At 65.8% G+C, this 112,298-nt stretch carries 109 protein-coding genes and 1 tRNA gene; 35 read left to right on the top strand and 75 right to left on the bottom strand.

What is annotated here, in order from left to right; genetic code table 11:
- Positions 1-83 precede the first annotated feature (83 nt).
- From iscX to uvrB, 12 genes are all read right to left on the bottom strand, one after another.
- On the bottom strand, positions 84-278 hold the full coding sequence (gene iscX, locus AC3FJ6_RS07350; protein WP_066738820.1) for a Fe-S cluster assembly protein IscX: 195 nt from the start codon (positions 276-278) through the stop codon (positions 84-86).
- 22 nt (positions 279-300) lie between these two features.
- On the bottom strand, positions 301-639 hold the full coding sequence (gene fdx / locus AC3FJ6_RS07345) for an ISC system 2Fe-2S type ferredoxin (protein ID WP_092596329.1): 339 nt from the start codon (positions 637-639) through the stop codon (positions 301-303).
- Positions 640-683: 44 nt separating this feature from the next.
- Positions 684-2,549, bottom strand: coding sequence for a Fe-S protein assembly chaperone HscA (gene hscA, locus AC3FJ6_RS07340; RefSeq protein WP_488771294.1), 1,866 nt, complete (start codon positions 2,547-2,549; stop codon positions 684-686).
- A gap of 9 nt (positions 2,550-2,558) precedes the next feature.
- Entirely contained in the window at positions 2,559-3,077 is a 519-nt protein-coding gene (gene hscB / locus AC3FJ6_RS07335; protein WP_488771292.1) for a Fe-S protein assembly co-chaperone HscB, read from the bottom strand.
- 104 nt (positions 3,078-3,181) lie between these two features.
- Positions 3,182-3,502: an iron-sulfur cluster assembly protein IscA gene (gene iscA / locus AC3FJ6_RS07330; RefSeq protein ID WP_066738950.1), complete on the bottom strand. Its 321-nt coding sequence runs from the start codon at positions 3,500-3,502 to the stop codon at positions 3,182-3,184.
- Positions 3,503-3,583: 81 nt separating this feature from the next.
- Complete coding sequence (iscU, locus tag AC3FJ6_RS07325; RefSeq protein ID WP_066738828.1) at positions 3,584-3,985, bottom strand: Fe-S cluster assembly scaffold IscU; 402 nt, start codon at positions 3,983-3,985, stop codon at positions 3,584-3,586.
- A gap of 55 nt (positions 3,986-4,040) precedes the next feature.
- A complete protein-coding gene (locus AC3FJ6_RS07320) occupies positions 4,041-5,261 on the bottom strand; it encodes an IscS subfamily cysteine desulfurase (protein WP_400392537.1) in 1,221 nt (406 codons plus the stop codon).
- A gap of 74 nt (positions 5,262-5,335) precedes the next feature.
- Positions 5,336-5,890: a Fe-S cluster assembly transcriptional regulator IscR gene (gene iscR / locus AC3FJ6_RS07315; RefSeq protein WP_488771289.1), complete on the bottom strand. Its 555-nt coding sequence runs from the start codon at positions 5,888-5,890 to the stop codon at positions 5,336-5,338.
- Between the two features lie 198 nt (positions 5,891-6,088).
- Positions 6,089-6,568: a low molecular weight protein-tyrosine-phosphatase gene (locus AC3FJ6_RS07310; protein ID WP_488771287.1), complete on the bottom strand. Its 480-nt coding sequence runs from the start codon at positions 6,566-6,568 to the stop codon at positions 6,089-6,091.
- Between the two features lie 64 nt (positions 6,569-6,632).
- Positions 6,633-6,872, bottom strand: a complete 240-nt coding sequence (locus tag AC3FJ6_RS07305) for a hypothetical protein (RefSeq protein WP_153948942.1) — start codon at positions 6,870-6,872, stop codon at positions 6,633-6,635.
- A 56-nt stretch (positions 6,873-6,928) separates the two neighbouring features.
- Positions 6,929-7,150, bottom strand: a complete 222-nt coding sequence (locus AC3FJ6_RS07300; protein ID WP_092596350.1) for a hypothetical protein — start codon at positions 7,148-7,150, stop codon at positions 6,929-6,931.
- Positions 7,151-7,257: 107 nt separating this feature from the next.
- Positions 7,258-9,351, bottom strand: coding sequence for an excinuclease ABC subunit UvrB (gene uvrB, locus AC3FJ6_RS07295; protein WP_488771285.1), 2,094 nt, complete (start codon positions 9,349-9,351; stop codon positions 7,258-7,260).
- Between the two features lie 230 nt (positions 9,352-9,581).
- On the opposite strand from uvrB, the gene AC3FJ6_RS07290 reads away from it, so the two are divergent.
- The gene (locus tag AC3FJ6_RS07290; RefSeq protein WP_400392545.1) at positions 9,582-10,778 is read left to right on the top strand and encodes an amino acid aminotransferase; all 1,197 of its coding nucleotides are present in this window, start codon (positions 9,582-9,584) and stop codon (positions 10,776-10,778) included.
- Between the two features lie 232 nt (positions 10,779-11,010).
- On the top strand, positions 11,011-12,249 hold the full coding sequence (locus AC3FJ6_RS07285) for a polyhydroxyalkanoate depolymerase (protein WP_153948945.1): 1,239 nt from the start codon (positions 11,011-11,013) through the stop codon (positions 12,247-12,249).
- Positions 12,250-12,350: 101 nt separating this feature from the next.
- On the opposite strand, the gene AC3FJ6_RS07280 is transcribed toward AC3FJ6_RS07285, so the two are convergent.
- A complete protein-coding gene (locus AC3FJ6_RS07280) occupies positions 12,351-12,986 on the bottom strand; it encodes a TetR/AcrR family transcriptional regulator (protein WP_153948946.1) in 636 nt (211 codons plus the stop codon).
- A gap of 194 nt (positions 12,987-13,180) precedes the next feature.
- On the opposite strand from AC3FJ6_RS07280, the gene rsxB reads away from it, so the two are divergent.
- Positions 13,181-14,074, top strand: coding sequence for an electron transport complex subunit RsxB (gene rsxB / locus AC3FJ6_RS07275; RefSeq protein WP_488771372.1), 894 nt, complete (start codon positions 13,181-13,183; stop codon positions 14,072-14,074).
- Positions 14,071-14,715: an endonuclease III gene (gene nth / locus AC3FJ6_RS07270; RefSeq protein ID WP_153948947.1), complete on the top strand. Its 645-nt coding sequence runs from the start codon at positions 14,071-14,073 to the stop codon at positions 14,713-14,715. Before rsxB ends, nth begins: the two co-directional genes overlap by 4 nt.
- Here nth and AC3FJ6_RS07265 read toward each other — a convergent pair.
- Complete coding sequence (locus AC3FJ6_RS07265; protein ID WP_488771283.1) at positions 14,712-15,341, bottom strand: TetR/AcrR family transcriptional regulator; 630 nt, start codon at positions 15,339-15,341, stop codon at positions 14,712-14,714. The two genes, nth and AC3FJ6_RS07265, sit on opposite strands and share 4 nt — an antisense overlap.
- A 75-nt stretch (positions 15,342-15,416) precedes the next feature.
- On the opposite strand from AC3FJ6_RS07265, the gene AC3FJ6_RS07260 reads away from it, so the two are divergent.
- The 3 genes from AC3FJ6_RS07260 to AC3FJ6_RS07250 are packed head-to-tail and all read left to right on the top strand — an operon-like array spanning position 15,417 to position 18,650.
- Complete coding sequence (locus tag AC3FJ6_RS07260) at positions 15,417-16,931, top strand: flavin-containing monooxygenase (protein ID WP_488771282.1); 1,515 nt, start codon at positions 15,417-15,419, stop codon at positions 16,929-16,931.
- Positions 16,928-17,896: an alpha/beta fold hydrolase gene (locus AC3FJ6_RS07255; RefSeq protein WP_488771281.1), complete on the top strand. Its 969-nt coding sequence runs from the start codon at positions 16,928-16,930 to the stop codon at positions 17,894-17,896. The genes AC3FJ6_RS07260 and AC3FJ6_RS07255 overlap by 4 nt, the downstream gene beginning before the upstream one ends.
- Positions 17,897-17,924: 28 nt before the next feature.
- Entirely contained in the window at positions 17,925-18,650 is a 726-nt protein-coding gene (locus tag AC3FJ6_RS07250; protein WP_488771280.1) for a Coq4 family protein, read from the top strand.
- Positions 18,651-18,742: 92 nt separating this feature from the next.
- Here AC3FJ6_RS07250 and AC3FJ6_RS07245 read toward each other — a convergent pair whose 3' ends face one another.
- Complete coding sequence (locus tag AC3FJ6_RS07245; protein WP_488771279.1) at positions 18,743-19,330, bottom strand: malonic semialdehyde reductase; 588 nt, start codon at positions 19,328-19,330, stop codon at positions 18,743-18,745.
- An 87-nt stretch (positions 19,331-19,417) separates the two neighbouring features.
- Positions 19,418-20,356: a DMT family transporter gene (locus tag AC3FJ6_RS07240; RefSeq protein ID WP_488771277.1), complete on the bottom strand. Its 939-nt coding sequence runs from the start codon at positions 20,354-20,356 to the stop codon at positions 19,418-19,420.
- 91 nt (positions 20,357-20,447) lie between these two features.
- Here AC3FJ6_RS07240 and AC3FJ6_RS07235 point away from each other — a divergent pair, with 91 nt between their 5' ends.
- Together AC3FJ6_RS07235 and AC3FJ6_RS07230 are read left to right on the top strand one after the other, a co-directional pair.
- Positions 20,448-20,879 (top strand): DUF1841 family protein, encoded by a 432-nt coding sequence (locus tag AC3FJ6_RS07235; RefSeq protein WP_153948954.1) that lies wholly within the window; start codon positions 20,448-20,450, stop codon positions 20,877-20,879.
- Between the two features lie 127 nt (positions 20,880-21,006).
- Positions 21,007-22,335 (top strand): phospholipase A, encoded by a 1,329-nt coding sequence (locus tag AC3FJ6_RS07230; RefSeq protein WP_488771276.1) that lies wholly within the window; start codon positions 21,007-21,009, stop codon positions 22,333-22,335.
- 30 nt (positions 22,336-22,365) lie between these two features.
- Here the strand turns inward: AC3FJ6_RS07230 and AC3FJ6_RS07225 are convergent, their stop codons facing one another.
- Positions 22,366-22,782 (bottom strand): thioredoxin family protein, encoded by a 417-nt coding sequence (locus tag AC3FJ6_RS07225; RefSeq protein ID WP_400396125.1) that lies wholly within the window; start codon positions 22,780-22,782, stop codon positions 22,366-22,368.
- Positions 22,783-22,862: 80 nt separating this feature from the next.
- Complete coding sequence (gene grpE / locus AC3FJ6_RS07220; protein ID WP_153948957.1) at positions 22,863-23,420, bottom strand: nucleotide exchange factor GrpE; 558 nt, start codon at positions 23,418-23,420, stop codon at positions 22,863-22,865.
- A gap of 288 nt (positions 23,421-23,708) precedes the next feature.
- Between grpE and AC3FJ6_RS07215 the strand changes: the two genes are divergently transcribed.
- Positions 23,709-23,864: a hypothetical protein gene (locus tag AC3FJ6_RS07215; RefSeq protein ID WP_180863143.1), complete on the top strand. Its 156-nt coding sequence runs from the start codon at positions 23,709-23,711 to the stop codon at positions 23,862-23,864.
- A 67-nt stretch (positions 23,865-23,931) separates the two neighbouring features.
- On the opposite strand, the gene AC3FJ6_RS07210 is transcribed toward AC3FJ6_RS07215, so the two are convergent.
- The 3 genes from AC3FJ6_RS07210 to hrcA form a co-directional block, all read right to left on the bottom strand.
- On the bottom strand, positions 23,932-24,327 hold the full coding sequence (locus AC3FJ6_RS07210; protein WP_153948958.1) for an RNA-binding S4 domain-containing protein: 396 nt from the start codon (positions 24,325-24,327) through the stop codon (positions 23,932-23,934).
- Between the two features lie 44 nt (positions 24,328-24,371).
- On the bottom strand, positions 24,372-25,487 hold the full coding sequence (gene hemH, locus AC3FJ6_RS07205) for a ferrochelatase (protein ID WP_488771274.1): 1,116 nt from the start codon (positions 25,485-25,487) through the stop codon (positions 24,372-24,374).
- Positions 25,488-25,598: 111 nt separating this feature from the next.
- Positions 25,599-26,651 (bottom strand): heat-inducible transcriptional repressor HrcA, encoded by a 1,053-nt coding sequence (gene hrcA, locus AC3FJ6_RS07200; protein ID WP_400394952.1) that lies wholly within the window; start codon positions 26,649-26,651, stop codon positions 25,599-25,601.
- A gap of 156 nt (positions 26,652-26,807) precedes the next feature.
- On the opposite strand from hrcA, the gene AC3FJ6_RS07195 reads away from it, so the two are divergent.
- The 4 genes from AC3FJ6_RS07195 (at position 26,808) to mprA (ending at position 31,840) form a co-directional block, all read left to right on the top strand.
- On the top strand, positions 26,808-27,725 hold the full coding sequence (locus AC3FJ6_RS07195; protein WP_400394951.1) for an NAD kinase: 918 nt from the start codon (positions 26,808-26,810) through the stop codon (positions 27,723-27,725).
- A 45-nt stretch (positions 27,726-27,770) separates the two neighbouring features.
- Positions 27,771-29,507 (top strand): DNA repair protein RecN, encoded by a 1,737-nt coding sequence (recN, locus tag AC3FJ6_RS07190; RefSeq protein WP_488771273.1) that lies wholly within the window; start codon positions 27,771-27,773, stop codon positions 29,505-29,507.
- Positions 29,508-29,564: 57 nt separating this feature from the next.
- Positions 29,565-30,047 (top strand): hypothetical protein, encoded by a 483-nt coding sequence (locus AC3FJ6_RS07185; protein WP_254775842.1) that lies wholly within the window; start codon positions 29,565-29,567, stop codon positions 30,045-30,047.
- 206 nt (positions 30,048-30,253) lie between these two features.
- Positions 30,254-31,840 (top strand): MprA protease, GlyGly-CTERM protein-sorting domain-containing form, encoded by a 1,587-nt coding sequence (mprA, locus tag AC3FJ6_RS07180; RefSeq protein ID WP_488771371.1) that lies wholly within the window; start codon positions 30,254-30,256, stop codon positions 31,838-31,840.
- A gap of 238 nt (positions 31,841-32,078) precedes the next feature.
- Here mprA and rrtA read toward each other — a convergent pair whose 3' ends face one another.
- Together rrtA and glnE are read right to left on the bottom strand one after the other, a co-directional pair.
- Positions 32,079-32,642, bottom strand: a complete 564-nt coding sequence (gene rrtA, locus AC3FJ6_RS07175; RefSeq protein ID WP_488771370.1) for a rhombosortase — start codon at positions 32,640-32,642, stop codon at positions 32,079-32,081.
- Between the two features lie 94 nt (positions 32,643-32,736).
- Entirely contained in the window at positions 32,737-35,607 is a 2,871-nt protein-coding gene (gene glnE / locus AC3FJ6_RS07170; RefSeq protein ID WP_488771369.1) for a bifunctional [glutamate--ammonia ligase]-adenylyl-L-tyrosine phosphorylase/[glutamate--ammonia-ligase] adenylyltransferase, read from the bottom strand.
- Between the two features lie 231 nt (positions 35,608-35,838).
- On the opposite strand from glnE, the gene AC3FJ6_RS07165 reads away from it, so the two are divergent.
- From AC3FJ6_RS07165 to tldD, 3 genes are all read left to right on the top strand, one after another.
- Positions 35,839-40,143 carry a YhdP family protein gene (locus AC3FJ6_RS07165; RefSeq protein WP_488771272.1) on the top strand — a complete coding sequence of 1,435 codons (4,305 nt, stop codon included), beginning with the start codon at positions 35,839-35,841 and terminating at the stop codon, positions 40,141-40,143.
- Positions 40,144-40,213: 70 nt separating this feature from the next.
- Positions 40,214-41,038: a carbon-nitrogen hydrolase family protein gene (locus tag AC3FJ6_RS07160; RefSeq protein ID WP_488771271.1), complete on the top strand. Its 825-nt coding sequence runs from the start codon at positions 40,214-40,216 to the stop codon at positions 41,036-41,038.
- 69 nt (positions 41,039-41,107) lie between these two features.
- Entirely contained in the window at positions 41,108-42,568 is a 1,461-nt protein-coding gene (tldD, locus tag AC3FJ6_RS07155) for a metalloprotease TldD (RefSeq protein WP_153947635.1), read from the top strand.
- 67 nt (positions 42,569-42,635) lie between these two features.
- Here the strand turns inward: tldD and AC3FJ6_RS07150 are convergent, their stop codons facing one another.
- Positions 42,636-43,691: a class I SAM-dependent methyltransferase gene (locus AC3FJ6_RS07150; protein WP_488771269.1), complete on the bottom strand. Its 1,056-nt coding sequence runs from the start codon at positions 43,689-43,691 to the stop codon at positions 42,636-42,638.
- 475 nt (positions 43,692-44,166) lie between these two features.
- Here AC3FJ6_RS07150 and aroG point away from each other — a divergent pair, with 475 nt between their 5' ends.
- Positions 44,167-45,246, top strand: a complete 1,080-nt coding sequence (gene aroG, locus AC3FJ6_RS07145; RefSeq protein ID WP_153947633.1) for a 3-deoxy-7-phosphoheptulonate synthase AroG — start codon at positions 44,167-44,169, stop codon at positions 45,244-45,246.
- A gap of 131 nt (positions 45,247-45,377) precedes the next feature.
- Here aroG and AC3FJ6_RS07140 read toward each other — a convergent pair whose 3' ends face one another.
- Both AC3FJ6_RS07140 and AC3FJ6_RS07135 read right to left on the bottom strand, forming a co-directional pair.
- Positions 45,378-45,776, bottom strand: a complete 399-nt coding sequence (locus AC3FJ6_RS07140) for a c-type cytochrome (RefSeq protein WP_488771267.1) — start codon at positions 45,774-45,776, stop codon at positions 45,378-45,380.
- 13 nt (positions 45,777-45,789) lie between these two features.
- On the bottom strand, positions 45,790-46,134 hold the full coding sequence (locus AC3FJ6_RS07135) for a c-type cytochrome (RefSeq protein WP_066738862.1): 345 nt from the start codon (positions 46,132-46,134) through the stop codon (positions 45,790-45,792).
- Between the two features lie 507 nt (positions 46,135-46,641).
- On the opposite strand from AC3FJ6_RS07135, the gene AC3FJ6_RS07130 reads away from it, so the two are divergent.
- The 3 genes from AC3FJ6_RS07130 to AC3FJ6_RS07120 are packed head-to-tail and all read left to right on the top strand — an operon-like array spanning position 46,642 to position 49,322.
- On the top strand, positions 46,642-47,520 hold the full coding sequence (locus tag AC3FJ6_RS07130) for an AAA family ATPase (RefSeq protein ID WP_488771266.1): 879 nt from the start codon (positions 46,642-46,644) through the stop codon (positions 47,518-47,520).
- A gap of 19 nt (positions 47,521-47,539) precedes the next feature.
- Positions 47,540-48,133 carry a GNAT family N-acetyltransferase gene (locus AC3FJ6_RS07125; RefSeq protein ID WP_488771265.1) on the top strand — a complete coding sequence of 198 codons (594 nt, stop codon included), beginning with the start codon at positions 47,540-47,542 and terminating at the stop codon, positions 48,131-48,133.
- 13 nt (positions 48,134-48,146) lie between these two features.
- Positions 48,147-49,322, top strand: coding sequence for a vWA domain-containing protein (locus tag AC3FJ6_RS07120; RefSeq protein WP_066738865.1), 1,176 nt, complete (start codon positions 48,147-48,149; stop codon positions 49,320-49,322).
- A 39-nt stretch (positions 49,323-49,361) separates the two neighbouring features.
- Here the strand turns inward: AC3FJ6_RS07120 and AC3FJ6_RS07115 are convergent, their stop codons facing one another.
- Positions 49,362-50,264 (bottom strand): LysR family transcriptional regulator, encoded by a 903-nt coding sequence (locus tag AC3FJ6_RS07115; protein WP_153947628.1) that lies wholly within the window; start codon positions 50,262-50,264, stop codon positions 49,362-49,364.
- A 199-nt stretch (positions 50,265-50,463) separates the two neighbouring features.
- Between AC3FJ6_RS07115 and AC3FJ6_RS07110 the strand changes: the two genes are divergently transcribed.
- The 3 genes from AC3FJ6_RS07110 to AC3FJ6_RS07100 all read left to right on the top strand — a co-directional run bounded on the left by AC3FJ6_RS07110 (position 50,464) and on the right by AC3FJ6_RS07100 (position 53,385).
- Entirely contained in the window at positions 50,464-51,450 is a 987-nt protein-coding gene (locus tag AC3FJ6_RS07110) for a Bug family tripartite tricarboxylate transporter substrate binding protein (RefSeq protein WP_029051364.1), read from the top strand.
- Positions 51,451-51,468: 18 nt separating this feature from the next.
- Positions 51,469-52,341 carry an N-formylglutamate amidohydrolase gene (locus AC3FJ6_RS07105; protein WP_488771264.1) on the top strand — a complete coding sequence of 291 codons (873 nt, stop codon included), beginning with the start codon at positions 51,469-51,471 and terminating at the stop codon, positions 52,339-52,341.
- A 252-nt stretch (positions 52,342-52,593) separates the two neighbouring features.
- Positions 52,594-53,385: a BspC domain-containing protein gene (locus AC3FJ6_RS07100; protein WP_488771263.1), complete on the top strand. Its 792-nt coding sequence runs from the start codon at positions 52,594-52,596 to the stop codon at positions 53,383-53,385.
- A 98-nt stretch (positions 53,386-53,483) separates the two neighbouring features.
- Here the strand turns inward: AC3FJ6_RS07100 and AC3FJ6_RS07095 are convergent, their stop codons facing one another.
- Both AC3FJ6_RS07095 and yaaA read right to left on the bottom strand, forming a co-directional pair.
- Positions 53,484-54,641 carry a M14 family metallopeptidase gene (locus AC3FJ6_RS07095; protein ID WP_488771262.1) on the bottom strand — a complete coding sequence of 386 codons (1,158 nt, stop codon included), beginning with the start codon at positions 54,639-54,641 and terminating at the stop codon, positions 53,484-53,486.
- A gap of 19 nt (positions 54,642-54,660) precedes the next feature.
- Positions 54,661-55,446, bottom strand: coding sequence for a peroxide stress protein YaaA (gene yaaA / locus AC3FJ6_RS07090; RefSeq protein WP_488771261.1), 786 nt, complete (start codon positions 55,444-55,446; stop codon positions 54,661-54,663).
- A gap of 40 nt (positions 55,447-55,486) precedes the next feature.
- Between yaaA and AC3FJ6_RS07085 the strand changes: the two genes are divergently transcribed.
- Positions 55,487-56,035, top strand: a complete 549-nt coding sequence (locus AC3FJ6_RS07085) for a putative toxin-antitoxin system toxin component, PIN family (protein WP_488771259.1) — start codon at positions 55,487-55,489, stop codon at positions 56,033-56,035.
- 48 nt (positions 56,036-56,083) lie between these two features.
- On the top strand, positions 56,084-57,262 hold the full coding sequence (locus AC3FJ6_RS07080) for a pyridoxal phosphate-dependent aminotransferase (protein WP_488771258.1): 1,179 nt from the start codon (positions 56,084-56,086) through the stop codon (positions 57,260-57,262).
- 92 nt (positions 57,263-57,354) lie between these two features.
- Here the strand turns inward: AC3FJ6_RS07080 and AC3FJ6_RS07075 are convergent, their stop codons facing one another.
- Positions 57,355-57,996: a glutathione S-transferase gene (locus tag AC3FJ6_RS07075; protein ID WP_488771257.1), complete on the bottom strand. Its 642-nt coding sequence runs from the start codon at positions 57,994-57,996 to the stop codon at positions 57,355-57,357.
- A 176-nt stretch (positions 57,997-58,172) separates the two neighbouring features.
- Between AC3FJ6_RS07075 and AC3FJ6_RS07070 the strand changes: the two genes are divergently transcribed.
- From AC3FJ6_RS07070 to AC3FJ6_RS07055, 4 genes are all read left to right on the top strand, one after another.
- Positions 58,173-59,696 (top strand): 3-hydroxyacyl-CoA dehydrogenase, encoded by a 1,524-nt coding sequence (locus AC3FJ6_RS07070; RefSeq protein WP_488771256.1) that lies wholly within the window; start codon positions 58,173-58,175, stop codon positions 59,694-59,696.
- A gap of 81 nt (positions 59,697-59,777) precedes the next feature.
- Positions 59,778-60,557 (top strand): oxepin-CoA hydrolase, alternative type, encoded by a 780-nt coding sequence (locus AC3FJ6_RS07065; RefSeq protein WP_400394097.1) that lies wholly within the window; start codon positions 59,778-59,780, stop codon positions 60,555-60,557.
- A gap of 66 nt (positions 60,558-60,623) precedes the next feature.
- Positions 60,624-61,700, top strand: coding sequence for a phosphotransferase (locus AC3FJ6_RS07060; RefSeq protein WP_488771255.1), 1,077 nt, complete (start codon positions 60,624-60,626; stop codon positions 61,698-61,700).
- A 296-nt stretch (positions 61,701-61,996) separates the two neighbouring features.
- Entirely contained in the window at positions 61,997-63,001 is a 1,005-nt protein-coding gene (locus AC3FJ6_RS07055) for a Bug family tripartite tricarboxylate transporter substrate binding protein (RefSeq protein WP_488771254.1), read from the top strand.
- Between the two features lie 114 nt (positions 63,002-63,115).
- On the opposite strand, the gene ggt is transcribed toward AC3FJ6_RS07055, so the two are convergent.
- Positions 63,116-65,029, bottom strand: a complete 1,914-nt coding sequence (gene ggt / locus AC3FJ6_RS07050; RefSeq protein ID WP_488771252.1) for a gamma-glutamyltransferase — start codon at positions 65,027-65,029, stop codon at positions 63,116-63,118.
- Positions 65,030-65,276: 247 nt separating this feature from the next.
- On the opposite strand from ggt, the gene AC3FJ6_RS07045 reads away from it, so the two are divergent.
- Together AC3FJ6_RS07045 and AC3FJ6_RS07040 are read left to right on the top strand one after the other, a co-directional pair.
- The gene (locus AC3FJ6_RS07045) at positions 65,277-65,882 is read left to right on the top strand and encodes an RNA polymerase sigma factor (protein ID WP_488771251.1); all 606 of its coding nucleotides are present in this window, start codon (positions 65,277-65,279) and stop codon (positions 65,880-65,882) included.
- The gene (locus AC3FJ6_RS07040; protein WP_488771250.1) at positions 65,879-67,207 is read left to right on the top strand and encodes a hypothetical protein; all 1,329 of its coding nucleotides are present in this window, start codon (positions 65,879-65,881) and stop codon (positions 67,205-67,207) included. The genes AC3FJ6_RS07045 and AC3FJ6_RS07040 overlap by 4 nt, the downstream gene beginning before the upstream one ends.
- Before the next feature lie 90 nt (positions 67,208-67,297).
- Here AC3FJ6_RS07040 and AC3FJ6_RS07035 read toward each other — a convergent pair whose 3' ends face one another.
- Positions 67,298-68,419: a CAP domain-containing protein gene (locus AC3FJ6_RS07035; protein ID WP_488771249.1), complete on the bottom strand. Its 1,122-nt coding sequence runs from the start codon at positions 68,417-68,419 to the stop codon at positions 67,298-67,300.
- 313 nt (positions 68,420-68,732) lie between these two features.
- A complete protein-coding gene (locus AC3FJ6_RS07030) occupies positions 68,733-69,677 on the bottom strand; it encodes a LysR family transcriptional regulator (protein WP_488771248.1) in 945 nt (314 codons plus the stop codon).
- A 170-nt stretch (positions 69,678-69,847) separates the two neighbouring features.
- Between AC3FJ6_RS07030 and AC3FJ6_RS07025 the strand changes: the two genes are divergently transcribed.
- The 3 genes from AC3FJ6_RS07025 (at position 69,848) to AC3FJ6_RS07015 (ending at position 72,753) form a co-directional block, all read left to right on the top strand.
- Positions 69,848-71,110: an acyl-CoA dehydrogenase family protein gene (locus tag AC3FJ6_RS07025; RefSeq protein ID WP_488771247.1), complete on the top strand. Its 1,263-nt coding sequence runs from the start codon at positions 69,848-69,850 to the stop codon at positions 71,108-71,110.
- Positions 71,111-71,235: 125 nt separating this feature from the next.
- Positions 71,236-71,928, top strand: a complete 693-nt coding sequence (locus AC3FJ6_RS07020) for a glutathione binding-like protein (protein ID WP_488771245.1) — start codon at positions 71,236-71,238, stop codon at positions 71,926-71,928.
- Positions 71,929-72,375: 447 nt separating this feature from the next.
- Positions 72,376-72,753 carry a helix-turn-helix domain-containing protein gene (locus AC3FJ6_RS07015; RefSeq protein WP_400397103.1) on the top strand — a complete coding sequence of 126 codons (378 nt, stop codon included), beginning with the start codon at positions 72,376-72,378 and terminating at the stop codon, positions 72,751-72,753.
- A 33-nt stretch (positions 72,754-72,786) separates the two neighbouring features.
- Here AC3FJ6_RS07015 and ureG read toward each other — a convergent pair whose 3' ends face one another.
- The 42 genes from ureG to tpiA form a co-directional block, all read right to left on the bottom strand.
- Positions 72,787-73,410 carry an urease accessory protein UreG gene (gene ureG, locus AC3FJ6_RS07010; protein WP_092594629.1) on the bottom strand — a complete coding sequence of 208 codons (624 nt, stop codon included), beginning with the start codon at positions 73,408-73,410 and terminating at the stop codon, positions 72,787-72,789.
- A gap of 17 nt (positions 73,411-73,427) precedes the next feature.
- Positions 73,428-74,120, bottom strand: a complete 693-nt coding sequence (locus AC3FJ6_RS07005) for an urease accessory protein UreF (RefSeq protein ID WP_488771244.1) — start codon at positions 74,118-74,120, stop codon at positions 73,428-73,430.
- Positions 74,117-74,659, bottom strand: coding sequence for an endonuclease domain-containing protein (locus tag AC3FJ6_RS07000; RefSeq protein WP_488771368.1), 543 nt, complete (start codon positions 74,657-74,659; stop codon positions 74,117-74,119). Before AC3FJ6_RS07000 ends, AC3FJ6_RS07005 begins: the two co-directional genes overlap by 4 nt.
- A 144-nt stretch (positions 74,660-74,803) precedes the next feature.
- Entirely contained in the window at positions 74,804-75,412 is a 609-nt protein-coding gene (ureE, locus tag AC3FJ6_RS06995) for an urease accessory protein UreE (protein WP_488771243.1), read from the bottom strand.
- 10 nt (positions 75,413-75,422) lie between these two features.
- Positions 75,423-77,141, bottom strand: coding sequence for an urease subunit alpha (gene ureC, locus AC3FJ6_RS06990; protein ID WP_488771242.1), 1,719 nt, complete (start codon positions 77,139-77,141; stop codon positions 75,423-75,425).
- Entirely contained in the window at positions 77,141-77,446 is a 306-nt protein-coding gene (locus AC3FJ6_RS06985) for an urease subunit beta (RefSeq protein WP_092594635.1), read from the bottom strand. Before AC3FJ6_RS06985 ends, ureC begins: the two co-directional genes overlap by 1 nt.
- Positions 77,447-77,467: 21 nt before the next feature.
- On the bottom strand, positions 77,468-78,106 hold the full coding sequence (locus AC3FJ6_RS06980; RefSeq protein ID WP_488771241.1) for a HupE/UreJ family protein: 639 nt from the start codon (positions 78,104-78,106) through the stop codon (positions 77,468-77,470).
- Between the two features lie 78 nt (positions 78,107-78,184).
- Positions 78,185-78,487, bottom strand: coding sequence for an urease subunit gamma (locus AC3FJ6_RS06975; RefSeq protein WP_092594639.1), 303 nt, complete (start codon positions 78,485-78,487; stop codon positions 78,185-78,187).
- Between the two features lie 62 nt (positions 78,488-78,549).
- The gene (locus tag AC3FJ6_RS06970) at positions 78,550-79,431 is read right to left on the bottom strand and encodes an urease accessory protein UreD (RefSeq protein WP_488771240.1); all 882 of its coding nucleotides are present in this window, start codon (positions 79,429-79,431) and stop codon (positions 78,550-78,552) included.
- A 104-nt stretch (positions 79,432-79,535) separates the two neighbouring features.
- Positions 79,536-80,228, bottom strand: a complete 693-nt coding sequence (gene urtE / locus AC3FJ6_RS06965; protein WP_153947602.1) for an urea ABC transporter ATP-binding subunit UrtE — start codon at positions 80,226-80,228, stop codon at positions 79,536-79,538.
- A gap of 2 nt (positions 80,229-80,230) precedes the next feature.
- Positions 80,231-81,079: an urea ABC transporter ATP-binding protein UrtD gene (gene urtD, locus AC3FJ6_RS06960; RefSeq protein WP_092594643.1), complete on the bottom strand. Its 849-nt coding sequence runs from the start codon at positions 81,077-81,079 to the stop codon at positions 80,231-80,233.
- Positions 81,076-82,275 (bottom strand): urea ABC transporter permease subunit UrtC, encoded by a 1,200-nt coding sequence (urtC, locus tag AC3FJ6_RS06955; protein ID WP_488771239.1) that lies wholly within the window; start codon positions 82,273-82,275, stop codon positions 81,076-81,078. The genes urtD and urtC overlap by 4 nt, the downstream gene beginning before the upstream one ends.
- Position 82,276: 1 nt before the next feature.
- Complete coding sequence (urtB, locus tag AC3FJ6_RS06950) at positions 82,277-83,914, bottom strand: urea ABC transporter permease subunit UrtB (RefSeq protein WP_488771237.1); 1,638 nt, start codon at positions 83,912-83,914, stop codon at positions 82,277-82,279.
- A 200-nt stretch (positions 83,915-84,114) separates the two neighbouring features.
- Positions 84,115-85,374 carry an urea ABC transporter substrate-binding protein gene (urtA, locus tag AC3FJ6_RS06945; RefSeq protein WP_400391175.1) on the bottom strand — a complete coding sequence of 420 codons (1,260 nt, stop codon included), beginning with the start codon at positions 85,372-85,374 and terminating at the stop codon, positions 84,115-84,117.
- Between the two features lie 390 nt (positions 85,375-85,764).
- Entirely contained in the window at positions 85,765-86,115 is a 351-nt protein-coding gene (gene cyoD, locus AC3FJ6_RS06940) for a cytochrome o ubiquinol oxidase subunit IV (RefSeq protein WP_092594651.1), read from the bottom strand.
- The gene (gene cyoC, locus AC3FJ6_RS06935) at positions 86,116-86,760 is read right to left on the bottom strand and encodes a cytochrome o ubiquinol oxidase subunit III (protein ID WP_488771236.1); all 645 of its coding nucleotides are present in this window, start codon (positions 86,758-86,760) and stop codon (positions 86,116-86,118) included.
- A gap of 5 nt (positions 86,761-86,765) precedes the next feature.
- The gene (gene cyoB / locus AC3FJ6_RS06930) at positions 86,766-88,739 is read right to left on the bottom strand and encodes a cytochrome o ubiquinol oxidase subunit I (protein ID WP_092594655.1); all 1,974 of its coding nucleotides are present in this window, start codon (positions 88,737-88,739) and stop codon (positions 86,766-86,768) included.
- Positions 88,740-88,747: 8 nt separating this feature from the next.
- Positions 88,748-89,716 (bottom strand): ubiquinol oxidase subunit II, encoded by a 969-nt coding sequence (gene cyoA / locus AC3FJ6_RS06925; protein ID WP_029050831.1) that lies wholly within the window; start codon positions 89,714-89,716, stop codon positions 88,748-88,750.
- A gap of 591 nt (positions 89,717-90,307) precedes the next feature.
- Positions 90,308-90,781, bottom strand: coding sequence for a MaoC family dehydratase (locus AC3FJ6_RS06920; protein WP_029050832.1), 474 nt, complete (start codon positions 90,779-90,781; stop codon positions 90,308-90,310).
- Between the two features lie 79 nt (positions 90,782-90,860).
- Positions 90,861-91,313 carry a MaoC family dehydratase gene (locus tag AC3FJ6_RS06915; protein ID WP_488771234.1) on the bottom strand — a complete coding sequence of 151 codons (453 nt, stop codon included), beginning with the start codon at positions 91,311-91,313 and terminating at the stop codon, positions 90,861-90,863.
- A 64-nt stretch (positions 91,314-91,377) separates the two neighbouring features.
- Positions 91,378-92,496, bottom strand: coding sequence for an acyl-CoA dehydrogenase family protein (locus tag AC3FJ6_RS06910; RefSeq protein ID WP_488771233.1), 1,119 nt, complete (start codon positions 92,494-92,496; stop codon positions 91,378-91,380).
- A gap of 13 nt (positions 92,497-92,509) precedes the next feature.
- Entirely contained in the window at positions 92,510-93,712 is a 1,203-nt protein-coding gene (locus tag AC3FJ6_RS06905) for an acyl-CoA dehydrogenase family protein (protein ID WP_092594657.1), read from the bottom strand.
- A gap of 90 nt (positions 93,713-93,802) precedes the next feature.
- Positions 93,803-94,270, bottom strand: a complete 468-nt coding sequence (locus tag AC3FJ6_RS06900; RefSeq protein WP_066738969.1) for a DUF1178 family protein — start codon at positions 94,268-94,270, stop codon at positions 93,803-93,805.
- A 206-nt stretch (positions 94,271-94,476) separates the two neighbouring features.
- Positions 94,477-95,121, bottom strand: a complete 645-nt coding sequence (locus AC3FJ6_RS06895) for an NUDIX domain-containing protein (protein WP_488771232.1) — start codon at positions 95,119-95,121, stop codon at positions 94,477-94,479.
- A 40-nt stretch (positions 95,122-95,161) separates the two neighbouring features.
- Positions 95,162-95,470 (bottom strand): DUF2818 family protein, encoded by a 309-nt coding sequence (locus AC3FJ6_RS06890; RefSeq protein ID WP_029050838.1) that lies wholly within the window; start codon positions 95,468-95,470, stop codon positions 95,162-95,164.
- A gap of 17 nt (positions 95,471-95,487) precedes the next feature.
- On the bottom strand, positions 95,488-96,963 hold the full coding sequence (gene nuoN, locus AC3FJ6_RS06885) for an NADH-quinone oxidoreductase subunit NuoN (RefSeq protein ID WP_153947592.1): 1,476 nt from the start codon (positions 96,961-96,963) through the stop codon (positions 95,488-95,490).
- 19 nt (positions 96,964-96,982) lie between these two features.
- Positions 96,983-98,449, bottom strand: coding sequence for an NADH-quinone oxidoreductase subunit M (locus AC3FJ6_RS06880; RefSeq protein WP_488771230.1), 1,467 nt, complete (start codon positions 98,447-98,449; stop codon positions 96,983-96,985).
- A gap of 27 nt (positions 98,450-98,476) precedes the next feature.
- Positions 98,477-100,561 carry an NADH-quinone oxidoreductase subunit L gene (gene nuoL / locus AC3FJ6_RS06875; RefSeq protein WP_488771229.1) on the bottom strand — a complete coding sequence of 695 codons (2,085 nt, stop codon included), beginning with the start codon at positions 100,559-100,561 and terminating at the stop codon, positions 98,477-98,479.
- 59 nt (positions 100,562-100,620) lie between these two features.
- Positions 100,621-100,926, bottom strand: coding sequence for an NADH-quinone oxidoreductase subunit NuoK (nuoK, locus tag AC3FJ6_RS06870; protein WP_029050842.1), 306 nt, complete (start codon positions 100,924-100,926; stop codon positions 100,621-100,623).
- A 16-nt stretch (positions 100,927-100,942) separates the two neighbouring features.
- Positions 100,943-101,584 carry an NADH-quinone oxidoreductase subunit J gene (locus tag AC3FJ6_RS06865; RefSeq protein WP_488771228.1) on the bottom strand — a complete coding sequence of 214 codons (642 nt, stop codon included), beginning with the start codon at positions 101,582-101,584 and terminating at the stop codon, positions 100,943-100,945.
- A gap of 165 nt (positions 101,585-101,749) precedes the next feature.
- Entirely contained in the window at positions 101,750-102,238 is a 489-nt protein-coding gene (nuoI, locus tag AC3FJ6_RS06860; protein WP_175459842.1) for an NADH-quinone oxidoreductase subunit NuoI, read from the bottom strand.
- Positions 102,239-102,312: 74 nt separating this feature from the next.
- A complete protein-coding gene (gene nuoH / locus AC3FJ6_RS06855) occupies positions 102,313-103,377 on the bottom strand; it encodes an NADH-quinone oxidoreductase subunit NuoH (RefSeq protein WP_153947589.1) in 1,065 nt (354 codons plus the stop codon).
- Between the two features lie 18 nt (positions 103,378-103,395).
- The gene (nuoG, locus tag AC3FJ6_RS06850; RefSeq protein ID WP_488771226.1) at positions 103,396-105,768 is read right to left on the bottom strand and encodes an NADH-quinone oxidoreductase subunit NuoG; all 2,373 of its coding nucleotides are present in this window, start codon (positions 105,766-105,768) and stop codon (positions 103,396-103,398) included.
- Between the two features lie 13 nt (positions 105,769-105,781).
- Positions 105,782-107,077 carry an NADH-quinone oxidoreductase subunit NuoF gene (gene nuoF / locus AC3FJ6_RS06845; RefSeq protein WP_153947587.1) on the bottom strand — a complete coding sequence of 432 codons (1,296 nt, stop codon included), beginning with the start codon at positions 107,075-107,077 and terminating at the stop codon, positions 105,782-105,784.
- Position 107,078: 1 nt separating this feature from the next.
- A complete protein-coding gene (nuoE, locus tag AC3FJ6_RS06840; protein WP_029050848.1) occupies positions 107,079-107,579 on the bottom strand; it encodes an NADH-quinone oxidoreductase subunit NuoE in 501 nt (166 codons plus the stop codon).
- A gap of 224 nt (positions 107,580-107,803) precedes the next feature.
- Entirely contained in the window at positions 107,804-109,057 is a 1,254-nt protein-coding gene (locus AC3FJ6_RS06835; RefSeq protein WP_400391137.1) for an NADH-quinone oxidoreductase subunit D, read from the bottom strand.
- Positions 109,058-109,067: 10 nt separating this feature from the next.
- Positions 109,068-109,667: an NADH-quinone oxidoreductase subunit C gene (locus AC3FJ6_RS06830; RefSeq protein ID WP_400391136.1), complete on the bottom strand. Its 600-nt coding sequence runs from the start codon at positions 109,665-109,667 to the stop codon at positions 109,068-109,070.
- A gap of 1 nt (position 109,668) precedes the next feature.
- On the bottom strand, positions 109,669-110,151 hold the full coding sequence (locus tag AC3FJ6_RS06825; RefSeq protein ID WP_008643342.1) for a NuoB/complex I 20 kDa subunit family protein: 483 nt from the start codon (positions 110,149-110,151) through the stop codon (positions 109,669-109,671).
- 6 nt (positions 110,152-110,157) lie between these two features.
- Positions 110,158-110,517, bottom strand: a complete 360-nt coding sequence (locus AC3FJ6_RS06820) for an NADH-quinone oxidoreductase subunit A (RefSeq protein ID WP_029050851.1) — start codon at positions 110,515-110,517, stop codon at positions 110,158-110,160.
- Between the two features lie 171 nt (positions 110,518-110,688).
- Positions 110,689-110,773, bottom strand: a tRNA-Leu gene (locus tag AC3FJ6_RS06815).
- A gap of 209 nt (positions 110,774-110,982) precedes the next feature.
- Positions 110,983-111,351 carry a preprotein translocase subunit SecG gene (secG, locus tag AC3FJ6_RS06810; RefSeq protein ID WP_153947584.1) on the bottom strand — a complete coding sequence of 123 codons (369 nt, stop codon included), beginning with the start codon at positions 111,349-111,351 and terminating at the stop codon, positions 110,983-110,985.
- A gap of 50 nt (positions 111,352-111,401) precedes the next feature.
- Positions 111,402-112,139 (bottom strand): triose-phosphate isomerase, encoded by a 738-nt coding sequence (gene tpiA, locus AC3FJ6_RS06805; RefSeq protein WP_488771225.1) that lies wholly within the window; start codon positions 112,137-112,139, stop codon positions 111,402-111,404.
- Positions 112,140-112,298 lie beyond the last annotated feature (159 nt).

The following is a 112,298-nucleotide window of genomic DNA, read 5'->3' as shown; positions in this document are numbered from 1 at the left end:
GGCGAGCCCGATCCCGACACAAACAAAAAAGCACGGCGTGACAGCCGTGCTTTTTTGCTTCATTTGCCTTGGATCAACCGGACTTATTCCGCTTCCTCGATCCACGCTTGCTGGATGGCCTCCAGGATCTTCTCGCCCGAGCGTTCCGGCAGATCGCTGAAACCGTCCAGTTCCAGCACCCACTGGCGCAATTGGGTAAAGCGCACCGTTACCGGGTCGACGTCAGGAAACTTGTCGTACAGCGCGGCGGCGATATCGTAGGTATCTGTCCATTTCATGGGAAAACTCCTCGCGCGGGCCTTAGTGGCCTTCCTTGGCGTGATTGATCGTGTACTTCGGGATTTCGACGGTCAGATCCGTGTCCGCGACGATGGCCTGGCACGACAGGCGCGAATTGGGCTCCAGGCCCCACGCCTTGTCCAGCAGGTCTTCCTCTTTTTCCTCGGCATCTTCCAGCGAGTTGAAACCTTCGCGCACCACCACGTGGCACGTGGTGCAGGCGCACGACTTCTCGCAGGCGTGCTCGATGTTGATACCGTTGTTCAGCAGCGCGTCGCAGATGCTGGTGCCGGTGCCGGCCTCGAAGACGGCGCCCTCGGGACACAATTCGACGTGGGGCAAAACGATGATCTGTGGCATGTGATTCCTGTTTTCTCTCTCTAGGCAGGTGAGCGGCGTGTGACTCAGCCGAGCTCCTGCACCTTCTTTCCGGCCAGCGCGCTCTTGATCGAGCGGTCCATGCGGCGGGCGGCAAATTCGTCGGTGCCGTGCGACAGCTGCTCGACGGCCGCCTTGATCGCGTGGTGGTTGTCACCGCGCGCGATATCGGTCACACGGGCCATCAGCGCATCCACGGCCGCGCGTTCGTCGGCCGACAGCAGGTCGCCATCGACTTCCAGCGCACGCGCGGTGGCCTCCACCAGCCTCGCGGCCTCGACGCGTTCCTCGGCCAGCGCGCGGCTCTTCATGTCGTGCTCGGCCTCGCGGAAGCTCTCCTGCAGCATGCGCGCGATATCGTCGTCGGCCAGCCCGTACGACGGCTTGACCGATACCGACGCTTCCACGCCCGAATTGGTCTCGCGTGCCGACACCGACAGCAGCCCGTCCGCATCGACCTGATAGGTCACGCGGATGCGCGCCGCGCCCGCCACCATCGGCGGAATGCCGCGCAGCTCGAAACGCGCCAGCGACCGGCAGTCGCTGGCCAGCTCGCGCTCGCCCTGCAGCACGTGAATGGCCATGGCGGTCTGGCCATCCTTGAAGGTGGTGAATTCCTGCGCACGCGCGACCGGAATCGTGCTGTTGCGCGGGATGATCTTCTCGACCAGGCCGCCCATCGTCTCCACGCCCAGCGACAGCGGGATCACGTCGAGCAGCAGCCAGTCCTCGCCCGGCGCATGGTTGCCGGCCAGCAGGTTGGCCTGCATGGCGGCGCCCAGCGCCACCACCTTGTCCGGGTCCAGGTTGGTCAGCGGCTGCTGGCCAAAATAATCGCCCACGGCCTTGCGGATGGCCGGCATGCGTGTGGCACCGCCCACCAGCACTACACCCTTGACATCTTCGGGCGTCACGCCGGCATCGCGCAGCGCCTTGCGCACCGGGGCCAGCGTCTTCTGCACCAGGTTGGCGGTGATGGCGATGAACGTTTGCGCGTCCAGCGGCAGATGCACGATCTCGCCGGTGGTCAGCACGGCGTCGATCACGGTGCTGTCGCTGGCGGACAGGGCTTCCTTGGCGGCACGGGCGCGCATCATCAGCAGGCGCGTGTCCTCGGCCGACAGCGGCTGCAGGCCGGCCTGCTCGACCACCCAGCACAGCAGGCGCTGGTCGAAGTCGTCGCCGCCCAGCGCCGAATCGCCGCCGGTGGACATCACCTCGAACACACCCTTGGTCAGCTTGAGCACCGAGATATCGAACGTGCCGCCGCCCAGGTCGTACACGGCGTAGATGCCTTCGGCGGCATTGTCCAGGCCGTAGGCAATGGCGGCTGCGGTCGGCTCGTTGAGCAGGCGCATCACCTCCAGGCCCGCCAGTTGCGCGGCATCCTTGGTGGCCTGGCGTTGCGCGTCGTCAAAGTATGCGGGCACCGTGATCACGGCACCCACCAGTTCGTCGCCCAGCGAATCCTCGGCACGCTGGCGCAGCGTGGCCAGGATCTCGGCCGACACTTCCACCGGGCTCTTGATGCCGGCCGCGGTCTTCAGCTGCACCATGCCCGGCGCATCGACAAAGTCGTACGGGCTGTGCTCGATATTGGCCACGTCACGCAGGCCACGGCCCATGAACCGCTTCACGGAAACGATCGTGTTCTTGGGGTCGCGCACGGCCTCGTCCTGGGCCTTGAAGCCGATATGCGCGTTGCCGTTGGGCAGGTAGCGCACCACCGACGGCAGCAGCGAGCGGCCATCGTCGTCGGGCAGGACTTCGGGAATGCTGTTGCGCACGGCGGCCACCAGCGAATTGGTGGTGCCAAGGTCGATGCCAACGGCCAGCCGGCGCTGGTGAGGCGCGGGCGACATGCCGGGTTCGGAAATCTGGAGCAGTGCCATGAGAATCTTCTAATCTTCGAGCCGATCGATCGCCTCGCTGGCGTCGTGTTCGATCTTCTCGATAAACATCAGCTGGCGCGCGGCGGCGCCGGCGGCTTCGTTGTCACCGGCATCGAGCAGCGCGCCGAGTGCCGCGTGGCGCTCGCGCTTTTCCTGGCGCAGGTCGCGCAACAGGCTGTCGAGCTGGTCCACGTCGCGCGCCTGCGTCGCGTCCTGCAGCGCCTCGCGCCATTCCATCTGCTGCATCAGGAATGCCGGCGCCATTGCCGTATTGCTTTCGGCCTGGATGTCCACGCCGCGCAGATGCAGCAGGTAGATGGCCCGCTTGAGCGGCTGGCGCAGCGTGCGGTATGCCTCGTTGGCATGCGCGGCCCACTGCATGGCCACGCGCCGCTCGGCATCGCCGGCATTGGCAAAGCGGTCAGGGTGCGCCTGCGACTGGACGGTGCGATAGGCCGCGTCCAGCGCGGCTTCGTCCACTTCGTATTGGGCAGGCAGCCCGAACAGCGAGAAAAAATCGTCTTTCAAAGCGCGTCTTTCCAAAACATTCACAACAAAAAGGAGCGGTCATGCCGCCCCTTGTCGTGTCGCCGCCCTCGCATCGGTTGCCGATCCGGGTGCGGCACGGGTGATCAGACCCGGAACGACTCGCCGCAGCCGCACTCGTCCTTGACGTTCGGGTTGTTGAACTTGAAGCCTTCGTTCAACCCCTCGCGTGCGAAGTCCAGTTCGGTACCGTCGATGTACGGCAGGCTCTTCGGATCGACGATCACCTTGATGCCGCGCGTCTCGAACACCTGGTCTTCCGGCTGCAGTTCGTCCACGTACTCCAGCTTGTACGCCAGGCCCGAGCAGCCGGTGGTCTTCACGCCCACGCGCAGGCCCAAGCCCTTGCCGCGGCGTTCCAGGTAGCGGGAAACGTGTTTCGCCGCCTTTTCGGTCATCGTGATCATCTTTGCCTTGCTGTCGAAACGCCGCGCGCGATACCGCACCGCACGCGGCCATACCAACCCGTCTGAAGCGGACCGCGCCGCTCAGGCAGCCTTCTGCTCGGCGCCGCCGTGCTTCTTCTTGTAATCCTCGACGGCCGCCTTGATGGCGTCTTCGGCCAGGATCGAGCAGTGGATCTTCACCGGCGGCAGCGCCAGTTCCTCGGCGATCTGGGTGTTCTTGATCTCCAGCGCCTGATCCACGGTCTTGCCCTTGACCCATTCGGTCACCAGCGACGACGACGCGATGGCCGAGCCGCAGCCGTAGGTCTTGAACTTGGCGTCTTCGATCACGCCCGCCTCGTTCACCTTGATCTGCAGCTTCATCACGTCGCCGCAGGCCGGGGCGCCGACCATGCCGGTGCCCACCGCGTCGTCGTTCTTGTCGAACGAACCGACGTTGCGCGGATTTTCATAGTGGTCGAGAACCTGGTTGCTGTAAGACATTTTGGTTACCTCTGACGAATCTTTATGGGGTTCTTGTTGTTGCCGTGGACCGCAATCAGTGCGCAGCCCACTGGATCGAATTCAGGTCGACGCCGTCCTTGAACATCTCCCACAGCGGCGACAGGTCGCGCAGCTTGCCGATCTTGTTCCTGAGCAGCTCGACGGTGTAGTCGATCTCGGCTTCGGTCGTAAAACGGCCAACCGTGAAGCGGATCGAGCTATGCGCCAGCTCGTCGTTGCGGCCCAGGGCGCGCAGCACGTACGACGGCTCCAGCGACGCCGACGTGCAGGCCGAACCCGACGACACGGCCACGTCCTTGATGGCCATGATCAGCGATTCGCCTTCGACGAAGTTGAAGCTGACATTCAGGTTGTGCGGCACCCGGTGTTCCATCGAACCGTTCAGGTACACCTCTTCCATCGACGACAGGCCATTCCACAGGCGGTCACGCAACATGCGGATGCGCTCGTTCTCGGTGGCCATTTCCTCGCGGGCCAGGCGGAACGCCTCGCCCATGCCGACGATCTGGTGCGTGGCCAGCGTGCCCGAACGCATGCCGCGCTCATGGCCGCCACCGTGCATCTGCGCCTCGATGCGCACGCGCGGCTTGCGGCGCACGTACAGCGCGCCGATGCCCTTCGGGCCGTAGGTCTTGTGGGCCGAGAACGACATCAGGTCGCACTTGAGCGTGGACAGGTCGATCGCAACCTTGCCGGTGGCCTGCGCGGCATCGCAGTGGAAAATGATGCCCTTCTCGCGGCAGATCTCGCCGATCTGCTCGACGTCCTGGATCACGCCGATCTCGTTGTTCACGAGCATCACCGACACCACGATCGTGTCCGGGCGGATCGCCTGCTTGAACACGTCCATGTCGATCAGGCCATCGTCCTTGACGTCGAGGTACGTCACCTCGAAGCCCTGGCGCTCCAGTTCGCGCGTGGTGTCCAGCACGGCCTTGTGCTCGGTCTTCACGGTGATGATGTGGCGGCCCTTGCCCGAGTAGAAATTGGCCGCGCCCTTGATGGCGAGGTTATCCGACTCGGTCGCACCCGACGTCCACACGATCTCGCGCGGATCGGCACCCACCAGCGCAGCCACCTGCTCGCGCGCCTCTTCCACCGCGCGCTCGGCATCCCAGCCGTACGCGTGGCTGCGCGACGCCGGATTGCCGAACTGCTCGCGCAGATAGGGAATCATCTTGTCCGCCACGCGCGGGTCCACCGGCGTGGTGGCCGAGTAATCCATGTAGATCGGGAAATGTGGGGTGGTGCTCATCTTATGACTGCCTTATAGGGATCACTAATCGCGTACTGCCTACCGATAGTTTAATGCAGGTGCCGCAACCTTGCTCAGGACTGCGCGAGGCTGAACACCGAGTTGACCACGCGGGCGCGCGCCGGCTTTTCCTGCTTCTCGGCCTTGCTGCGCGACACGGTGACGGGCTGCTGCGCGGCGTCTTCGCGCATGTCGTGCAGCACGGCAGGCTGCCGGGCACGTTGCTGGTCAACGAGATTCTTCAGCGATACGGAGTCCAGGTACTCGACCATCTTCTGGTTCAGCGTGGCCCACAGCTCATGGGTCATGCAGCGCCCGGATCCGTCATCTCCGTTACACTTGCCCTTCCCACCGCACTGGGTGGCATCGAGCGGCTCGTCCACGGCGATGATGATGTCTGCCACCGTCACGTCCTCGGCCTTGCGCGCGAGGCTGTAACCACCGCCCGGACCGCGTACGCTCTCGACGATCTCGTGACGGCGCAGCTTGCCAAACAGCTGCTCCAGGTACGACAGCGAGATCTTCTGGCGCTGACTGATGCCTGCCAGCGTGACAGGACCCTGATCCTGGCGCATGGCCAGGTCGATCATGGCGGTTACCGCAAAGCGGCCTTTGGTAGTCAGTCTCATGATGCTCGGGGAGAGGGAATACTTGAGAATTTCGCTCGAGTTTAAGATATCCCGACTAAATCAGTCAAGTACCCCATCCCGCAACGCACTATTCCACGCCCCATAACGATCGCGCTGGCGCAGCTTCGGAAAACGGCCATGCAAAGCCAGCCGGGTTGATTTCCCGCATGGCATATCGGGCAATTCCTGTAGCCCTGCTCACGCCAGTTGGCGCCGCAACATGTCGATCACGCCGTCGCAGGCATCCTCGATGTAGTCCAGCACGCGCTCGAAGCCGTCACCTTCGCCATAGTACGGATCCGGCACTTCCTCGACTCGATAACGCGTGGCAAAGCTCATCAGCAGGCGCAGCTTGTCGGCGCCGACCCCGGGAAGCAGCCGGCGTAGCCCGGCCATGTTCTCCAGGTCCATGGCCAGCACAAGATCGAAGCGATCGAAGTCGGCCACGTCCACCTGACGGGCCCGCAGCGCCGAAAGGTCATAGCCGCGCTGCAACGCCGCGCGCTGACTGCGGGCGTCGGGCGCCCGGCCGACGTGGTAGCCATGGGTACCGGCGGAGTCCAGTTCGACCCGGTCCGACAGGCCGGCGGCCTGAAGCTTGGCGCGCAGCACGCCCTCCGCCGTTGGAGAGCGGCAGATGTTGCCCATGCAGCACATCAGGATGGCGTATTTTTTCATCGATGCGATTTTACCGTCATGCACACCGTCGAAAACCCACGCCAGGCGATAGCGTCGCCAGCGGCTACAGCCGCTCGGCCAGCAGCTTGCCGCGCGCGAATCCGGCTGCCTCGGCGTCGGTGGGCGACTTGTAGTGCTCTGACGTCGGCGAGGTTTCCACCAGCGTGTCGGCCGCGCGAATGTTCGTGCCCTTGCGGCACACGCGAACCGTGTAGTCCCATTCGATGGGCGACCGGGGTTTCACCAGCACCTGGATCTCGTGCGTTTCGAAAACCCTCTTTTTCCATTCACTGCTATAGGACATCAGTGTCTCCTGGCGTGCCGGCCTTCTTCGGGCGTGATTGGGGGCTGATTCGGGGTTCAGCTCACCTCGCCGGCATCTATTGTCCGCATGGCTTCGGCTTCCGCCAGCGCAAGGGCTGCCTCTGGCGTATCGGCCGAGCCGGTCTCGGTTTCAAACGTGGGCCCGCCGGGTTCGCCGAACGCATCGGAAATGGTCAGTACCCCGGCGAAACCGCCGCCCGCATGCGCAACGGCACGGGCAACGACCGTATAACCACCATATTCGAACTGTGTCACCATGGCACACTCCCTGGTTCGTGATCGGGCGTCCCGCGCTGGGCGGATTGCCTAATCACTATAGGATGCCGTGGCGCACCATGCCCATCGAGGGCCGATCAGGTCTTCCCTCAGCTTGACGGCGGCAGCAGATGGTCGCCTTCGGCACCGGCCCCGAACACCTGTGCACGCAGCTTGGCCAGCTGGTCGCGCACCTGGGCCGCCTTTTCGAACTCCAGGTTCTTGGCGTGGTCGAGCATCTGCTTCTCCAGACGCTTGATTTCCTTGGCCACCTGCTTTTCGCTCATGTCCTCGTATTTCGCGCGTTCCGCGGCGGCGGTCAGCTCGGCCTTGACCTCGTCGGCGTCGTACACGCCATCGATGATGTCCTTGATCCGCTTGACCACGCCGCGCGGCGTAATGCCGTGGGCATCGTTGTGCGCGATCTGCTTGGCGCGGCGGCGCTCGGTTTCCTGGATCGCCACCCGCATCGAATCGGTCATGCGGTCGCCGTAGAGAATCGCGGTGCCATTGACGTTACGGGCGGCCCGCCCTATGGTCTGGATCAGCGATCGCTCCGCACGCAGGAAGCCTTCCTTGTCGGCATCGAGGATGGCCACCAGCGACACTTCCGGAATATCCAGGCCCTCGCGCAGCAGGTTGATCCCGACCAGGACGTCGAACGTGCCCAGGCGCAGGTCGCGGATGATTTCCACGCGCTCGACCGTATCGATGTCCGAATGCAGGTAGCGCACCTTGATGCCGTTTTCGGACAGGAACTCGGTCAGCTGCTCGGCCATGCGCTTGGTCAGCGTGGTCACCAGCACACGCTCGCCGGCCTGCAGCCGCAGGTGGATCTCGCTGAGCAGGTCGTCCACCTGCGTGGTGGCGGGCCGCACATGGATGATCGGGTCGACCAGGCCGGTCGGCCGCACCACCTGCTCCACCACTTGCCCGGCGTGCTCCTTCTCGTAGTTCGCGGGGGTGGCGGTCACGAAGACCGCCTGGCGCATCTTGCGCTCGTATTCCTCGAACTTGAGCGGCCGGTTGTCCAGCGCGGACGGCAACCGGAAGCCGTACTCCACCAGCGTGGTCTTGCGCGCCCGGTCGCCGTTGTACATGCCGTTCAACTGGCCGATCAGCACGTGCGATTCATCCAGGAACATCAGCGCGTCGGGCGGCAGGTAGTCCACCAGCGTCGGCGGCGGCTCGCCCGGCTTGGCGCCCGACAGGTGGCGCGAGTAGTTCTCGATGCCCTTGCAGAAGCCCAGCTCCGACAGCATTTCAAGGTCGAAACGCGTGCGCTGCTCCAGCCGCTGCGCCTCGACCAGGCGGTTTTCCTTGTAGAAGAAGTCGAGCCGCTCGCGGAGCTCCACCTTGATGTCCTCGATCGCCCGCAGCACGGTCTCGCGCGGCGTCACGTAGTGGCTCGACGGGTAGACGGTGAAGCGCGGAATCTTCTGACGGACGCGGCCCGTCAGCGGGTCGAAGAACTGCAGCGAATCCACCTCGTCGTCGAACAGCTCCACACGCACGGCCATCTCGGCATGCTCGGCCGGGAAGATGTCGAGCGTGTCGCCGCGCACGCGGAACGTGCCGCGCTGGAAATCGGTCTCGTTGCGCGTGTACTGCATGGCGATCAGCCGCGCGATCACGTCGCGCTGGCTCAGCTTGTCGCCGGTACGCAGCGTCAGGATCATCTGGTGGTATTCGCTCGGATTGCCGATACCGTAGATCGCCGACACCGTCGCCACGATGATCGTGTCGCGCCGCTCCAGCAGGCTCTTGGTGGCCGACAGCCGCATCTGCTCGATATGCTCGTTGATCGACGAGTCCTTTTCGATGAACAGGTCGCGCTGCGGCACATAGGCCTCAGGCTGGTAGTAGTCGTAGTAGCTGACGAAGTATTCCACCGCGTTGCGCGGGAAAAATTCACGGAATTCCGAATACAACTGCGCCGCCAGCGTCTTGTTTGGCGCAAATACGATGGCCGGCCGGCCCATCCGGGCGATCACATTGGCCATCGTGAAAGTCTTGCCCGAGCCGGTCACGCCCAGCAGCGTCTGGAACGACAGGCCGTCCTCGATGCCCTCCACCAGTTGCCGGATCGCCTCGGGCTGGTCGCCGGCGGGCGGATACGGCTGGTACAGCTGGAACGGCGAGCCCGGAAACGTGACGAATTTGTCTTCGTCCAGGGGCGGGGCGACTTCAGCGAGATTCGTCATAAACGTAGGGAAAAACCTGAGGGAAACTGGCGGGATACGCTAGAATCTGGGGGTTGCGCGGATCGGTTCAAGCCCGGTTGGCCATAGTTTGCCGAAGGGATACTGTCAGCTTCTGTCAGTAGTGACAGGAAGTCAGTCAGGAGCCCGTCGCCGGTGCCGCCGCAGCCACAGCGCAGTTCGAAGCATTCTACGCCCTCCGTTTTCTTACACAGCTGACCACGAGATCCCAAATGAGTTTGTTTTCTGCCGTCGAGATGGCCCCGCGCGACCCGATCCTGGGCCTGAATGAAGCATTCAATGCCGATACCCGCGCCACCAAGGTGAATCTGGGCGTTGGCGTGTACTTCACCGACGAAGGGAAAATTCCGCTGCTGCGCGCCGTGCAGGAAGCCGAAAAGGCCCGCCTGACCAGCGCCACCCCGCGCGGCTACCTGCCCATCGAAGGCATCGCCGCCTACGACCAGGCCGTGCAGACCCTGCTGTTCGGCAAGGATTCGGCCCTCATTACCGAAGGCCGCGTCGTGACGGCTCAGGCACTTGGCGGCACGGGCGCCCTGAAGATCGGCGCCGACTTCCTGAAGCGCCTGTACCCGGACGCATCGGTCGCCATCAGCGATCCGAGTTGGGAAAACCACCGCGCGCTGTTCGAATCCGCCGGTTTCCCGGTGGTCAACTACGCCTACTACGATGCCCCCTCGCACGGCCTGAACTTCGCCGGCATGGTGGAATCGCTGAAGTCGTACCCGGCCAACACGATCGTCGTGCTGCACGCGTGCTGCCACAACCCGACCGGCGTGGACCTGAACGACGCCCAGTGGAAGCAGGTGGTGGAACTGGTCAAGGAACGCAACCTGATCCCGTTCCTGGACATGGCCTACCAGGGCTTTGCCGAAGGCATCGAGCCGGACGGCGCCGCCGTGCGCCTGTTTGCCGAATCGGGCCTGCCGTTCTTCGTGTCGAGTTCGTTCTCGAAGAGCTTCTCGCTGTACGGCGAGCGCGTGGGCGCGCTGTCGATCGTCACCACGGGCAAGGAAGAAGCCCAGCGCGTGCTGTCGCAGATCAAGCGCGTGATCCGCACGAACTACTCCAACCCGCCGACCCACGGCGGCACCGTGGTGGCTACCGTGCTGAACAGCCCAGAACTGCGCGCCATGTGGGAGCAGGAACTGGCCGAAATGCGCGACCGCATCAAGCTGATGCGCAACGCACTGGTGGACAAGCTGGCGGCCAAGGGCGTACCGGGCGACTTCTCGTTCGTGAAGGCCCAGCGCGGCATGTTCTCGTACTCGGGCCTGACCTCGGCGCAGGTGGACCGCCTGCGCACCGAGCACGGCATCTACGCCGTCGGCACCGGCCGCATCTGCGTGGCGGCGCTGAACAGCCGCAACATCGACGCCGTGGTCAACGCCATCGCCGCCGTGTACTAAAAAGCAACACCTGACCCTGCGTCAACGGCAAAAGGCGACCTGGAGGCCACTCGGGTCGCCTTTTTTGTCATTGTCAGGCGGTGTCATCCAGATTTAGCGCCAATGTCCTATTGTCTTCCCCGCTTGCCGGCGTAACTTGGAAGCGTATGCTGCAAAGCACGATCGTTCGATTGCGGGCATAATCCGTTGCGCGACAAGCACTCGCGACAAGAAAGGCTAGACAGGTACCGGCATGCTTTACCAACTGCATGAATTCCAGCGTTCGATGCTGAACCCGCTGACCGCGTGGGCCCAGGCGACCGCCAAGACGTTTACGAATCCCCTCAGCCCCCTTTCGCTGATTCCGGGCGCGCCCCGGATGGCGGCGGGATACGAGCTGTTGTACCGGCTCGGCAAGGAATACGAGAAGCCGGAGTTCGGCATCAAGAGCGTGCGCTCGAATGGCCGCGAGATCCCCATCGTCGAACAGACCGTGCTGGAAAAGCCGTTCTGCAAGCTGGTGCGGTTCAAGCGGTATGCCGACGACCCCGAGACCATCAAGCTGCTCAAGGACGAGCCGGTGGTGCTGGTCTGCGCGCCGCTGTCGGGCCACCATGCCACGCTGCTGCGCGACACCGTGCGCACGCTGCTGCAGGACCACAAGGTCTACGTGACCGACTGGGTCGATGCCCGCATGGTGCCGGCCGAGGAAGGCGCGTTCCACCTGGCCGACTACATCTATTACATCCAGGAATTCATCCGGCATATCGGCGCCGACAAGCTGCACGTGATTTCGGTCTGCCAGCCCACCGTCCCGGTGCTGGCCGCGATCTCGCTGATGGCGTCGGCCGGCGAAAAGACGCCGCGCACGATGACGATGATGGGCGGCCCGATCGATGCGCGCAAGAGCCCGACGTCGGTCAACTCCCTGGCCACCAACAAGTCGTTCGAATGGTTCGAGAACAACGTCATCTACACGGTGCCGGCGAACTATCCGGGCCATGGCCGCAAGGTCTATCCGGGCTTCCTGCAGCACGCCGGCTTCGTGGCGATGAATCCGGACCGCCATCTGTCGTCGCACTATGACTATTACCTGAGCCTGATCGAGGGCGACGCCGACGACGCCGAAGCGCACGTGCGCTTCTACGATGAATACAACGCGGTGCTGGACATGGCCGCCGAGTACTACCTCGACACGATCCGCGAAGTGTTCCAGGAATTCCGCCTGGCCAACGGCACGTGGGAAATCGACGGCGACCCGGTGCGCCCGCAGGACATCAAGGGCACGGCGCTGCTGACCATCGAAGGCGAGCTCGACGACATCTCGGGCGCGGGCCAGACGGCCGCCGCGCACGACCTGTGCGCAGGCATCCCGAAAACGCGCAAGCAACACATCACCGCGCCGAAGTGCGGCCACTACGGGATCTTCTCGGGCCGCCGCTGGCGCGAGAATATCTACCCGGAACTGCGCGACTTCATTCGCAAGTACTGAGCGTAGCCCGGCCCCGCCCGGGGCCGGCATGGCAGAACGCCCGCGAGATCCTCGCGGGCGTTCTTGTTTCTGGCCGATCGGCTATGCCGCTGAGCGATGTCTCAGCGATTGGTCAGGTACGACAGCAGCATGTCGGTATGCAGGTCGGCAAAGCGCGCGTGTTCTTCCTCGGTGGCCACGTCGCGGCCGATGACGGCACTGATCGTGTACCGGTTCGACAGCACGTAATAGCCCAGCGCCGAAATGGTCAGGTAGAACTGCGGCACGTCGATGTTGTCGCGGAACACGCCCTGCTGCTGGCCGCGCCGGATGATGTCGGCCAGCACGTCCACCACCGGATTGATCAGCTGATGGAGCTGGGCCGACTTCTTCAGATGCCGGGCCTCATGCAGGTTCTCGCTGTTCACGAGACGGATGAACTCCGGATGCGCGTAGTACCAGTCCCAGACGAAGCGGGCCAGCGTGCGCACCCCCGCCACGGGGTCTTCGTCGGTGATATGCAGCTGCTCCTCGGCCGCGCGAAACTCGGCGTACTGTTTTTCGAGCACGGCCAGGAACAGGCCTTCCTTGCTGCCGTAGTAGTAATAGAGCATCCGCTCGTTGGTCTCGGCGCGGCGTGCGATCTGGTCGACACGGGCACCCGCCAGCCCGCCCTTGGCAAATTCCTCCGTGGCGGCGGCCATGATGCGTCGGCGCGTGCCTTCTGGGTCCCGCTTGGTTTTTGGCTCGTTCGACATGAATATCTGATCTGTCAGTTGCGCGGATTATGGCACAGCCCGCCACCTCGTCCGGGCTCCTCTTCCCGTTCGGGTGACGGCGAATCATCGCCTTTTCTGCACCGCGGCGAAATCGGGGATAATCCTTGCCGCACACACGTCCGCAGAGGCGTGCAAGATGCCAGTCGTCCCCCTGATTCCGTGTTGCCGTCGTGATCCGTTCCCCCTCGTCCATAGCCGGCGAAGCCAGCCTGGCAGACCGCCTTGAAGCCCTGCTGCCGCAAACCCAATGCACCAAATGCGGGTTCGACGGCTGCCGCCCCTATGCCGAAGCCATGGCCGCGGGCGAGGCGGCAAGCAACCGCTGCCCGCCGGGCGGCGCCGAGGGCATCGTGCGGCTGTCGGCCGTGCTGGGCGTCGCGCCCCAGCCGCTGGACCCCGAACGCGGCGTCGAACAGGCCCGTGCCGTGGCCCGTATCGACGAATCGCTATGTATCGGCTGCACGCTGTGCATCCAGGCCTGTCCGGTGGACGCCATCGTCGGTGCGGCCAAGCAGATGCATACCGTGCTGCCCGACTGGTGTACCGGCTGCGACCTCTGCGTGGCCCCCTGCCCCGTCGATTGCATCGCGATGATTCCGGTCACGGGCGCGAAGACGGGCTGGGCCGCCTGGTCGCAGGAACAGGCCGATGCCGCGTACGCCCGCTATCAGTCGCGCAAGATGCGTCTGGTGCGCGAGCGCGAGGAAAACGACGCCCGCCTGGCCGCCAAGGCCGCGGCCAAGCTGGAAGCCCTGGAGGCCGAAGCCGCGGCCAGCGAGGCGGAACAGGCCGCGCAGGCGCGCAAGAAGGCGATCATCCAGGCCGCCATCGAACGCGCGCGCCAGAAGGCGGCCGCCGTGCAGCCCCGCAACACCGACAATGTGTCGCCCGCCGTGCAGGCGCAGATCGATGCCGCCGAAGCGCGCCGCGCGAAATGGGGCCAGGCCAATCAGGCCAATCAGGCCAGTCAGGCCAATCAGGCCGACCAGCCCGGCCAGGAATGCCAAAGCCCGGACGGCAGCACCGCGCCCGGAGACCCCAGCAAGAACGACGATTCCCGCTCATGAATCCCGCCAAGCGCCTTGCCATTTTCGAAACCTTGCGTGAGGTCAATCCCACCCCGGAAACGGAGCTCGAATACAGCTCGCCGTTCGAGTTGCTGATCGCGGTGCTGCTGTCCGCCCAGGCCACCGATGTCGGCGTGAACAAGGCTACGCGCAAGCTGTTTCCGGTGGCCCATACCCCGCAGCAGATCCTCGATCTGGGCGAGCCCGGGCTGATCGAGTACATCAAGACGATCGGTCTCTACAAGACCAAGGCCAAACACGTGATGGAAACCTGCCGGATCCTTGTCGAGCAGCATGGCGGCAAGGTGCCGCCCGTGCGTGAGGCGCTGGAGGCCTTGCCGGGCGTCGGCCGCAAGACCGCCAACGTGGTCCTGAACGTGGCGTTCGGCCAGCCGACGATTGCCGTCGACACACATATCTTCCGCGTGGCCAACCGCACCGGGCTGGCGCCGGGCAAGAACCCCGATGCCGTGGAGCAGAAGCTGTTGAAGGTAACGCCGACCGAGTTCCTGCACGACGCCCACCACTGGCTGATCCTGCACGGCCGCTACGTCTGCAAGGCACGCAAGCCCGAATGCTGGCATTGCGCCATCGAGCCACTCTGCGAGTTCAGGCCGAAGACCCCGGCACCGAACGTTTAGGCAGGGTTCGGCCCCTTCAGGACCAGCGCCAGCTGCAAGGCGGTGCGCGCCACGGTATCCACGTCCGGCGTGTAGCCGTTGCGGATCCAGTACAGCGCCACATGGACGATGCCGCCCGCCACGCCGGCGGCCAGCATCGGATCCACCTTCGCCCCGGGCGGCAGCAGCGTCCGGGCCATCAGTGCGCCAAAATCGCATAGCGATACCGCCAGCGCCTCGTCCACGAGCCTGCTGACCCCGCGGATCTCCACCAGGAACACCCGCGCCGAGCGCGGCTCGCACTGCAGCGCCCCGAAATAGGCACGCAGCATCGCCAGCACGCGATGCTCGCCGCTGCCGCCCGCCTCTTCTCCTGCCCTTGCCAGCGTTTGAAGCAGGCGATGCGTGACCGTTTCATACGATGCCAGCAGCAATGCCTCGCTGTTGGCGAACGATTCGTAGAAGTAGCGTTCCGTCAGCCCGGCGGCCTCGCACACCGCCTTGACGGTGGCGTTCTGGTAGCCGCGCTCGCCGTAGACCTGCACAGCGGCGGCAATCAACTGCTCGCGCCGCTGGGCGCGGCGCTCTTCGGCCTCGGCGCCGCGGTAGCGGCGGGCGGGAGATAGCTCTGTGGTCATGGCGGCCATTATGACATTCCCTATTGTCAGATGGCTTCTGACAACCTATGTTGTCAGAATACCCACTCGCCCCCGGTAGCCGTCATGCGCCCTCAAAGTCCTGATGACGATGTTCTGGATGTCCTGATCGTTGGCGCCGGCTTGTCCGGCATCGGCGCCGCCCGGCAACTGCAGCAGCGGTGCCCGGACAAGCGTTTCGCCATCCTGGAAGCGCGCGACGCCATCGGCGGCACCTGGGACCTGTTCCGCTATCCGGGCATCCGCTCCGATTCCGACATGTACACGCTGGGCTACCGCTTCAAGCCCTGGCGCGGCGCCAAGGCTATCGCGGACGGCCCGTCGATCCTGGCCTACATCCGCGAGACGGCCGAAGAAACGGGCATTACACGTCACATCCGGTTCGGCCACAAGGTCGTGGGCGCCGCCTGGCGCAGCGACGAGGCCTGCTGGACGATAGACGCCGACCGCCGCGCCGATGGCAGCCGCCAGCGCCTGCGCGCCCGCCTGCTCTATGTCTGCGCGGGCTACTACAGCTATGCCGAAGGCCACCGTCCGGATTTTCCGGGCGAGCAGGAATTCCGCGGCCGGATGGTCCATCCGCAGTTCTGGGACCCGTCGATCGACTATGCCGGCAAGCGCGTGGTGGTGATCGGCAGCGGCGCCACGGCCGTCACGCTGGTACCGGCCATGGCCGAGACCGCCGCCCATGTGACGATGCTGCAGCGTTCGCCCACCTATATCGTGACCCGCCCCGGCGAAGACCCCATCGCGCACAAGCTGCGCCGCATGCTGCCCGAGCGCCTGGCCTACCGCGCCACGCGCTGGAAAAACGTGCTGCTTGGCATGTTCTTCTTCCAGCTGGCGCGCCGCCGGCCAGCCAAGGTAAAGGCGCGCATCGTGGGCATGGCCGCGGCGCAGCTGACGCCGGGCTTCGATGTGGGCACCCATTTCACGCCGCGCTACAACCCGTGGGACCAGCGCGTCTGCCTGGTGCCCGATGGCGACCTGTTCCGCGAAATCCGCAATGGCCGCGCGTCGGTGGTGACCGACCAGATCGACCGCTTTACCGCCGACGGCATCGTGCTGAAGTCCGGCCAGACGCTGCCTGCCGATGTGGTGGTCGTCGCCACCGGGCTGAAGCTGAACATGCTGGGCGATATCGCGCTGACCGTCGATGGCCAGGCGCGCCGCCCGTCCGAATCGCTGGCCTACAAGGGCATGATGCTGGGCAATGTGCCCAACCTGGTGCTGGCGTTCGGCTACACCAATGCGTCATGGACGCTCAAGGCCGATCTCACCGCCGAGTACGTCTGCCGTCTGCTACGGTTCATGGACCGGCGCGGCTACCGCATGGCGATGCCCGAGGTCGATCCGACCGTGCAGACCGTGCCGTTCCTGGATTTCTCGTCCGGCTACGTGCAGCGCGCGGCGTCGGTGCTGCCCCGGCAGGGCCAACGCAAGCCGTGGCGCGTGTATCAGAATTACCTGATGGACATGCTGACCATCCGGCATGGCCGCATCGACGATGGCGTACTGCGCTTCGACCGCGTGGCGGCCGCGCTGCCGACCAACGATCCGATTGCCGAGGCTCAATCTTGAACATATTTCTTGCGCTGATCGCCGTGGTGGTGGCCCTGGCCGCCGCCCTGCTCGTCCTGCTGTTCCTGTTCACCCGCCAGACGGTGCGCAAGATCGAGGCCGGACTGCCGCCCACCGGCCGCTTCGTCGATGTACCCGGCGCCCGCCTGCACGTCGTCGAGCAGGGCCAGGGCCAGCCGCTGCTGCTGGTTCACGGGCTGTCCGGCCAGCTTGCCAACTTCGCTTACGGGATGGTCGAGCCGCTGGCGCGCGATTTCCGCGTGGTGGCCGTCGACCGGCCCGCCGCAGGCTGGTCGACGCGCACGCCCGGCGCGCCGGCCGACCTGCGCGCCCAGGCCGATACGCTCGCCGCGCTGATCGACCGGCTCGGGCTCGAAAAACCGCTGGTGGTGGGCCATTCGCTCGGCGGCGCCATTGCGCTGGCGCTGGCCACCTACCATCCCGAGCGCGTGGGCGGGCTGGCGTTGATCGCCCCGCTGACCCATCCGCCCGAGGAAATCTCGCCGGTGTTCAAGGCCATGACGATTCCGAGCGCGGCCATGCGCAAGCTGATCGCCTGGACGCTGCTGATCCCCATGTCGATCCGCAATCGCGAGCAGGTCATGGATATCGTCTTCGGCCCCGATGCCGTGCCGGCCGACTTCCCCGTGCGCGGGGGCGGACTGCTGGCACTGCGGCCCGGACATTTCCTGGGCGCGTCCGAAGACCTGATCGGTGCCGCACACAGCCTGCCGCCGCTGGTGGCGCAATATGGCGACCTGCGCGTGCCGGTCAGCATCCTGTTCGGCCGCGAAGACCGGATTCTGGACTACCGCAAGAATGGCGAAGCCTTCGTCGCCAGGGTGCCCGCCGCCCGGCTGACGCTGGTGAGCGGCGGGCATATGCTGCCGGTCACCGCCATCGATGCCAGCGTCGATTTCGTGCGCAACGCGGCCGCCCGCCTGCGCGAGCCGGCAACCGCCTGACCCGCAGCCCCCACCGAAAGGACTCGCCATGGCTTCCTCCACCGGTTACAACCCCTACAGGCGCGACCTGGGCACCGCGTTCCAGGCCATCCGCAAGCTGCTGGCCGACGGCAACGACACCGAACAGGTGTTCAAGATCATGCGCGCGCTGAACGGCCCGTCGATGCCGCGCAACTTCAGCCGCCTGCTTTCCACCCCCGACGGCCGGCGCATGGCCTATCAGCGCATCGAACTGGCGGAAAAACTATCCGATCCGGACTATGTGGCCCGCTTCGCACCGGGCACGGTGGGTGCCGCGTATCGGGCCTTCCTGGAAAAAACCGGCTACAGCGCCGATGGCCTGGCCAAGGTGTCGAACCTGAACCAGGAGCCCATCGTCGAGGACGCCTATATGTGGTTTGGCCGGCGCACCCGCGACGTCCATGACATCTGGCATGTGCTGACCGGCTATCGCGCCGACGAGAGCCTGGGCGAAGCGGCGCTGGTGGCGTTCAGCTACGCGCAGACCGGCGGCAAGGGCTGGGCCTTTATCGCCATCGCGGCATCGCTGAAAAGCTGGCGCGTGACGCGCAGCCTGGCCTTCGCCCGCGCGGTGCTCGAAGGCTACCGGCACGGCCGCCGCGCCGCCTGGCTGCTGGGCGAGGACTACGAAACACTGCTGAACGAACCGTTCGACGCGGCACGTGCGCGGCTGGGCATTGCCGAGCCGGTGCGCTACCAGGCGTGCAATCCGGCGCAGGAGTGGTCGGCCTGAGCCGGCCCATCGGCACGCCGCCCCATCGGGCAACAAAAAAGCGACCCGAGGGTCGCTTTTTTGTTTGCGGGCCAACTCGCTGGAAGCCCGGATCAGACGATGCGGCAGGCTTCGTCGAACGACAGGCGCGGCAGGCGCGGATGCAGCTTGTCGGCCTCGCCATAGCCCAGGTTGATCAGGAAGTTGACCGACCACTTGCCGTCGGGGAAGAACGCGGCGTTGACCTTGCCGGCATCGAAGCCGCCCATCGGGCCGCAGTCGAGGCCCAGCGCACGGGCGGCCAGGATGAAGTAACCGCCCTGCAGCGAGCTGTTCATCAGGGCATCGCGGGCAATCTTCTCGTCGTTGCCGGCGTACCAGGACCGCGCGTCGGCGTGCGGGAACAGCTTCGGCAGCTGGTCGTGGAACGCGTTGTCGAAGGCGATGATCGCGGTGACCGGCGCCGAACGCGTCTTTTCCACGTTGCCGGCGGACACGCACTCCACCAGGCGGGCCTTCTGCTCGGCCGACTTAACGAACACGATGCGGGCCGGCGAGCTGTTCGCTGCCGTGGGGCCAAACTTCATCGCTTCGTAGACCTGCTTCAGCAGCGCATCGTCCACATGCTTGTCTTGCCACACGTTATGGGTGCGGGCTTCGGTGAACAATTGTGCGATGGCGGCCTGATCGACGGATTTCATTGCGCGTTTTCCGGGTTTTGTGAAGGAAGGAAGCGCGATTGTACCCAAGCGAGGGCCATCGGCCCACAAGCGGTTTGATGAATCCGTTCAATTCCGTTCGTCGGCCGCATCGAGCGGCGGCGTGCCGCTGGCGCGGCGGGTGAGCCAAAGGACACCCAGCAGGATCAGCCCGCCGCCCACGGCCTGCGCGGCGCCGATATGCTCGCCCAGCAGCGCGGCGGCCAGCGCCACCGTGACGACCGGTTCCAGCGTCGACAGCATCGACGCCTTCGACGCCCCCAGCTTCTGCAGGCCGGCGAAGAACGTCAGGATGGCCAGCACCGTCGACACCAGCGCGATGGCCACCAGCGCCAGCCAGCCGCCGCCCGTGGACGGAAACTGCGGCGGCACGCCGGCACCGGTGCGCAGGATGCCGACCGTCACATAGACCAGCGCCGCCGCCGAACAGATCACCGTGGTCGTGGCGATGGCATGGATGCCCGCCGTCACGCGCGCGCCCACCACGATGTAGACCGAATAGATCACGGCAGCCGCCACGCCCAGCGCGATGCCGAGCGGCTCGCCCTCGCCACCGCCCACGGTCAGGCCCGCGCCGACCGAGCACAGCACCAGCGCGATCACCGCCGCCGTGGCCAGCCGTTCCTTCAGAAACACCGCCGCCAGGATCGTCACGAACAGCGGATAGAGATAGAGCAGCAGCGCCACCAGGCTGGCTTGCGCATGGTTCAGCGCCGTGAAGAAGCAGTAGGACTGGCCGACGTAGCCGATGCCGCCCATCGCGGCCAGCGCCAGCACGCGCCGCCATGGCGGCAGGGCGATGCCGCGCGTGCGCATGACGAACGCCATGGCGATGGCCGCCACCACGAAGCGCACGGCCAGCAGGCCATAGACATCGGCACCTGCGGCGTAGGCGAATCGCGCGAAGATGGCCATGGCGCCAAAGGCGCTGGCCGACAGCGCGATCAGCAGCACGCCGGCGAGCGTGTCGCGGGCGTGGCCCAGGGTGCCGGTGGCGGAGACGGTCATAGGGGCGAACGGAATCCGAAAGCTCGCATTCTACTCACGCGGCGGGCTGCCCCGGCAGCATTCGGACCGCTGCACTACAATAGCGGCCATCATGTTCAATCCCTCACGAGAAGAAGTCCGCCGTTTCTTCTGCGAAGCCTGGCAGAAGCGCGTCGCGGGCAATGTCCTCACGCCGCTTGAGGCCATCGCGGTCGACTGGATCGACCAGCATCCCGAATACCACGACCAGCTCGACGATGCCGAAGGCGCCGTCGCACGCGACTACACGCCCGAAGGCGGCCAGACCAACCCGTTCCTGCACCTGGCGATGCACCTGTCGATCTCCGAACAGGTGTCGATCGACCAGCCGCCCGGTATCCGCGCCGCGTACGAGGCGCTGACCCGCCGCCTGGATTCGCCGCACGCCGCCCAGCACGAGATCATGGAAGCGCTGGGCCAGATGCTCTGGAATGCCCAGCGCAACGGCATGCCGCCCGACGGACAGGCCTACGTGGACGACATCAAGCGCCGCGCTGCAGGCTGAGCGTCCGACAAACACCGACAAGCGCCTCGGGCGCCGCATGCTAACCTCTTGCGGTCGCAACTCCCGGCCATGCCCGCCCTGCCCGACCCCGTCGGTCGTGCCTTCCGGTGCGGCGTGCCGTTGTCCCATGCCATTTACCCTTCCCGTGCGCCCTGCCCGGCGGCGTGCCGCTAGCCGGCCTGTGTCTGCGCTGGTGTCCGCGCTGGCATCCTCGCTGGCATCCTCGCTGGTCATGGCGGGCGCCGTCATGGTGCCGATGGCCGCCCACGGTGCCGTGGCGCTGTTGCAGCCGCCGCGCCAGATCGACGGCACCCGGCCACTGACACTGACGCTGCTGGTCACTGCCGATGCCGATACCCGCCGCTACGCCGTGCCCGATTCGCTGCAGGTGACGGCCTCCGGGGACCTGGCCGCCCCGATCCGCATCGCACTGACGCGCGTGGGCGGGGGGCCCGCTGTGCTGAACCTGCGTCCCGGCGAATCCCGTACGATCAGCTACCGCGCCGAATGGCCGGCCGACCTGCGCGGCCAGGTGCGCCTGGACGTCACCGGCATCGACGCCGCGCCGGTTCTGGTGACGCTCAACCGCGCGCCGGTGCCGGGCCAGACGGCGCCCGCGACGTCGCAAGCGCCCCAGGCGGCCACCGCGCCTGCGGCTTCCGCCCCGGAGGGCAAGCCGCCTGTCACGCCCATCGTCACCGCGGACAACAACGCCCCGGCGCCCGCCCCTGCCGACCTGCGCGATGCCCAGCGCCTGTCGTTCAACGAGCCGATGTACCTGATGTTCGGCGCGCACGACGGCGCCAACGCCAAGTTCCAGATCAGCTTCAAGTACCGGATCTTCGAAGGCAAGGACCCGAATTCCAAGTCGGTGCTGGACAACCTCTACTTCGCCTACACGCAGTTCTCGCTCTGGGACCTGGCCGGCGACTCGCGCCCGTTCAAGGACACCAACTACCGGCCCAGCCTGTATTACTACCTGTCGGATACCGGCGTGAAGAACAGCGTGCTGAGCCGCCTGTCGGTCGCCACCGGGTTCGAGCACGAATCGAATGGCCGCTCCGGCGACGAATCGCGCGGGATCAACACGCTGTTCGTCAAGCCGACGATGTATTTCGGCGATCAGACCGACTGGCACTGGCGCGTGGCGCCCAAGCTCTACGCCTATGTGGGCAAGAGCGACAACGAGGACATCGCACACTATCGCGGCTACATGGACCTGAACATCGCCTACGGCAAGCCCGATTCCTGGGAGCTGGCCGCCACGCTGCGCAAGGGGACCCGCAAGGGCTACGGCAGCGTCGATACGCAGCTGACCTACCCGCTGGCGCGGCTGCTGCCGGGCACGGCGGGCTTCCTGATGGCCGGGTTCTTTTACGGCTACGGCGAGAGCCTGCTCTATTACAACCAGAAGACGCCGTGGCAGTTCCGCATCGGGTACGCGCTGTCGCGCTGAGCGCGCGAATTCGCCCCCGCGTGACGACGGTCAACCCGCCAGCGGCTTGCCTTCGGCCTTGAGGCGCGCATTGCCGACCGCCGCCGCGAACTGGCCGTAGCCGTGCCAGCCGGTGGCGCGCCCGAGCTTCTTGCCCCTGTGGAAGAACATGAACACGGGAATGCCATGCAGGCCGAAGCGGCGGCCCAGTTCGGGATGCGCGTAGACGTTGGTGTGCAGCCAGCGCAGGTTCAGCACGCGCAGCTTGTCGGGATCGGCCAGGATGGCCTTCTTGGCCATCTCGCAATTGAAGCAGTCCACACCCCAGAAGAAAACGCAGACCAGGTCGTCGCCTGCCCCCGCGATGGCGGCATCGATGGTGTCGGGGCCTACCGGCTGCATGCCGAGCGCATCGAAGGCCCGGTGATCGAGGTGGGGTGCGTGGTGAGGGTCTTGCGCGTCGGACATCGTTGGGGACCTCCGGAAACAACAACGCCCGGCAACCTTGCGGCCACCGGGCGTCTTTCAGACGATTACATCGAAACAGCTCAGCGCGGCGCCGAGACGGTCACCAGCGCGGGACGCAGCACGCGATCGGCAATCGTATAGCCGCGTTGCAGCACTGCCACCACGGTGTTGGGTTCCTGTTCGGACGGCACCATCGAGATGGCCTGGTGGCGATGCGGATCGAACTTCTCGCCGACCGGATTCACCTCGACGATCTTGCCGCGCTCGAAGGCCGCGGCCAGCTGACGCGCCGTCAGCTCCACGCCTTCGCGCATCTTGGCCAGGTCGCCGGTGTTGTCGGCCAGCGCAGCCTGGAGGCTGTCCATGACCGGCACCAGATTGTCGGCGAAGTTCTCGATGGCGAACTTGTGTGCCTTGGCGATCTCTTCCTGCGAACGGCGGCGGATGTTCTCGCCCTCGGCCGTGGCACGCATGAACAGGTCGTAGGTTTCCTTGACCTTGGCTTCCAGCTCGGCCACCTGCTGGGTCAAGCGTGCCACGTCGTCGGGACCGGCGGCCGCAGCCTCGGGCGCCGGCGCTGCCGCGGCGTTGGCCGCCTGCTGCGTGTTCGTATCTGGCGTCTGATTCTGTTCTTCCATGTCGATTCGTATCAAAAATGCAAAACCTCGGCCCGCAACGTCTGCGGACCGCGGGGTGGATCGGATGCCAATCGGCAAGTCTAGCCGCACATGGCGCCACGCTTCCAGTTTTTCAAGTGTGCGGGTTCAGAGACCCCGAAATACGCCGTTACAAAGGCCTGTTTGATGCAATCCCCTGTTCATTGATTTGCTGCAACGCAAACACTAAGATTCAATGCAGGAAAAAATGACAAAAATAACGGGAGCAGAAAGGTGGATCAATTTGGTGCATCTTCGGGACGCTTCGCCATGCACAAGCTACCAGTCGTGACGTTCTGTGTCGTCGCCGTTCTGTCGGCGATGACGGCCTTTATCTGTCTGTCCGAAGCGGTGGCGCCACGCGACACCGAGTATGGCAGCGGCAAGGCCGTATTCAAGCACTACCTCGTGCAGTACGTCCGTTAACCCCCGCCCTCACACCGCCCGGCCGCGGCAGCCCTGCCGTGACCGGATCGCTGACATTTCCGATTTCCTACCCTCTGAAATTGTCGATCCTGCGCCGGTCGCGCTTGGTCGGGCGCCCCTGCAGTTCCGCGGTCGGCTCCGGCTGCATGCGCCGCCGATCAGACTCCGCCTGGCGCCGGGCCTGGCTTTCCGGGGTTTCCTCATAAGTACTCTGGGCGATGGGCGCTGCGCCGCGCGACGCCGGCACGCCCTTCACCACCACCTCCCAGCGCTGCTGATGGGCTTCGAGCACCACGGTATCGCCGGGCTTCACTTCCCGTGAATTCTTGACCGGCTGCCCGTTGACCGTCACCCGGCCACGGTCCACCGCCTCGGCCGCCAGCGAGCGGGTCTTGAAGAACCGCGCGCACCACAGCCACTTGTCGATGCGCATCCGCGCACCCGCCTCGAAATCCACTTGCATCGTCAAATCCTTCCTGACGGCTTGCCCGCCGCCATGGCTTTCCTTCAGGCCGCCGCGCCGCGTGCCTGGGCACGCCCGCGCCGCGCTTCCAGTTCGTGCGGATGGGGTATGGACAGCGGCCAGCCCTGCAGATGCTGCAGGGCAATGTCGGCCAGACCGGCGATCCAGGGCTCGGCATCATTCAGGCATGGAATGAAATGGAAGTCCTGCCCGCCTGCCACCCGGAACTCGCTCTGCCCTTCCATCGCAATTTCCTCAAGCGTCTCGATGCAGTCTGCCGGAAAACCGGGGCAGAACACATCCACCCGTTGTGTGCCAACCCGGCCCAGTTCCGTCAGCGTCGGTGCGGTATAGGGTTGCAGCCATTCGGCCTTGCCAAAACGGGACTGGAACGTCACCTGGTACTGGCCCGGCTGCAGGCCCAGCGCCTCGCCAAGCAGGCGGCCGGTCTTCAGGCATTCGCAGTGATAGGGGTCGCCCAGGTCCAGCAGCCGGCGCGGCAGGCCGTGGAAGGACAGGATCAGCTTGTCGCCCCGCGCAAAGTCAGGCACGCCATGGCGGGTCCAGTACGCCCTGACCTGGGCATCCAGCGCCGCGATGTAGGCGGGATGATCGTGAAAGTGCTTGATCAGCCGCACTTCCGGCTGATTGCGCCATCCGGCCAGCACACGGAACAGCTTGTCGAACGCGGTGGCTGTGGTAGTGCCCGAGTACTGCGGATAAAGCGGCAGCACCAGGATCTGTTCGGTGCCCTGCCGGCGCAGCGCCTCCATGACCGAGCCGATCGACGGATTGCCATAGCGCATGGCGCAGGCCACGGTCACGTCATGACCGAGCTTGTGCATCAGCAACTGCAGCGCATGCGCCTGGCGCTCGGTGTGGACCAGCAGCGGCGATCCGGTCATATGCGCTTCGCGCAGCCAGATCGATTCGTACTTCATGGCCGACGCCCGCGAACGGAACGGCAGGATCAGCCCATGCAGGATGGGCAGCCAGGCCAGGCGCGGGATCTCCACCACGCGCGGATCGGACAAAAACGCCTTCAGATAGCGGCCCACCGCCTTGGGCGTGGGGGCGTCGGGGGTGCCAAGGTTGATCAGCAGGATCGCGGTGCGCGGCGGCTGGCCGTGCTGGTATGCCGGTTCAGGCGAAAACGTCATGGGGTTTCCGTTTCGGATGCCGGGGCGCTGGCAATCGGGAATGGGGTCGGGAGCATGCAATGGTAGCCGGCCGGCGGTGCCCGGCCCGTAAGGACAGACACCGGCACCGCATCAGGAGTTCTGGCTCAGCGCGCTCGACAGCAGCCGGGCCGTGATGTCGACGATCGGGATCACCCGCTCGTAGGCCATCCGCGTCGGTCCGATCACGCCCAGCGTGCCGACGATCTGGCCATCGACCCCGTAGGGCGCGGTAATGACGGCCATGTCCTCCAGCGGCACCAGCTGGCTTTCGCCGCCAATGAAGATCTGCACGCCCTGCGCGTGGCTGGACACGTCCAGCAGCTGCAACAGGCTGGTCTTGTGCTCGAACACGTCGAAGAGCCGGCGCAGCTTGTCCATGCTCGACGACAGGTCTTCCACCTCCAGCAGCCGCCGCTCGCCCGAGATGACCACCTGCTCGGTATTGTCCTCGGCCATCGCGCTGCTGCCGGCCTCCACGGCGGCCTGCATCAGCGACGACATGTCTCGCCTTAGCGCCTGCAGTTCGCCGCGCAGATGGTCGCGCACGGCATTGAAGCTCATGCCCGCGTAGTGGGTGTTGAAGAAGTTGGCGGCCTCGATCAGCTGGGCCGGGGTGTACGACAGTTCGGTCTGGATGATGCGGTTCTGCACGTCGCCCTCTGGGCTGACGATGATCAGCAGGATGCGCTTGTCCGACAGCCGCATGAATTCCACCTGCCGGAACGCCTGGGCGCGCCGTGGCGTCATCACCACGCCGGCAAAGCGCGACAGGTTCGACAGCGTATGGGCCGCCGCCGTGATCATCCGCTGCGGGCCCAGTTGCTGGCTGGCCATCTGCCCCTGGATCTCGTCCTTCAGGCCGGCCAGTTCGGCGTTCAGGCCGGGCGGACCTTCCAGCGGGCGCGCCGTCAGCATCGTGTCGACGAACAGCCGGTAGCCGCGGGGCGTGGGAACCCGGCCGGCCGACGTATGCGGGCTGGCAATGAAACCCATTTCCTCGAGGTCCGACATCACATTGCGGATGGTCGCCGGCGACAGGTCCAGACCCGAGTACTTCGACAGGGTCCGCGAGCCCACGGGCTGCCCCTCGGCGATGTATCGCTCGATCAGGGTCTTGAGCAGCGTTTTAGAACGTTCGTCCATGATGCTGGGGATTTTAATCAAAACTGGCCCGTTCGGGCGTCCGCCCGCGCATGGCGGGCGCACGATCGCTGTCGGCCGGCAGGTGCCGCCGGCACCCGTTCCGGCGGCGCCGGGCCGAAGCTGGCAATGGGCATCCCGGTATGTTCTAATCCCGCCATGTCTGCCCCCTCAAAGACCAGCGCCCTGCGCGCTCCGTTCAAGACCGTCGCCCTGGTGGGCAGGCATTCGACCGCCGGTATCGAAGGCCCGCTGGAAGAACTGGCGTCCTGCATCTTGCGCAATGGCCAGGATGTGGTGTTCGAGCGCGAGACCGCCATGGCGACCGGACTGACCGGCTATCCGGTGCTGAGTCCCGACGAAATCGGCCGCGAGGCCGACGTCGCCGTGGTGCTCGGGGGCGATGGCACGCTGCTGGGCCTGGCCCGCCAGCTGGCCGGCCACGAGGTGCCGGTGATCGGTGTCAATCATGGCCGGCTGGGCTTCATGACCGACATTCCGCTCGAGGACGTCACCCGGACGCTGCCCGAAATGCTGGCCGGCCGCTACGAGGCCGAATGCCGCATGCTGCTGGAATCGCGCGTGATCCGCGACGATGCCGTCATTTTCTCGGCGCTGGCGTTCAATGACGTGGTGGTGAACCGCTCGGGCATCTCGGGCATGGTGGAACTGGCCGTCTCCGTGGACGGTTATTTCATGTACAACCAGCGTTCGGACGGCCTGATCGTGTCCACGCCCACCGGCTCCACCGCCTATGCGCTGGCCGCCGGCGGCCCGATCCTGCATCCCACGCTGTCGGGCCTGGTGCTGGTGCCGATCGCCCCGCACGCCCTGTCGAACCGGCCGATCGTGCTGCCGCACGACGCCGAAGTCACGATCGAGGTAGCCAGCGCGCGCGATGTCAGCGTCAACTTCGACATGCAGTCGCTGGCGTCGCTGCTGCCGGGCGACCGGATCGTCGTGCGCCGCTCGGCCAAGACCGTCAACCTGCTGCACCCGCTGGGCTACAACTACTACGCCACGCTGCGCAAGAAGCTGCACTGGCACGAGTATCCGACCGAAGACAACCGGCTCTGAGCCCGCCCTTCCCCGTATCCCGCCTGACGCCACCAACCGCCCAAGATGCTGCGCAGCCTGTCCATCCGCGATTTCGTCATCGTCGACACGCTCGACCTCGACTTTTCGGCCGGATTCACCGTATTTACCGGCGAAACCGGCGCCGGCAAGTCGATCCTGATCGATGCGCTGGCCCTGGTGCTGGGCGAACGCGCCGATGCCGGCGTGGTCCGTGAAGGCGCGGCGCGCGCCAGTATCAGCGCCACGTTCCTGACCCATCCCGCGCTGGATGCCTGGCTGGCCGAGCGCGAACTGGCCGGCGACGACGACACCGTGCTGCTGCGCCGCACCGTCGATGCCTCGGGCCGCGGCAAGGCGTTCATCAACGGCGCCGCCGCCACGCTGGCGCAGCTGCGCGAGGTGGGCGACCAGCTCGTGGACATCCACGGCCAGCACGCGCACCAGCAACTGCTGCGCCCGGACGCCCAGCGGCACCTGTTCGACGCCCACGCCGGGCTGACCGAGCAGGCCGGCGCGGTGGCCGAGGCCTGGCGCGCCTGGCGTGCCGCGCGCGCGCAGCGCGAAGCCGTGGAACACCAGTCGCGCGAGATGCAGCTCGAACGCGAGCGGCTCGAATGGCAGGTGGGCGAGCTCGACAAGCTCGCGCCGCAAGCCGGCGAGTGGGAAGAGATCCAGGCCGAGTACAACCGCCTGTCGCATGCGGCCGGCCTGATCGACGGCAGCCGCGCGGCGCTCGACGCGCTGTCCGAATCCGATGGCGCCGTGGCGTCGGTGCTCAACGGCGTGGTGCACCGGCTGCAGCAGCTTGCCGATGTCGATGCGGGCCTGCGCGACGTGCTGGCCGCCCTGGAACCGGCGCTGGTGCAGGTCGAGGAGGCCGCCCATTCGCTGACCCGCTACGTGGACCGGCTCGAACTCGACCCCGAGCGGCTGCAGGCCGTGGAAGAACGGATGCAGGCGCTGCACACCACGGCACGCAAGTACCGCCTGCCGCCGGAGCAGTTGCCCGACGAACTGCTGGCCCGCAAGCAGCAACTCGACGACCTGCAGGCCGCCCAGGACATCAACAAGGTGCTGGCGCGCGAAGCCGCCGCCCGCGCCGCCTACCTGACGCTGGCGCAGCATCTGTCGGCCGCCCGCAAGGTGGCCGCCGCCGCCCTGTCGGCCGCCGTCACGGATGCCATGCAGGGGCTGTCGATGGCCGGCGGCACATTCGCCGTGGCCCTGCACCCGCTCGAAGAAGGCCAGAGCCACGGGCTGGAACAGGTGGAATTCCTGGTCGCCGGCCACGCGGGCGTCACAGCGCGGCCGCTGGCACGCGTGGCATCGGGCGGCGAACTGGCCCGTATCAGCCTGGCGATCTCGGTGATCACCAGCGAGGCCGCGCCCACCCCGACCCTGATCTTCGACGAGGTCGACACCGGCATCGGCGGTGCCGTGGCCGAGGTGGTGGGCCGTCGCCTGCAGGAACTGGGCCGTTCGCGCCAGGTGCTGTGCGTGACGCATCTGCCGCAGGTGGCCGCGCAGGCCGGCGCCCATCTGCTGGTCAGCAAGGAAAGCAAGACCGACAAGGCCGGCGCGGTCACGCGTTCGCGCATCCGCCTGCTGGATGCCGAAGGCCGCGTCAGCGAGACCGCGCGCATGCTGGGCGGCGCCACGGTCACGGCCACGACGATGCAACACGCCGAAGAGATGCTGGCGCAGGGTGCCCGCGCCGCGGCGCAGGCGGCCAATGCGCCGCGCGAAGGCGGCGGCAGGAAGCCGCGCCGCGCGGCGGGCTGAGCCCCATCGCCCGTGCAAACCGGCCCCCACGCAAACCAGGACAGGAGTTTCAAACCGATGACCCATGGCAAGCTGCCATCCACCCGCCGCACCACGGTTGGCCCGGTGGTTGTACCGACCGCCGGCCGGTTCGCCCGTCACCTGGGTGCCTCCGTACTGGTGGCGCTGGGCCTGACCGCGCTGACCGCCGTGTCGGGCTGCGCTTCGGAATCGAAGTCGTTCGCGCCGCCGCGCGGCAGCATTACTGACGACCGTGCCATCGGCGACATCCTGGTCAAGTTTGCACCGCCGGAGGTCACGGCATCGGAGGATGCCGGCAAGCTGCTGGCCGAGGTGCAGGGTCCGGTGCGCTACGTCGTCAAGCGGCCGATGTCGGGCGGCGTCTGGCTGGTGACGGCGATCACGGCATCGGCCGATGTCACGCTGGATCAGGCCGTGGCCACGCTGCAGGCGGCGCCGCGCGTGGCATCGGCCACGCCCGACCGGATGCTGCGCCCGCATCGCGGCAAGCCGGTCAGCCGCGACATGCCCAACCCGTAAGCCCAAAGCCCAAGGCACCCGGCGCGCAACGCCAACCATACTGATTTATCAGCAGTTCTGTCAGCAGTCCGCATCAAACGTTCTCCACGGGAGTGCAGATGTCGTACGCAACGCTGAAATTCCGCAAAGGTTCGATCGCGCCGATCTTGCTGGCGATGGCGGCCGGCGCCCTGCTCGGCCTGCCGGGGGTCTCCCGGGCCGACGCCATGCCGGCGGCATCGGCGTCAGCATCAGCATCGGCTGCCGCGCCCGCCCCGGCCGCCTTGGCCCGCATCGGACGACCGGCGCCACGCTACACCGGCAACTACATCGTCCGCTGGCGCGACGTCGGCCAGACCATCGACACCAGCGCCGACACCACGCGCATGCGCCGCGTGGAATCCAATACCGGCCTGGCGCTGTCGGTCAGGCGGCCGATGGCCAACGCCATGCAGCTACTGACGGTCAAGGACAGCCGCGGCGACGATCCGGAAACCGTGGCCAGGCGGCTGCGCCAGGACCCGCGCGTGGCCGATGCCGTGCCCGACCGCTGGCTGCAACTGCACGACACCGTACCGAACGACACCGATTTCGCGACCCAGTCGCTCTATATGGGATCGCCCGTAGTGACGCCCGGCGCGGCCAACCTGTCGCGCGCCTGGGACCGTTCGCGGGGCAGCGCCAGCGTGGTGATCGCCGTGGTGGACACCGGCTATCTCGATCACCCCGACCTGGCGGGCCGGCTGGTTGCCGGTTATGACTTCATCAGTGCCACCTCGGTATCGGTCGATGGCGACGGACGCGACACCGACGCGCATGACCCCGGCGACTACGTGCCGTCCGGCAGCACCTGCCCCGACGGCTCCGGCGCCACGGACAGCAGCTGGCATGGCACGCGCGTGGCCAGCGTGCTGGGCGCGGCGACCAATAACGCCAGCGGTATCGCGGGGGTCGACTGGAATGCGCGCATCCAGCCGGTGCGGGTGTCGGGGCGCTGCGGCGCCCTGCTGTCCGATACGGTCGATGGCATGCGGTGGGCGGGCGGCCTGACCGTGCCCGGGGTGCCGAACAACCCCACGCCGGCCAAGGTGGTCAACGTCAGCCTGGGCGGCGGCACCTGTTCGAGCATCGAGCAGCAGGCCGTGAACGACCTGAACGCCGCAGGGGTGATCGTGGTGGCCGCCGCCGGCAATTCGGCCGGCGCGGTCGAGGCGCCGGCCGACTGCGCGGGCGTGATCGCCGTGACGGCACACGCCAACGATGGCGAAAACGCCAGCTTTGCCAACGTGGGCCCGCAAGTGACCATCAGCGCGCCCGGAGGCGGCTGCGGCAACTCCAAGGTCATCGTTTCCAACAACGTGGCGACAGGCTGCACGGGGGGCCAGTCGTTCATCCGCACGCTGTCCAACGCGGGCACGGCCGGGCCGACCACCTACAACATCATCAGCTCGCAGGGCACCAGTTTCTCGGCGCCAATGGTGTCGGGCGTGGTGGCGCTGATGCTGGCGGTCAACCCGGCGCTGACGCCCGCCCAGGTCACCGCGGTGCTGAAGAACACCGCACGCGCCCATCCGGCGGGGACGTACTGCACGCGCAGCGGCAACACCGGCAAGTGCGGCGCGGGCCTGCTCGATGCCGACGCCGCGCTGGCGGCGGCACCGAATCCGCCGTCCACCGGGTCCACATCGACCAGCACGGCCGCCGATAGCGGGGGTGGCGGTGGCGGTGGCGGTGCGTTCTCGCCGTGGAGTGCGGCGGTGCTGCTGGGGATCGGGCTGGTTGGCTTCGGCACGCGGCGGCGGGCGCTCCAGTAGACACAATCGCGACGCCAGCGCCGGCCCTCTCCCCCGCCCCTCTCCCGCGCGCGGGAGAGGGGAGAACACCCGAGGCATGCCCTGCGCCACCGGCTTGCTCCTGCGGGAGAGGGGAGAACACCCGAGGCATGCCCAGCGCCACCGATTTACTCCCCTCTCCCGCAAGGCGGGAGAGGGGCCGGGGGAGAGGGCAGGCCTGCCAATCAGCGCCGCCGCTGGCCCCAAGAGGGCCCGCCAATCAGCGCCGCCGCCCCCACCACTCCTGCAACAGCCAGCACGCCAGGCCGGCCACCGCGCCGGCCGCGTGCGCGCCGCGTACTACGCCGAAGCCCCACGATGGATCGAACACGATGGCCGCCAGCCATGACTGTTCGATCCAGACCTTGCCCAGCACGATCACGCACGTCACCACGCCGATCCCGCGCGACCACCCGGGGGCCTGCAGCAGCCGCAGTGCCGTCCAGAGCGCCAGGCCGTGCGTGGCGCCGGACAGTCCGCCGTACCAGCCCACCTCGGGCATGCGCAGCAGCGCCACCTGCACCGCCACGCCGCAGATCAGCAATACCGCCAGCATCTCGCGGACACGGGCCACGCGGCCGGCAAGCAGCAGCAGGCCCGCCGTGGCGGCCACGTCGGACAGATAGTGGCGCCAGTCCAGATGCGCCCACATCGCCGTCAGCACGCGCCACCATTGGCCGTCCAGACGCACGGCGTCACGCACATAGAGCCCGTGCGCGTGCCACCACGGCACAAAGGTGAACAGCCCGGACACGGCCGCCACGCCGGCCACGGTGGCCAGCATGGCCGGCCATCCGGGCAGGCGCGGTTGCTGAGTGGGCGATGGCCCCAATGGCGGCGGCGCGGCCGGCGACCGCTGCACGGCGCTCATCTGCGCCTCAGCGTTCGCCGAACACCGATTGCCAGAGCGCGCGCACCGACGCGGTCTGCCCGGCCACGCTGTCGGGCGCCACACGCGCCTGGTCCTGGCCGTCGAGCCGCAGCTTGTGCTGGCGCGCCCGGAACAGCCGGTAGGCATCGCCCACGGCCAGCGCCAGCCCGGCGTCGATCAGGTTCAGCACGCCGGCCATGCGCAGCAGCGCGATATTGCCCGCGTTGCGCGTCAGTTCCGGATGCGCGCCGCTGTGCAGCAGCACCAGGTATTGCACCGTGAATTCGATATCGACCATGCCGCCGCGATCGTGCTTGAGGTCGAACAGCGCGGTCGGGTTGGGATGGCCCTCGGCCACCTTCGCGCGCATCTGCACGATTTCCTCGCGCAGCGCCACGGCATCGCGCGGCTGGCGCAGGATCTCGTCGCGCAGGTCCTCGAACCGGTTGCCGATGTCGCGGTCGCCGGCGCAGAAGCGGGCCCGCGTCAGCGCCTGGTGCTCCCAGACCCATGCGGTATTGTCGCCCTCGCGCAGCTGGTAGCGCCGGAACGCGTCGAAGCTCGTCACCAGCAGCCCCGCCGCCCCGTTCGGCCGCAGCCGCGTGTCCACATCGAACAGCATGCCCGCCGCCGTATGGCTGGTCAGCCAGGTGATCAGCCGGCGCGCGTACGCGGCGTAGACGTCGGGCGCGCGTTCATGGTCGTCGTCGTACAGGAAAATCAGGTCCAGGTCCGACGCGTAGCCCAGTTCCTTGCCGCCCAGCCGGCCGTAGGCGATGACCGCGAAACGCGGCGACTCGCAATGGCGCGTGGCCAGCTGGCGCCACACCACCTGCATGGTGACCTCCAGCATGGCATCAGCCAGGTCCGACAGGCGGTCGGCCACCTGCTCCACTGTCAGCAGCCCCTGCAGGTCCTGCAGCAGGATGCGGAAGGTCTCGGCATGGTGCTCGCGGCGCAGGATGTCCATCTGCGTTTCGACCTGCCCGTCGGACGCCTGCAGCCGCTCCGACAGCCGCTGGCGGAAACCGGCCCAGTCCGGCGCGCTGGCCAGCGCATCGCTGTCCAGCAGTTCGTCGAGCAGCTGCGGATGCCGGGTCAGGTAGGTGGCCGCCCAGCGCGACGCGTGCAGCGTCTGTGCCACGCGATCCATCGCCTGCGGGTATTCGGACAGCAGCGACAGGTAAGAGGCCCGGCGGCTGATCGCATCGAGGAAGTCCAGGAAGCGCGCGATGGTGGCGTCGGCATCGTCCTGCTTGACCGCCAGGTCCAGCGCACGGTTGACCAGCAGATCGAAGCGGCCGCGGCTGGTTTCCGACAGCGCGCGATAGCGCATCGACGTGCCGATGGCCCGCAGACGGTCGTAAAGCCCGGTGCAGTCGCTGAAGCCCGCCGCCTGCAGCGCCTGGCACGGCGACGACTGCGGATCGGTCTCGTCGTCATCGTCGCCCGGGTTCGACTGCGTGGCGCGCGACGCCATTTCCTCGCGCACCAGCGCCGGCCACAGCGGCTCGTTCTGCGCCGTCTCGCCGTCGGCGAACGGATCGGCAAAGGTGGCTTCGAACTGCTGCGCCACCTGGTCCATCAGCGTGTTCATCTGCGCGACCAACGCGTCCCAGCCTGCGCAGCCCATCATCAGCGCCACGGCCTGGCGTTCGTCGTCGGACGTGGGCAGGTGATGCGTCTGGGCGTCGTCGCGGTACTGGAGCCGGTGCTCCAGCTGGCGCAGGAAGCGGTAGGCATCGGCCAGCTGCTCGGCCTGGCCAGCCGGCAGCAGGTTGCGCGCCACGGCCACGTCCAGCACTTCAAGGGTGGGTCGCACGCGCAGCGCGGGGTCTTGGCCGCCACGGATCAGCTGGAACACCTGGGCCATGAATTCGATCTCGCGGATACCGCCCCGGCCGAGCTTGATGTTGAACGATCGCTGGTTCACGCCATGGCCCGCCAGTCCGCCGCTGCGCTTGGCCGCTTCCGAACGGATCTGGGCGTGCAGCGAGCGGATGGCGGCGATCACGCCGTAGTCCAGGTAGCGGCGGAACACGAACGGCGTGGTCATGCGGCCCAGCAGCGCGGCGGCGCGCGCGGCATGCGGGGTATCGACGGTCGACACCACGCGGCCCTTGATCCATGCATAGCGTTCCCACTCGCGGCCCTGCACCACCAGGTACTCCTCGAGCATGCCGAAGCTGCAGACCAGCGGGCCGGCGTCGCCGTTCGGGCGCAGGCGCATGTCCACGCGGAACACGTAGCCGTCGCCGGTGACTTCCGACAGCAGCGTGATCAGCCGCCGGCCCAGCCGGATGAAGTATTCGTGGTTCGACAGGCTGCGCGACCCGCCGCGCGTGTCGCCATCCTCGTCGTAGAGAAAGATCAGGTCGATGTCGGACGACACGTTGAGCTCGCGCCCGCCCAGCTTGCCCATGCCGACCACCACCAGTTCCTGCACCTCGCCGCTCTGGTCGCCGGTGGGCTGGCCGAAGGTGGCCGCCAAGTCGTCGCCAAGCACGCGCAGGCCATACTGGATCGACAGTTCGGCCAGGTCGGTCATGGCGCCGGTGATCTCGGCCAGCGTGGCCAGCCCGCGCAGGTCCCGCTCGATCACCACGCACATGACTTCGGCGCGCAGGCGCCGCAGCGCCTGGCCCGCGGCGGCCTCGGCATCGGCCGATGGCGCGTGCAGGGCCTGCAGGCGGGCTTCCATCCATTCGCGCGTGATCGGGCCGGCCACGGCCTGCGCCACCACGCCAGGCAGCCCCGCGCGCGCGGCCAGCACGCGCCGCGCGTAATGCGAGTACGCCGCCGAGTACAATACGTGACCCTCGCAATCGGCGGGGGTCAGTCCCTGCGCCGTCATCGTGGCAAAGGCCCCCTGGGCCATGTTGCCGATCGGTCCGGCGGCGCCCGGCGATGCCAGGATCGAAGTGGTTCCGGCGCCATCCAGGGGGTGCTGCGGGCCAGTCGATGCCGGGGCGGTGCCCGCGGCGGAACTCGTCGGATCAGGGACAGTCATTCCAGTTACTTTGCTTTATCGGGCAGGCGCCGTAGAGACCGCGGTGGCGCTTGCGCGCACCACTTTGGAGAGCGGCTAGTATTGTCGGATAATCTGCGCATGTCCAGCCGCCCCACCGCCCCGGACGACGGTTCCGCATCCCCCCGCGCGGGCAGTGACGGTACCGCCGCGGTCGCCGCTCCCCCCGCTTCGCAACACGCCGCGCCCGGCCGTGGCCGGCGCGTGCTGGCGCGCGTGCGCAAGGGACCGGGCCTGGTCTGGCAAGGGCTGCGCGCGCTGGCGCGGCACCCGGCCTGGGGCCGGCTCTGGCGCATGCTGGTGCGTATCGTGGCCGTGCTGGCCGCGCTGGCCATCGTCGCCGTCCTGCTGATCCGTTTCGTGCTCTGGCCGCAGGCCCACACCGCGCGCCAGTGGCTGGAGCAGCAGGGGTCCGCCGCGCTGACCGCCAATCTCACCATCGGCCAGCTCGATACCTACTGGGATGGCTGGCATCCGGCGTTCCGCGCCAGCAACGTGCAGGCGGTGGACCGCGACCGCCGCATGCTGCTGTCGGCCGGCACGCTCGAAGGCAAGCTGTCCTGGCAATCGGTGCCCGCACTGACCTTGCAGTTCGCCAGCCTGACGGCAGACCGCACCGACGTGCTGATCCGTCGTACCGACAAGGGCGCGCTGCTGGTGGCCGGGGTGCCGATCGAGGCCACCAGATCGTCCAGCGAGGACGATCCGTTCCTGAACTGGCTGCTGTCGCAGGGCCGTATCGAGCTGAAAAGCGGCAAGCTGCGCTGGCTCGACGAAAAGGCGAAGCTGCCGCAGCTCGATGTGGCCGACATCCACTTCACGTCCGAACGCCACGGCGTGCAGCACGCGGTACGCCTGGAGGCACGGAGCGCATCGCTGGCGCCGCAGCCGCTGGTCTTCCAGGCCAGCCTGCGGCACGACTACCTGCATGGCGCCGGCAACTGGCGGCATTGGGCCGGCCAGGCCAGCTGGGCCTTCAACCAGTTGCAGCTGCCCGTGGTGCAGCGATACCTGGCGGTCTTCGACAATGTCAACAGCGGCGTCTTCAGCACCGACGGCACCGTGGAAATCCGCGGCGGCCATGTGCTGCGCAGCCAGCTGCGGCTGCGCGCGACGGGCGTGGACCTGCTGCTGACGGGCGCCACCGAGCCGCTCAAGCTGACCAACGCGCAGGCGCTGCTGCTGCACAAGGGCGATCGCACGGGCAACAACTCGCTGACCATCGACACGCTGCTCTGGCAGGGCGAACCGCAGGCCGGGCCGCCTTCCGCCACCGATGCGTCGTGGCGCGACGGCATGCGCAAGGTCACCATCGACTGGGCCCGCGACAACGCCGGCCAGTTGCGCAAGTTCGCGCTGCGCGCCCCGACCTTCGACCTGAACACGGTGCGCGCGCTGGCCACGTCGATGCCGATCGATACGGCCATGCTGCGCCAGTTGCGCGCGCTGCAGCCGGCCGGCCATATCGACAACCTCGACGTCACCTGGTCGCGCGAGCGGGCGGGCCTGCTGTCGCGCGGGCCCGGCGCGCCGCACTACACGGTGCAGGGCACGCTGCGCAGCGTATCGGTCAACAGCCAGCCGGCGGTGCCGGCCGTGGGCCCGGACGGCAAACCCCACACCGGCACGCCCGGCTTCAGCCGCCTGTCCGGCAATTTCAGCTTCGACGACCGCCAGGGCACGGCGCGCGTGGACAGCACCGGCGCCACGCTGAGCTTCCCCGGCGTATTCGACGACCCGCTCGTGCCGTTCGACGAACTGCGCGGCGAAGTGCGCTGGCGCCATGACACCGACAACAAGCTCGTGGTGACCACCGAAGGCATCCGATTTGCCAACGCCGACACCGCCGGCACGGTGCGCGGCAGCTGGCGCGCGGGCGGCGACGGCCATAGCGGCATTGCCGACCTGTCCGGCGAGCTGGATCGCGCACTGGCCAACCGTGTGCCGCGCTACCTGCCGTCAACCATGCCCGCCACGCGCCACTACCTGGAAGGCGCGCTGGTCGGCGGCGAGGCCTACGACGTGAAGTTCCTGGTCAAGGGCGACCTGTACCACTTTCCGTTCCACCCGCCGTTCGCCAAGGCCGGCGACTTCCGCGTGGAAGTGCCGGTACGCAACGTGAGCTACCAGATCGCCCCGCATGAGACGGGCCCGAACGTCGGCGGCACCGCCGGCGGCAACGGCGCGGGCGCCAACGCCGCCGCCGGCATGGCCTGGCCCGATTTCACCGACATCTCCGGTGACCTGCTGTTCGAGCGCAGCACGATGTCGTTCCAGGTCAAACAGGCCGGCGTACGCGGCATTCCGGGGATCGTGCTGCGCGACGTCGGCGGCAGGATCGACGACCTGAGCGACCACGGCCACCTGGCGGTCGACGGCGGCGCCACCGGCCCGGTGCAGGGCTTCCTGCGCTATGTGGCCACCACGCCGGTCAGGGGCTGGACCGCCAGCGTGACCGATAACGCGCGCGCGCCGGGCCACGGCGAACTGAAACTGAAGCTCGACCTGCCGCTGAACCATGCCGCAGGATCGAAGGTCAACGGCGAATTCCGCTTCCCCGGCAACGACGTGACGCTGTTCCCGGAGCTGCCCACGCTGTTCGGCGCCACCGGCGCGGTCGCCTTCGACGAGCACGGCTTCCAGCTGCACAATGTGCGCGGCCGCTTCCTGGGGGGCGAAACCCGCCTGACCGGCGGCACCCAGCCGGACGGCACCACCCACGTGGCCATTGGTGGCACGGCCACGGCACAGGGCCTGCGCGATGTCCTGGGCGCCGGCGCCGCGGCGCTGGGCAAGCGCATCGAGGGCAGCACGTCCTACAGCGCCGTGGTAGGCGTGCGCGACAAGCGCCTGCAGGTGCAGATGGCCTCCGATCTCAACGGGCTCGCGCTCGACCTGCCGCCCCCCCTGGCCAAGCTGGCGGGACAGGACCTGCCACTGCGCTTCGACCTGCGCCCCTCGGCCACCCGCGCCGGGCTGGACGACATGACGATCCAGTTCGGCAACAATGCCGCCGCGCGCTACGTGCTGCGCCGGGGCGACACGACCGAAGTGATCGCGGGCGGCATCGGCGTCGGCCAGCCTGCCCCACTGCCGGCCAGCGGCGTGACCGTGGCGATCAACACCGACCGGCTCGACGTGGACGCCTGGCGTTCCGTGCTCGCCCCGGCGTCGAACGACCGCCAGCCGGCCGGCGACGTGGACCGTTCGTCACCGTTCCTGCCCGAGCGCGTCAATGTGCGCACCAAATCGCTCGATGCCTTCGGCCGCGTGCTGAACGACGTGACGATCGACGCCAACCGCGAAGGCGGCGGCTGGGTCCTGCAGATGGCATCGCGCCAGATCACCGGCAACGGCCAGTGGCGGCGCGACAGCACCAATCCGGCCGGGTCGCTGACCGTGCGGCTGTCGCACCTGGACATCCCCGACGCCACCGACGACGGCCACATGACCGAGGCCATCACGCGCAGCGTCGAGGAAATGCCCGCGCTGGACCTGTCGGTCGAGCGGTTCGTGCTGCATGGCCGCGACTTCGGCAAGCTGGAGGTCAAGGCCCATACCAGCCATACCGACAACCAGCCGGTCTGGACACTGGACAGCCTGAGCATCGAGCAGCCGGGCGCCACGCTGACCGGCAGCGGCAGCTGGCGCCTGCCGCGCCGCCTGCGCGAGGCGGCGGCACAAGGCAATGTCTCGCCCACCGAAGGCCGCCGCACGCTGCTCAACTTCAAGCTCGACGTCCGCAACGCCGGCGACGTGCTGGACCGCTTCGGCCTGCCCCACACGGTGCGCGACGGCAAAGGGTCGCTGGAAGGCCGCATCGCGTGGCGCGGGTCGCCGATGTCGATCGACTACCCGACCCTGTCTGGCCGGCTGAACCTGAGCCTGGAAAACGGCCAGATCCTCAGCGTGGAACCGGGCGCGGCGCGGCTGCTGGGCGTGCTGAGCCTGCAGAGCCTGCTGCGCTTTGCCACACTCGACTTCCGCTCGCTGGCCAGCAAGGGGCTGGTGTTCGACGACATCACCGGATCGGGCACCATCGAGAACGGCGTGGGCAAGATCGACGAATTCCGCTTCAAGGGCAGCCAGGTGATGGCCTCGATGACCGGCACGGCGGACCTGCTTCATGAAACGCAGGACCTGCAGGTGGCCGTGGTGCCGCGCATCAACGCCACCACCACATCGGTGGCGGCCGCGTTCATCAACCCGGTGCTCGGCATCGGCACGCTGGCGGCCCAGTTGCTGTTCGCGGACGAGGTCTCGAAGGTCTTCACGCAGCACTATCATGTGAGCGGATCGTGGGCCGACCCCAAGGTCACCAAAGTGGAGGACAATAAGTCGCGCCAGGCGCCGGTTCAGGACCGTTCGGGCATCTTTACCCGCTGAAGCCGCGCGATCCGGTCCTCTGCCTGCCCCCACGACCCCTCCCCGCCCCCACCCGATACAGGAAGCCACGATGACCGCAGCCCATCCGTTCCGCGTCGCCGCCATCCAGACCGTGACGGGCACGTCGCTCGACGACAACCTTGCCCGCGCCGACGCGTTGATCGCGGAAGCCGCCCATGGCGGTGCCGGCCTGGTATTGCTGCCCGAATACTTCTGCATGATGGGCCGGCATGAATCGGACAAGGTAGCCATCCGCGAGCGCGACGGCGACGGCCCGGTGCAGCGATTCCTGGCCGATGCCGCGCGCCGGCACCGGATCTGGCTGGTGGGCGGCACGCTGCCGATGTGGTGCGCAGACGACAATCGCGTCTACAACGCGTCGCTGGCCTTCGACCCGCACGGGGCACGCGTGGCCCGCTATGACAAGATCCACCTGTTCGGCTTTACCAGGGGCGACGAGAATTTCGACGAATCGCGCACGATCCTGGCCGGCAAGACGCCCGTGGCGTTCGATGCGCCCTGTGGCCGCGTGGCGATGTCGATCTGCTACGACCTGCGCTTTCCCGAGCTGTATCGCGGCCTGGCAAAGGGCGGCGAAGGCGTCAGCTTGATCCTGATGCCGGCTGCCTTCACCTACACCACCGGGCAAGCCCACTGGGAAATCCTGCTGCGCGCCCGCGCCATCGAAAATCAATGTTATGTGCTGGCTGCTGCACAAGGCGGCAAGCATGAAAACGGCCGCCGCACCTGGGGGCATTCGATGCTGGTGGACCCGTGGGGCGAACTGATGGCCGTGCTGCCCGAAGGCGAAGGGGTGGTGTCGGGCGTGGTCGATCCGGCCCGGCTGGCCGAAGTGCGTCAGAACCTGCCGGCGCTGCGCCATCGCGTACTGTAGGATTCAGGGCATTACTGTTTGCATTTCCCCGTGGCCCGGGTCGCCATGGGGTTCAAGACAAGGACAATCATGAACGCCGGAGATCTCGGAATTCGCAACCTGGCCACCGCGCAACAGCTGCTGCTGGCACCGTACGGCCTTGACGAGGCCACGCTCCAGCGCGTGCTGGCCGACATCTTCACGCACAAGGTGGACTACGCCGACCTGTACTTCCAGCACACCCGCAACGAGGCGTGGAGCCTGGAGGAAGGCATCGTCAAGTCGGGCAGCTTCAGCATCGACCAGGGCGTGGGCGTGCGCGCCGTATCGGGCGACAAGACCGCCTTTGCCTATTCGGACGACATCAGCCTGGCTGCGCTGTCGCAGGCCGCCGCGGCCACGCGCACGATCGGCCGCGCCGGCAGCGGCCGCGTCAAGGTGGCCGGCAGCATGGCGTCGCATACGGGCCGCAACCTCTACGCGCCCAACGACCCGCTCGATTCGATGACGGCCACCGAAAAGGTGGCGCTGCTGGAAAAGATCGAGAAGCTGGCCCGCGCCAAGGACCCGCGCGTAGTACAGGTCATGGCCGGCCTGGCCGGTGAATACGACGTGGTGCTGGTGGCGCGCAGCGACGGCGTGATCGCCGCCGACGTGCGCCCGCTGGTGCGCGTGTCGGTCACGGTCATTGCCGAACAGAACGGCCGCCGCGAGATCGGTTCGTCCGGTGGTGGCGGCCGCTACGCGTATGGCTACTTCACCGACGACCTGCTGCGCAAGTACGTGGACGAGGCCGTGGCGTCCGCGCTGGTCAACCTGGAGGCGCGTCCCGCCCCGGCCGGCGCAATGACCGTGGTGCTGGGCCCGGGCTGGCCCGGCGTGCTGCTGCACGAAGCCGTGGGCCATGGCCTGGAAGGCGACTTCAACCGCAAGGGCTCGTCGGCCTTCGCCGGCCGGATGGGCGAGCGCGTGGCCGCCAAGGGCGTGACCGTGGTGGATGACGGCACGATCGAGAACCGCCGCGGATCGCTGAACCTGGACGACGAGGGCAACCCGACGCAGTGCACCACGCTGATCGAGGACGGCATCCTGACCGGCTTTATCCAGGACACGCTCAACGCGCGCCTGATGAAGATGCCGGTCACCGGCAACGCCCGCCGCGAAAGCTACGCCGCGCTGCCGATGCCGCGCATGACCAACACCTACATGCTGAACGGCGACCGCGACCCGCAGGAAATCATCGCCAGCGTCAAGCGTGGCCTGTATGCCGTGAACTTCGGCGGCGGCCAGGTGGACATCACCAACGGCAAGTTCGTATTCTCGGCCAGCGAGGCCTACATGATCGAGGACGGCAAGATCACGTACCCGGTCAAGGGCGCAACGCTGGTCGGCAACGGCCCCGAATCGCTGAAGGACGTGACGATGATCGGCAACGACATGCGCCTGGATTCGGGTGTGGGCGTCTGCGGCAAGGAAGGCCAGAGCGTGCCGGTCGGCGTGGGCCAGCCCACGCTGCGCATCGAGAACATGACGGTGGGCGGCACGGCCTGACTGCCCGGACAGCCTGACCTTGAGACAGCGGCCGCATCAGCGGCCGTTTTCTTTTTCCGGCGCGATATCAGGGCCTGACCTCGTACACGAGGTTGAACGGCGTCTGCGCCGCGCGCCGGAAGCCGTGGAAGCCGCCCTGCTCCGCCACGCCGCGCAGGCGCGCCTCGCCCGCCTGCGCGCCCAGGCACATCGCCCCTTCCTGCGAACGCGACCCCGGCGTGCAGATGAACGTCGACGCCGAATAGAACACGCGCCCCACGGGGTTCAGGTTGTCCTGCAGGTTGTCGTTGGCAAACGGCTCGACAATCATCCAGCAGCCGTCTGGCTTCAGGGCGTCCCGGATATGGCGCGCGGCGCCCACCGGATCGCCCATGTCGTGCAGGCAGTCGAATACCGTCACCAGATCGTAGCCGGCGCCCGGAAATTCCTTGGCCGACGCCACCTCGAAGGTCACGCGGTCGCCCACGCCGGCGCGGCGCGCGGCTTCGGCGGCATGGCGGATCGACGGCTCGTGGTAGTCGAACCCGCGAAATGTGGCCAGCGGGAAGGCCTGCGCCATGATGATCGTCGAAGCGCCATGGCCACAGCCGACATCGGCCACGGCAGCCCCGGCCGCCAGCCTGGCTTCCATGCCCGACAGCGACGGTATCCACTCGCTGACCAGATGCGCGGCATAGCCGGGCCGGAAGAACCGCTCCGTGCCATGGAACAGGGCAGGATCGTGCTCGTGCCAGCCGAGGCCACGGCCATTTCGGAAAATGTCGATCATCTTCGGGATGGCACGAAATTGCGCTACGGCAATCTGGAACGCCCCTGGAATGAAGGCCGGACTGCCCTCCTGCGCCAGCGCGAACGCCTGCTCTTCGGTCAGCGAGAACATGTCGGTGGCCGCGTCGTATTCGACATAGCCGCTGGCGGCTTGCGCCGACAGCCATTCGCGCAGGTAGCGCGGGTCGGTGCGCGTTTTTTCGGCCAGCATGGCCGCCGTCATCGGCTTTTCCGCCATGGCCTTGTACAGGCCCAGCTCGTCGCCCACCACCACCGTCGCCGCGTGCATCACGGCGCCAAGATCCTGGACGAACCGCTCCATGAAGGCGTTCAGCTTTGTTTCATCGACAGACATGATCGGCACCTCCCCTGCTCCACTTTTCTTGTTCGGTGCGCGCGGCAGCACGCAATACCAATATAGGCAGCAGGGATACTCTGCATTTGCTTAAATCTGTTGCACCTGCCGCTTGCCAGCGCCGTGGAAACGCGCTATAAAGATGCTTCGTTGTCGCGCGGGCGGCGGCTGCATCCGGCAGTTTTCGGGATTGCGGCGCAATAAAATGCCCAGCACTCTCGCGCCGCAGCATAAATTTCACGCATCAGCGTAAAACCGACACAAGCTCGCTACAGCCGATCCGATTTCCGCCATGTCCGCCAAGTTTTACTTTTACTTCTTTTGGCATCTCACACCGCTGGCGGATAGAGAGGGACAGCTGTAGGCAGCCCTGAATACAAAGAAACCGCCAGCGAACCTGGCGGTTTTTTTATGCCCGCCGGTCGCCACGCAGAACCCCAACCAGACCCACGACCTCACAAGACCCGGAGCCATCATGCTGAAGAACACCGACGACCTGCGTATTCGAGAACTCAAGGAACTGCTGCCGCCCGCGCACCTGATCCGCGAGTTCGCCTGCTCCGAGGCGGCGTCCGACGTGATCTATGGCGCCCGCCAGGCCATGCACCGGATCCTGCATGGCATGGATGACCGCCTGATCGTCATCATCGGACCGTGCTCGATCCATGACACGCGCGCGGCCCTGGAATACGCCAAGCTGCTCAAGGTGCAGCGCGACCGCTTCGCGGGCGAGCTGGAGGTCGTCATGCGCGTCTATTTCGAAAAGCCGCGTACCACGGTGGGCTGGAAGGGGCTGATCAACGATCCGCACATGGACGGCAGCTTCAAGATCAACGACGGCCTGCGCACCGCACGCGAAGTGCTGCTGAACATCAGCGAAATGGGCGTGCCGACCGGCACCGAGTACCTGGACATGATCAGCCCGCAATATATTGCCGACCTGGTCAGCTGGGGCGCCATCGGTGCGCGCACCACGGAATCGCAGGTGCACCGCGAGCTGGCGTCGGGGCTGTCGTGCCCGGTCGGCTTCAAGAACGGCACCGACGGCAACGTGAAGATCGCCGTCGATGCGATCAAGGCCGCCTCGCAGCCGCACCATTTCCTGTCGGTGACCAAGGGCGGCCACTCGGCCATCGTGTCGACGTCTGGCAACGAGGACTGCCACATCATCCTGCGCGGCGGCAAGACGCCGAACTACGACGCCGCCAGCGTGGCGGAAGCCTGCGACGCCATCTCGAAGGCCGGCCTGGCCGCGCGCCTGATGATCGATGCCTCGCACGCCAACAGCAGCAAGAAGCATGAAAACCAGTTGCCGGTCTGCGAGGACATCGGCCGCCAGGTGGCTGGCGGCGACCAGCGCATCATTGGCGTCATGGTGGAATCGCACCTGGTGGCCGGCCGCCAGGACCACGTCCAGGGCACGCCGGTGGAGAACCTGACCTATGGCCAGTCGGTCACCGACGCCTGCATCGGCTGGGACGATTCGCTGTCGATCCTGGAAACGCTGTCCAATGCGGTGAAGCAGCGCCGCCTGGCCACGGGCAGCGGCAACTGACTGGCTGTCATGCGACAAGCGGCAACGCCGACCTTCCGGTCGGCGTTGTTTTTTGGACGCGCCGCAACAAAAAACCGCCCCGGAGGGCGGCTTTCGATGGGTGCGACGGCAACCAGGCAACGTGCGGGCGCTTACTTCTTCAGGACCAGGTCGCCCTTCAGCGAACCGATATAGGCGGCGATATCCCGTAGCTCGGCGCGCGTGAACGGACGCGGCTTGCCGTCCTTGCCGGTCACGGCCGGGTTGCTGTTCACCTGACCGGCCATGATGGCATTGGTGCGGCCCACCAGCGGGTTGCCGCTGACCTGGTAGGACGCCAGCGCGTGATAGAGGTAGTCCGGATGCTGGCCAGCCAGCTTCGGATAGTCGGGCGAGATCGGCGCGTTCAGGTCCTTGCCGTGGCAGGCCACGCAGCCGCCCTTTTCCACGAGCGCCTTGCCGGCCGCGATATCGGCCGCCGAGGCGGACATGGCAGAAACGCCAAGCGCGACGGCACCCAGCACGAACGAAACAGCTTTCAGCATCTTCATGATCAGGGCCCTTTTACTTGAGCGGATTGTTCTGCGTGTCGCCCTTCTGCTGCGAGTAGTACGCAGCCACGGCGGCGATGTCCTGGTCGGACAGGCTGTCGGCAATCCCCCGCATGGTCGGATGCTTGCGATCACCCTTCTTGTAGCCGTGCAGCGCGTTCTCGATGTACTTGGCGCTCTGGCCGCCAAGCATGGGCACCTGATAGACCTCGGGGAACGACGCACGATAACCCGGAATGCCATGGCAGCCGATGCACATGGCCACTTTGTCGCGGGCGGTGTCGACATTGCCCTTGTCCTGGGCATGCGCTGCCGTTGCGGCCGCGCCCAACACTACCATCGTGAGGAGCTTTTTCATTTTCGTAGCTGATTGGGAAGTGTTAAACCGCGTGTGACCTGCCCCTGATTGGGGCGCCAGACGGCGTGCTACGAATGGGGATGGGGAGCGGATTGCCGGAGATCTGCCACGGGCGAAGCCGGTCAGACAAAGGCGCAGCCGGGGCGATATGCTGATGTGCCGCGGTGCTCTAACACCATTCTGCAACCATCTCGCGCTGTTGCCGCCTCCCGGTGATCTGCCATGTCTCTGGTGACAGAACTGCCGGGCGTGAGGAGGATATTGACTGGGGGGCGCGTCAAACCGGCGCATTGTACCGCAGCGTGCACGCGCCAGTCCACGGCGTGCGCCTTGGGGTGAGCCCCACTGAACGCGAATGTCGATCTGCTCTTATACTGGCCCATTCCGGCCGAATCTGGGGTTGTTGCCGCCCGTTGTTGCACGATTTCGGCCCAGCCGGTTGTTGTTTCCCATTGTCATTCGACCGGCCTGCCTGGCAGGCCGGCAGCGATACACCCAGGTTGCCTCATGTCCACCTCCGCCAACGCCAATCCGTCCCAGCAGGTCAAGTTCGAAGGTAGCGCCCAGTATGTGGCCACCGACGACCTGAAGCTGGCCGTCAACGCCGCGCGCACGCTGCAGCGCCCGCTGCTGATCAAGGGCGAGCCCGGCACCGGCAAGACCATGCTGGCCGAGGAAGTGGCCGCCGCGCTGGGCATGCCGCTGCTGCAGTGGCACATCAAGTCGACCACCAAGGCCCAGCAGGGCCTGTACGAATACGATGCGGTGTCGCGCCTGCGCGACTCCCAGCTTGGCGACGACCGCGTCCACGACATCAAGAACTACATCGTCAAGGGCGTGCTCTGGCAGGCCTTCGAAGCCGAGCAGCCCGTGGTGCTGCTGATCGACGAGATCGACAAGGCCGATATCGAGTTCCCGAACGACCTGCTGCGCGAACTGGACCGCATGGAGTTCTACGTCTACGAGACGCGCGAACTGATCAAGGCACGCCATCGCCCGCTGGTCATCATCACGTCGAACAACGAAAAGGAACTGCCCGACGCGTTCCTGCGCCGCTGCTTCTTCCACTACATCAAGTTCCCCGACGCCGAAACGATGCAGCAGATCGTTGACGTCCACTACCCCGGCATCAAGCGCGAGCTGGTGGCCGCGGCGCTGGAGGCGTTCTATGAGATGCGCAACCTGCCGGGCCTGAAGAAGAAGCCCAGCACGTCGGAACTGATCGACTGGCTCAAGCTGCTGATGGCCGAGGACATCCCCGCCGAGGCATTGCGCAGCCCCGACCGCAAGGCCTCCATTCCGCCGTTGCATGGCGCTTTGCTTAAAAACGAGCAGGACGTGCACCTGTTCGAGCGCCTGGTGTTCATGAACCGCGCCAACCGCTGACCGACATAGGCGAATGACGATGACGAAATTCGTCCAGCCCGTCACGCTGACCGGGCAACACGCCACGCTGGCGCCGCTGTCGGCCGGGCACCTGCCCGGCCTGCGCGAGGCCGCCGCCGACGGCGAACTGTTCCGCCTGTGGTACACCAGCGTGCCCACCCCCGAGGGCATGGCCGCCGAGATCGAGCGCCGCCTGGGCCTGCAGGCGCAGGATTCGATGCAGCCGTTCACGGTGCTCGATGCCGATGGCCGTGTGGCCGGCATGACCACGTACATGAATATCGACGGCAAGAACCGCCGCGTCGAAATCGGCTCCACGTGGTACGCCAAGCGCGTGCAACGTACCGCGCTCAACACCGAGTGCAAGCTGATGCTGCTGCGCCACGCGTTCGAGACGCTCGACTGCATCGCGGTGGAATTCCGCACGCACTGGATGAACCACCAGAGCCGCGCGGCCATCGCGCGCCTGGGCGCCAAGCAGGACGGCGTGCTGCGCAACCATCTGCGCATGCCCGATGGATCGTTGCGCGACACGGTGGTCTTCTCGATCATCGCCAGCGAATGGCCCACGGTGCGCGCGCATTTGCAATACCAGCTCGAACGTCCGCGTTGATCGGAGTCAAGCCATGCTGATCGACTTTTTCTTCTCGCTGCGCCACGCCAAGCTGCCGGTATCGGTCAAGGAATACCTGACCATGCTCGAAGCCCTGCGCGCGCAGGTCATTTCGCCGTCGATCGACGAGTTCTACTACCTGTCCCGCATGACGCTGGTCAAGGACGAGAAGCACTTCGACAAGTTCGACCAGACCTTCGCCGCGTACTTCAAGGGCGTGGAAAGCCTGGTGGACTGGAAGAGCGACATCCCGCTGGATTGGCTGCAGAAGACGCTGGAGCGTGAACTGTCCGCCGAGGAAAAGGCCAGGATCGAGGCCATGGGCGGGCTCGACAAGCTGATGGAGCGCCTGAAGCAGCTGCTGGAAGAGCAGAAGGAAAAGCACGAAGGCGGCAACAAATGGATCGGCACCGGCGGCACATCGCCGTTTGGCCATGGCGGCTACAACCCCGAGGGCATCCGCATCGGCGGGCCGTCCAAGGGCAACCGCACCGCGATCAAGGTCTGGGAATCGCGCGCCTACAAGGACTACGACGACCAGGTGGAACTGGGCACGCGCAACATCAAGGTGGCGCTGCGCCGCCTGCGCCGGTTTGCGCGCGAGGGGGCCGATACCGAGCTGGACCTCGACGACACCATCCACTCCACGGCGGCCAACGCGGGCATGCTCGACATCAAGCTGCGGCCCGAGCGCCACAACAAGGTCAAGGTGCTGATGCTGATGGATGTGGGCGGCTCGATGGACGACCACATCAAGCGCGTGGAAGAGCTGTTCTCGGCCACCAAGACCGAGTTCAAGCACCTGGAGTACTTCTACTTCCACAACTGCCTGTATGACTACGTGTGGAAGAACAACCGGCGCCGGCACGCGGAGAAGATCGCCACGTGGGATCTGATGCACAAGTACACGCCGGACTACAAGGTGATCTTCGTCGGCGACGCGACGATGAGCCCTTACGAAATCCTGCAGCCCGGTGGCTCGGTCGAATACAACAACCCCGAAGCGGGCGCGGTCTGGCTCAATCGCATGATCGAGCAGTTCCCGCGCTTTGTCTGGCTCAACCCCGAGCCCGAAGGCCTGTGGCAATACCGCCAGTCGATCACGGTCATCAACCAGATCATGAAGAACCGCATGTATCCGGTCACGCTGGCGGGGCTGGAAGAAGCGATGAAGGTGCTGTCGAAGTAATGGAAGTCATGGCCTGGTGGCGGGGGCGCGGCCGGCCGGTCACGCCACCACGTCAACGCCTTCCATCAGCCACTGCCGGAATGTCAGCAACGCCGGCAGGTGGGCCTTCTGCTCCGGATAGCACAGGTAGTAGCCCTTCCTGGCCAGCACGCGCGCCGGGTGCGCCACGGTCAGCGTGCCGGTGGCCAGTTCCTCCTCGATCAGGCAGCGCGGGATCAGCGCAATGCCCAGCCCGGACATGGCTGCCTGCGTCAGCAGCGTGAACTGGTCGAAACGCGCCCCGCTCCACGCCTGCCTTGTCGATACACCGAGTTCCGACAGCCAGTCGGGCCATGCCTCGGGCACGGTCGTATGGTGCAGCAGCGGATATCTGAGCAGCGCGGCCGGCGTCCGGGCCACGCCGTCGGGTTCGTGCCCGAGCAGCCCGGGCCGGCAGACCGGCAGCACCTCGCGGCCGGTCATGTAATCGGCCAGGCTGCCCGGCCAGACGCCGTCGCCAAAGCGGATGGCCGCATCGAGATCGGGTTGGGAAAAGTCGTAGCCCTGCGCATGGGGCACGAATTCGAGCGTGACCTCCGGATGCCTGGCGAAGAACTGCGGCAGCCTCGGAATCAGCCACTTCGCACCGAGCGTGGGCATGCTGGCGATATGCAGGATGCCGCCGCGCCCCTGGCGTGCAATCAGTTCCACGCTGGCTGCCTCGATCTCGCCAAGACTGGGCCCGATGCGCTCCAGGTAGCGCGCGCCCGCCTCGGTCAGCAATAGCCGCTGGCGCACCCGCTCGAACAATTCCACGCCCAGGAACGCCTCCAGGCTCCGCACCTGCTTGCTGACCGCGCCCTGCGTCACATGCAGTTCGCGCGCCGCCACCGTAAAACTGCTATGGCGAGCCGCTGCCTCGAAGGCCATCAGCTCGGTCATCGACGGACACAAGCGCCGCATACTGCACCCCTAACTTCAATACCAAATGGAATGAGCTAGGGATTTTAAATCGTTTGCTACGAAGTTGCATTGGCGCGCAGAATCAGGACGCACAATTTTTGCATGGCTCCTGAGTTGCACACGTTCGAGGCTTCCCATCAGGTCCGCAGAGACCGGCCTCTCTCTCCTTTCCCTTACCTTTCGACCGGATTCCTTTTCGATGCAACGCCGTCCCCTGCTCAAGATCCTGGCCGCCGCCACTGCCTTTGCTGCTGCCGGCCTGACCCTCCCTGCCTTTGCCCAAGGCACGTACCCGACCAAGCCGATCACGCTCGTCGTGCCGTTCCCGGCCGGCGGCACCACCGATATCGTCGCGCGTATCGTCGCCGACAAGCTGGGCCAGCAACTGGGCCAGGCCGTGGTCGTGGATAACCGCGGCGGCGCCGGCGGCAGCATCGGCACCGGCTACCTGGCCAAGGCCGCGCCGGACGGCTACACGCTCGGCATTGCCACCGCTTCCACGCACGGCATCAACCCGGCCGTGTACCCGCGCCTGTCGTACGACGCCACCAAGGACTTCACGACGATCACGAACCTGGCGTCGGTGCCGAACGTGATGAGCATCCACCCGGGCGTGAAGGCCACCGACATGAAGTCGTTCATCGCGCTGGCCAAGTCCGAGCCGAACAAGCTGGCCTATGGCTCGGCCGGCAACGGCAGCGTGTCGCACATGATGGGCGAGCTGTTCAAGATGAGCAGCAAGACCGAACTGCTGCACGTGCCGTACAAGGGCGTGGGCCCGGCGCTGAACGACGCGCTGGCCGGCCAGGTGCAGATCCTGTTCGACAACCTGCCGTCGTCGCTGCCGTTCATCGAAGGCGGCAAGCTGCGCGCGCTGGCCGTGGCCGCGCCCAAGCGCGTGGCCGCCCTGCCGAACGTGCCGACCTTCGCCGAACTGGGCCTGCCCGAAGTGAACGACGCCGCCTGGTTTGGCCTGATCGCCCCGGCCAAGCTGCCGGCCGATATCCAGGCCAAGCTGAACGCCGCGGCCATCAAGGTGCTGGCCATGCCCGAGGTGAAGGCCAAGCTCGAAAAGCTGGGCGCCACCCCGGTGGGCGACACGCCGCAGCACTTTGCGCAGCAGATCGCCACCGAAGTGGCCAAGAACAAGAAGGTGGCAGCCGCCGCCAAGATTTCCCTGGACTAAACCTCACCGGCAGTTCGTATGACCGAAGCAGAACGAAAGACCGCGGAAAGCCCGTACTTCCTGCACATGCCGGAAGGCGAGAGCGGCCCGCTCTTTCTTGACTCACCGCATAGCTGCACCACGTACCCGGCGGATTTCCGCTACGCCGCCAACCTGCCCCTGCCGCTGCTGCGGCAGGCGGAAGACACGTTCGTGGAACAGCTCTACGCCGATGCTCCGGCACGTGGCATCCCGCTGCTGGCCGCGGGATGCCCGCGCAGCTACCTCGACGCCAACCGCGGCCTGGAGGAAATCGACGCGGCGCTGCTGGACGCGCCCTGGCCGGGCCTGAAGAAGGAAACGTCCAAGACGCGCCTGGGCAAGGGCCTGGTCTGGCGCGTGCTGGACACGGGCGAGCCGATCTACGACCGCAAGCTGAGCGTGGCGGAGCTGCAGGCACGGATCGACAACTACTACCTGCCGTACTACGCGCAGCTGCAGAAGTTGTCGGACGCCGCCGTGGCGCGCCATGGCCGCGTGTTCCACATCAACTGCCACTCGATGCCGAGCGAGGCCGCGAAGTTCGCGACCGAGCATCCGGGCCTGCAGCATCCGGACTTCGTCGTGGGCGACCGCGACGGCACCACGTGCGACACGCGCTTCACCGATCGCGTGGAAGCGGTGCTCAAGGAGATGGGCTACGACGTGTGGCGCAATCACCCTTACAAGGGGGTGGAGATCGTGCGCGTGGTGGGCCAGCCGCAAGCCAACCGCCACAGCCTGCAGCTCGAAGTCAACCGCAAGCTCTACATGGACGAAGTGGGCCTGACCCACTCGGCCGGCTTCGACAAGCTCAAGCGCGACCTCAACGCGCTGATGGACGACCTGCTGCGCTTCGCCAGCACGTTCTGAGACACGTCCGGAACGGGCGCTGCAATGGCGCCCGGCGCCCCGGGACACGTCACTTGCGTGTCTCGGGGTTCGCCTGAGTTGCATGAGCACTGGGACATCTGCTACCGCGCACAGGTAATAGCGCCTGATGCGCGCAAGTTGTAAGCAGTTAGAACGAAGGGTAACAAGATTTAGGAACTTCGCCGGCAGGCTTTCCTCTATCATGGCAATCCTTCACCAACCCTCCTTGCTGAATCAGGCAAAGACGATCCCGTGATCAAACGAATTTCCAGACTGTTTGGCAGCCAGCTTCGCTTGCTGACTGCCGCAGTGGCAGGCGCGATCGCGCTGGCCGGCTGCGCCACCGCGCCGACCGACGACACCGCCCAGGCCGCCGCCCCGGCCACGCCGGCCGGCACGCCCGCCACCGCATCGGCCGCTCCGGCCAGCACCGCTGGCGTCAAGCCACCGCCCGTCGTCAACAAGAATCCGCCGACCACCACGGTCACGCTGCCCGACAAGGGTCGCGTGAGCCTGGCCGAGTATCGCGCGCAGATGCGCGAGCAGCTGATGAAGTCGGAGAATGCCACGGCCGACGTGGCGGACTGCGCCGCACATGCCAGCTGGGTGGTGCCGCGTTCGGCGTCCTATGACGCGCTGAAGATCCCCACCGGCGCGCTGTCGGCTGGCCAGGCCGCCGAGGAACGCTGGGAAGGCCGCTTCTCGCCTGGCAAGCAGGCGGTGCCGGTGAGTTCGGTGGTGACCTTCAATGCCACGGCCCACAAGCGCAAGGGCGAGGCCCAGTGGCAACCGGTCAAGGTGCGCTGCGGCTACAACGAGGGGATGATGCTGGCCTACGAACTGCTCGACAGCAACGGCGACACGATCACCGAGCCGGCGGCGGCCCCGGCCGTGCCCACGGCGTCGTCGTCGCACAGCAAGAAGAAGGGCAAGAGCAGCGCCAAGACATCGTCCGCGTCGAAGTCGACAACCAAATCGACGACCAAATCGACGGCAAGCGCCAAGAGCACGTCTTCCTCCTCCAAGACGAAAAAGAAGAACTGAGGCTATTGCCTGCCGCCTGTCGCGCTGCCGCCTGTCGCGCTGTCGATATCCGTATCTCTCTCCCACAGGCGGGAGTGGGATACGGAGAGGGCCTTGCCTCAGCCCAGATACTCCAGGATCGCCTGCAGCATGGCCGTGCCGAGCAGCGCGCTTTTTGCGCCGTTCCAGCCCACGGCCGCGTCGGGCAGGTCGGCGTTGTCCTTGAACGGCATTTCAAGCGTCAGCGCCAGGCAGCCGAAGGTATGGCCGATGTACTTCGAGGCCAGCTTCAGCGCGTCGGCGTTGTACTTGCTGGCGGCGTAGCCGTGCACGTCCTGGAAGTCGGGCGTGGCGCGCTTGAACGCTTCGATAAAGCGTGACTGCTGCTCGCGCTGGGCGTCGGTAAAGCCGGGCAGCATCTCGCTGCCGGCCACGAAGTTGTACGGCAGCGCCTCGTCGCCGTGGATGTCGAAGAAAAGGTCCACGCCGGTGCGCTCGATGGCGCGGCGCACATGATAGACCTCGGGGCTCGTTTCCTCGCTCGGCTGCATCCACTCGCGATTCAGGTTCGCGCCGGCCGCGTTGGTGCGCAGGTTGCCGCGCGACGAACCGTCCGGATTCATGTTCGGCACGATATGGAACACGGCGCGGTCCAGCAGCTTGCGCGCGACCGGATCGCCCTGCCACGCCCCGGTGCCGGTCAGGCGCTGCAGCACGCCTTCGCAGAACCACTCGGCCATGCTTTCGCCAGGATGCTGGCGCGCGATCATCCAGATCGTCTTCTTGCCCGGTCCCGGCTGGCCCAGCGTCACGCAGGTCAGGTCGCGGCCATCGACGGTGCTGCCCAGGTGCGTCAGCTTCGCCAGCGGCGACCGCTGGCACGTGGCCAGCAGTGCCAGGTGCCGTTCGTCGGAATACGGCTCGAAGTAGGCCAGCCACACGCTGTCGTGTTCGGGCGTGAACTCGACGGTCATCGTGGTGCCGTCGTACTGCGTCGGCACCCGGAACCAGTGCGCGCGGTCGTAGGACGCCACGGCGCGGTAGTCGCGCCAGCCGTCGGGATACGTGCACTCGCCGGCGTTCAGGAACTTCAGCCGGCACGCCTGGCCCGCAGCACCCTGCAGCCGGAAGTGGAACCACTGGCGGAAATCGGCGTGGGAATCCGCGCGGATGCGCAGGCGGATGTCGTCGGCGCGATCGATGGCTACGACTTCAATCGCGCCCGAATCGAACCGCGAGGAAACGTGGAGTGCCGAGGTAGGGAGTGCCGAGGTCATTGAATTTGTCCTTTTGTTCCTAGTCTTCCAGGCGGCGGCGGAAAACCCAGCGGGCATCGTCGGAAGCCGCCTTGTCGAACGCGTAGCCGTCTTCCTTGAACCGCTTGAGCTGCGCCGGATCGGTGACCCGGTGCGTGACCGCATAGCGGGCCATCGTACCGCGCGCGCGCTTGGCATGGAACGAAATGATCTTGTAGCGGCCGCCCTTCCAGTCCTCGAACACCGGCGTGATGACACGGGCGTCGAGCACCTTGGGGCGCACCACCTTGAAATACTCCTCGGACGCCAGGTTCACCAGCGTGGCCGCGCCCTCGTGCTTGAGGTCGGCCATGTCCTTGTTGAGCAGCTTCGTGACATCGTCGCCCCAGAACGCGTAGAGGTCGCGGCCAGCGGCGTTGTCAAGGCGGGTGCCCATTTCCAGCCGGTACGGCTGCATCCAGTCCATCGGGCGCAGCACGCCGTAGAGGCCGGACAGGATGCGAATGTGCTTCTGGGCGAACGCCAGATCGTCGGTGGACAGCGATTTGGCGTCCAGGCCATCGTAGACGTCGCCATTGAAGGCCAGCACGGCCTGCTTGCTGTTGGCGGCCGTGAATTCGGGCGACCAGTCGTCATAGCGCGTCACGTTCAGCACGGCCAGCTTGTCGGAGATATCCATCAGCGACGCCACATCCTGCGGCGCCAGCTTGCGCAGGCGCTCGATCAGCGCGGCGGAACGGTCGATAAAGCGCGGCATCGTGTGGGTCTTGACGCGCGGCGGTGTCTCGTAGTCCAGGGACTTGGCGGGAGACAGGACGATGAGCATGGCAAAATCGCGGGCAGAAACAAAGCTGAGATTGTAGCGAATGCCCACTGAAGTCACCGCCGGCGCCCTGCCCGGCACCTCCGCCCCCCGAGTCGTCCTCGATTCCAATGTCTGGGTCGACCTGCTGGTCTTCCGCGATCCGCACGTCGAGCCGATCCGCGCCGCGCTGGCGTCGGGCGCCATCGCGCCGGTCATCCGGGCCGACTGCCGCGAGGAACTGCGCCGGGTGCTGGCTTATCCGCAATTTGCCCGGTTCGCGGTCGATATCGATGCCGCGCTGGCCGAGGTAGACCGCCTGACCACGCTGGCGCCGGCGCCCGAACCGGCCGACGCCGGCACCATCCGCCTGCCCAGGTGCCGCGATACCGACGACCAGAAGTTCATCGAGCTGGCGCACTTTGCGCGGGCGGTGCTGCTGGTGTCCAAGGACAAGGCCGTCCTCAAGCTCAAGAGCCGCCTGCGCCGCACCAGCGGTGTGGATGTGCTGACGCCGCTGGCCTTTACGGGCTGGCTGGCCGCCCAGGCCGCCGCCGATGCCGCCGGCGCGCCTGAATCCGTCGCGCCCGCCCCGGCCGGCGATCCCCGCTAGAATGTCGCTCTGGTTTCCTGCCCGGCCCTATTCCGTTTCCGCCCAGTCATGTCCGAATCGACCCTCGCCCCGCTGAATCCGCTGAATCCGCCGCTGTCGCGCCTGCCCAACGTGGGCACCACGATCTTCACCGTGATGTCGGCGCTGGCCGCCGAAAAGAACGCCGTGAACCTGGGCCAGGGCTTTCCGGACTTCGATTGCGACCCGCGCATCGTCGATGCCGTGACCGGCGCGATGCGCGCGGGGCACAACCAGTACCCGCCGATGGCCGGCGTGCCGAAGCTGCGCCAGGCCATCGCAGGCAAGATCGCCAGTCTGTACGGCCATCAGTACGACTGGAACACCGAGATCACGGTCACGGCCGGCGCCACCCAGGGGCTGCTGACGGCCATCCTGTGCGCCGTGCACCCCGGCGACGAAGTCATCGTGCTGGAGCCGTGCTACGACAGCTACCTGCCGTCGATCGAACTGGCCGGCGCCAGGGCCGTGCCGGTGCGGCTGGAGGCCCCGCTGTTTCGCATCCCGTTCGACAAGCTGGCCGCCGCGATCACGCCCAAGACGCGCATGATCATGATCAACACGCCGCACAACCCCACCGGCACGATCTGGCGCGCGGAAGACATGCAGCAACTGGCCGATCTGCTGGCCGGCACCGACATCCTGCTGCTGTCCGACGAGGTCTACGAGCACATGGTCTACGACGGCCAGCAGCACGCATCGGTGTCGCGCCACCCCGAACTGGCGCGCCGCAGCTTCGTGGTGTCGAGCTTCGGCAAGACCTATCACGTCACGGGCTGGAAGGTCGGCTACGTGGCCGCGCCGGCCGCGCTGATGAACGAATTCCGCAAGGTGCACCAGTTCAACGTGTTCACGGTGAACACGCCGGTGCAGCACGGCCTGGCCGACTACATGGCCGACCCGGCGCCGTACCTGGACCTGGCCGGCTTCTACCAGGCCAAGCGCGACTACTTCCGCGCCGGGCTGGCCGATACGCGCTTCAAGCTGCTGCCTTCGGACGGCACATACTTCCAGTGCGTCGACTATTCGGCCATTTCCGATATGAGCGAGGCCGATTTCTCGATGTGGCTGACGCGCGAAATTGGCGTTGCGGCCATTCCGGTATCGGCGTTCTACTCGGAGCCGTGCGAATCGGGCGTGGTGCGCTTCTGCTTCGCCAAGAAGGAAGACACGCTCAAGCTGGCGCTGGAGCGGCTGGCCAGGCTCTGACCGGCCGGGCGGCTATAAGCGCCGCGCATCCCCGCCATGAAGAAAAGCCCCGCTGGCTTCCCGCCGCGGGGCTTTTTGCTTAATTTGGCGCGTTACTTGTTCCGGCTCAGCATCAGCTCGGTGTTGGCCTTGCGTTCGGCGTTGACCTTCTGCACGCTCGGCCGCTCTGCCATCGCCTTCAGGTAATCCTTGACCGGCAGGCCCGCCAGCAAGTCTTCGCCGTAGATGATCTTCGTGCAGGACGAGATCAGCGGCAGGTGGCACACGGCGGCGCAGTCGGCCAGCGTGAACGCGTCGCCGGCGATATATGGCGAGAACTTCGCCAGACGGCCGAACGCGGGGATGTACTTGTCCAGCAGGTTGCGCTGGCGCTCCTTGACGCGGTCACTGACCTTGCCGCCGAAGAACGCTTCGGCGTACAGCTCGCGGGCGGTCAACTCCAGGTATAGCTCCAGGAACGTGATGATTTCGCGCACCTTGCCCGCCTGGAACGGGTCCTGCGGCAGCAGCGGCGCCTGGATGTAGGTGGCTTCCAGGTACTCGACGATGGTTTCGGACTCGCACAGCGGGCCGGCATCGGTGATGATGTAGGGAACCTTGCCCAGCGGCGATGCCGACAGGTCGGTCTCGCCAATCCAGGCCAGCACTTCCTCGAACGGCAGGTTCTTTTCCAGCAGCGCCAGCTTGACCTTGTTGTAGTAGTTGCTGGCGGCAAAACCGCAGAGCTTCAGCATGTCGTCTATCTCCGGATTGGGATGGAATCTCCGGTGTCGGCCCGGGGCCGCACCGTCGCCGTCTGCCCTGCCAGACTTGGCCGATCAGCGCACGCCGCATGCGCGGCGCCTCTGTCGCGAAAGGTGCAGAAAACGTACGATCGTGCTAATTTAGCCACAACTTTTTTGGACCAACAATGAGCAATTCCACTATCCAGACGCTCGGCATCGTTGGCACTGGCGCCATGGGCCGCGGCATCGCCCAGATCGCCGCGCAGGCAGGCCTGACCGTACACCTGTTCGATACCAACGCCCAGGCCGTGGCCGCCGCGCGCCAGTATCTGCAGGATACCTTTGCCAAGCTGGCCGACAAGGGCAAGATCAGCGCCGCCGACAGCGACGCCGCGCTGGCCCGCGTGAAGGCCGCCGGCGCGCTGGAAGACCTGGCCGGCTGCGACATGGTGGTGGAAGCCATCGTCGAACGCCTGGACGTCAAGCGCGAGCTGGTGGCCAAGCTCGAAGCCATCCTGCGTGAAGACGCGGTGATCGCGTCGAACACCTCGTCGCTGTCGATCACGGCCATTGCCGTGGGCGCGAAGCAGCCGGGCCGTGTGGTCGGCTACCACTTCTTCAACCCGGTGCCGCTGATGAAGGTCGTGGAAGTGATCGATGGCCTGTCCGGCGACCCGGCCGTGGGCGACCGCCTGATGGCGCTGTCGCGCCGCATGGGCCATACGCCGGTGCGCTGCAAGGACATGCCGGGCTTTATCGTGAACCATGCCGGCCGCGGCATGAACATTGAGGGCCTGAAGGCCGCGCAGGAAGGCGTGGCCGAGTTCGTCGATATCGACAACATCATGCGCGAGCAGGCCGGTTTCCGCATGGGCCCGTTCGAGCTGATGGACCTGACCGGGCTCGACGTGTCGCACCCGGTGATGGAATCGATCTACAACCAGTTCTACCAGGAGCCGCGCTACCGCCCGTCGCCGATCACGGCGCTGCGTTCGGTGGGTGGACTGCTGGGCCGCAAGACCGGCGCCGGCTTCTATGCATACCCGGAAGGCCAGAAGCAGGTGCCCGCCGCAACGCCGGTGCCCGATGCGCGCCCGGCCAGCGTGTGGGTGAGCCGCGCCAACGCGCGTGGCAACGCCATGACCGTGAAGCTGCTGACCGCGCTGGGCGTGACCGTTGAAGCTGGCAACCAGCCTTCGGCCGACGCATTGATCGTGGTCACGCCGCTGGGCCTGGACGCCACCACCGCCGCGCTGGAAGAAGGCCTGGACGCCACGCGCGTGGTGGCCATCGACACGCTGCTGCCGTTCGAAGCCACCAAGCGCCGCACGCTGATGACCACGCCGGCCACCAGCGCCGCCGCACGCGATGCCGCCCACGGCCTGTTCGCCAGCGATGGCGTGCCCGTGACGCTGATCCGCGATTCGGCCGGCTTCATCGCCCAGCGCATCATCGGCTGCATCGTCAACATCGCCAGCGACATCGCGCAGCAGCGCATCGCCACGCCGACCGATATCGACCTGGCCGTCAACCTGGGCCTCGGCTATCCGAAGGGCCCGCTGGCACTGGGCGACACGATTGGCGCCGCTGTCATCCTGGACGTGCTGCGCAACATGAACCGCCTGACCGGCGACATGCGCTACCGTCCGAGCCCGTGGCTGTGGCGCCGCGCCGGTCTGGGCCTGTCGCTGCTGACCGAAGAAGCCTGATCGAGTGGGCGCCCCGCGAGAGACACGGGGCGCCCTTTGTGCATTTGCATCAAGAATTCGTTCCAAGATAACGAGGCTGCCATGACTGCCCAGTTGCTGTCCGAACGCGTCGACGCGACGCTCGTGCTGACCATCTCCAACCCGGAGGCGCGCAACGCGCTGCACCCAGACATCTACGCCGCTTCGCAGGAAGCGCTCGACGTGGCCACCCGCGACGACTCGATCCGCGCCGTGGTGCTGACCGGGGCCAACGGTGTGTTCTGCGCCGGCGGCAACCTGAACCGCCTGCTGGGCAACCGCTCGCAACCGCCGTCGGTGCAGGCCGAGAGCATCGAGACGCTGCATCAGTGGATCGAATCGTTCCACGCCTTTCCCAAGCCGATCATCGCTGCCGTGGAAGGTCCCGCCGCCGGCGCCGGGTTCTCGCTGGTGCTGGCCTGCGACTACGTGGTGGCCGCCAGCGACGCCAAGTTCGTGATGGCCTACGTCAAGGTTGGCCTGACCCCCGACGGCGGTGGCTCGTATGAAATCGCGCGGATGCTGCCGCGCCAGCTGGCCAGCGAAATCCTGATGGAAGGCAAGCCGGTGGACCCGGCCCGGCTGGCGCACTTCGGCATCGTCAACCGCGTGGTGCAGCCGGGCCATGCCCTGACCGAGGCATTGCGCATCGCCGAAAACCTGGCCAAGGAATCGCCCAACGCCGTGCGCGGCATGAAATCGCTGATCAACCATGCCGGCAGCGCCACGCTGACCGAACACCTGGCCGCAGAGCGCGACAGCTTCGTGGCCGCGCTCCATCACAAGGACGGCGGTGAAGGCATTACGGCGTTCCTTGAGAAGCGCAAGCCGAATTACAGGTAATCCCCACACCTGTAACGCGCCTTCGACAATGATCACAAAATAAAGACACTGCGGAGAGAGACAAAGATGAGCAGCAACGTATCGCACTTTGAAGGTACGCGCCCCGTGGCAGACCAGCAGCGTTTCGATGTGGGCGCGCTGGAAGCCTGGATGCGCGAGCATGTCGAGGGCTTTGCCGGCCCGTTGACCGTCGAGCAGTTCAAGGGCGGCCAGTCCAATCCCACGTTCAAGCTGATCACGCCGGGCCAGACCTACGTGATGCGCGCCAAGCCGGGCCCGAAATCGAAGCTGCTGCCGTCCGCCCACGCCATCGAGCGCGAATACCGCGTGATGAAGGCGCTGGCCGGCACGGACGTGCCCGTGGCCCACATGTACGCGCTGTGCGAGGACGAAGACGTGATCGGCCGCGCGTTCTACATCATGGAGTTCGTCAGCGGCCGCGTGCTGTGGGACCAGTCGCTGCCCGACATGACCACGGCCGAACGCGGTGCCATCTATGACGAGATGAACCGCGTCATCGCCGCGCTGCACTCGGTGGACTACCAGGCCATCGGCCTGGCCGACTACGGCAAGCCCGGCAACTACTTCCAGCGCCAGATCGAACGCTGGAGCAAGCAGTACAAGCTGTCGGAGACCGAATCGATCCCGGCCATGGACCAACTGATTGCCTGGCTGCCCGAGCATATTCCGCAGGAAGACCTGGACCTGACCAGCATCGTCCACGGCGACTACCGGCTCGACAACCTGATGTTCCATCCGACGGAGCCGCGCGTGCTGGCCGTGCTGGACTGGGAACTGTCCACGCTGGGGCACCCGATGGCCGACTTCGGCTACCACTGCATGAGCTGGCATATCGCGCCGGGCCAGTTCCGCGGCATCGCCGGGCTGGACCACAACGGCCTGGGCATTCCCGACGAGGCCAGCTATCGCCGCATGTACGAGCAGCGCACCGGCCGCCAGATCACTGGCGACTGGAATTTCTACCTCGCGTTCAGCATGTTCCGGATCGCGGGCATCCTGCAGGGCATCATGAAGCGCGTGGTGGACGGCACGGCATCGTCCGCGCAGGCCCTCGACGCCGGCAAGCGCGCCCGGCCGATGGCCGAGATGGGCTGGGAGTACGCGAAGAAGTCGGGGTCTTGAGCGGCCCCCTCCGCTGCCCGTCGTTGCTTCCCTTGCTCCCTTTCCCCACACGCTGGGAAGGGGAGCCAACGTCACCCTCCGCCCCATGTCATCAGACAACTGAGCACAAACCCGGAGCACATCCCGCTTTTCGCAGTGCGCCCCAGCCCCGTGCCAGCCTCCCGCCCCACCGCATTGTTGAGACATTTGGCGGCGGCTGCCTACGTGTTTTCCCGATAGACCCAATCGAAAAGCGGCCCTACACTGCGTCCATCGTTGTACGACGACTGATGATAAGTGTTGACTGGAGACACAGCATGACCTCTTCTCGCCGCCAATTCCTTGGCCAGCTTCCGGGCCTTGCGGCTCTTGGTGCCGTGGGCACGTCCGGCATCCTGGCACCCGCTACGGCCTGGGCGCAGGACAAGTGGCCAACCCGGCCGATCCGCCTGGTGGTGCCCTATCCCGCCGGCGGTTCGTCGGACATCATCGCGCGCCTGATCAGCAAGCAGCTGGGCGAAGCACTGGGCCAGCCGATCGTGGTGGACAACCGCCCGGGGGCCAACGGCAACATCGGCGCCGCCATGGTGGCGCAGGCCGGCACCGAAAACCACACGCTGCTGCTGTGCGACGTTGGCGCGCTGGCGATCACCCCCTCGGTCTATACCAAGCTCACATTCAACCCTGACAAGGATCTCAAGGGCGTGGCCATGCTGGCCTATTCGCCGCACCTGCTGGTCGTGCATCCGTCGGTACCGGCCAACAACCTCAAGGAACTGGTCGAACTGTCGCACAAGCAGTCGCTGAACTTTGCGGTCACCGCCATCGGCAGCGCACCGCATCTGGCCGGCGTGGCCGTGCAGCAGGCCACCAAGGCCGGCTGGCAGTACGTGCCCTACAAGGGCGGCGCGCAGGCGATTGCCGATACGGTTGGCGGTACCGCCCAGGTGCTGATGAACGGCATGCTGGCTACCTATCCGCACGTGCAATCGGGCAAGCTCAAGCTGCTGGCCGTGTCCAAGCGCACCCGCATGGCGCTGGTCGGCCAGACGCCGACGATTGCCGAAAGCGGCGTGCCGAATTTCGAATCGGGTACCTGGCAAGGCGTGATGGCGCCGGCCGGCATGCCCGATGCGCTGGTCCAGCGCATCAACACCGAGCTGGTGAAGATCATCCGCACGCCGGAGATCCGCGCCAACCTGGCCGGCCAGGGCGCCGAGGTCGTCACGATGTCCCCGGCCGACACCACCAAGTGGTTCCAGGCCGAGGAAAAACGCTGGGCACAGGTGGTGAAGGCGGCGGGGGTCAAGCTGGACGCATAAATCCGGCAGTCACAAGACATAGAACCGAAACGGGCGCGAATGTCGCGCCCGTTTTCCATTGCCGGCCGCCCGGGGCTGCAGCGACAGCCGCAGCCCACCGGCTCGCCACGCGACTCAGTCGCCCAGCGCCACGCCCTCCCGGCGTGGGTCCGCGCCACCGGCCCAGACTGGCTTGCCGTTGACCGTCTTGCGCATGATGGCCTGCGTGCCGCTGGTCATCTCGATCTCGGCCACCTGATGGCCCTGCTGCTTCAGCGCCTGCACCAGCTGCGGCGTGACCAGGCCACGCTCCACCTCGGTGGGGCCGTTGCGGCTGCCGAAGTTGGCCATGCCCACGGCCTGCTGCACATCCATGTCCCAATCGAGCAGGCCCACCAGCGTCTTCGACACATACTCGATGATCTGCGAGCCGCCCGGCGAACCCAGCGCGGCCACCAGCTTGCCGCTCTGGCGGTCGAACACCAGCGTCGGCGCCATCGACGAACGCGGACGCTTGCCCGGCTGCACGCGGTTGGCCACCGGCTTGCCAATTTCGGTCGGCGTGAACGAGAAGTCGGTCAGCTGGTTGTTGAGCATGAAGCCGCGCACCATGATGTGCGAGCCGAAATACGACTCGATGGTGGTCGTCATCGACAGCGCACCGCCACGATTGTCCACGGCCACGATCTGCGACGTGGAAATGCGCGGCGGCGAACGATCGGGCGCGAACGACACCTTCACGCCCGGCGGCGTGCCCGGCTGCGCCTTGCCCATGCTCTGGTCACCGATCTGCGCCGCGCGCTCGGCCAGATAGTCGGGATTGACCATCGCGGCCACGTCCACGGGCACGAAATCGGCATCGGCCACATAGAGGCCGCGGTCCGCATAGGCCAGCCGGTCGGCTTCGGCGATGGCGTGGACGGCCAGCGGATTCGGCTCCATCAGGGACGGCAGGTCCACCCTGGTCGGCTTCAGGCTGGCCAGCGCGTAGCGCGGGTCACGCTTTTCCAGCGCCTCCAGCGTGCCGAGGATCTGGGCGATGGCAATGCCGCCCGACGACGGCGGCGGCATGCCGCAGACCTTGTACTGCCGGTAGTCGGTACACACCGGCACGCGCACCTTGGCCTTGTAGCCCTTCAGGTCCGCCTCGGACAGGCTGCCCGCGTTCTGATGGCCGTTGACCTTGGCCGCGATATCGCGCGCGATCGGCCCGTTGTAGAACACGTTCGGACCGTTCTTCGCAATCTCGCGCAGCGTCTGCGCCAGTTGCGGATTCCGGATCATCGTGCCCACCGGCTTGGCCTTGCCCTGCGCGTCCAGGAAGTAGGCCGTCATCTCGGGCGACCCGCCCATGAACTTGTCGGCCGCCACCTGCGTGTAGAGCCGCTGCGACATCGGGAAGCCCTTGTCCGCCAGGCGGATGGCCGGCTGGAACAGCCGCGCCCAGGGCAGGCGCCCGTGCTCGCGATGGGCCATCTCCAGCGCGCGCAGCACGCCGGGCACACCCACCGACCGCCCGCCGATCTGGCCTTCGGAGAATTCCATCGGCTTGCCGTCGGCGCGCATGAACAGGTTCTCGGTGGCACCGGCTGGCGCGGTTTCGCGGCCGTCGTAGGCCTGCACGCGCTTGCCGTCCCAGTACATGATGAACGCGCCGCCGCCGATGCCGGTGGCCTGCGGCTCCACCAGCGTCAGGACGGCCTGCATTGCCACGGCGGCGTCGATGGCCGAACCGCCGGCCCGCAGGATTTCGCGGCCCGCCTCGGTGGCCAGCGGATTCGCGGCCGCCGCCATGTGCTTCTGCGCGAAGGTGGTGGTCATGTCGGGGCGATAGCCCGACGACACTTCGGGCGCCGGCGGCATCGCCGCCTGCGCGGGGGGCGCGGACGCCGGCGTGGCCGAGGCGGCGGGCGCGCCGGCGCCCTTGTCCGGCGTACCGCAGGCCGCCAGCAGCGCGGTCAGCGCCACGGCCAGCGCGCCACGCCAGCGCAGTGAATCGGAATGATGCGCGGTCGGGTCCGCGGAACGGGGTGCCACTGCTTCAGTCATGCCGTGTCTCCTGGTGGAAATCTCCGGCGATTGTAGCGGCGAAAAAGGCGGATGGATGTGCGAATCGTCTGAAAGCCAGCCTTGCGTTTCGGGGCAATTTTTCCTATGCGGCCGACGCCAGCCGGCCCGGCGGCACGGCATGGCCAGCGAGGCACCATATTTTGTCCATTTAACTCAACCCCATCTGTCACCCTGCTTCGTTCCATGACAGCCGCCGCCCGCCGAGCGGCAATCTATACTCGTTGCCATGACGCCTGCCAGCCCCGCCCCCGACATCGCTGCGCTGCCCGACGCCGACCTGATGCTGCTGGTGGCCGGCGGCGTCATCGAGGGCCCGATCGGCGAACTGTTCCGCCGCCACAATGGCGGCCTGTTCAACTACGTCGCCTGGCTGTGCCGGGGCGACACGGGCGAGGCCGAGGATATCGCGCAGCGGACGTGGATCCAGCTGATGACCCGCTGCGCAGACTACACGCCCACCGCCGCGTTCCGCACCTTCCTGTTCCAGATCGCACGCAATGCCTGGCTGGATCACGTGCGCAGCGCGCATGCCCGGTTGCGCGAATCGATCGACGAACACGAGCCGGCCATGCCGGTGGACGACCTGACACCCGAGACCGAGGCGCAATGGCGCGAGCATCTGGCCGGCGTGCGCCAGGCGCTGCTGCAATTGCCCGTGGCACAGCGCGAGGTGGTGGTGCTGCGCTTCTTCAGCGAGATGAGCGTCGAGGAAATCGCCGCGATGCTGGGCGAGAAATTCGAGACGGTGAAGAGCCGGCTGCGCTATGCATTTGCCCGGCTGCGCACGGTGCTGGCCGATGGCGGCATGGTGCCCGGGGAGCCCCGGCCATGACGACCCGGCCATCCGGCAATCCCGGCCACGACGCCGCTGAGCGGTTTATCGCCGGTGAAGACCGGCTGTCCGCGCTGTTGCGCGACGTGCCGCGCTTTGAAGCGCCCGCAAGCCTGGCCAGCGCCGTGGCCACCGCCGCGCGCGCGGTGCAGGCGCGCATGGCGGCCGAGGCCGAACGCGATGCGGTGCGGACATCGGCACCCCCGCCCACTTTTGGCGCACCGCCTACGCTATCCGACAGCGTGCTGCGCGAGGCCGCGCGATTGCAGGCTGCGCAGGCCGCGCGCCGCGATGTCGTGTTCGATCAGGTGTTGCAGGGCAAGCCCGCCGACGACGTACTGGGAGCGCCGGTCAGCGCGCCGACCGAGGCCTGGTTGCGGACGCAGGCCGCGCAGCACCGTGACGGCGCGGCTTCCACGGCGGCCGTCGCGCCGCCCCCCGCCCGGCGCCCCAATGCCGTGTCGCGATGGTGGCGTTCGCTGGGCGTCGCAGCCACTGCGTTTGCCGTCGCGGGCCTGGCCACCCGGATCGTGCTGAGCCAGCTTGATGACGGCACGCCAATGACGGCCTCGCTATCGTCGAATGTTGTCATCGCCGACGACGCGGGACCCGCCACGCGAGGCGCGCCGGCGCTGGCGTCCGCACCGGGGTCGGATGCCGCGCCGGCGATGGCGGCCCCGGCCGCGCAGGACGCGCCGAACATGCAAACCTCCGATGCCACGTCGGCTGCCGCCCCGGCGCGCGCGGCACCCCAGGCGGGGTCCGTACGTCGGCCGACCACGCCATCGCCCACTGGCCGCAAGGACCCCGCCCCTTCGACCGCACCGGCGGTGGCCACTGCGGAATCCACGCCTGCCGCGCCCGCAGCCCCTGCCGCACCGGCTATCCTGGCCGCGCCGCCGCCCATGGCATCGGCGCAGGTCCCGACCGACGCGGCACCGGCACCAGGGGCGGGCGCCGAAGCGCGCGCGCGGCGCGTGCCGCAGTCGGCGTACATGGCGGCGCCTGCCCCGGCGCCAGCTGAGTCGCTGGCCGCTTCAAAGGCCACGGCGCAGGCGGCTGTGCCGGAAGCGCGGAAATCGGCCACCGTCACGCTGGAGGACGATCCCGCTTCGGTCGCCATGCAGTGGCGCCCCGGCAAGGGGCTGCATGTCTGGAGCGCCGAGCCCGACAATGCGGCCGTGCGCGATTGGGTGGCCCGGCTATGGGCGGCCATGCCCGCCGATGCGCGCCCCGTGGCGCCTTACGGCATCCAGCGCGACGACGCGCTCGCGCGCGGCCAGCTGCGCATCGAACAGGGCACCGAGCCACCAGGCGTCAACTAGGCGCTGACACGAAAAACGGGAGGCAGATGCCTCCCGTCTTCCTTCCCGTGGCGCGCATCCGGCGCGATTCCGGCCCGATCGATCACGGCGTTACAGCGTGGTGAACGACCAGTTCAGATTCACGCCCTGCCCGTTCAGCGTACCGCTGACGGTGACGTTGTAGCGCGTCTTGCCGGCCAGCGGCGCGGTCGGCGTGCAGATCGCCAGCCCGCTCGCCGCGCCGGACATGCCCGACGTGCGCGCATCCACCTTCTCGCACGGCACGCCATTGCCCGCCGCATCGGTAATCGCGAACGTGTCGGCGTTGAACGCCAGCGACGTGTTCACCGCCTGCACCGTCACCGGGTAGCCCATGGTCTTGCCCGCGTAGGCAGGCGCCGGATTCGGGCTCTCGTTGTTGACCCAGCTGACCGGCACATCGGCCTGGCCGTTGTACGGATACGCCACCATCTGGTTGTCGGCGCCGCCCTGGCTGCGGTCGGCCAGGTCGATGGTCTGGAAGGCGTACGCCTGCGTGCCGCCGCTGCTGCCCGCACCCAGGCTTTCGGCAAACCCGCTGCCGGCCGATCCGTAGCTGCCCAGCAGGGCGGCGCGATGGAACGGGGCATCGACCAGGTCGATCACGAGCTGGTCCTTCGGCGTCATCGACAGGCTGGCGCCCGCTTGCGACGTCCAGCGATTGGCGCCGGCCACCACTTCGGCCGTGGCGTTGCTCGGGTACGCAGCCTGGATGCGGTCGTTCGGGGCGGCGCCGGTGTAACCGGTCTTGCCCGATTGCTCATCGTGCGTCAGCGTGTTGTTGGCCAGCATGTAGGCCGTGTGGTTCTGGGCCACGGTGTTGAGCGGGTCGCGCGCGGTCAGCGGGGCCAGGCCCACCTGCTCGCGGCGATAGTTGGCGTAGCACAGACCTGCGCTGCGCGCGTCGGCCAGCACCTTGTAGCCGGATACGCCTGTCCCGCGCGCGGGCAGCAGCGCGACGGAGCCGGTCACGGGAGCCGGTGCGGCGCCGCTGACGGTGTAGCAGGCGCGGTCGGTGCCGCTGGCGGTCGGCGCGGCGGCGGCCTGGCCGCTGGCGGCCGGCTGGGTCGCGGCGCCCGATTGGGCGGCGCTGCTACTGCTGCCGCCCGCGGCGGTTGCCGAACCGCCGCCGTCACCGCCGCCGCAAGCGGCCAGCGTCAGGGCCGCAAAGGCGGCCATGGCGCCGAGTGCCATCGGCCGTCCGTAAATGAAAGCAGTGCGCAAGAGTTTCCCTGGCATGTCGGCGTGCCTCGATGTGATAGGTCTGGATTGGGGAAACTGCCCGCATCCCGGTGTGTGGGCCGGGACGACGCCTGGGCGCTGCTGCGCCGCCAAATGAGGCGTCGGGGACAGATGGAACGCAGTGATGGTAGGGACACCCTCCATCATCGTCCATCTTTCGAACACTTTCTTACGCTGTGATCCGAGCGCGCTGCACGCGCACGGCGCGGCGCCAGGTGCGGCGCCAGTGCGGCGCCAGGTGCGGCGCCAGTGCGGCGCCGATGCGTCAGCTTGCGGGCGCGTCCGAGACATCGCCCATGCCGCTGCCCAGCGACGTCATGACCGCCATCAACTGTTCGCGCAGCCAGCGGTTGGCGCCGTCGTTCTCGCCCCCCGCATGCCAGTACAGATGCAGTTCCAGCGACGGCACCTTGAACGGCAGCGACAGCAACCGGTTGGCATAGGGCTCGTTGGCAATGCGCGCGTAGCGCAGCGGCAGCGTGGCCAGCAGATCCGTGCAGCTGACCACGCGGCAGGCGGCCGCATAGTGCTGGCAGCGCAGCCGCACGCGGCGCGTCAGGCCCATGCGGTGCAGCGCCTGGTCCTCCAGCCCTGCCCCGCGCCGGCGCGACGATACGTGCACGTGTTCGGCTGCCAGATAGCGTTCCAGCGTCAGTTCCTTCTTCACCAGCGGATGGTCTCGCCGGGCCAGCACCACCATCGGGTCCGACATGAAGGCGCTGTGATGGATGGCCGGCGACACCGGCAGCAGGATGTCGATGGCGGTATCGAGCGTGCCGGCCAGCAGTTCGGACTCCATCTCGCGGCGGTCGAAGCGGATCGCCGCGATTTCCACGTGCGGCGCCATGGCGGTCACGCGCGCCATCAGCGGCGGCAGCAGCGTGCTTTCCAGCGCGTCGCGCATGCCGATGGTGAAGCGCCGCGTGGTGTTGGCGGGGTCGAAGTGCGGCGTGTCCTGCAGGGTCCGCGCGAACGACTGCAGCGCGCCGCGTACCTCGCTGGCCAGCGACCGCGCCAGCGGCGTGGGGGCCATGCCCTGACCGCGCCGCTCGAACAGCGGATCGTCGAACAGCGTGCGCAGCCGCCCCAGCGCGTGGCTCACGGCCGGCTGCGTCAGGTTCAGTTGCCGCGCCGCGGCCGTGATGCTGCCTTCGCTGTAGATGGCGTCGAACACCACGAAGAGATTGAGATCGATCCGGCTGAGTTGCATGGCACCTTCCTGCGCGCGTGCTTTACTGAGGCATCAATGTCGCGCATTCTGGCACGGAATGCACAATATTGATACTGACCAATCCAGAAAATTCATTTTTCTTATTAGTCACGTTCCGATACAGTAACCACAGTCGGCACGGCGTGCCCATCAAACCCCGAGGAGACCCCATGCAATTCGAATACTCGCCCAAGGTCAAGGACATGCAGGCCAGGCTGCTGGCTTTCTTCGACGAGCACATCTACCCGAACGAAAAGCGTTTCTACGCCGAGGTGCAGGCCAACCGCGAGGCCGGCAATGCATGGGTGCCGACCAAGGTCGTCGAAGAACTGAAGCCGCTGGCGCGCGAAGCAGGCCTGTGGAACCTGTTCCTGCCGCGTTCGAAGCGGGCGCCGGAAGGCCTGTCGAACCTGGAATACGCGCCGATGTGCGAGATCATGGGTCGGGTGCCCTGGTCCGCCGAGGTGTTCAACTGCGCCGCGCCGGACACCGGCAACATGGAAACGCTGGAGCGGTATGCATCGGAGGCGCTCAAGGACCAGTGGCTCGAACCGCTGCTCCGCGGCGAGATCCGGTCGGCGTTCCTGATGACCGAGCCGGCCGTGGCATCGTCGGACGCCACCAATATCGAATGCCGCATCGAGCGCGACGGCGACTATTACGTGATCAATGGCACCAAGTGGTGGTCGTCGGGTGCCGGCGACCCGCGCTGCAAGGTCTACATCGTGATGGGCAAGACCGATCCCCAGGCGGGCCGCCATGAGCAGCAGTCGATGATCGTGGTGCCGGCCGACACCCCGGGCATCACCATCAAACGCTTCCTGCCGGTGTTCGGCTACGACGACGCGCCGCACGGCCACATGGAAATCGAACTGAAGAACGTGCGCGTGCCGGCCAGCAACATCCTGCTGGGCGAAGGCCGCGGCTTCGAGATCGCACAGGGTCGCCTGGGCCCGGGCCGTATCCACCACTGCATGCGCAGTGTCGGCGTGGCCGAGCGCGCGCTGGAACTGATGTGCAAGCGCAGCCTGGAGCGCGTGGCGTTCGGCAAGGAAGTGGCCCGTCAGGGCGTGACGCAGGAGCGCATCGCCGAAGCCCGCTGCGATATCGAGATGGCCCGCCTGTTGACGCTGAAGGCGGCCTACATGATGGACACCGTGGGCAACAAGGTGGCCAAGGCCGAGATCGCGATGATCAAGGTGGTGGCACCGAACGTGGCGCTGCGCGTGATCGACTGGGCCATCCAGGTACACGGCGCCGCGGGCGTGTCCGGCGACTTCCCGCTGGCCAACTGGTGGGCGCACCAGCGCACGCTGCGCCTGGCCGACGGCCCGGACGAGGTGCACCGCAACGCCATCGCCAAGCTGGAGCTGGCCAAGCACATGAACGTCAGCGCCGACAGCATCCGGATGCCCGTGACGCGCGGCGCCTGACAGGCGCGAAAAGCCTGCCCGACCGACAAGCCCGGCCCCGTGCCGGGCTTTTTCATGTGCTGGCAGCAGGGTTATTCACTCTGTGCTTAAATGCCCCGGCCAATCTTCCATGGAGAGCGTTGCACATGATCGACGTCTACACCTGGGCCACTCCGAACGGCCACAAGGTCCATATCATGCTTGAGGAATGCGGCCTGGAATACAAGGTCCATCCCATCAATATCGGTGCCGGCGACCAGTTCGGCGCCGACTTTCTCAAGATCAGCCCCAACAACAAGATTCCGGCGATCGTCGACAGCGACGGCCCCGACGGCAAGCCGATCTCGCTGTTCGAATCGGGCGCGATCCTGCTGTACCTGGCCGGCAAGACCGGCAAGTTCCTGCCCGACGACGTGCGCGGCAAGTACGACGCGCTGCAGTGGCTGATGTTCCAGATGGGCGGCGTGGGCCCGATGCTGGGCCAGGCGCACCACTTCCGGATCTATGCGCCGGAAAAGATCGAGTATGCGGTGAACCGCTACACCAACGAGGCCAAGCGCCTGTACGGCGTGATCGACAAGCAGCTGTCGGCCCACGCCTGGCTGGCCGGCGACAGCTATTCGATCGCCGACATTGCCACGTTCCCGTGGCTGCGCAGCTGGCAAAACCAGGGCGTGGAACTGGACGACTACCCGCACCTGAAGCGCTGGTTCAACGAAATTGCCGAGCGTCCGGCCGTGAAGCGCGGCGTGGAGGTTCTGGCCAAGGAACGCAAGCCGCTGCAGTCGGACAAGGAACGCGAAATCCTGTTCGGCGCCACGCAGTACCAGCGGCGCTAGGCACGGGCGTCACCCGGACGGGTGACGTGTCCTCCACGGACTCAGGCCGGGCGTCTGGGTCCGGCCGTTGCCGGAATGACACAGAAATGAGAATCGATGCGGCCCATGGCATCGGGTGTCGGGGTCGGGTGACAACGCCTCTCCCGGCAGGGGCACGCGCATATCGGCATCGCATTTTGTTTAAATTGGAGCGTGCCCGGAGGGATGGCGGGATGCCCAATGGTCCGCGTGGCGCGGATTCCAGCCCATGGACGTGTTGTGGACCCCCTGTGGGATGGCGGTCTGTGATGACTGCCCGGCACGGCAACTGTGCCGCATTGGTGACAGGTGTATCGCTTACGATGAGGAACCGGCACCGATAGAACGACCAACTATAAGTTGTCGTTCCGCATAGATCGAGCCCTTAGTCTCGATCGACTTAGCGACTTACTATCCACACAGCAGCATATGACAGCAGACCCACTCAAGCTGTTCGGGCGACATTTGACCTGGTTGCGCAAGCAACGTGGCTGGTCTCAGGAGGCGCTGTCGCTGGAAAGCGGCCTGGCCCGATCCTACCTCAGCGGCATCGAGCGCGGCACGCGCAATGTTGCCCTGTATAACATTTGTACCCTTGCCGACACGCTCGGCGTTTCGCCTACCGAGATGCTTGACTTTTCGAAGCATCGGCCCGAAGAGGCGCAGGAAGCCCCGCGCTCGCCGTTCGACGCCGAGCAGTCTCCGTCGGTACAGGCAACGCTGCGCTATATGGCCGATCTCAACGACGTCGATCGCGATGTCGTGGCTGGCGTGGCACGGGCACTGGCGCGCCGGCACGCCCGTTGAAACGCCCCGCCCACGGCGGGGTGCCTGCAGGGCTCAGACGTTCAGCATGCCCTGCTGCTCGATAAAGGCAATCACCTGGTCCAGGCCTTGCCCTGACTTCACGCTGCCCATCACGAACGGACGATCGCCACGCATCTTGCGCGTATCGCTTTCCATGATGTCGAGCGACGCCCCCACGTAGGGCGCCAGGTCGGTCTTGTTGACCACCAGCAGGTCGGATTTCGTAATCCCCGGTCCGCCCTTGCGAGGAATCTTCTCACCCCCCGCCACATCGATCACGTAGATCGTCAGATCGGACAGTTCCGGGCTGAAGGTCGCGGCCAGATTGTCGCCGCCCGATTCGATGAACACCACGTCGGCATCCGGAAACCTGGCCAGCATGCGGTCCACGGCCTCCAGGTTGATCGAAGCGTCCTCGCGGATCGCCGTATGCGGGCAGCCGCCCGTTTCCACACCCATGATGCGCTCGGCCGGCAAGGCACCCGAGATGGTCAGCAGGCGCTGGTCTTCCTTGGTGTAGATATCGTTGGTGATGGCCACCAGGTCATAGCGGTCGCGCATGGCCTTGCAGAGCATTTCCAGCAGGGTGGTCTTGCCGGAGCCCACGGGGCCGCCCACGCCAACGCGCAGCGGAGGATTCTTCTTGGTACGGGTCATGATTCGGTCCAGGAACGCTAGGAGCGGAAAAGCCGGGAATACTGGGTCTCATGTCGCGCGGACAGCAGGCCCAGCATCGGAGAAAACGTGGAAAGCTGCGGCGGGTCGGCATCGGCGCGACGGGCCGCCTCTTCCACGGTGTCGAGCACATGGCGGTGCAGGCCGCGCAGGATCTGCTGGCCGGCCACCTGGCCCAGCGGCACCGCCTTGAGCGCGGCGGCCACCTGGTTTTCGGCCCAGTTGAAGGCGTAGGCGGCCAGCCCTTCGCGGGCATCGATATCCAGCGCCACGCACGCCGCGGCAAAGGCCGTGGGCAGGCACAGCGGCGACAGGCTGCGCAGGGTGTCGCGCAGCGCCGCATCGCCCCATTCCATCTGGCCGATCAGCCTGGCCAGCGACCAGCCCATCTGCTCGGTTTCGAGCCGCAATTCGGACGTTTCCCGGGTCACGTGGAACCAGTCGTTCCAGCGGGCGACCGCGGCCGCGTCCTGCTGCCGCCAGGCACGATGCAGCAGCAGCCAGACCGGCGCCTCGCATTGGGCCTGCACCTGCACGAGGTTGTCGCGAATCCAGTGCTCGGCCGTGCCGGCGTCACTGACCAGCCCGCAATCGATGGCCGCCTCCAGCCCCTGCGAATAGCTGAACCCGCCAATGGGCAACGCCGGCGATGCCAGGTGCAGCAGCGATATCAGTTGGGGGAGCGCGGTCATGACCAATGGCTCCGATTGCACGTTGCCGGCAACGTGGCGGGCTCGCCCTCTCCCCCAGCCCCTCTCCCGCAGGCGGGAGAGGGGAGAACACCGACTGCATTTGCTGCGCTGGTGGGAGAGGGAGCCAGCGGTTCGACCAGCCCATTGACGAGAGCAGCTTGACGAATGGCTTCCAGCACACCCTCGATCTGATCGTGGATCTCGTTGTTCCAGAAGCGGAGCACGGTGTAGCCCTGTTCCCGCAACCAGATATCGCGATCGACATCTCGAAGCGAGCCGTGCTGACCACCGTCGGCCTCGACGATCAGTTTGTGCGCCATGCAGATGAAATCGGCAATATACGGGCCGACTGGCTTCTGACGTTTGAATTTCAGGCCCAGGAAACGGCGGGCACGCAGGAAGTACCACAGGCGCTCTTCAGCTGCGGTTTGATGCGAACGTAGCTGTTTCGCGAATTCGTGGTGGGTCAGCCGCCTGCCCTCTCCCCCAGCCCCTCTCCCGCTGGCGGGAGAGGGGAGAGAACCAGCGGCATTTGCCACCTCGGTGGTGGTCTCCGCATTCCCGCACGCAGGAGAGGGGAGAAAACCCGCGGCATTTGCCACCTCGGTGGTGGTCTCCCCTCTCCCGCGCGCGGGAGAGGGGTCGGGGGAGAGGGCAAGCGCCTGATTCACGATGCCATCCGGTTAATGCTTGTGCCCGCAGTGCTCATCATGCACGTGGCCGTGGTCATGGTCGTGCGAATGACCGTGGTCGTGACCGTGACCATGCGCATGCCCGTGATGCTCGTGGAACACCGCCTGGGCCGCCGCGTAGTCTTCGGCGAACGTCGCGTCATGGCCGTGCTTGTGGCCGCCGCCGTAGGCGCCCGCTTCTGGCTCGAATGGCTGTTCGGCGCGCGCGATCTGCACGCCCAGGCGCGTCAGCATGTCGGCCAGCACCGGATCGTATTCCAGGCGCAGGTAGTCGCGCCCCACTTCCACTGGCGTGTGGCGGTTGCCCAGGTGATACGCGGCGCGCATCAGGGCCAGCGGGTCGGTGGCCGTCACCTGCAGCACCGATTCCGGCGCGGCCTGCACCTCGACGAAGGTGCCGTCTTCGGCCACCAGCAGGTCGCCGCCGCGCAGCACGGTGCCGCGCGGCAGGAACAGCGCCGCTTCGGCGCCGTTGTCGAGCGCCGCGCGCAGGCGGCTCTTGCTGCGGTCGCCGAACGGCAGGACCAGCTTGGGGGCGCGCCGCACCAGCACCGGTGCGATACCGTGCGGCGCGGGCAGGACTTTGTCGATCTTGATCACGGCTTCAGCTTCAGAACAGGAAGTAGCGTTGCGCCATCGGCAGCACCGTGGCGGGCTCGCACATCAGCAACTGGCCGTCGGCCACCACCTGGTAGGTCTCGGGGTCCACGGTCACGTGCGGCTGCCAGTCATTGTGAACCATGTCGCGCTTGTTGACCGAGCGGCATCCGCGCACGGCGGCCAGCGTCTTGGCCAGACCGTAGCGCCCGCCCACATCGGCCGCCAGTGCGGCCTGCGAGACAAAGGTCAGCGACGACTTCGGCAGCGCCCCGCCGGCCGACGCGAACATGGGCCGGTAATGCACCGGCTGCGGCGTCGGGATCGACGCATTGGGGTCGCCCATGGCCGCCGCCGCGATCATGCCGCCCTTCATGATCAGGCTCGGCTTCACACCGAAGAACGCCGGCTTCCACAGCACCAGGTCGGCCCACTTGCCCACTTCGATCGAGCCCACCTCGTGCGCGATGCCGTGCGTCAGGGCCGGGTTGATCGTGTACTTGGCGATATAGCGCCGCACGCGGAAATTATCGTGGCCACCGCGCGCGTCGTGCGGATCGCCGGGCAGCTTGCCGCGCTGGGCTGCCATCTTGTGCGCGGTCTGCCAGGTGCGGATGATGACCTCGCCCACGCGGCCCATGGCCTGGGAATCGCTGGAAATCATCGAGAACGCGCCCAGGTCGTGCAGGATGTCCTCGGCGGCGATGGTCTCGCGCCGGATGCGCGACTCGGCGAACGCAATGTCCTCGGCGATGGCCGGGTCCAGGTGATGGCAGACCATCAGCATGTCCAGGTGCTCGTCCAGCGTGTTCACCGTGTACGGCCGCGTGGGATTGGTCGACGACGGCAGCACGTTCGATTCCCCGCACACCTTGATGATGTCCGGCGCATGGCCGCCGCCCGCGCCCTCGGTGTGGTACGTATGGATCGTGCGGCCCTTGAACGCGGCGATGGTCGCCTCGACGAAGCCGCCCTCGTTCAGCGTATCGGTGTGGATGGCCACCTGCGTGTCGGTATCGTCGGCCACGGACAGGCAGGTGTCGATGGCCTGCGGCGTGGTGCCCCAGTCCTCGTGCAGCTTCAGGCCGATGGCCCCCGCTTGCACCTGCTCGGTCAGCGGCGCCGGCTGGCTGGCGTTGCCCTTGCCCAGGAAGCCGATATTCATCGGGTAGGCATCGGCGGCCTGCAGCATGCGCTCCATGTACCACGGTCCCGGCGTGACGGTGGTGGCGAAGGTGCCCGTGGCCGGGCCGGTGCCACCGCCGATCATCGTGGTCACGCCGCTCATCAGCGCCTCGTCGATCTGCTGCGGGCAGATGAAGTGGATGTGCGTGTCGATGCCGCCCGCCGTGACGATCATGCCCTCGCCCGCGATCACCTCGGTGCCAGGGCCCACGACGATGGTCACGCCCGGCTGGATGTCCGGGTTTCCGGCCTTGCCGATACCCGCGATGCGGCCGTGCTTGAGGCCGATGTCGGCCTTGACGATGCCCCAGTGGTCGATGATCAGCGCGTTGGTGATGACGGTGTCCACGCAATCCTTAGACATGCGCTGGCTCTGGCCCATGCCGTCGCGAATCACCTTGCCGCCGCCGAACTTCACCTCCTCGCCATAGATCGTGAAGTCCTTTTCCACCTCGATGACCAGGCCGGTATCGGCCAGCCGCAGGCGATCGCCGGTGGTGGGGCCGAACATCTCGGCGTAGGCCTGCCGTGAAATCTTCACGCTCATCACAGTGCTCCCATGATCTTGCCGTTGAAGCCGTAGACGATGCGGTCGCCATCGAGCGCCACCAGCTGCACCGTGCGCGACTGGCCCGGCTCGAAGCGCACCGCCGTGCCGGCCGCGATGTCGAGCCGGAAGCCGCGCGCGGCTTCGCGGTCGAACGACAGCGCCGCATTGGTTTCGTAGAAGTGGAAGTGCGACCCTACCTGCACCGGCCGGTCGCCCGTATTGGCCACGGTCACGCTGACCGTGGCGCGGCCCGCGTTCAGTTCGATCTCGCCGTCCAGCGGCATCAGTTCACCGGGAATCATCGCCTGGCTCCTTTGCGAACGTCAGGCCACCAGCAGGCCAACGCCATACAGCGCCACGCCCGCCCCGGCCACGCGTGCCATCCAGCCCGCATGGCGACGCAGGAACGCGCCAACGCCAATACCCATCACATGCAGCGTCATCGTGCTGACGGCAAAGCCGCCCACATAGGCCAGCACGCCGGGCAGCGCCGCCGCGGTGGCCGGCAGCTCCGCACCGTGCGCGTAGCCGTGGAACAGCGCAAAGCCGCCGACGATGGCCATGCCGGACAGCGCCGGCAGCTTCGCACGCATCGCCACCAGCAGGCCGATCACGAGCAGCGAGACCGCGATCATCGGCTCCACGGCCGGCAGCGTCACCCCGGCCAGCCCCAGCGCGGCGCCCACCAGCATCATCGCGACGAAGGCCAGCGGCAGGCGCAGCATGTCCAGCTTCGACGCCCCCTGGCCGAAGGCACCGTTCGGCGTGGCGATCAGTGCGCTCCAGACTCCAACGGCGGCCATCGCCAGCAGGTGGTCGGCACCGGTGAACGGGTGGGCCAGGCCGGCGAACAGGCTGGCGCCGACCGTGGCGGCGTCGTGGCCGGGGTGGGCGAAGGCGGAGACGGCGGCCAGCGAGAGCGTGGCGCCGGTCATGACGCGGGCGAAAGTCGGGCGTTGCATAGGGTTGGTCCTCTTCTTGTTGAGCGTTCGGTTCGGGCGATGGGCCGGGATGGGCCGGGGATGGGCCGGGGATGGGCTTCAGACGATCGGGTGGTGCACGGTGACCAGCTTGGTGCCGTCCGGGAACGTGGCTTCCACCTGGATTTCCGGAATCATCTCGGCCACGCCGTCCATGACGTCCTCGCGGCGCAGCACCGTGGTGCCTTCGTGCATCAGTTCGGCCACGGTGCGGCCATCCCGCGCGCCTTCCATGATGGCGGCGGTGATCAGCGCCACCGACTCGGGGTAGTTGAGCTTGAGCCCGCGCGCCCGGCGGCGCTCGGCCAGCAGGGCGGCGGTGAAGATCAGCAGCTTGTCTTTCTCGCGCGGCGTCAGTTCCATGTTGGCTTTTCCGTTCTGGTGTTCTTGTTGGCGTTCTTGCTGGCGTTCTTGTTGATGTGCCGTCAGGTGGCCCAGAGCCGCAGGGGCCGGGCCGGCACGCCGTGGATCGGCATGCGCAGGGTATTCCAGCAATCGATCATCAGGTGGCGCACCGCCTCCATGTCGCGGCCCAGCACGCGGACCAGCAGCATCGACTGGCTTGCCGGTTGCCCACGGCCTGCCAGGCAGGTCACGCCGGCCCGGAGGTCCGGGCGATACGGCAACCGTTCGGCCAGCGATTCGGCCAGTTCCTGCGTGGCGCCCTGCCCCACGGCCCACAGCGTGGCCAGGATGGGCAGGCCGTCCATGCCGGCCAGCGCGCCGCGCAATGGCGAGCCGGCGTCGAGAAGCGATTGCTCGATCCACAGCGCACCGTCCAGGCCGGCAATACGTGTATCGAGCCGCAGCGAACCGCGCACCCAATGCTCGCCCGAAGCCAGCCGGCCCAGCACCACGGCGTCCCAGCCGATGGCGCTGCCGCCGGGCGCCACCACCACGTCGGTGGCAATGCGCGCCCGGGCATCGTCGAACACGATGTTCTCCTGCGGCAGCCAGTCCAGCCGGGCCCCTTCGGCCACTTCGATACGCACCTGCTGCGCCGCGTCGCGGCCCTGCGACTTGTACCACTTGGTGGCGCCCGGCGTCGCCAGCACGGCGTGCGCGCCGGCTTCCACGGCGATGTCGATATCGAGCAGATCACCCCCTGCCACGCCGGCCGGCGGGTGCAGCACCACGCCATGACAGATGGCCCCTTCGGGGTAGAGCGGCTTCTGCACGCGCAACGGCCCCTCGTGCCGGCGCTCGACCATGGCGGTGCGGCCCGCGCGGTCTGCAAAGCGCAGGCGCAGGCTGGCGTGCCATCCAGCAGGCATGGCGAGTGACGAAGGAAAATCCGGATGACGCATGATGAAGAAGGCAGGCGCGGGCGCGCGCGGAGGTATCCCACGGATCATAGCGCGCGGCCGCCGTCACCGGAAGGCGCGGCAACGCGCGTGCCGTCGGCGGGGCATCACACCGCGATCAGTTCCCGCACGCCGTCCTGTTCCATCGTCGCCCCCGCGCCCTTGGCCACCACTTCGCCCCGGCTCATCACCACGTAATGATCGGCCAGATGGCGCGCGAATTCGTAGTACTGCTCCACCAGCAGCACGGTCATGCCGAATTCGTCCACCAGCAGGCGCAGCGCGCGGCCGATGTCCTGGATGATCGACGGCTGGATGCCCTCGGTCGGCTCGTCAAGAATCAGCAGCTGAGGCTCGCTCATCAGCGCGCGGCCGATGGCCAGCTGTTGCTGCTGCCCGCCCGACAGGTCGCCGCCCCGGCGCTGGCGCATCGTGCGCAGCACGGGAAACAGCTCGTAGATGCGGTCGGGTACGCCGGCCGGCTTGCCCCGGCTGGCGGCGCCGATCAGCAGGTTTTCCTCGACGCTCAGGCGCGGAAAGATCTCCCGGCCCTGCGGCACGTAGGCCAGCCCGGCCGATACGCGCTCATAGGGCGCCTTCTTCTCCAGCGCCTTGCCGTCCCAGCTGACGCTGCCGCTGCGCGTGGGCACCACGCCCATCAGGCATTTGAGCAGCGTGCTCTTGCCCACGCCGTTGCGGCCCAGCAGCGTCGTCAGCTTGCCGTGCGGCACCTCGAACGACACATCGCGCAGGATGTGGCTGCCGCCGTAAAACTGGTTCAGTGCATTGACCTGCAGCATGGTTATCTTCCCAGGTAGGATTCGATCACGCGCTCGTCGCGCTTGACGGCGTCGAGGGTGCCCTCGGCCAGCAAACTGCCTTCGGCCAGCACCGTCACCCGGCCGGCATCGCCCGCCAGCGCGGCCACGAACTCCATGTCGTGCTCCACGACCATCATCGAGCAGCTGCCGCGCAGGCTGTTGAGCAGCGCCGCCAGTTGCATGGTTTCCTCGTCGGTCATGCCGGCCACGGGCTCATCGAGCAGCAGCAGCTGCGGCTGCTGCATCAGCAGCATGCCGATCTCCAGCCGCTGCTTCTGGCCGTGCGACAGCAGGCCGGCGGGCCGGTAGGCCTCGTCCTCCAGGCCCGTCAGCGCCAGGGTTTCCTCGATCCGGCGGTGTCCTTCGCCGGTCAGCCGCGCCCGCAGCGACGACCACCAGCGCTTGTCGGCCTTCATCGCCAGTTCCAGGTTCTCCCATACCGCGTGCTGCTCGAACACGGTGGGCTTCTGGAACTTGCGGCCGATGCCGGTCTGGGCGATCTTCGGCTCGGTCATCCGCATCAGGTCGATGGTCTGGCCGAGGAACACGCGTCCCGTGACGTTCGCGTTGCGCGGCCCGGTCTTGCCGGTGATGACGTCCATCATGGTCGTCTTGCCGGCGCCGTTCGGGCCGATCACGCAGCGCAGTTCGCCATGGTCTATCGACAGCGACAGCTTGTTCAGCGCGCGGAAGCCGTCGAACTGCACGGTCAGGTCCTCGATATAGAGGATGGGCCCGTGCGTGGTGTCGATGACACCGGGTTCGACGATGCGGCCCAGGCCGGTGGCGTCTCCGCTCTCTGCCTGTTGCAGTCCCAGCGCGGCGTTCATGCGTTGCTCCCTTGTTGCGGCGCCACCGCCGCTTCATCGGTGGCCGCCTCGATCTTTTCCGCGGCGGTGCGCTGGCCCCGCAGGCGCCGCACCAGCCCCACCACGCCATCGGGCAGGTACAGCGTCACCAGCACGAACATCGCGCCGAGCAGGAACAGCCAGTACTCGGCAAAGTAGGCCGTGAACATGGTCTTGGCGCCGTTCACCAGGAACGCGCCGACGATGGGCCCGATCAGGGTGCCGCGGCCACCCACGGCAACCCATACGGCCATCTCGATCGAGTTCGCCGGCGACATCTCGCCCGGGTTGATGATGCCCACCTGCGGCACGTACAGCGCGCCCGCAATGCCGCACAGCACGGCCGAGAACGTCCAGACGAACAGCTTGTAGCCCAGCGGGTTGTAGCCCGAGAACATCACGCGCGTTTCGGCGTCGCGCACGGCGGTCACCACGCGGCCCAGCTTCGACGTGACGATGTAGCGGCACGCAACGAAGCCGGCCACCAGCGCCAGAAAGGTCAGCACGAACAGGGCGGCGCGGGTCTGCGGCGCGGCCACCGCGAAGCCGGCGATGCGCTTGAAGTCCGTGAAGCCGTTGTTGCCGCCGAATCCCGTCTCATTGCGGAAGAACAGCAGCATCGCGGCATAGGTCATGGCCTGCGTGATGATCGACAGGTACACGCCCTTGATGCGCGACCGGAACGCGAAGAAGCCGAACAGCCACGCCAGCACGCCGGGTACCAGCACCACCAGCAGCAGCGCATACGGCAGGTGCTCGGTGCCGTGCCAGAACCAAGGCAGTTCCTTCCAGTCCAGGAACACCATGAAGTCGGGCAGGTCGCTCTTGTAGACCCCCTCGCGGCCGATCGAGCGCATCAGGTACATGCCCATCGCATAGCCGCCCAGGGCGAAGAACAGGCCGTGGCCCAGGCTCAGGATGCCGCAGTAGCCCCACACCAGGTCCAGCGCGATGGCCGCCAGCGCAAAGCACATGATCTTGCCGAACAGCGTCAGCGCGTAGGCCGACAGGTGCAGCGGATGGGTCTCCGGCAGCACCAGCGCGCAGATGGGCACACCGATGGCCACGACCACGGTCAGCAGCACCAGCAGCGTCCATACGCGGCCCGAGAACAGCGGCTGGCGCTCCGGCACCGACAGCTTGAACGCCTTGCGGGATGAAGAGGAAAAGCTGCTCATGTCAGGCCTCCGCGCTGCGCCCCTTGAGCGCGAAAAGTCCCTGCGGCCGCTTCTGGATGAACAGCACGATCAGCACGAGGACGAAGATCTTGGCCAGCACCGCGCCGTAGAACGGCTCGATGAACTTGTTGATGATGCCCAGGCCGAATGCCCCGACGATGGTGCCGGCCAGCTGCCCCACCCCGCCCAGCACCACGACCATGAACGAATCGATGATGTACGCCTGCCCCAGGTCGGGGCCCACATTGCCGATCTGCGACAGCGCGCAGCCGCCCAGCCCGGCAATGCCGGCGCCGAACGCAAACGCGTAGCTGTCCACCTTCCACGTGCGCACGCCCACGCAGGCCGCCATGGTGCGGTTCTGCGTCGTGGCGCGCACGAACAGGCCCAGACGGGTACGGTTCAGCACGGCCCACGCCACGGCCACCACGGCCAGCGCGAACAGGATGATGACCACGCGGTTGTACGGGATCACGAGCCCGGCCATCGCATCGAAGCCGCCGCTCATCCACACCGGATTGGCCACCTCCACGTTCTGCGCGCCGAAGATCGTGCGCACGGCCTGCATCAGCAGCAGGCTGATACCGAACGTGGCCAGCAGCGTTTCCAGCGGGCGGCCGTACAGATGCCGCAGCACGATCCGCTCCAGTGCGAAGCCAACCACGCCAGCCGCCAGGAACGAGGCCGGCAGCGCCGCCACCAGATACCAGTCGAACGCATTGGGCGCATAGGCGCGGAACAGCGTCTGCACCACGTACGTGGCATAGGCGCCAATCATCAGGAATTCGCCGTGCGCCATGTTGATGACGCCGATCAGGCCATACGTGATGGCCAGGCCCAGCGCCGCCAGCAGCAGCACGCTGCCCAGACTCAGGCCGGCGAACAGGTTGCCCAGCAGTTCGGCGCGGCGCTGTTCGCTGCGCATCTGGTCGATGGCCTGCTGGGCGGCCACGCGCACGCCCTCGTCGGCTTCCTTGTATTTGCCGGCATCGTCCTTTTCCATCAGCGGCATCAGCTTCTGGCGCGACTGCGGGTTGCTGTCGCTGCCCAGGATGCGGATGGCATCGAGCCGTGCGTCGCGAGGGGCCTCGGTGCCCTGGGCCAGTACGGTATTGGCCCAGATCACGTCCAGGCGGGCACGCAGCCCGGCATCGGCCTCGGCCTTGCGGGCGGCCTCGACCGCCTCGCGCGACGCGTTCCCGGGCTGGTCGAGCAGCGTGTTGATGGCCTGCGTGCGTACCGCGATGTCCGGCGACTGCAGCAGCAGGCTGCTGGCGGCGCTGTCGACGATGGTGCGCAGGCTGTTGTTCAGCGTCAGCGATTCCAGCGCGTCGCTCTTCACGGCGACGGGCTTGCCGCTGATGGCATCGAGATACTTGTCACCCTCCTGGCGCACCATGCCGACCGATGGCTCGTACTGCAGCGCATCGTCCTGCAGTGCCTTCAGGATCGGACCGGCCTGTTCGGCCGGCGCCTGCGTGACTTTGGCAAGCGCGGCGGTCTTGGCGTCGAAGTCGTCCTCGGCCAGCGGCTTCAGGTCGGCCTGCGTGAGCGGCGTGGCGGCCCAGAGCGGGGCAGCAGCCAGCAGCAACGCGGCGAGCATGGCGCGCAGCCACGAGCGGATATTGGGTCGGTGCATTCAGGAGCCTGGTTCGCGCGATGGATCGCGTCTAGTATTGTTCTTGTCCTTGCTCCCCTCTCCCGCCTGCGGGAGAGGGGCCGGGGGTGAGGGCACGGCAGGTCAAATCGCCGCACTCGCATCTTGAGAGGTTTTACCCTCGCCCCCACCCCTCTCCCACTGCATGGGAGAGGGGAGCGCATAACAACGGTCGGCAGCGCTTAGTTTCCGCCGACCTTGTCGGCCTTGCCTTCGTTACCCGCGATGAACGGGCTCCACGGCTGCGCACGGATCGGCTTCGGCGTTTTCCAGACCACGTTGAACTGGCCGTCGCCCTTCACTTCGCCGATCATCACGGGCTTGTACAGGTGATGGTTGTCGCCCATGGTCAGCGTGAAGCCGTCCGGCGCCTTGAAGGTCTGGCCGTACATGGCGGCGCGCACCTTGTCCACGTCGGTGGTGCCGGCCTTCTTCACGGCCTGGGCCCACATGTGGATACCGACGTAGGTGGCTTCCATCGGGTCGTTGGTCACGCGCTTGTCGCCGCCGGGCAGGTTGTTGGCCTTGACCCATGCCGCCCACTGCTTCTTGAACGCGTCGTTCTCGCCGTTCTTGACCGACATGAAGTAGTTCCAGGCGGCCAGGTGGCCCACCAGCGGCTTGGTGTCGATGCCGCGCAGTTCTTCCTCGCCCACCGAGAAGGCCACCACCGGCACGTCCTTGGCCTTCAGGCCGGCGTTGCCCAGTTCCTTGTAGAACGGCACGTTGGAGTCGCCGTTGATCGTCGAGATCACGGCCGTCTTGCCGCCCTGCGAGAACTTCTTGATGTTGGCGACGATGGTCTGGTAGTCGCTATGGCCAAACGGGGTGTAGACCTCTTCGATGTCCTTGTCGGCCACGCCCTTGCTCTTCAGGAACGCGCGCAGGATCTTGTTGGTGGTGCGCGGATACACGTAGTCGGTGCCCAGCAGGAAGAAGCGCTTGGCGCCGCCGCCCTCCTTGCTCATCAGGTATTCCACGGCCGGGATGGCCTGCTGGTTCGGCGCGGCACCCGTGTAGAACACGTTCTTGGACATTTCCTCGCCTTCGTACTGCACCGGGTAGAACAGCAACGCGTTGGTCTCTTCATAGACCGGCAGCACCGACTTGCGCGACACGGACGTCCAGCAGCCGAACGTCACGGCTACCTTGTCCTTGGTGATCAGCTGGCGGGCCTTCTCGGCGAACAGCGGCCAGTTGGAAGCGGGGTCGACCACCACGGGCTCGAGCTTGCGGCCCAGCACGCCGCCGCTCTTGTTGATCTCGTCGATCGTCATCAGCGCCACGTCCTTGAGCGAAGTCTCGGAGATGGCCATGGTGCCCGACAGCGAATGCAGGATGCCGACCTTGATCGGTTCCTTCGTCTGCGCCATCAGCGGGCTGGTACCGATCATCGCCGCGGCGGCTACTGCCGACAGCTTCAGCATGTCACGTCGTTTCATTGCAGCTCCCATTCTGTCCAATTTGTCGTATGTGGTCAGGGACTACGCACCCCGGGTAACGCTTCTGCAACTTGCGTGCCAAGCCCGGCAACGACCGCAAACCGTTGCCAGGCAACGGCGGCGAGACAAATCGGATGGGACGGAGCAGGGGCGCACCAGTAAGGTGCCGGGCGGGCGAAGGGGCAGGAACGGACGCATGCACCGGCGACGTGCATCGGCCCGATGCGGTGCACGGCTGGAAGGGGATCGGTGCGCGGCGCACCAGCGGCAAGATTTCGGATGGGAGGCCCACGGCCCCACCCTCCCGCCGCGGCCTGAAGCGGCCGGGGAAAAATGCAATAAAAAACGGGGCCGCAGGGGCCCCGTTTCTTCAGATACCGGTGACGACGGTCACTTGCTCATCCACGGCATCATGTTGGCGTTCATGTTGTGCATGATCCAGAGCGAGCCGGCCAGCACGATGAACAGGATCAGGACGGTGAACAGCAGTGCCATCACGTTCCACTTCTGGCCATCCGAGCCGTCCAGGTGCAGGAAGTACTTCAGGTGCACGATGATCTGCACCACGGCCATGCCCAGGATGATCCAGAGCGTGGTGGCGCGGTCGATCGAGCCGTCCATCACGATCTTGAACGGGATCACGGTCAGGATCACCGCCAGCACGAAGCCGATCACATACGACTTGACGCTGCTGTGGCCATGCGACGCGCCATGGGCGGCGCTTGCGTGTTGCTGTGCCATTTACATTGCTCCCATCAGGTAGACCACGGTGAACACACCGATCCAGACCACGTCCAGGAAGTGCCAGAACAGGCTGAGGCAGTTCAGGCGCTTGGCCACGGCCGGGGTCAGGCCCTTCTTCGACAGCTGGTACATCAGCACGAGCATCCACAGCATGCCGCTTGCCACGTGCAGGCCGTGGGTGCCCACGAGCGTGAAGAACGACGACAGGAAGGCGCTGCGGCTCGGGCCGGCACCTTCATGGATCAGGTGCGCGAACTCGTTGATTTCCATCGCCATGAAGCCTGCGCCCAGCAGGAACGTCACGGCCAGCCAGAACATCACGCGGCCGCGCTGCTGGTTCTGCATCGACATCATGGCAAAGCCGTAGGTGATCGACGAGAACAGCAGGATTGCCGTTTCCACGAGCACGTAGTTGAGCTCGAACAGCTCCTTGCCCGACGGGCCACCCGCCACTTCGCCGCGCAGGACGGCGAACGCGGCGAACAGGCACGCGAACAGGATGCAGTCGCTCATCAGGTACAGCCAGAAACCGAAGATGGTGTTCTCGCTGGTGTCGTGATGGGCGTGGTCATGCGACTCGTCGTGCGAGTGCGCATGCGCGGGGGCTTGCGCCCCAAAGCGGTCAAGAACTTCTGTCGACATCGTTATCAGCCCTGTGCAGCCACACGCTGCTGGTAGCGGGTTTCGATCTGCTCGACCTCGGCGGCCGGCACGTAGTAGTCGATGTGGTCATCGTTGGCGCGACGGATGAACGCCACCACCATGCCGACCAGGCCAACGGCGGCAAGCCACCAGATGTGCCAGATCAGCGCGAAGCCCAGCGCCAGGCTCCAGGCACCCATGTAGAAGCCGGCAGCCGTGTTCTTCGGCATGTGGATCTGCTCGAAGCCACTGGTCGGCAGCTTCTCGCCACGGGCCTTCATGTCGGCGAACGCGTCCAGGTCACGCACCACCGGGGTGTGCGCGAAGTTGTAGAACGGCGGCGGCGACGACGTGGCCCATTCCAGCGTACGGCCACCCCACGGGTCGCCCGTCACGTCGGCCAGCTTCTTGCGGTCGCGGATCGACACGACGATCTGCAGCACCTGGAAGAAGATGCCCAGTGCCACGAAAACCACGCCCACCACGGCCAGATGCAGCCACGGCGTCCATTCCGGGTTGTTCGTGTGGTTCAGACGACGGGTCATGCCCATCAGGCCCAGCACGTACAGCGGCATGAAGGCGAAGTAGAAACCGACGATCCAGCACCAGAACGCGCACTTGCCCAGACGCTCGTTCAGCTTGAAGCCGAACGCCTTCGGCCACCAGTAGGTGATGCCGGCCAGGTAGCCGAACAGCACGCCGCCGATGATCACGTTGTGGAAGTGGGCAATCAGGAACAGACTGTTATGCAGCACGAAGTCCGCTGCGGGCACGGCCATCAGCACGCCGGTCATGCCGCCGATCACGAACGTGATCATGAAGCCCAGCGTCCACAGCACCGGCGACGTGAACTGCACGCGGCCACGGTACATCGTGAACAGCCAGTTGAAGATCTTCACGCCCGTCGGGATCGAGATGATCATCGTCGTGATGCCGAAGAACGCGTTCACGTTGGCGCCGGAGCCCATCGTGAAGAAGTGGTGCAGCCACACGATGAACGACAGCACCATGATCGCGCTCGTTGCATAAACCATCGACTTGTAGCCGAACAGCTTCTTGCCCGAGAACGTGGCGATGATTTCCGAGAAGATACCGAATGCCGGCAGCACCAGGATGTAGACCTCGGGGTGGCCCCAGATCCAGATCAGGTTCACGTACATCATGGCGTTGCCGCCGCCGTCGTTCGTGAAGAAGTGCATGTCGAAGTAACGGTCCAGACCCAGCAGGGCCAGCGACACCGTCAGCACCGGGAAGGCGGCCACGATCAGCACGTTGGTGCAGAAGACCGTCCACGTGAACACCGGCATGCGCATCAGGGTCATGCCCGGGGCGCGCATCTTCAGGATCGTCACCAGGAAGTTCACGCCGGTCAGCAGCGTGCCCAACCCTGAAATCTGCAAGGACCAGAGGTAGTAGTCCACCCCCACGCCCGGGCTGTAGTCCAGGCCCGACAGCGGCGGATAGGCCAGCCAGCCCGTACGCGCGAATTCGCCAACCCCCAGCGAGATGTTGACCAGCAGCGCGCCGGCCACGAACAGCCAGAAGCTCAGCGTGTTCAGGAACGGGAACGCCACGTCGCGCGCGCCGATCTGCAGCGGCACCACGAGGTTCATCAGGCCCGTCATCAGCGGCATGGCCACGAAGAAGATCATGATCACGCCGTGGGCCGTGAACACCTGGTCATAGTGCTCGGGCGGCAGGAAGCCGGTGGCGCCGTTGGTGGCAACCGCCAGCTGGGTACGCATCATGATGGCGTCGGCAAAGCCGCGCAGCAGCATGATCAGCGCCACCAGCGAGTACATCACGCCGATGCGCTTGTGGTCGACCGAAGTGATCCATTCGACCCACAGGTAGTTCCACTTCTTGAAATACGTGATCGCGCCGAGCAGCCCCAGCCCGCCAAGGGCCACGCAGCTCAGCGTGATCATGATGATCGGCTCATGAAACGGAATCGCCGACAAACTCAATTTGCCAAACATCATTGCTCCTAGATTTGCGCGCCCACGGCCGGCTTGGCCGGCGTGGTCATGGATACACGCTCTTCGCCAAGCGTGTTACGCGACGTGCAGACCGGACCGCCATCGAAACCTTCGCGGGCCATGGCACGGCCGTCGTGCCCCATGTATTGATGCAGGATGCCGGTAAACAGGCCGTCTTCGATCTTGCCGAAGTACGTCACCGGATCTGCTTCGCTCGGCTTGGCCAGGACCTTGTAGTCCTCGGCACCGAGCTGCTTGCTGGACGCGCGCACCTGTTCCACCCACTTGTCGAAGTCGAAGTTCGACATCGCGATGGTCTTGAACTTCATGCCCGAGAAGCCGCCGCCGCTGTAGTTGGCGGACATGCCGTCGTACGTGCCGGCTTCATTGGCGATGAGGTGCAGCTTGGTCTCCATCCCGGCCATGGCGTACACCTGGCTGCCCAGTTGCGGGATGAAGAACGAATTCATGATCGAATCCGACGTGATCTTGAAGTTCACCGGCGTGTTCACCGGCAGCGCCAGCTGGTTGACCGTCGCGATCTTCAGTTCCGGATAAATGAACAGCCATTTCCAGTTCATCGCCACGGCTTCGACCTGCACCGGCTTGACGTTCGACTCCAGCGGCTTGTAGGGATCGAGATCGTGCGACGACTTCCAGGTGATGATGCCCAGCGCGATGATGATCAGGCAGGGAATCAGCCAGACCACGACTTCGATCTTGGTCGAGTGCGACCAGTCCGGGTCGTAGGTGGCCGACGTGTTGCTGGCGCGATACTTCCACGCGAACACGATCGTCAGGATGATCACCGGCACCACGACCAGCAGCATCAGCCAGGTGGCGATCAGGATGATGCCCTTGATGTCGACGCCGACTTGCCCCTTCGGGTTCATCAGCGCGTAGTCGCAGCCGGCCAGCAGGAGCAGGCCAAGGCAAGGCAGGTACCGCATCAGGCGCGGCATTGTTGATGTGTTCATGTCACGACGGTCTGGTTGCGCCACGCCTGTGCACAAGCGAGGCACTGCCGCCTGCTGCACGAGGCAACGGGCTGGCTGGGCTGGGAAAAACCGGGGACGTGTCCAAAGCTGGCGCAAGCGTTGATGGGGCGAGCAAGCACCGGCGGACCATGCGGCCGGGCAACGCCGTGAGCGCGGCTGGACAGCAACTGACGACTGCGTGCGCGAAACGCCGGGGGCGGAAGCGTGCGCTGAGGTAACCGACTGCCTGAACTGCGATCGTTCCCGGTTCGGAGCAGCCACCGGGACAAGCGTTGTGTCACGATGCTCACGCGATTTCCGCCTGCTTTTGACCGACCCGCCAGCGCAGCGAGCACGGTCTCCGAGCGGATATCGCATTACTTAAAACATCGTTGGGCGCGAATGTACCGCAACGCAACATTGCGGGTAAACCCAAACACAACGGAAACACTGTTCTTTTAACCGGACAATGTTCTTGATGTCGCGCAAAGGAAACAGATCACGTCGTGAACGTATTTGTCATGCGATTCTTCTGGACAAAAGAAAGGGGCCGCGTTCTAGCGGCCCCGCTCCGCTGCACCCCTGCAACGGCTAGGAGTAGCGCCGGCTGATCGATTCCGCCACGCAGACGGGGCGATCGCTGCCCTCGCGTTCGATGGTGACTTCCCAGGTCGACTGAGCGCCGAGCAGGCCGTTTGGCAACGGATCGAGCCGCTCGACCTTGAGCAGCTTCACGCGCGCGCGCAGCTTGCTGCCGACCGGCACCGGCGAGGTGAACCTCACCCGGTTCAGCCCGTAGTTGACGCCCATCTTGACGCCTTCCATGTGGATGGCGTTCTGCATGAACTGCGGCAGTAGCGACAACGTCAGGAACCCATGCGCCACCGGGGCGCCGAATGGCGACTCCCGCTTGGCGCGCTCGACGTCGACGTGGATCCACTGATGATCGCCCGTCGCCTCGGCAAACAGGTTCACCTGCTGCTGCGTGATTTCGGACCAGTCGCTGACGGCCACTTCCTGGCCCTGGAGGGACTCCAGCTCTTCCAGCGATGCAATGGTGCGCATATGACTTGTCTCCTATTGTCTTGTCGTCTTGTCGCCTTGTTGCCTGGCTGCGTGGCTTCCTGCCGCGCCCGCACCGGCCTCAGGCCGGACGGCGCTTGTACATGCCCATGCCCTTGACCGTACACACCACCTCGCCCTTCTGGTTGGTGCCCACCCACTGCGTCATCACCACCCCGCGGTCGGGCTTCGTGCTGGACGGGCGCTTCTCCAGGATCTTCAGCACGGCGCTCAGCGTGTCGCCGGCATAGACCGGCTTGATCCAGCGCACCTCGTCCACGCCGGGAGACCCCATGCTGGTCGAGCGGTCGCCCATCGACTGTACCAGCAGCCGCATGATGATGCCGCAGGTCATCCAGCCGCTGGAAATCAGGCCACCGTAGATGCTGCTTTCCGCCGCGGCCTTGTCGATGTGGAACGGCTGGGGATCGTATTGGCGCGCAAACGCGAGGATCTCCTCCTCGGTAACGTGGTAGCTGCCAAGCGGGATCTCGCTGCCGACGACATAGTCTTCGAAGTACATCTTGTTGGACATCGTGGGCTCCAAAGCAAAAAACCGCGCTCGGGGTCGCCGGCGCGGTTCAGGTCAAACACTACGGTCAGGCGGCTTCCTGGAAGCCCGGCTGGCTTGCGAAGCGGCCCAGGTGATGGTCCACGTCGCCAAACGTCGTGTTGATCATGGTCAGCCGCTTGAACATGTGCGCGGCCGGCAGTTCGTCGGTCACGCCCATGCCGCCGTGAATCTGCACGGCTTCCTGACCGACCGAGCGCGCCGCCTGGCCCACCCGCGCCTTGGCAGCCGACACGTAGCGGCGGCGTTCTTCCGGCGACGATTCCTCGAAGCGGGCGGCAGCCAGCAGCGTGATCGAACGCGACTGCTCGGCATGGATGAACATTTCCACCATGCGGTGCTGCAGCGCCTGGAAGCGCGCGATCGGCACGCCGAACTGCTGGCGCGTCTTGGCGTATTCGAGCGTGGCGGCGTTCAGCGTGTCCATCACGCCGACTGCCTCGGCGCACAGCAGCACGGCGGCGTAGTCGGCCGTCGCCTCCAGCACGTCAAAGCCCTTGCCTTCGGCACCGAGCAGCGTGGCCGGCGCGTCGGTAAACGTCACGTCGGCCGCACGCAGGTTGTCGATTGTGCGGTAGTCCTTGACGCTGACGCCGGCCCCGTTCGTATCGACCAGGAACAGCGAGATGCCATCACGATCGGACTGGGCGCCGCCGGTACGGGCCGACACCACCAGCTTGTCAGCCTGCGCACCGTGGATCGCCACCACCTTGCGACCGTTGAGCTTGCCGCCCTTGGCCGTCACCGTCACGTTGTTCAGTTCGTAGCGCGCCTGCGGCTCGTTGAACGCCGTGGCCAGCTTCACCTCGCCGCCGGCCACCTGCTCCAGCACCGCCTCCTGGCCGCCGGCCAGCTTCAGCGCCTGCGCGGCCACCACGGTGGCGAAGTACGGCTCCACGATCAGGCCACGGCCCAGCTGCTCCTGCACCACCATCATGTCGACGGCCGTACCCGAGAAACCGCCCTGCGCTTCCGGCACCGGCAGCGCGGTCAGGCCCAGTTCCACCAGGGCGCCCCACGCCTGCTCACCGTAGCCTGCCTCGGTCTTGATGTTCTTCTTGCGCGATTCGAAGTCGTAGCTCTTTTCGACAAAACGGCGAATCGCGTCGGCCAGCTGCTTCTGTTCGTCGCTGAGATTGAAGTTCATGTCGCGTGTCTCCTCACAGCCCCAGAATCATCTGGCTGATGATGTTCTTTTGAATTTCGTTGGAACCACCGTAGATCGACGTCTTGCGGTAGTTGAAGTAGTAGGCGGCCAGCGGCGCGGCATCGTCGTAGCCGGTCACGGCATGGTCGTGCTCGCATTCGAGGTAGGCGGTGTCGAACGGCTGCGCGTACGGACCCACGGCCTCCACCATCAGCTCGGTCAGCATTTGCTGGATCTCGGTGCCCTTGATCTTGAGCATCGAGGCTTCCGGGCCGGGGCCCTTGCCGGCGGCTTCGCTCGACACCACGCGGAGCACCGTGATTTCCAGCGCCATCAGCTCGATTTCCAGCGCGGCCACCTTGGCGCCGAACACCGGATCGGCCAGCAGCGGCTTGCCGTTCTTCTGCTGCTGACGCGCCACGCGCTTCAGGAACCCCAGTTCGCGCTTGGAATTGCCCACGCGGGCAATGCCGGTGCGCTCGTGGCCCAGCAGGTACTTGGCGTAGGTCCAGCCGCGGTTCTCTTCGCCCACGCGGTTTTCGACCGGCACCTTCACGTTGTCGAAGAAGACTTCGTTCACCTCGTGCTCTTCGTCGAGCATGATGATCGGGCGCACGGTGATACCGGGCGTCTTCATGTCGATCAGCAGGAACGAGATGCCTTCCTGCTTCTTGGCTTCAGGATCGGTGCGCACCAGGCAGAAGATCATGTCGGCGTGCTGGCCCAGCGTGGTCCAGGTCTTCTGGCCGTTCACGATGTAGTGCTTGCCATCCGACGTCAGTTCGGCACGCGTCTTCAGCGATGCGAGGTCGGAACCCGAGCCGGGCTCCGAATAGCCCTGGCACCACCAGTCGGTGCAGTCGAGGATACGCGGCAGGTAGTACGACTTCTGCTCGGCGTTGCCGTACTTCATGATCACGGGCGCAACCATCGCCACACCGAACGGCAGGACGCCGGGTGCGCCGACGCGGGCATTTTCCTCGTCCCAGATATGGCGTTGCGTGGCGTTCCAGCCCGTACCGCCGAATTCCACCGGCCAGTGCGGCACCGACCAGCCCTTGCCGGCCAGGATCTTGTGCCAGCGCACCAGATCGTCGCGGTTGGGGCGGCGGTGGTTGAGCACCTTTTCGCTGATTTCCGCCGGCAGGTTGGCTTCGAGCCAGCTGCGCACTTCCTGACGGAAGGCGTTGTCCGCCGCCGAGTAGTTGAGATCCATGCCCGTCTCCATAGGTGGTGCCGGCGGGCGCCGGCCGATTGTTTTACCTGCGCATCGCTGCGCTGGTAAAACCGGGCACAGGATGCTTGTTCAGTGGGCCGTCTGCTTCAATGCGTCCGGCACGATGAGCGGAAAGGTGTCGATGCCCTCTTCAGCCAGCGCCTGCACATCCTCGGCGGTGGCCGAACCGCGAATGCCGCGTTCGGGCGCCTCCTCGTAATGCATGCGCCGCGCTTCCTCCACGAAGCGGTCTCCCACGTCCTCGGTCTGCGCCAGCACCTGCCGCACGGCCTTCAGGTAGTGGGCCTGCAGCGCCTGCATCATCTGCCGGGCTTCGGCCTTGCCTGGTTCGCCATCGCGGCCCTGCGTCGGCGCCGGCTTCGCGGTGGCACCCGACAGATTCAGGCGCGGCGCGCTGGGCAGGCGGCTGACCGCATGATCGCCACAGACCGGGCATTGGACGAGGTCGCGTGAAATCTGCGATTGCGCATCTTCCTCCGAGGCAAACCAGCCCTCGAAACGATGGTCTTGCGCACAGCGCAGGTCGAGCACCTTCATGATCTTTCCAGCCCGTCGGGGCAATGTTAGCCGTGAATCGAAATTTTGTGAACGGTCGTGCTAATTTTTTTGCAGCCGTTTTTGCCTGGCAGGATACGTAGGAAACACAATCCCGCCGATGGCAGCCTATTTAGGCGCCGAGCCCTTAAAAATCAAGGGAAAACCCGTGGTTCGCGCCTCGCCAAGCTTAGCAGCAAAGCGACGTTCTAGCCGGCCGACCGTGCGGTCGGGAACGGCGGTTCGGCCTGTTCGCCGGGCTGCCAGCTGCCCGAGACGATTTTCTCCAGCCAGAACGCGCCGATGATCGTCTTCACGTCGGTAATGCGGCCTTGCCGCACCCAGTCAATGACCTGTCCGACAGGTGTGACGAAGGTCTCAAGGAATTCACCGTCGTCGAGCTTCGACTCGCCGGCCGTCAGATCGCGTGCCAGGAACAGGTCGATGAACTCGGTCGAATAGGAAATGACGGGGTGGATGCGTGTCAGGTAGTCCCAGCGCGCTGCCGTGTAGCCGGTTTCTTCCAGCAGTTCGCGCTTGCCGCACACCAGCGCGCCCTCTTCCGGGTCGAGCTTGCCGGCCGGGAATTCGAGCATGACTTCGCCCACCGGATAGCGGAATTGGCGCTCCATCAGCACGGTGCCATCGTCGAACAGCGGGATCATCATGACCGCGCCCGGATGCAGCACGTACTCGCGCCCGGCCTGCTTGCCGTCGGGCAGGCGCACGATGTCTTGCTTGAGGGTCAGGAATTTCCCGCGGTGGATGGTTGCCGAAGCGACCGGCGTCTCGCGGAGATGGTCGTCCGAGACTTCGGACGACTGGGAGGAAACGGGGAGAGTCTTGTCGGTCATGCGCGCTCCGGAGATGGCACGGACCGGAGCAGGCAAGCCCTCAGGCCGTGCGATGTTTGACCAGGTATTGCCAGGTGAAGCCCGGGAAGGCAAACACCAGCATCATGCAGGCCGTGATGGCGTAGAACTGCCAGCCCTGCGGGAATGCGTTGCCAAGGCCCGCTTCCACCGCAAAGCCAGCAACACCGGCCACCACGTACCAGACGAACAGTTCCACGGCCCGCAGCCACAGCGGCTTGCGGGCCCATTTCAGGCCCACCGCCGCGAACAGGCGCTGATTGACGAACGGCAGGTTGGCACAGACCAGTGCCAGCAAAATGACAAACCAACCGCCCGCCGAGGAACTCATGTCGTCACCTTGTTATGTTACGAAGCCAGCGTGGCGCGGATGGCCTGGTAGCACAGGTTCATCAGCGCAGCCGGGAACAGGCCCAGCAGGATCACGGCCAGGCCGTTCAGGCTCAGTACCGACCGCACGCCAACCGACGCTTCCAGCGGCTCTTCGCCAGCCGGCGTGTCGAAGTACATCAGCTTCACGATGCGCAGGTAGTAGAACGCGCCGATCAGCGAGAACACCACGGCCACCACGGCCAGCCAGCTCATGCCGGCCTTGACCACGGCCGACAGCACGGCCAGCTTCGCATAGAAGCCGACGGTCGGCGGGATGCCGGCCATCGAGAACATCATCACCAGCATCAGCAGCGCAAACCACGGATGACGGCGCGACATGCCCTTCAGGTCGTCCAGCGTCTCGGCCTCGAAACCCTTGCGCGTCCGGATCAGGATCAGGCCGAACGTGCCGAGCGTGGTCAGCATGTAGGTGATCGAGTAGAACATCGACGCGCTGTAGGCATTGGCCGCGCCATCCGCCTTGTTCGCCACCACGCCGGACAGCATGCCCAGCAGGATGAAGCCCATGTGCGAGATGGTGGAATACGCCAGCATCCGCTTCAGGTTGGTCTGCACGATCGCGGTCAGGTTGCCGATCAGCAGCGACACGACCGACAGCACCACCAGCATCATCTGCCAGTCGCCGGCCAGCGGCAGCAGGCCTTCGACCAGCAGGCGCATGATCAGCGCGAACGCGGCAACCTTCGGGCCGGCAGCGATCAGCAGCGTCACCGCAGTCGGCGAGCCCTGGTAGATGTCCGGAATCCACATGTGGAACGGTGCGGCACCGAGCTTGAACGACACACCCGCGACGATGAACACCACGCCGAAGGCCAGCATCGTCGTGTTGACGCGACCCGACTCGACCACGCGGAAGACTTCACCCAGGTTCAGCGAACCAGTGGCGCCGTACATCATCGACATGCCATAGAGCAGGAAGCCCGAGGCCAGCGCACCCAGCACGAAGTACTTGATGGCCGATTCCGACGTCACGCGCGAGTCGCGGCGCAGGGCCACCAGGGCGTACGACGACAGCGACAGCAGTTCCAGGCCCAGATACAGGGTCAGGAAGTTGTTGCCGGTAATCATCACGAGCTGACCGCCGAGCGTGAACAGCGCGAGCATGTAAAACTCGCCCGCGAACATGTCGCGGTTGCTCAGGTAGGTGCGCGTGTAGATAAGCGTCAGGAACATGCCCAGCGAGCAGAACGCCGACAGCACGTTGGCCATCGGATCCACGACCACCAGGTTGGCGAACACGTAGTGCGTCTCGCCGTTCGCGGCGTCCAGTGCAAACCAGAAGGTCAGCACCAGCGTCGTCAGCAGTGCCAGCGGGTATGCCACGCTGGTGCGGCCCTTGCCGCGCGCTAGGTCGATCCAGTTGATCGCCGCGATGGCGACCGCCAGGAAAATGATTGGCGCCACCGGGGCCAGGCTAGAGGACGATTGCATGTTGGTTTCTCTCCCCCGCTTACAGCTTGGACTGTGCCACGTGGGACAGCAGGTTCACCACCGAGGCGTGCATCACATCGGTGAAGGGTTTCGGGTACAGGCCCATGTACAGCGTCAGGATCGCCAGCAGGCCGAACATCAGGAATTCGCGCTTGTTCAGGTCTACCAGTTCACGCACGTGCTGATGCACGATATCGCCAAAGATCACGCGCTTGACCATCCACAGCGAGTAGGCCGCGCCCAGGATCAGGGCCGTGGCAGCCAGCAGGCCGATCCAGAAATTGAACTTGACCGACGCCAGGATGACCATGAACTCGCCGACGAAACCAGAGGTAGCCGGCAGGCCGCAGTTTGCCATGGCGAAGAACACCGAGAATGCGGCGAACTTCGGCATCACGTTCACCACACCGCCGTAGTCGGCGATCTGGCGCGAATGCACGCGGTCGTACAGCACACCGATGCCGAGGAACATGGCGCCCGACACGAAGCCGTGCGAGATCATCTGGATGATGCCGCCTTCAACGCCCAGGTCGTTGAAAATGAAGAAGCCGAGCGTCACGAAGCCCATGTGGGCGATCGACGAATACGCCACCAGCTTCTTCATGTCGGCCTGGACCAGCGCCACGAGGCCGATGTAGATCACCGCGACCAGCGAGATCGTGATGATGAACGGTGCCATGTAGTGGCTGGCGTCCGGCGCGATCGGCAGCGAGAACCGCAGGAAACCGTAGGCGCCCAGCTTCAGCATGATCGCGGCCAGCACCACGGAACCGCCGGTCGGCGCTTCCACGTGGGCGTCCGGCAGCCAGGTGTGCACCGGCCACATCGGCACCTTCACGGCGAAGGCCATGAAGAACGCCAGGAAGATCAGGATCTGTTCTTCGAACGACAGCTTGGCCTGGTGCCAGGACAGGATGTCGAACGTACCGGTCTTGTTGTACAGGTACAGCAGGGCAACCAGCGTCAGCAGCGAGCCCAGCAGCGTGTAGAGGAAGAACTTGAACGCGGCGTACACGCGGTTCGGGCCACCCCAGACACCGATGATGATGTACATCGGGATCAGCGTGGCTTCGAAGAACACGTAGAACAGCATGCCGTCCAGCGCGCAGAACACGCCCACCATCAGACCCGAGAGGATCAGGAACGCGGCCATGTACTCGGCCACCCGTTCGGTGATCACTTCCCAGGCCGAGATCACGACGATCACGGTGATGAACGACGTCAGCACGACGAACCACATCGAGATGCCGTCAACGCCCAGGTGATAGGCAATGTTGAAGCGCTCGATCCAGTTCGCCTGCTCGACAAACTGCATTGCGGCCGTCGAGGTGTCGAAATGGAAGACCAGCGGCAGCGTCACGGCGAAGCTGGCGATGGCACCGAACAGCGCCATCCAGCGCGCGAAGCCCTTGCTGTTGTCGGAGCCGAACATCAATACCAGCAAGCCGAAGAAGATAGGCAGCCAGATTGCGAGAGACAGAACCATTTGTTTGTTTTCCTTACTCGGTGCCTATCACTTGGTGCCTATCACGCCAGTGATCGTCAGCGTCAACAGCACCAGCATGCCGAGGATCATCGCGAAAGCGTAATGGTAGATGTAGCCGGACTGCAGGTAACGGCTGGCCGCGGCAAACGACGCCACCACACGGGCCGAACCATTGACGAACAGGCCGTCGATGAAGCTCTGGTCACCACCCTTCCACAGGCCGGTACCCAGCAGGCGCGCGCCACGGGCAAACACTGCCTCGTTGATCGCGTCCATGTAGTACTTGTTCTCGAGCAGGTTGTAGAGACCCGAGCAGCGTTGCTTGATGGCGGCCGGGATGTCCGGGCGCTTCATGTAGAAGAACCACGACAGCACCACACCGGCAATTGCTAGCCACAGCACCGGGGTCGTCAGCGAGTGAATCGCCATTGGCACCCAGCCGTGGAACGCTTCCTTCAACTCTTCCATGGCGTGATGGTTCTCGCCGACGAAGATCACGTCCTTGAACGCCAGGCCATGCTTGAAGAAGTCACCGAACAGCATCGGCTCGATGGCGATGGCGCCAACGATCACCGACGGGATGGCCAGCAGCACCAGCGGCAGCGTCACTACCCACGGCGACTCGTGCGGCTTCTGGCCCGGAGCCAGACCATGGTGGTGGTCGTCGCCGTGCGATTCCTCTTCTTCCTCGTGGTGATCGTGGTGCGCGTGCGGCTTGCCGAAACGCTCTTCACCGTGGAACACCAGGAAGTACATGCGGAACGAGTAGAAGGCGGTGACGAACACGCCAGCCAGCACGGCGAAGTACGCGAAGCCCGAACCGGCCAGGTGCGACTCGGCCACGGCCTCGATGATCGAGTCCTTCGAATAGAAGCCCGAGAAGAACGGCGTGCCGATCAGCGCCAGCGAACCCACCAGCGACGTGATCCAGGTGATCGGCATGTACTTGCGCAGGCCGCCCATGTTGCGGATGTCCTGGTCGTGGTGCATGCCGATGATGACCGAACCGGCCGCAAGGAACAGCAGCGCCTTGAAGAATGCGTGGGTCATCAGGTGGAACACGGCCACCGAGTAGGCCGAAGCGCCAAGCGCCACGGTCATGTAGCCCAGCTGCGACAGCGTGGAGTACGCCACCACGCGCTTGATGTCGTTCTGGATGATGCCCAGGAAGCCCATGAACAGTGCCGTGATGCCGCCGATGATCATCACGAACGACAGGGCGGTGTCCGACAGCTCGAACAGCGGCGACATGCGCGACACCATGAAGATACCGGCCGTCACCATGGTTGCCGCGTGGATCAGTGCCGAAATCGGGGTCGGGCCTTCCATCGAGTCAGGCAGCCACACGTGCAGCGGGAACTGCGCCGACTTGCCCATCGCGCCGATGAACAGGCAGATGCACGCCACGGTGATCATCAGCCAGTCGGTGCCCGGGAAGATCACGGTTGCCAGCTGCTCGCGCTGGGCGAACACGTCCGTGTAGTTCATGCTGCCGCTGTACGCCAGCAGCAGGCCGATACCGAGGATGAAGCCGAAGTCACCCACGCGGTTGACCAGGAACGCCTTCAGGTTGGCGAAGATCGCGGTCGGACGCGTGTACCAGAAGCCGATCAGCAGGTACGACACCAGGCCCACAGCTTCCCAGCCGAAGAACAGCTGCAGGAAGTTGTTGCTCATCACCAGCATCAGCATCGAGAAGGTGAACAGCGAGATGTAGGCGAAGAAGCGGTTGTAGCCGGGGTCCCCGTCCATGTAGCCGACGGTGTAGATGTGCACCATCAGCGAGACGAAGGTCACCACGACCATCATCATCGCCGTCAGGGAATCGACCAGGAAGCCGACTTCCATCTTCAGCGAGCCGATGGCCATCCATTCGTACACGGTGGCGTTGTAGCCGGCGCCGTTCATCACGTCGAGCAGCACCATCACGGAGAGGACGAACGAGATGGCGACACCGAGGATCGTTGCCGAGTGGGCCACGATGCGGCCGCCGCGCGTCTCCGAGGAGAACGTGCCGAAGAACTTGGTACCGAACAGACCGGCTATCGCGGCACCGGCGAGCGGTGCCAGCGCAATCGCCAGCAGCAGGTTGGGGTTGAGCGTGGTTGCCATAGGACGCTTATTGGTGTGCGGTCGGGATGCAGTCTTGGTTCATGTCGTGAGCGTTCATGTCAGCCCTTGAGGGTATCCATGTCGTCCACGTTGATCGTGTCCAGGTTACGGAACAGCACGACCAGGATTGCCAGACCGATTGCCGACTCGGCGGCGGCCACCGTAAGGATGAAGAAAACGAAAACCTGTCCGGCCAGGTCGCCCATGTAGTGCGAGAAGGCGACGAAATTCATGTTCACCGCAAGCAGCATCAGTTCGAGCGCCATCAACAGCACGATGACGTTCTTGCGGTTCAGGAAGATGCCAACGATGCTGATCGCGAACAGGATGGCACCGAGGACGAGAAAGTGAGCGAGAGACAGCACAGCGGGTTCTCCGGGCTTAGTTCTTGTTGGCGGACACAGCAGCATCCGCTTCGGCCCGGCCCTCGGCCGGCATCTTCACCATGCGCACGCGCTCGTCGCGGCGTACACGCAGCTGGGCACCCACGTCCTGCGCCTTGACATCCTTGCGGCGGCGCAGCGTCAGGGCCACGGCGGCCACGATGGCCACCAGCAGGATGATGCCGGCCACTTCGAAGGCGTACACGTAGTCGGTGTAGATCAGCTTGCCCAGCGCGGCGGTGTTCGAATAATTCGGGTCCTGCGCGCCCGGCGGCAGCACGGCGTTGGTAGTGCCGATGAAGTTGCGCACCAGCACGATGGCCATTTCGGCGATGATCAGCGCACCGACGATCGACGCCATCGGCACGTACGTCCAGAAGTCGCGGCGCAGGTGCTCGATATCGATATCGATCATCATCACCACGAACAGGAACAGCACCATCACCGCACCTACGTACACCAGCACGAGCAGGATGGCGAGGAACTCGGCCTTCAGGATCATCCAGATCGCCGCGGCGGTGAAGAACGCCAGGACGAGGAACAGTGCGGAATGCACCGGGTTCTTTGCCGTGATGACTTTCAGTGCGGAGAGCACCAGCACCAGGGCAAAGGCATAGAAGATGGCTGTCGTGAGTTCCATGGTCCCTATCGGATCCTCTTTGGGCCGCGCCGGTCCGGGCTGCCCGTCGGGGGCAGCCACGCCTTGCGCGACTTGCTTCTCTTGGTTGTGCCCCTTGCGGGGCGACTTCAAATTCGTTGCCGGGAACCGCGCACCGTATGCCTGGCTCCCGTCCTGCCGGTCCGCTTAGCGGTACTTCGCGTCCGCGGCCTTGGCTGCCGCGATCTGCGGCTCGTAGCGGTCGCCCACTGCCAGCAGCATGTCCTTCGTGAAGTACAGGTCGCCGCGCTTCTCGCCGTGGTACTCGAAAATATGCGTTTCCACGACCGCGTCGACCGGGCAGGCTTCTTCGCAGAAGCCGCAGAAAATGCACTTGGTCAGATCGATGTCGTAGCGCGTGGTGCGGCGGGTGCCGTCGTTACGCACATCCGACTCGATCGTAATGGCCATGGCCGGGCACACCGCTTCGCACAGCTTGCAGGCGATGCAACGCTCTTCCCCGTTCGGGTAGCGGCGCAGTGCGTGCAGGCCGCGGAATCGCGGCGACATCGGCGTCTTCTCTTCCGGGAACTGGACAGTCACCTTCCGGGCGAAGAGATAGCGGCCGGTAAGTGCCATGCCCTTGAAGAGTTCCTTCAGGAGCAGGCTGTTAAAGAAGTCCTTGATGGCGATCAGCATGACGATTGCTTCCTAAGTATTTCCGCGCGGCGCGCCCTGCCCGTTCGGGCGGCGCGCCGTCGCCTGGCCTCTTAGTGCCAGATGTTCCACGGCGACTTGATCCAGATCGCCACAATGATCAGCCACGCCACGGTCAGCGGAATGAAGATCTTCCAGCCCAGACGCATGATCTGGTCATAGCGGTAACGCGGGAACGAGGCACGAATCCAGATGAACACAGACAGCAGCAGGAAAACCTTGATCACCAGCCAGAAGAAGCCCGGGACCGCATTCGTGATCACGCTCGAGAACGGCGGCGCCCAGCCACCGAGGAACATCAGCGAGGTCATCGTCGAGATGATGATCATGTTGATGTACTCGGCCAGGAAGAACAGCGCGAACGTCATGCCCGAATATTCGATCATGTGACCGGCCACGATTTCCGACTCGCCTTCCACCACGTCGAACGGATGGCGGTTGGTTTCCGCCACGCCCGAGATGAAGTACACGGCGAACATCGGCAGCAGCGGCAGCCAGTTCCACGACAGGATGTTGATGCCCATGTCCGCGAAATAGCCCACATTCTGGCTGTTCACGATCGTCGACAGGTTCAGGCTGCCGGCCACCATCAGCACGGTGACCAGCGCGAAGCCCATGGCGATTTCATACGACACCATCTGCGCCGCGGCACGCATGGCGCCGATGAACGCGTACTTCGAGTTCGATGCCCAGCCGGCCAGGATCACGCCGTACACGCCCACCGAGCTGATGGCCATCACGTACAGCAGGCCGGCGTTGACGTCCGCCATCACCACTTCGGGCTGGAACGGGATCACGGCCCAGACGGCCACTGCCGGCACCAGCACCATCAGCGGCGCAACCAGATACATCATCCGGTTGATCTGCGACGGGAACATCACTTCCTTGAGCAGCAGCTTCAGCACATCGGCAATCGGCTGCAGCAGGCCCAGCGGACCCACGCGGTTCGGGCCGATACGGACGTGCATCCAGCCAATCAGCTTGCGTTCCCACAGAATCAGGTAGGCCACGCACAGCAGCACCGGCACCACAATGACCACGGCACGGATCAGGATCCAGATCAGCGTCCAAGCGCTGCCGAAGATGGCCTGGCCCTGCGAGGTAATGAGATCGATCATGTTGCTATCTCGCTCTTCTTATACGGTGGCCGTCGCGGCGGCACCCTGGCCGGCCGACAGGTCGATGGCTTTCTCAACGGTGACGGTACCGAACAGCGCGCCCAGCGTTGCGGCGGCCACGGTGGCAGCCGGCACGCGCACGGCATTGGCCGGCAGCGTCTTTTCCAGCGCCGCGGGCAGCACCACGCTGGCACCGTCCTGCGTCACGCGCACCGGGTCGCCCGCCTGCACGCCCAGCTTGGCGAACAGTTCCGACGACAGGCCCACCGTCATCGCGCGGCGCGCGGCAGCGGTCAGCTGCAGCGAATCGGCACGACGCACGATCGGGTCGGCGTGGTAGATGGGCACATCGGCGATACGCTCGATACCGTTGGCGGCGGCAGCCGTCACGCGGATCGGGGCGTCGGTAGCGTTGTTCAGCTGCGCCGGAGCCAGCTTGACCAGTGCGGCATCGCGCACGGCTTCGGCGGTTTCGAAGTCGAAGCCCGGCACGTCGAGCAGGTTGCCCAGCACGCGCAGCACCTTCCAGCCCGGACGCGACTCACCCAGCGCGCGCACCACGCCGTTGAAGCTCTGGGCACGGCCCTCGGCGTTCACGAACGTACCGGCGGTCTCGGTGAACGGCGCGATCGGCAGGATCACGTCGGCGTATTGCATGGCCGCTTCCGAGCGGAACGGCGACAGCACCACGACGGTTCCGGCCTGCTGCAGCGCGGCCAGGGCCTTGCGTGCATCGGCGGTATCGAATTCGGCTTCGGCGTTCAGCACGATGTATGCCTTGCGCGGCGCATCGAACATCGCCTGGGCATTGGCACCGCCCTGTTGCGGCAGCGCGCCGGCAATATAGCCGCCGACGGTGTTGGCCGCCTCGGTCAGGAAGCCCAGCGTGGCTCCCGTTTCCGTTGCGATCCACTGGGCCAGCGCGTGCAGCGCCGAGAATTGCGGGTGGCGCACGGCTTCGTTGCCGAGGAACACGGCACGGCGCTCGCCCGACAGCAGCGCATCGGCCACGGTCCTGGCGGCGTCGCCACCGTCGAAACCATCGGTCCCGGCCGGAGCGGCCACGCCCTTGGCGGCGGCCACGGCACGGGCCACGCCGGCCAGTGCGGCAGTCCAGGCCGACGGTGCCACGTCGATACGTGCGGCCAGCGGCATCAGCAGGTCTTCACCGCCGGTACCGATCACGGCCACGCGGGCACCCTTCTTGGCGGCCTGACGCAGGCGGGAGGCCAGCAGCGGCTGATCCTTGCGCAGCGAAGCGCCAATCACCAGCGCGCGTTGCAGCGTGGTGACGTCGGCAATCGGCATGCCCAGCCACGGCGCGCCCTTCAGCGCGGCCGAGAAATCGGTCTGGCGCAGGCGGAAGTCCACGTTGTCGCTGCCCAGGCCACGGACGAGCTTGCCCAGCAGGAACAGTTCTTCCAGCGTGCTGTGCGGGCTGGCGATGGCGGCGATCTGGTCGGCACCATGGTCACGCTTGATGCTCGCCAGGCCGTTGGCCACGTATTCCAGCGCGGTCTGCCAGTCGGTTTCCATCCACTGGTTGCCCTGCTTGAGCATCGGGCGGGTCAGACGGTCGGCACTGTTCACGCCTTCGTACGAGAAGCGGTCCTTGTCGGAGATCCAGCACTCGTTGACGTCTTCGTTTTCCAGGGGCACCACGCGCATCACGCGCTGGTTCTTGGTCTGGACCACGAGGTTGGCACCCACGCCGTCGTGCGGCGACACCGACTTGCGACGAGCCAGTTCCCAGGTACGGGCCGAATAACGGAACGGCTTGCTGGTCAGCGCGCCAACCGGGCACAGGTCGATCATGTTGCCGGACAGTTCCGAATCCACGGTCTGGCCGACGAACGTCGTGATTTCCGAGTGTTCGCCACGGTTCAGCATGCCCAGCTCCATCACGCCGGCCACTTCCTGGCCAAAGCGCACGCAGCGGGTGCAATGGATGCAGCGGGTCATCTCCTCCATGGAGATCAGCGGGCCCACGTTCTTGTGGAACACCACGCGCTTTTCTTCCTTGTAGCGCGACTCCGAGGCACCGTAGCCCACGGCCAGATCCTGCAGCTGGCATTCGCCGCCCTGATCGCAGATCGGGCAGTCGAGTGGGTGGTTGATCAGCAGGAATTCCATCACGGACTTCTGGGCCTTGACAGCCTTTTCGGAGTTCGTGAAGACCTTCATGCCGGGCGTCACCGGGGTGGCGCAGGCGGGCAGCGCCTTGGGCGCCTTTTCCACTTCGACCAGGCACATGCGGCAGTTCGCCGCGATGGACAGTTTGCGGTGGTAGCAGAAGTGCGGGATGTAGGTGCCCAGCTTGCGGGCCGCTTCCATCACGAGGCTGCCTTCCGCAACCTCTACCTTCTTGCCGTCGATCTCGAGTTCAACCATGTTCTGCCACGCTTCAGGAATGGGCCGGGACCATGCACTGCTTGTGTTCGACGTGATATTCGAACTCTTTCCAGTAGTGCTTGAGCATGCCGCGTACCGGCATCGCCGCGGCATCGCCGAGCGCGCAAATCGTGCGACCCATGATGTTTTCCGCGACGTTATTGAGCAGGTCCAGGTCTTCCTGGCGGCCTTCTCCGTGTTCAATACGATTCACCATGCGGTAGAGCCAGCCGGTGCCTTCACGGCACGGCGTGCACTGGCCGCACGATTCTTCAAAGTAGAAATACGACAGGCGCAGCAGCGACCGCACCATGCAGCGCGTTTCGTCCATGACGATCACGGCGCCCGAGCCCAGCATCGAGCCGGCCTTGGCGATCGAGTCGTAGTCCATGGTCGACGCCATCATCAGGTCGGCCGGCACCACCGGGGCCGACGATCCGCCAGGGATCACGGCCTTGAGCGCCTTGCCGCCGCGCATGCCACCCGCCAGCTCCAGCAACGTGGAGAACGGCGTGCCCAGCGGGATTTCGTAGTTGCCCGGACGCTCGACGTCGCCGGAGATCGAGAAGATCTTGGTGCCGCCGTTATTCGGCTTACCCATCTTCAGGTATTCGTCCGGGCCCACGGCCAGGAGGAACGGCACCGCTGCGAACGTCTCGGTGTTGTTGATGGTGGTCGGCTTGCCGTACAGGCCGAAGCTGGCCGGGAAAGGCGGCTTGAAGCGCGGCTGGCCTTTCTTGCCTTCCAGCGATTCGAGCAGCGCGGTTTCTTCGCCGCAGATGTACGCGCCGTAGCCGTGGTGGGCATGCAACTGGAAGTCGAAGCCCGAACCCAGGATGTTGTCGCCCAGGAAACCGGCGCGGCGTGCCTCCTCGAGGGCTTCCTCGAAGATCTTGTATTCGTTCCAGATTTCGCCGTGGATGTAGTTGTAACCCACGGTGATGCCCATCGCGTACGCCCCGATAGCCATGCCTTCGATCAGCGCATGGGGGTTGTAGCGGATGATGTCACGGTCCTTGAACGTGCCCGGCTCGCCCTCGTCGGTATTGCAGACCAGGTACTTCTGACCCGGGAACGAACGCGGCATGAAGCTCCACTTCAGGCCGGTCGGAAAACCCGCACCGCCACGGCCGCGCAGGCCCGAGGCCTTGACGTCGGCAATCACCTGCTCGGGCGTTACCTTCTGTTCGAGGATACGGCGCAGCTGGGCGTAGCCGCCACGCTTGACGTAGTCCTCGAGGTGCCAGTTCTTGCCGTCCAGGCCGGCCAGGATCAGCGGCTTGATGTGACGGTCGTGCAGAGAGGTCATGTTACTTGTCCCCCTTGGCGGCGGCTTCGGCCTTGAGCTCGTCGACCAGGGCGTCGAGCTTCTGGTCGCTCATGAAGCTGCACATGCGGGTGTTGTTGACGATCATCACCGGTGCGTCGCCGCAAGCGCCCATGCACTCGCCTTCCTTCAGCGTGAAGCAGCCATCGGCGGTGGTTTCGTTGTAGTCGATCCCGAGCTTGCGCTTCAGGTATTCGCCAGCCCGGTCGCCGCCCGACAGCGCGCACGGCAGGTTGGTGCAGACGGTGAGCTTGTACTTGCCCACCGGCTTGGTGTCATACATGTTGTAGAACGTGGCCACCTCTTCCACCCACACGGGCGGCATTTCCAGGTAGCTGGCGACGAACTGCATGACTTCGGGGGAAACCCAGCCCACCTCGCCCTGTGCCACGGCGAGTGCCGCCATCACGGCCGACTGCTTCTGGTCGGCCGGATACTTCGCGATCGCGCGATCGATTTCCTTGAGAGCTTCTGCTGATAGCATGGTCATTGCAGTAATACGGCGAAGTCCTGCCCTTGTATGCCGGGCTTCGCTGGTTTGCAGCCGTCGCTGCCATGTTCTGCCGGCCCGGAATGCTCCAGCGCATTCCTTGCCGATCCGTCGCAGGCCGGAGCCTGCTGCCACCATTACCGCCGGGGCCGGCCGAACACGCCCGGATCGTCGTCCGGACAACGGCCTGTGACGGGATACCCTTCTGCCGGTATCCCTTAGCGGTCGATCTCGCCGAACACGATGTCCTGTGTCCCGATGATCGTGACCGCATCCGCAATCATGTGTCCCTTGGCCATTTCGTCGAGCGCGGCCAGGTGGGCAAAGCCCGGAGCACGGATCTTCAGGCGGTACGGCTTGTTCGCACCGTCCGAGATCGCGTAGATACCAAACTCGCCCTTCGGGTGTTCCACTGCCGCGTAAGCCTCGCCCGGCGGTACGTGGATGCCTTCCGTGAAGAGCTTGAAATGGTGAATCAGCTCTTCCATGTTCGACTTCATGTCCACGCGCGACGGCGGTGCCACCTTGTGGTTCTCGGAAATCACCGGACCCGGGTTGCGGCGCAGCCAGTCGATGCACTGCTTGATGATGCGGTTCGACTGGCGCATTTCTTCCACGCGCACCAGGTAACGGGAATAGCAGTCGCCCGCCGTGCCCACCGGGATGTCGAAGTCGATCTTGTCGTAGACCTCGTACGGCTGCTTCTTGCGCAGATCCCACTCGATGCCCGAGCCACGCAGCATCGGACCCGTGAAACCCATCTGCAGCGCGCGCTCCGGAGTCACCACGCCGATATCCACCAGACGCTGCTTCCAGATACGGTTATCGGTCAGCAGCGTCTCATATTCATCCACGTACGTCGGAAAACGGTTCGTGAAGTCTTCGATGAAGTCCAGCAGCGAGCCCGAACGGTTTTCGTTCATGACCTTGATGGCCTTCTCGTTGTGGATCTTCGACGCGCGGTACTGCGGCATCGTGTCCGGCAGGTCGCGGTAAACGCCGCCCGGACGGTAGTAGGCTGCGTGCATGCGCGCGCCCGACACCGCCTCGTACATGTCGAACATGTCCTCGCGCTCGCGGAACGCGTACAGGAACACGGCCATCGCGCCGACGTCCAGCGCGTGGGCGCCGATCCACATCAGGTGGTTCAGCAGGCGGGTGATCTCGTCGAACATCACGCGGATGTACTGCGCGCGGATCGGCACCTCGATGCCGAGCATCCGCTCGATCGCCATCACGTAGGCGTGTTCGTTGACCATCATCGACACGTAGTCGAGACGGTCCATGTAGGGAACGCTCTGGATCCAGCTCTTCTGCTCGGCCAGCTTTTCGGTGGCGCGGTGCAGCAGGCCGATGTGGGGATCGGCACGCTGGATGACTTCGCCGTCCAGCTCGAGCACCAGACGCAGCACGCCGTGTGCCGCAGGGTGCTGGGGACCGAAGTTGAGGGTGTAGTTCTTGATATCTGCCATGACGCCGTTCTCAGTGCTTCGTGCCGCCGTAGTTTTCCTCGCGAATCACGCGCGGCGTGATTTCGCGCGGCTCGATCGTCACCGGCTGGTAGATGACCCGCTTCTGCTCGGGGTCGTAACGCATTTCCACGTAGCCCGAGACCGGGAAATCCTTCCGGAACGGATGGCCCACGAAACCGTAGTCCGTCAGCAGACGGCGCAGGTCGGGGTGGCCTTCGAACACGATGCCGTAGAAGTCGAACGCCTCGCGCTCGAACCAGTTCACCGAGTTCCACACGTCGATCAGCGACGGCACCACGGGCATGTCGTCGTCCGGCGCGAACACGCGCAGGCGCAGGCGCCAGTTGTGCTTGAGCGACAGCAGATGCGTGACAGCCGCGAAGCGCGGGCCGTCCCAGGTGCCTTCGGCATAGTCGGAATAGTCGACGCCGCAGAGGTCGATCGCCTGCTCGAAGTGCAGCGACGGGTCGTCACGCAGCAGGCGTGCCACGTCGAGGTAGTCGGCAGCCTTGACGATCAGCGTCAGTTCGCCGATGGCCTCGGTCAGGTTCTGCACGCGCTTGCCCAGAACTTTCTCGAGGGCGGCCTTGAGGGTATCGAGGTTCGCCATGTCAGCCCTTGCGCGCAATGGTGTTGGTACGCTTGATCTTGTTCTGGAGCTGGATCACGCCGTAGATCAGCGCCTCCGCGGTCGGCGGGCAGCCCGGAACATAGATGTCGACCGGCACGATGCGATCGCAGCCACGCACCACCGAATACGAGTAGTGGTAGTAGCCGCCGCCATTGGCGCACGAGCCCATCGAGATCACCCAGCGCGGTTCTGCCATCTGGTCGTAGACCTTGCGCAGCGCGGGGGCCATCTTGTTGCAGAGCGTGCCTGCCACGATCATCACGTCGGACTGACGCGGCGACGGGCGGAAGATCACGCCGAAACGGTCCATGTCGTAGCGTGCGGCGCCGGCGTGCATCATTTCCACTGCACAGCAGGCCAGACCGAACGTCATGGGCCACAGGGAACCCGTGCGGGTCCAGTTGATCAGCTTGTCAGCGGTCGTCGTGACAAAGCCTTCGTTGAGAACGCCTTCGATTGCCATTTCACATCACTCCCAATCGAGCGCGCCCTTTTTCCAGATGTAGACGAAGCCCACGATGAATTCCAGCAGAAACACGCCCATGGCGATGAATCCCGGCCAACCGATGTCCTTGAGGGCAACGCCCCAGGGAAACAGGAAGGCAGTTTCGAGATCGAACAGGATAAAGAGGATGGCGATGAGGTAGTAGCGCACGTCGAACTTCATGCGCGCATCCTCGAATGCCTCGAAGCCGCACTCGTACGGCGACAGCTTCGCTGCGTCAGGATTGTTGGGACCGAGAATCCGACCAATGGACATCAGTGCCACACCGAGCACGATGCCAAAGAGGATGAAGACGAGGACGGGGAAGTAGGCTTCGAGTGTCAAGGTACGGCCAGCCTTATCTGGAATGTTGTCAACAGCACCAGCTAGCGGCGACCTGTTGCCCACCCCAGGCGCCATCCCGTCTTAGCACGGCGCCGCCTTGCGGACTGCCGGAGAGTCAATAGTGCGATCCGTGCATGACACGGACGCGACATTGACTTCCGATCAATTGTTTGGTGCCGACGGCGAGACTCGAACTCGCACAGCTTTCGCCACTACCCCCTCAAGATAGCGTGTCTACCAATTTCACCACGTCGGCTGGGGGAGAAACAATATTGCCTTGCGCCGGGTTTTTACACCCTACGAAGCGTTGTCAGAAGAGTCTGTCCTCTGGCTTTCGCCCCGCGCTGGGGAATCGTTTCAAGCCTTGCATTCTAACTCATGATCCCTGATTTGTTCAATGCACAATCACAAATTAAATCAGGAATCCTTGAACACACTGTTCGATTATTGCGTCAATGCCGAAGCTTACTTCGGCACTGCGGGCCCGGCCGGTGCCGATGCGGCAGCCGCTGCCGGCGCCGATGCGGACGGTGCCGAAGCCTGGGTAGCCTGCGGCTGCTGGCTTGCGCCCATCACGCCCAGCGAAGCCTGCGGCTTGTAGTTGCCCAGCAGCGTCAGGCCCAGCGTGCAAGCGAAGAACAGCGCCGCCAGAACGGCCGTGGTACGCGACAGGAAGTTTGCCGAGCCCGATGCACCGAACAGGCTGCCCGATGCGCCAGAGCCGAAGGCCGCGCCGACGTCGGCGCCCTTGCCGTGCTGCAGCAGGACCAGACCGATCACGCCCAGCGCGGACAGAACCTGCACGACGACCAACAGAGTCTTGAAAATTGCCATTTGGTTAAATTCGTTTCGTACTTGCCTGATCAGACAGTCGCATCCGGCATTCAGGCGTTGCCGATCGCGAGGAAATCATCCGCCTTCAGCGAGGCGCCGCCAATCAGGCCCCCGTCGATATCGGACATGGAAAACAGTTCCGCCGCATTGTCCGGCTTCACGCTGCCGCCGTACAGGATGGCGATACGCTCGCCCACGCCTGCGTCCTTGCCGGCGACCTGCGCGCGCAGTGCGGCATGGACGGCCTGAGCCTGCTCGCTGGTGGCCGTCTTTCCAGTGCCAATGGCCCAGACGGGCTCATAGGCCAGGACAATGCGATTCAATTGATCGATAGACAGTGCATCGAGCACGGCTTGCAGCTGACGGCCCACCACCGCCTCGGTCTGCCCCGCCTCGCGCTCGGCGAGCGTTTCGCCGACGCAAACGACCGGAATCAGACCCGATTCCAGGGCGCGCAGTGCCTTGGCAGCCACCTTCGCATCGGATTCACCGTGGTACGTGCGGCGCTCGGAGTGACCCACCAGCACATAAGTACAGCCGAACTCGGCCAGCATCGGCGCCGCAACTTCGCCCGTGAAGGCCCCGCGGACTTCGGCCGACGTGTCCTGGGCGCCCCACGACACCTGGGTACCGGTGAGCAGCGACTGGCACTGGGCAAGATAGGGGAACGGTGCGCAGACGGCCAGTTTTGACTTGGCCGGCGCTGCCTTGATGCCTTCCAGCAGGGCCGCATTGGCGGCGAGGCTGCCGTGCATCTTCCAGTTGCCGATGACCAGCTTTTGTCTCACAAGGGTCCCCTCTCAAATCAAACCGGCTATTGTAGCGTGGTCAACGGGGGGCCGCCAGCGCATGGCGGCCAATTGCGGACAGCCAGTGGTCGTCGGCCCACAATTGCGACAGCGATGGGGGGTGGGTTGGGCGGAGAAACCCCGTAACACGGCACCCCC

It is taken from the genome of Cupriavidus sp. 94F1 (assembly GCF_057798875.1).
This window is presented reverse-complemented; position numbering and strand designations above follow the sequence as displayed.

What these genes read in the sequence shown, in the direction of transcription:
- AC3FJ6_RS07285 (WP_153948945.1), top strand. Translation starts at nt 11,011, where the DNA reads ATGCTTTACCAACTGCATGAATTCCAGCGTTCGATGCTGAACCCGCTG.
- ggt (WP_488771252.1), bottom strand. Translation starts at nt 65,029, where the DNA reads ATGACTGAAGCAGTGGCACCCCGTTCCGCGGACCCGACCGCGCATCAT.
- yaaA (WP_488771261.1), bottom strand. Translation starts at nt 55,446, where the DNA reads ATGCTCATCGTCCTGTCTCCCGCCAAGTCCCTGGACTACGAGACACCG.
- AC3FJ6_RS07080 (WP_488771258.1), top strand. Translation starts at nt 56,084, where the DNA reads ATGTCCGAATCGACCCTCGCCCCGCTGAATCCGCTGAATCCGCCGCTG.
- hemH (WP_488771274.1), bottom strand. Translation starts at nt 25,487, where the DNA reads ATGACGTTTTCGCCTGAACCGGCATACCAGCACGGCCAGCCGCCGCGC.
- nuoF (WP_153947587.1), bottom strand. Translation starts at nt 107,077, where the DNA reads ATGACCTCTCTGCACGACCGTCACATCAAGCCGCTGATCCTGGCCGGC.
- AC3FJ6_RS06905 (WP_092594657.1), bottom strand. Translation starts at nt 93,712, where the DNA reads ATGGATCTCAACTACTCGGCGGCGGACAACGCCTTCCGTCAGGAAGTG.
- AC3FJ6_RS07150 (WP_488771269.1), bottom strand. Translation starts at nt 43,691, where the DNA reads ATGTCTGTCGATGAAACAAAGCTGAACGCCTTCATGGAGCGGTTCGTC.
- uvrB (WP_488771285.1), bottom strand. Translation starts at nt 9,351, where the DNA reads ATGACGAATCTCGCTGAAGTCGCCCCGCCCCTGGACGAAGACAAATTC.
- AC3FJ6_RS06830 (WP_400391136.1), bottom strand. Translation starts at nt 109,667, where the DNA reads ATGGCGAACCTCGATACCCTCAAGGCCGCCCTCGAGAAAGTTCTGGGC.
- recN (WP_488771273.1), top strand. Translation starts at nt 27,771, where the DNA reads ATGCTGCGCAGCCTGTCCATCCGCGATTTCGTCATCGTCGACACGCTC.
- AC3FJ6_RS07025 (WP_488771247.1), top strand. Translation starts at nt 69,848, where the DNA reads ATGCAATTCGAATACTCGCCCAAGGTCAAGGACATGCAGGCCAGGCTG.
- aroG (WP_153947633.1), top strand. Translation starts at nt 44,167, where the DNA reads ATGCTGAAGAACACCGACGACCTGCGTATTCGAGAACTCAAGGAACTG.
- AC3FJ6_RS07115 (WP_153947628.1), bottom strand. Translation starts at nt 50,264, where the DNA reads ATGCGGCGCTTGTGTCCGTCGATGACCGAGCTGATGGCCTTCGAGGCA.
- AC3FJ6_RS07235 (WP_153948954.1), top strand. Translation starts at nt 20,448, where the DNA reads ATGTTCAATCCCTCACGAGAAGAAGTCCGCCGTTTCTTCTGCGAAGCC.
- AC3FJ6_RS06880 (WP_488771230.1), bottom strand. Translation starts at nt 98,449, where the DNA reads ATGGTTCTGTCTCTCGCAATCTGGCTGCCTATCTTCTTCGGCTTGCTG.
- AC3FJ6_RS06900 (WP_066738969.1), bottom strand. Translation starts at nt 94,270, where the DNA reads ATGAAGGTGCTCGACCTGCGCTGTGCGCAAGACCATCGTTTCGAGGGC.
- AC3FJ6_RS07070 (WP_488771256.1), top strand. Translation starts at nt 58,173, where the DNA reads ATGAGCAATTCCACTATCCAGACGCTCGGCATCGTTGGCACTGGCGCC.
- AC3FJ6_RS06910 (WP_488771233.1), bottom strand. Translation starts at nt 92,496, where the DNA reads ATGAACTTCAATCTCAGCGACGAACAGAAGCAGCTGGCCGACGCGATT.
- urtD (WP_092594643.1), bottom strand. Translation starts at nt 81,079, where the DNA reads ATGAACGCCGCGCTGGGACTGCAACAGGCAGAGAGCGGAGACGCCACC.
- AC3FJ6_RS07185 (WP_254775842.1), top strand. Translation starts at nt 29,565, where the DNA reads ATGACCCATGGCAAGCTGCCATCCACCCGCCGCACCACGGTTGGCCCG.
- urtA (WP_400391175.1), bottom strand. Translation starts at nt 85,374, where the DNA reads ATGAAACGACGTGACATGCTGAAGCTGTCGGCAGTAGCCGCCGCGGCG.
- AC3FJ6_RS07085 (WP_488771259.1), top strand. Translation starts at nt 55,487, where the DNA reads ATGCCCACTGAAGTCACCGCCGGCGCCCTGCCCGGCACCTCCGCCCCC.
- AC3FJ6_RS07055 (WP_488771254.1), top strand. Translation starts at nt 61,997, where the DNA reads ATGACCTCTTCTCGCCGCCAATTCCTTGGCCAGCTTCCGGGCCTTGCG.
- cyoA (WP_029050831.1), bottom strand. Translation starts at nt 89,716, where the DNA reads ATGAACACATCAACAATGCCGCGCCTGATGCGGTACCTGCCTTGCCTT.
- AC3FJ6_RS07165 (WP_488771272.1), top strand. Translation starts at nt 35,839, where the DNA reads ATGTCCAGCCGCCCCACCGCCCCGGACGACGGTTCCGCATCCCCCCGC.
- AC3FJ6_RS07265 (WP_488771283.1), bottom strand. Translation starts at nt 15,341, where the DNA reads ATGGCCGCCATGACCACAGAGCTATCTCCCGCCCGCCGCTACCGCGGC.
- nth (WP_153948947.1), top strand. Translation starts at nt 14,071, where the DNA reads ATGAATCCCGCCAAGCGCCTTGCCATTTTCGAAACCTTGCGTGAGGTC.
- AC3FJ6_RS07230 (WP_488771276.1), top strand. Translation starts at nt 21,007, where the DNA reads ATGCCATTTACCCTTCCCGTGCGCCCTGCCCGGCGGCGTGCCGCTAGC.
- AC3FJ6_RS07105 (WP_488771264.1), top strand. Translation starts at nt 51,469, where the DNA reads ATGACCGAAGCAGAACGAAAGACCGCGGAAAGCCCGTACTTCCTGCAC.
- AC3FJ6_RS07225 (WP_400396125.1), bottom strand. Translation starts at nt 22,782, where the DNA reads ATGTCCGACGCGCAAGACCCTCACCACGCACCCCACCTCGATCACCGG.
- AC3FJ6_RS07005 (WP_488771244.1), bottom strand. Translation starts at nt 74,120, where the DNA reads ATGACCGCGCTCCCCCAACTGATATCGCTGCTGCACCTGGCATCGCCG.
- AC3FJ6_RS07195 (WP_400394951.1), top strand. Translation starts at nt 26,808, where the DNA reads ATGTCTGCCCCCTCAAAGACCAGCGCCCTGCGCGCTCCGTTCAAGACC.
- AC3FJ6_RS07075 (WP_488771257.1), bottom strand. Translation starts at nt 57,996, where the DNA reads ATGCTGAAGCTCTGCGGTTTTGCCGCCAGCAACTACTACAACAAGGTC.
- AC3FJ6_RS07160 (WP_488771271.1), top strand. Translation starts at nt 40,214, where the DNA reads ATGACCGCAGCCCATCCGTTCCGCGTCGCCGCCATCCAGACCGTGACG.
- AC3FJ6_RS07035 (WP_488771249.1), bottom strand. Translation starts at nt 68,419, where the DNA reads ATGGCACTCGGCGCCATGGCCGCCTTTGCGGCCCTGACGCTGGCCGCT.
- AC3FJ6_RS07210 (WP_153948958.1), bottom strand. Translation starts at nt 24,327, where the DNA reads ATGCAAGTGGATTTCGAGGCGGGTGCGCGGATGCGCATCGACAAGTGG.
- AC3FJ6_RS07240 (WP_488771277.1), bottom strand. Translation starts at nt 20,356, where the DNA reads ATGACCGTCTCCGCCACCGGCACCCTGGGCCACGCCCGCGACACGCTC.
- AC3FJ6_RS06970 (WP_488771240.1), bottom strand. Translation starts at nt 79,431, where the DNA reads ATGCGTCATCCGGATTTTCCTTCGTCACTCGCCATGCCTGCTGGATGG.
- urtC (WP_488771239.1), bottom strand. Translation starts at nt 82,275, where the DNA reads ATGAGCAGCTTTTCCTCTTCATCCCGCAAGGCGTTCAAGCTGTCGGTG.
- AC3FJ6_RS07015 (WP_400397103.1), top strand. Translation starts at nt 72,376, where the DNA reads ATGACAGCAGACCCACTCAAGCTGTTCGGGCGACATTTGACCTGGTTG.
- AC3FJ6_RS07305 (WP_153948942.1), bottom strand. Translation starts at nt 6,872, where the DNA reads ATGTCCTATAGCAGTGAATGGAAAAAGAGGGTTTTCGAAACGCACGAG.
- urtE (WP_153947602.1), bottom strand. Translation starts at nt 80,228, where the DNA reads ATGCTGCAGGTCAATGCACTGAACCAGTTTTACGGCGGCAGCCACATC.
- AC3FJ6_RS07030 (WP_488771248.1), bottom strand. Translation starts at nt 69,677, where the DNA reads ATGCAACTCAGCCGGATCGATCTCAATCTCTTCGTGGTGTTCGACGCC.
- AC3FJ6_RS07065 (WP_400394097.1), top strand. Translation starts at nt 59,778, where the DNA reads ATGACTGCCCAGTTGCTGTCCGAACGCGTCGACGCGACGCTCGTGCTG.
- AC3FJ6_RS07140 (WP_488771267.1), bottom strand. Translation starts at nt 45,776, where the DNA reads ATGAAGATGCTGAAAGCTGTTTCGTTCGTGCTGGGTGCCGTCGCGCTT.
- hscA (WP_488771294.1), bottom strand. Translation starts at nt 2,549, where the DNA reads ATGGCACTGCTCCAGATTTCCGAACCCGGCATGTCGCCCGCGCCTCAC.
- AC3FJ6_RS07120 (WP_066738865.1), top strand. Translation starts at nt 48,147, where the DNA reads ATGCTGATCGACTTTTTCTTCTCGCTGCGCCACGCCAAGCTGCCGGTA.
- AC3FJ6_RS06890 (WP_029050838.1), bottom strand. Translation starts at nt 95,470, where the DNA reads ATGAGTTCCTCGGCGGGCGGTTGGTTTGTCATTTTGCTGGCACTGGTC.
- AC3FJ6_RS07110 (WP_029051364.1), top strand. Translation starts at nt 50,464, where the DNA reads ATGCAACGCCGTCCCCTGCTCAAGATCCTGGCCGCCGCCACTGCCTTT.
- glnE (WP_488771369.1), bottom strand. Translation starts at nt 35,607, where the DNA reads ATGGCCCAGGGGGCCTTTGCCACGATGACGGCGCAGGGACTGACCCCC.
- nuoN (WP_153947592.1), bottom strand. Translation starts at nt 96,963, where the DNA reads ATGCAATCGTCCTCTAGCCTGGCCCCGGTGGCGCCAATCATTTTCCTG.
- AC3FJ6_RS07310 (WP_488771287.1), bottom strand. Translation starts at nt 6,568, where the DNA reads ATGAAAAAATACGCCATCCTGATGTGCTGCATGGGCAACATCTGCCGC.
- nuoL (WP_488771229.1), bottom strand. Translation starts at nt 100,561, where the DNA reads ATGGCAACCACGCTCAACCCCAACCTGCTGCTGGCGATTGCGCTGGCA.
- AC3FJ6_RS07040 (WP_488771250.1), top strand. Translation starts at nt 65,879, where the DNA reads ATGACGACCCGGCCATCCGGCAATCCCGGCCACGACGCCGCTGAGCGG.
- AC3FJ6_RS07135 (WP_066738862.1), bottom strand. Translation starts at nt 46,134, where the DNA reads ATGAAAAAGCTCCTCACGATGGTAGTGTTGGGCGCGGCCGCAACGGCA.
- AC3FJ6_RS07095 (WP_488771262.1), bottom strand. Translation starts at nt 54,641, where the DNA reads ATGACCTCGGCACTCCCTACCTCGGCACTCCACGTTTCCTCGCGGTTC.
- AC3FJ6_RS06895 (WP_488771232.1), bottom strand. Translation starts at nt 95,121, where the DNA reads ATGACCGACAAGACTCTCCCCGTTTCCTCCCAGTCGTCCGAAGTCTCG.
- fdx (WP_092596329.1), bottom strand. Translation starts at nt 639, where the DNA reads ATGCCACAGATCATCGTTTTGCCCCACGTCGAATTGTGTCCCGAGGGC.
- AC3FJ6_RS06915 (WP_488771234.1), bottom strand. Translation starts at nt 91,313, where the DNA reads ATGTCCAACAAGATGTACTTCGAAGACTATGTCGTCGGCAGCGAGATC.
- AC3FJ6_RS07250 (WP_488771280.1), top strand. Translation starts at nt 17,925, where the DNA reads ATGGCTTCCTCCACCGGTTACAACCCCTACAGGCGCGACCTGGGCACC.
- cyoC (WP_488771236.1), bottom strand. Translation starts at nt 86,760, where the DNA reads ATGTCGACAGAAGTTCTTGACCGCTTTGGGGCGCAAGCCCCCGCGCAT.
- tldD (WP_153947635.1), top strand. Translation starts at nt 41,108, where the DNA reads ATGAACGCCGGAGATCTCGGAATTCGCAACCTGGCCACCGCGCAACAG.
- AC3FJ6_RS07020 (WP_488771245.1), top strand. Translation starts at nt 71,236, where the DNA reads ATGATCGACGTCTACACCTGGGCCACTCCGAACGGCCACAAGGTCCAT.
- AC3FJ6_RS07215 (WP_180863143.1), top strand. Translation starts at nt 23,709, where the DNA reads ATGCACAAGCTACCAGTCGTGACGTTCTGTGTCGTCGCCGTTCTGTCG.
- ureG (WP_092594629.1), bottom strand. Translation starts at nt 73,410, where the DNA reads ATGACCCGTACCAAGAAGAATCCTCCGCTGCGCGTTGGCGTGGGCGGC.
- AC3FJ6_RS07125 (WP_488771265.1), top strand. Translation starts at nt 47,540, where the DNA reads ATGACGAAATTCGTCCAGCCCGTCACGCTGACCGGGCAACACGCCACG.
- grpE (WP_153948957.1), bottom strand. Translation starts at nt 23,420, where the DNA reads ATGGAAGAACAGAATCAGACGCCAGATACGAACACGCAGCAGGCGGCC.
- iscX (WP_066738820.1), bottom strand. Translation starts at nt 278, where the DNA reads ATGAAATGGACAGATACCTACGATATCGCCGCCGCGCTGTACGACAAG.
- AC3FJ6_RS06835 (WP_400391137.1), bottom strand. Translation starts at nt 109,057, where the DNA reads ATGGCAGATATCAAGAACTACACCCTCAACTTCGGTCCCCAGCACCCT.
- AC3FJ6_RS06980 (WP_488771241.1), bottom strand. Translation starts at nt 78,106, where the DNA reads ATGCAACGCCCGACTTTCGCCCGCGTCATGACCGGCGCCACGCTCTCG.
- iscA (WP_066738950.1), bottom strand. Translation starts at nt 3,502, where the DNA reads ATGATCACGATGACCGAAAAGGCGGCGAAACACGTTTCCCGCTACCTG.
- AC3FJ6_RS07290 (WP_400392545.1), top strand. Translation starts at nt 9,582, where the DNA reads ATGAGTTTGTTTTCTGCCGTCGAGATGGCCCCGCGCGACCCGATCCTG.
- AC3FJ6_RS06825 (WP_008643342.1), bottom strand. Translation starts at nt 110,151, where the DNA reads ATGGCAATCGAAGGCGTTCTCAACGAAGGCTTTGTCACGACGACCGCT.
- AC3FJ6_RS06920 (WP_029050832.1), bottom strand. Translation starts at nt 90,781, where the DNA reads ATGCGCACCATTGCATCGCTGGAAGAGCTGGAGTCCCTCCAGGGCCAG.
- urtB (WP_488771237.1), bottom strand. Translation starts at nt 83,914, where the DNA reads ATGCACCGACCCAATATCCGCTCGTGGCTGCGCGCCATGCTCGCCGCG.
- secG (WP_153947584.1), bottom strand. Translation starts at nt 111,351, where the DNA reads ATGGCAATTTTCAAGACTCTGTTGGTCGTCGTGCAGGTTCTGTCCGCG.
- AC3FJ6_RS07060 (WP_488771255.1), top strand. Translation starts at nt 60,624, where the DNA reads ATGAGCAGCAACGTATCGCACTTTGAAGGTACGCGCCCCGTGGCAGAC.
- hrcA (WP_400394952.1), bottom strand. Translation starts at nt 26,651, where the DNA reads ATGGACGAACGTTCTAAAACGCTGCTCAAGACCCTGATCGAGCGATAC.
- AC3FJ6_RS07320 (WP_400392537.1), bottom strand. Translation starts at nt 5,261, where the DNA reads ATGAGCACCACCCCACATTTCCCGATCTACATGGATTACTCGGCCACC.
- nuoE (WP_029050848.1), bottom strand. Translation starts at nt 107,579, where the DNA reads ATGCTATCAGCAGAAGCTCTCAAGGAAATCGATCGCGCGATCGCGAAG.
- AC3FJ6_RS07260 (WP_488771282.1), top strand. Translation starts at nt 15,417, where the DNA reads ATGCGCCCTCAAAGTCCTGATGACGATGTTCTGGATGTCCTGATCGTT.
- AC3FJ6_RS07045 (WP_488771251.1), top strand. Translation starts at nt 65,277, where the DNA reads ATGACGCCTGCCAGCCCCGCCCCCGACATCGCTGCGCTGCCCGACGCC.
- ureC (WP_488771242.1), bottom strand. Translation starts at nt 77,141, where the DNA reads ATGAGCGTGAAGATTTCACGGCAGGCCTACGCCGAGATGTTCGGCCCC.
- AC3FJ6_RS06975 (WP_092594639.1), bottom strand. Translation starts at nt 78,487, where the DNA reads ATGGAACTGACGCCGCGCGAGAAAGACAAGCTGCTGATCTTCACCGCC.
- AC3FJ6_RS07245 (WP_488771279.1), bottom strand. Translation starts at nt 19,330, where the DNA reads ATGAAATCCGTCGATCAGGCCGCCATCGCACAATTGTTCACCGAAGCC.
- AC3FJ6_RS06865 (WP_488771228.1), bottom strand. Translation starts at nt 101,584, where the DNA reads ATGGAACTCACGACAGCCATCTTCTATGCCTTTGCCCTGGTGCTGGTG.
- AC3FJ6_RS07130 (WP_488771266.1), top strand. Translation starts at nt 46,642, where the DNA reads ATGTCCACCTCCGCCAACGCCAATCCGTCCCAGCAGGTCAAGTTCGAA.
- nuoG (WP_488771226.1), bottom strand. Translation starts at nt 105,768, where the DNA reads ATGGTTGAACTCGAGATCGACGGCAAGAAGGTAGAGGTTGCGGAAGGC.
- iscR (WP_488771289.1), bottom strand. Translation starts at nt 5,890, where the DNA reads ATGAGACTGACTACCAAAGGCCGCTTTGCGGTAACCGCCATGATCGAC.
- nuoH (WP_153947589.1), bottom strand. Translation starts at nt 103,377, where the DNA reads ATGATCGATCTCATTACCTCGCAGGGCCAGGCCATCTTCGGCAGCGCT.
- mprA (WP_488771371.1), top strand. Translation starts at nt 30,254, where the DNA reads ATGCCGGCGGCATCGGCGTCAGCATCAGCATCGGCTGCCGCGCCCGCC.
- iscU (WP_066738828.1), bottom strand. Translation starts at nt 3,985, where the DNA reads ATGTCTTACAGCAACCAGGTTCTCGACCACTATGAAAATCCGCGCAAC.
- rrtA (WP_488771370.1), bottom strand. Translation starts at nt 32,642, where the DNA reads ATGCTGGCCACCGTGGCCGGCGTGGCGGCCGTGTCCGGGCTGTTCACC.
- AC3FJ6_RS07300 (WP_092596350.1), bottom strand. Translation starts at nt 7,150, where the DNA reads ATGGTGACACAGTTCGAATATGGTGGTTATACGGTCGTTGCCCGTGCC.
- AC3FJ6_RS07280 (WP_153948946.1), bottom strand. Translation starts at nt 12,986, where the DNA reads ATGTCGAACGAGCCAAAAACCAAGCGGGACCCAGAAGGCACGCGCCGA.
- AC3FJ6_RS06985 (WP_092594635.1), bottom strand. Translation starts at nt 77,446, where the DNA reads ATGATTCCCGGTGAACTGATGCCGCTGGACGGCGAGATCGAACTGAAC.
- cyoB (WP_092594655.1), bottom strand. Translation starts at nt 88,739, where the DNA reads ATGTTTGGCAAATTGAGTTTGTCGGCGATTCCGTTTCATGAGCCGATC.
- cyoD (WP_092594651.1), bottom strand. Translation starts at nt 86,115, where the DNA reads ATGGCACAGCAACACGCAAGCGCCGCCCATGGCGCGTCGCATGGCCAC.